Origin of the sequence: Sphingorhabdus profundilacus (assembly GCF_009769755.1) — a bacterium.
Taxonomy (GTDB): Bacteria; Pseudomonadota; Alphaproteobacteria; order Sphingomonadales; family Sphingomonadaceae; genus Sphingorhabdus_B; species Sphingorhabdus_B profundilacus.
The window spans coordinates 1036764-1147146 of the sequence record NZ_SDWJ01000002.1; the positions used below are offsets into that span (position 1 = coordinate 1036764).

Genomic DNA, 110383 nt, shown 5'->3' on the forward strand with positions numbered 1-110383 from the left:
TCCTGCGTCCATCGCCATCCACAGCGCCTTTGGGGTGCAGATTTTGCTGGGCATCGCAACGGTAATGACTGGCGTGAACATTGTTCTTGCCGTTTTGCATCAGGCCGTCGGCGCGTTGCTCGTGGTGGCAACGGTATGGGGCGCGCATGCCATCGGTCGTAAAAATGGCGCATAAAGACCGAAAAAGCGATGTCGCTTTGATATATGCCGTTTTCCCGACCGCAGGCGAAGGGCATGACATGTGTCGAACATTATTATCGGAACGGCTTATTGCCAGTGCCAACCGTTTTCCGATGGTGATTTCCCACTTTCGCTGGGACGGTGAGATTGAGGCGAAAGAAGAGCATCCCGTTCTTTTCAAAACCAGCCCGGCCAAGGCAGAGGTCGCATTGCAAAGGATTGCTGCGTTGCACCGTTATGATGTGCCCGCCGTCGTCAGGGTTTCAACCGAAGGGGCCTGTTCCGCTTTCGCTGATTGGGTCGCATCCGAAACGATGTGAACGTTTCTTGTAAATGGCGCCCACAAGGAAAGGCGATTGCTATATGGTATTATTATACCCGTCGCGAAACCCTTGCTTTTGCTTGACTATAACCCAGTTCATCGCCATTAGCCCCGCTTCGCGACCAGGATTATATGATTCTGGGCACATGTTTACAAAATCCGAAAGGTTCGATTAGCGATGAAAACGCTATCCAGAGTTACGAAATCGATCCGTCCACAGGACGTTGAGAAATCGTGGATCCTCATTGATGCAGAAGGCTTGGTCGTTGGCCGCGTTGCCAGCATCATCGCCAATATCCTGCGTGGCAAGACCAAGCCTAGCTATACCCCGCACGTCGATTGCGGTGACCATGTCATCGTCATCAACGCCGACAAGGTGAAGTTCACGGGTAAGAAGCTGTCCGACAAGGTCTATTATCGCCACACCGGTTATATCGGCGGAATCAAAGGCATCACCGCAGGAAAAGTGCTTGAAGGCAAATTCCCAGAGCGCGTTCTTGAAAAGGCGGTCGAACGCATGGTTCCTCGCGGTCCTTTGGGCCGCGCCCAGATGCGCGCCCTGCATTTGTACAATGGCACTGAACATCCGCATGATGGCCAGCAGCCCAAGACGCTCGACGTCGCTTCCATGAACCGCAAGAACAAGGTGGGTGCATAATGTCCGATACCGCAAATACACTCGCCGATCTCGAAACCTTGGGCGTCGAAGCGCCAGTTCAGATTGCCGCGATTATCCGCGAACAGGAAATCGACGCGCAAGGTCGGGCCTATGCCACCGGACGTCGTAAGGATGCTGTAGCACGCGTATGGCTAAAGCCCGGAACCGGAAAGATTGTTGTCAATGGCCGCGACCAGGAAGTGTATTTTGCACGTCCGTCGCTTCGTCTTGTCATCAATCAGCCATTTGGCGTGACCGAACGGACGGGTCAGTATGATGTTATCGCAACCGTTAAAGGTGGCGGTCTTTCGGGCCAGGCTGGTGCCGTTAAGCACGGTATCGCCCAGGCTTTGTCGAAATATGAACCTCTGCTCCGCAGCGCAGTCAAGGCCGAAGGCTTCCTGACCCGTGATAGCCGTACCGTCGAACGTAAGAAATACGGTAAGGCCAAGGCGCGCAAGAGCTTCCAGTTCTCGAAGCGTTAAGCGTTTCAGCGCACGGGGCGGGCAAAGTTCCGGCCTGCTGGAGAAAAAAAGGCGGTCCTTTCGGGGCCGCCTTTTTTGCGCCCGTGCTTCGTCAGCGGGCAATTTGGGACCTAAGCCGTGGTTTACGGCTGATTTACCATTAGCTTCTATGCTGAACTACGGAAATTCCCCTCGGAACTATTGCATGAGCCATTTGCGCCATTTGAAAGACATGTTCGCATTCTTCACCGACCTTCAGGGTGAATGGGCGATATTGCGTCGGTCTGCGCGCATTGAAAATCGCCAACTGATGCTGGCGCAATTGCAAGCCGTGGGGCGCTCGCACGTCGCTGCTTTTCTTTCCGGGATGGCAGCGATGTGGCCTGCGCTCGGTATATTATGGTTTGGCGGCGCCAAGACCGATTTTGCCCCATATTGCGCGCCGCTCTATACGATTGCCATGATTGTCGGCTACCGCGTCCATGTGCGGATAAAGGACTATTCGATCGATGCTGATCCGGATGGGTATTACCTGCTTTTTCTGCGACGTCTGTTTATACTGCAAGTGTCTGTCGTATCATTTAGCTGGGTACTTCTGCTCGCCGATATCTGGAGCTATCATCAGGACATCGGGCTTGTAGTTGCCAGCGCCATGACATTTGGCCTGCTGGCGATTGGTACGCTCATTTATTTGTGCCTGCCAGCGGCCATGGTGATGTGGCTAAGCATTTTGACCATCGGCAGCGGCATATCGGCGACATATTCGGGCATCGCTATGCCTTGGTTTTTTTACGCAGGCATAGCTCTGGTTGGATTTACGCTCCATCGCGTGGCGATGATGCAATGGCGTTCGTTCATGCATTCGCTGGATGAAGCGCAAAGTTTTGCCCGGCAGCAAGAGAGCTTTTTTGCTGCCGAACAGGAGAGACTCGCAGCATTGGAGGCCGAGCGCCGCAACACCGGCGTTGCCCGAAATGAAGAACGGATTCATGCTGAAAATGTGCAGCGTCAGGCGATGGCTGCGCTTGCCAACGAATTTGAACATTCGGTTCATGCGATTATCGATGTCATGGAATCTGCAGTACGCGCGGTGGGCGAATCTTCGCAACAATTGGCCGCCATCGGTACGCAAACATTAGAGCGAACAGATGCCATGGCAGATATGGCCTCTAACATGAGCGTCGCTATTCAGATGGTAGCGGCGGCGACGCGGCAATTGAGCGAATCTTCGGACGCAATATCCCATCAGGTGCATGATCAGGTCACCGCATCCGAGGCGGCAACCAAAAGCAGCAAGCAAGGCAGCGGAGTAATGGCGCATCTGGCTGGTGAAGCGGAAAAAATCGGCGAAATTGCCGCCATGATCCAGGATGTTGCGGGAAAAACCAATCTTCTGGCGTTGAATGCAACCATTGAAGCCGCCCGTGCCGGCGATGCCGGACGTGGCTTTGCCGTAGTTGCTCAGGAAGTAAAGAGCCTCGCCAACCAGACCCACGGCGCCATTGGATCGGTAACCTCGACGGTAACAACTATCAAGGACCAGATGGACAGTGCCGCCCGGATGGTGGGCTCGGTCGCCCATAAAATGACGCAAGTACAGCAGGGTGCAAACAACATTGCCACGGCGATCACCCAGCAACAGGCGGCAACCCGGGACATTAGTGATCACGCCCAGCACGCCGCTCAGGATGCGGAGCATGTCCGCGAATTCAGTAAAGAAGTAAATGTCGCAGCAGTGCAAGTGGGCGAGGTTGCAGACGAAATGCAACATGTGATGTCCGGTCTGGAAAACCGCGCAGCTGCCCTGCGTGAAGCCAGTCGAAATTTCCTCGACCGTCTTAGAGCGGCCTAAGCTTAGCCCAGCGTCGCAATAACCAATCGAATTTTCGCCGCAATCCTCTCAATATCGGCGGTAAACCGCTCGACCAGCCGGTCGGCATCCAGGCCGATCATTTCAAAGACTTGCGGAGCTGAAAGCGATAGGCGCAACGTCGGTGCCCATTCACCAATATTGTCTTTCAAACATTTGACCGGCTGACCTAAATGACAGATTTCAGAGGCTATCAAGCATTCGCGTGGGAGCGAAAACCGGTCTGTCATATCGGTATAAAGACCGCGATACACTTCTCTGGCCTGTTCAACAGATAATGATTGGCCTGTTGTAGCTAATGGATCGGTTAATTCGATCACATAGAGCATTTTGCGGTCAAGGGGGTGGATTGGCGAGGACCCATTTTGGTGGTCGCCCGCAGCAGGATCATTCGCCGCACCCTCAATCAACCGGAACGGCATAGTATCCGCCAAAGTCCGCATGGCTTTGCCAAAAGCGAGGATCACGGCATCCACCCTATCCATCGGCATCGTGAGCAGTCTTTCCAGTTCGAACAATCCTGCTTCGAGTCTTAACAAGAGACCGAAGTTGGTCCGCATTGGCAACAGATGATCGGTATCGATCCAACCGGTTGGCATATCTCCTCTGGCAAAGAAATGGGCAAGCCCAGCCGGTGCGATACTGCCCGATTTCATCCGGGCCGATAGTCTGGCCGGAATGAGGGCCCATGCGCTAAAGGGGGGGCCGCCAATGAATTTCGACCCGGTCATAAAAATGGACGCACCACGCGCCAGATAAGCCTGAATGGTATCGGGCGAAATCCGGCCCTGACATGCATCCACGACCAAATCGACCGCATCCCCATGCACCGAAATCAATTTGTCTATCGCGGACAAACTAGGTGTTACAATTCCGGTTTTTGACCGATGGATGATGTGGACCAGCGGACGTTTGCCTTTGGCGATGATTTCACTTGCGGCTTTAAGAAGCATTTGGGCATATTCATCGTCCTGTCGGACAGGGCCATCGTCCGTTCGGGTTTTCAGGGTCTCGACCGAAATCAAGTCCGCATCGAAACCGGGCAGATGTGCACCTTTTACAACATCCAACCCAAGGGCTGTGCGCGCAGCGAAATATTGCCCAGCTTGCGAAAACAGGCATCCGCTTCCGACTTCATCCACTTCGACAACGACATTTGTTACCCGCTGCCCGCTTTGCAACGCTATTGCCAGCGCAAGATATTCAAGATCAGTGCCCGATGCACCAAATGCGACATCAACATCCGCGGCAAGGCTGTAAACCCGCCGGATTCTGCCGCGCGCATTACGCAGAAATCTGGTATATGCAGCGTCTTCACTTTCGCCATTGGCGACCGCCAATCGCAATTGATGGTGAACTGCATGGGCATGGGCATAAGCAGGCGCCGATATCGAACTGGCGGTTGAGGAAGAATAGCTGATCGCCCGAACCGGCTCAGGCGCGCATCCATAGCTGTTCAGACCGCTTTGTTCATCAAGAGTGATCCGGTCGTCGCCGCCTGCACTCATCAATGTTGCCGTAGGTAGATCAAGCAACGACATTTCAATCCCTTCCTGCTGGTGAAACCGCCTCACATCCGCCATAATGCGGCACTACCGACCGCGCATACACAAAACAGCCCAGAGGCCAAAGCCCCTATGCCAATTGAAATAATTTCCCCGCCGCGCAAGCTGACCATTCCGGCGCGATACCGTGACACGATAAAATTGCTTTTCATCGCAAAGCATGCGTTGGGCGACGGCTCGCGTGATACGGTTGATGGCGATCATGCCGTCTATCATCGCGAAGTGCGCGACGTACTGGAAAGCCTCGGGCTCAACGTCACAGCCGCGAACAGCCCCGAAATATTGTTTAACAAGCCCGACGTTGATTTTGTATTCTCGTTGTTGAACCGCGGCGGATATCTTAACAGTGAATTGATGATGCCCACTTTGTGTACGCGCCTTGGGGTTCCTTATTTGGGGGCAACGCCGATTTTGCGCGGCCTGTCAGATGACAAACATCTGATGAAGATGGCAGCGCGGGCAAGGGGTGTGCCGACTGCTGATTCTGCCATTTTTCGCAGGAATGCACCTATTGATCCGATTACTGATTGGTCGGCCGAGCGCTATGTTGTGAAACCGAACGCATCCTCGGCCAGTTGGGGTGTTTCTGCGGAAAATGACTGGGCAGGCGTCAAAAACGCAATCGTACAATTGCATGCAGATGGGCATGATGCACTGGTTGAACCGTTTCTCTCGGGAATAGATGTCGAACTGCCAGTAATTGGTGCACGCAAGGCGCAGTTTTTACCACTGATGCGTTTCGACCATGACACCGAGGTGCTGCGAACTTATGCTGAAAAGCGCGGGTTTGAATCATCAGAAGCCAAGTTGGTGCAGGAAACAGACCCTGACTTCATTGCCAAGGTGCAGGAATTGACCAGCAAATTATTGCCGGAATTGTGGCCATTTGACTATGGCCGGTTCGAGTTCAGGCTTAACCCCGCAACCGGCGAAATCAATTTCCTTGAAGTCAATCTCCAGTGCAATATCTGGTCGCAGCGGGTGATTGGCAGGGCGGCTGTGATTGCCGGTATCAGCTATCCCGAATTGTTGGAGACAATCCTTGCCGGGGCGATGGCAAGGCAGGGCGTGATCGAACTGGATGACCAGGATTGGTAACCCCCTAATTCTTCGCTAACGGCCCATTTTCTTCTGGCGCCGTCGCTGGACCGAAGACCCTATGCCCATGGCTTCGCGATATTTTGCAACAGTCCGCCGCGCGATGTCGAAGCCTTTGGCACTCAGCAAATCGACCAGAGTATCGTCTGACAATATCTTGGCCCCTTCGCCATCTATCAGCGACTTGATGTGGCTTTTGACAGCTTCGGCCGAGGCACCGTCCCCGTCGGCGGACTGCACGCCGGATGAGAAAAAATATTTGAGGTCAAATAACCCGCGCCCACAATGCAGATATTTATTGCTGGTTACCCGGCTGACGGTCGATTCATGCATTTCGATGGCATCGGCGACCTGGCGCAGGGTGAGCGGCCGCAGGTACGCAACGCCGCCGCGAAAGAAACCGTCTTGCTGCTTCACTATTTCGGTGGCCACCTTGACGATGGTGCGCTGCCGCTGATCCATAGCTTTAATCAGCCAATTGGCATCCGCCATACAGTCATTGATCCAGGCCTTTGTCGTCTTGTCTTTTCCCAGTTCGGCAACATATGTCCGGTTTATCAGCAAGCGGGGCAGGTTCGCGCTGTTCAGTTCAATGGCCCATCCCGCCCCGCGCGCGGTTACAAAGATATCGGGCGTCACCGAAACATTGTCCTCGCTTTCAAAACGACAGCCAGGTTTTGGGTCATAGCTTCGCAATTCGATCATCATGTCGCGCAAATCTTCGTCGTCGACACGGCACATGCGTTTTAGCTGGTCGAAAGCGCCCTTGGCTACCAGGTCAAGATTGTTGATCAGCTTTGCCATGCAAGGGTCATATCGGTCTGCTTCCCGGGCTTGCAGCATGATACATTCCGCAAGATCGCGTGCGCCAACACCGGTGGGGTCGAACCTGTGGACTTCGGCCAGCGCTTCTTCCATATCCGCCATGGAAACGCCGAGCCGGTGTGCCATGCCAAGCAGATCAGCGCCCAGATAGCCTGTGGGTTCAATCTGTTCGATAATCTGCTGCGCCAGAAATAGCAGGCGGCCTGAAAGGCTGGCCCCGGCCTGCGCCATCAGATGTTCGCGAAGGCTGATATCGGCGGCGGCGAAACTGTCGAAATCGGTCCCTTCTCCGTCAAAACCGCCCGCCATGCTTCGGCCCGAAATGCCAAGCATACCATCCGCACCGCCAACGCTGTCGGAGACACCATCATGGTGAAAAGTCTCGGCACCAAAATCGACGTCCAATGCTTCGGACGCGGCCATATCGGTGCCCCCCAACACATCGTCGCTGCTTCGCTCGCCGCTTTGGGTGGATGGCAGGGCCGCAAAATCATCGGGCAAGGTTTCGGACGGGATTTCCGGAATGGCTGTTTCCAACACCGGGTTGCGTTCAACCTCTTCGGCGATGAAGGCTTCAATCTCCATCGACGACAGCGCCAGCAATTTTATCGCCTGTTGCAACTGCGGCGTCATCACCAGTGACTGGCTTTGGCGTAGATCGAGGCGAGGGGCTAATGCCACGGACTATTTTTTCTGCTCGGGATGGTGAGATATTGTTCCGCTACCCATCCCATTACATCGCAAAACTTTCGCCCAGATAGAGCCGCCTGACATTTGGATCGGCGACCAATGCTTCGGGCGATCCCGAAAACAGGACCTGCCCGCCATAGATGATGCAGGCGCGGTCAACGATTTCCAATGTTTCGCGGACATTGTGATCGGTAATCAGCACACCAATTCCGCGGGTTTTCAGGTCCTTGACCAAATTGCGAATATCCGAAATCGATATCGGATCAATCCCGGCAAAGGGTTCATCGAGAAGCATGATGGACGGGTTGGCGGCAAGGGCGCGGGCAATTTCGCAGCGCCTGCGTTCACCGCCGGATAACGCCATAGCAGGCGCGCTCCGCAATCGGCCCAGCCCGAATTCCTCAAGCAGTTTTTCCAGCCGTACATTGCGCGCATCTACATCAGGTTCGGCCATTTCAAGAACCGCGCCGATATTTTGTTCAACGGTCATCCCGCGAAAAATGGATGTTTCCTGCGGCAAATAGCCTAAGCCCAAAATCGCCCGCCGGTACATCGGCATAGCGGTAATGTCGGCACCGTCCAATGTGATGCGGCCGCTGTCAGGTCTGACAAGGCCCATAATCGAATAAAAGCAGGTCGTCTTTCCTGCGCCATTAGGTCCAAGAAGGCCAACAACCTCGCCCTTTGCCACCGCCAGCGAAACATCAGTCAGAACCGCGCGCTTGTCATAGCTTTTGGCAATCGAAACGACACCCAGGCCGGATTGCAGGCCTTCGGGGGTTATGGCATCGACAGTCGGTCGGTCTGCAGTCATGCTGTCCATTTCAAATCATCATCCGCGTTTATCGGGCGTTACGCGTTCAACAGCTACCCAGTCTGCGGACAACATGCAATTGGCATGATTCATGCGTGAAAATATTTATAGGCTGACGGCCTAGTTTTTCCGCTGGGGAACCGTGAATGTGCCTGATACCCGGCCGGCCGAAGCGCCTGTCCCGCCGCCGCCGCCGTTGATGGTGGATCGGCCAGAATTAAGATCGATAACCAACCGCCCTCCACTCAGCTTGTTGCTGCCCTGCACCAATTTGACATCGCCGATCAGGGTAATCAGGCTGGAATCCAAATCATAAATGGCCGCATTGCTGGTGGCGCGCAGGTCATCTTTTGTAATGATAACACCGCCGGTTGCATCCAGCCGCTGTACATCGGTGCCGCCTCCACCATTTGAATAGGCTGCGGTCAGTCTGCTTGCTTTCAGCACCAGCCCGGCCTGCGTGACGGTCACGCCGCCGGCAAGGACGACCCGGTCGGCGCGATCCTGCAATTCCATGGAGTCTGCCGTAAAATCGACGGGCGCATCGCTATTGTGGTTGCGTATCGTTTGTGCAGGCAATGCGGACGATAACAGGATCGCGGCGATGCCGACGGCGAAAATACTGGGAGGGATAGCGCGCAGGTTCATCAATATCTCACTTAACTGCATTCTGGTTGATACGCAAATGTACACCGCCATCAAGTCTTACAACCCGCGTTTCCAAATTGGCATTCAACCGGTCGGCCCGAAATGTTCCAACTTTGGTCCGACCGCTCACCGGACCAAAGCTTTGCATCGTTTTGGTTTTCAGTGACAGTTCGACATTGCTGGCGACCATATCATATCCGGTCGAATTGACGGCAAGCGGACCGGTAATACGCATCGTTTCCCTGTTGAGATTATAGGAACCGCGTTGGGCAAGTATGGACGCGGGGCCGTCATTCAAGAGGATTCGCGCGGACAATGCCGTCATGTTGAGGATCGGTTCAGCAGATGTTTTTTGCACCGCGCTTCCCGCCCGTAGCGAAAATGGCCGTCCTTTGCTGTCTTCACCGCGATACAGCGCTTCGATAAGCCGCATTCGTTCCCGCGACAGGTTGACCTCATCCTTGTTCAGAACGAAACTCAGTTCCTGTGTGCCTGTAAAAGGGCTGAATGCGAGGATAGCGACCAAAATACCAATGGTGCTGGGCAATCCTATTCGCAAAAAAACGATGAGCCTGTCATGTCGCCCACCGGGTAAAGCCCATTGCTGCCTTTGTGTGCGCTCAAGATCTGCCTGTTCCGACATAAGTTTCTAACGCCGTTTTCAACTATGCCCAAAAATATCGATTTCTGACCAGCCCGCCAGGTCTAGTGCGGCGCGATGTGGCAGAAATTCGAAACAGGCCTGCGCCAGCGCACCGCGTCCTTCACGTTCGAGGCGGACCACAAATTCGGCATGCAGTCGATGCAGATAGCGAACGTCGCTGGCGGCATAGTCCTTTTGCGCTTCGGACAGAGTTGGACCACCCCAGTCGCTGGACTGCTGCTGCTTGGATATGTCGGTTGCCAGCATTTCCTTGACCAGTTCCTTCAGCCCATGGCGGTCAGTATAGGTGCGGGTCAGACGCGACGCGATCTTGGTGCAGAATAGCGGCGTTGCGACCACATTGAGATAATGGGAAATCGCTGCGATATCGAATCGGGCAAAATGAAACAGCTTGAGGCGTGCCGGATCGGCAAGCACGGCGCGCAAATTGGGCGCAGAAAAGTCACTATCCGGTCCGAAACGCACCAAATGTTCGTCGCCATTGCCGTCCGAGATCTGAAGCAGGCAAAGCCGGTCGCGCGGCGTTATCAATCCCATGGTTTCGGTGTCGACGGCGACAGGCCCTTCGGCCAGAACGCCTTGGGGCAAGTCTTCTTCATGCAAATATACGCTCATGCGCGAACCCTTGCCTGACTGCGTCCGCCAAGGCAATTAAAAGTGCAAATATAGTCATCGCACAGCAGCGCGTAATATTTGCTATCGCACAGTCTTTTATTGGGATATAGCCCGGGCTTGCGCGATCAGGAAGGGCCGCGCTTGTGATGTGCAGGACCGGCGCCCTCGACTGCATAGACTAGGTTGTTGTGGGCGGTGAGAAGGCAAGTACGAAGACATGGGTTTTGATCGCAAGCGTAACGGCCGGGGCCGGGACAAAAGAGACGGTTTTGGTGATGACAGCTATGATGGCTACCGGGCACCCCCTCCTTTCCAGAATGATTTTGGCGGTGGCCGCCCAAGCGGCGGCTTTGGCGCTGGTGCTGGCGGCGGCGGTGGCTTTGGTGCGCCGCGCAGGGGCCCTGGTGGACCCCCAATGCCTGCACAGGTCATTGGTTCCGGCAAAGGAATAGTCAAATTTTTCAACGGGCAAAAGGGATTCGGCTTCATTCAAGTCGATGACCGTCCCGACGATGTGTTTGTTCACATCAGCGCGGTTGAACAGGCCGGTCTAAGCGGTTTGGCAGAAGGCCAGCCCCTTGAATTCACACTCGTCGATCGTGGTGGCAAGGTATCTGCGACCGATCTGGTCATTGATGGCGAGCCTATTGCCGTTCCCGAACGCGCACCGCGTCCGGAACGCAGTTTCGACCGTGACCGTCCCCCGCGTGAAGGCGGTGGGTTCCGTGGTGGTGACCGTGATTCGGCCCCACGCGGACCGCAGCGCGAATCGACCGGCGAACGCGCCAACGGAACAGTGAAATTCTTCAACGACATGAAGGGTTTTGGTTTCGTGCAACGTGATGACGGCGGCGAAGACGTGTTTGTGCACATTTCCGCACTCGAACGTTCGGGCATGGGTCAGGTGACACAGGGCGACCGCTTGGCATTCGATATCGAAATCGACCGCCGCGGCAAATATTCGGCTACGAATTTAAGCGCCCTGTCGGAATAAGTCGATTTGATTAGGTAAAAGGGCGGGTGAAGCAGATGGCTTTGCCCGCCTTTTTCGTTTCAGTTTTTGCCAATGGTCGCCGCCAGGAACCAGGCGCGTTGTTCGGCCTGATCTGTCCAGTCGTCAAGCAAACCATCGGTCGCATTGTCACCGGCATCGTCGGCCAGATCCTTTGCATCTTTCAGCGACTTGACCAGACTTTCATTGTCGGCGCGCAATTCCTTCAGCATTTTCGTGGCATCGGTTGACGTGGAATCATGATCCTTGATTCGCTGCTTACCGGCAATCGCACCGATTGATGTCAGCGTATCTTGCCCCAGCTTGCGAACGCGTTCGGCCACAAGGTCGGTGGTGGCGATCAATTCTGCTGCCTGTTCATCAAACAGCAAATGATACTCCCGAAAGTGCGGACCGGTTACATGCCAATGAAAATTTTTGGTTTTCAGATACAAGGCATAATAGTCCGCCAGCAGGCCATTCAGTGCATCGGCCAGCGCCTTTTTGCTGTTGTCGCCTTCTGCCATTCAAATTCTCCTTATCGGGGTGGGGATTGCCGTGATATAATTGACCCGGGCTTCCTTTGCTATCGCAGCCTATCGTCCACTCATATCGAACGGTTCACTCAAGCCAGGCCAAAAGCTTGCGTTGCCAATATAAGCCCCCAGCCCAATAGCAGCGCTCCCGATATCCAACGAATGGGTTTGAGCGGGACGACCTGTGCAAGGCGCGCCCGCAACAGTATTGCAGGAATCGTGGCGGCCATGATGCCCACAAAACCACCGGCCATTGCCATTCCCCAAATGGGCGTGCGCGCGCTTTGGGCGGCGATGATGAACTGGCTCTTGTCCCCGAATTCGAGAATGAACAGGCCGAGGAAAGCCGTCAGAAAAGCCGGAGTTTTCCATGTGGCCAACGGATCCACCGTTCGCCGCCACATCAACATGCCGATGCCTGCAAAAATATAGGCGAGCCCTGCAAAAAGCTTCAAGGGGGTTTCGCTAATCCACTGATCGATGACCGAGCCGCCAAGTGCCGAAAATATGCAGTTCAGGAGGGTCGCACACGCCAACCCGCCGATAATCGCGCCATTCCTTCGATACCTTAGAGCCAGCACCGCCGCCAAAATCTGGGTGCGATCACCCATTTCCGCCAAAAAAACAGAGAAAAATGTCGAGAGAAGCGCGTCCATAAACTGGCTATAGCCACAATATTCAAAAGTTTAACGCGGCAATCGCACCGCGATAGAAGCCAATAGCGACTGCGTGACCGATGGGCTTAACTGCTGACACCCGATGGCATCGCCTAATATGCCGGTGAAGCTGCTCACCACCGAATCGGCTCCGCCATGTTCGATAACGCGGCTCATCGATGCTTCAAAAACACCGGCGATTTCGGCAACAGCGCTGAAATGGTGCGCGACGGCGGTTTGGCGGATCGCTTCCAGCCGGACCAGAAATTGCAAGGGGTTGGTATCAAAAGACGTCAGCCGCAGGGATTCAAGCAGATCGCTCAACTCCGCGCGAATCAGCATTTGCCGATCATGATCCATGTCCATGACTTTGCCCCTAAACCCCATATATTCGGGAACTTTGCGCCATCATGGTTAATAAGTGATGAAACTGCACGGTGCACCGTGCGTTAAGGGTGCGCCGAAGCCGATGCGGTTTGAACGAATTTAGCGTGAAGAAACGACTCAATGCTTGACTTTGCACGCACGAATCCGCAAAGGCGCGCGTCTGTGAATGGTCGGCGTTGCTGCTGCTATCATTTTTAACGAAATTCGAACACGAAGGAATGGGCCATGGCGAAGCCAGCCACGATCAAGATCAAGCTGCTCAGCACCGCTGACACAGGCTTTTTCTATGTCACCAAGAAAAACCCGCGCAACATCACCGAAAAGATGACGTTCCGCAAATATGACCCCGTCGTGCGCAAGCATGTCGAGTTCAAGGAAGCCAAAATCAAGTAAGCTTTAAACGGCTTGAATACGATATCGATCAGGGCGCTTCGGGCGCCCTTTTTGATTCGATGCAGGCTTTCGCGATGGCAGTAACATGCTGCAAATCGGTTCCGCAGCAACCGCCCAGTACCGTAATTTGAGGGAACCGCTCGACCAGCATTTTGTGCTGCGCCGCGAGATCAGCCGGATCCCCGATATCGAGTTCGGTCATCACATCGAGTTCGGCATGGCTGCAAGTCGAGGCATTCGCGCGAACACCGCGTATGCGGGCCGTCCACGATGTATTTTCCTCTAAAGACTCCGCGAAGTGGGCCGGGTGTGCACAGTTGATCATATAATAAGCCGGATAACCTTGCGTCGCTTCGTCGACCGCAGCAACCGCGTGGGCGAGCGTGTCACCAGTCGGCAAGCGGCCATCGGTTTCGACGGTGAAGCTGATCGCAACCTGCACGTGCAAAGCCTTTGCCGCCAGCGCCACGCCGGTAGCTTCCGGAATATTGGTCATGGTAATCGAGGTCATCATGTCCACGCGTGAAAACTGGAATAGGCGCGCCTGATGCGTGTGATAGGTCTGCGCCTCAACCACGCTCATGATCCGTCCAGGGTCATAGCCGTCCCCGCGCGGGCCTATACAGCCGCTGACGATGATGGGGATTGCGTAACTTAGATATTCCTCGCGAAGAGTCATCAGCATCGAAATTGCGTCTACGTTAAGCGCATCAAGCTCTGCCAGCGTCATGCCTAGCGGTTCGGCCCAATCGGGGCTTGAACGCCAGGTTGCGCTTTCGAGCACCAGCCCTGTGCCCATCCGACGAGCAAGCTCCAGAAAGCCGCGATAATACTCGTCAAGTGCATGCCGACCTTTATCGGTTTGCAGAAGCGTTATCGACGCAAAATGCGGCAGGTCGATACCCCTGTTAAACAGGATGTCGGTCTCAAGTCCGGCGTCTGTCAGGAACAGTCGGTCAAGTTGCGGAAGCGGTGCAGCGGCCATAGGCGTATCCTCCAAGCTTGCGACTTCAGAGTTTAATAAAAGAAATTGGAGGCACAGACAAGTATGGAGGCTCGTAAGCCGACCTAGCCCACAATCACCCTAACCGCCTCCAGAAACTTCATCACCGACACAGGCTTCGATAAATAGCCACGCGCGCCTGCGGCTCTGATGCGTTCTTCGTCGCCCTTTCCAGCATAAGCCGTTACGGCGAGCACCGGGACGGCGGACAATATTGCATCCTTTTGCATCGCTTCGATCAGGTCGATGCCGCTGACATGCGGTAACTGGATATCCATGATGACTAGGTCAGGCGCGAACATCCGGGCCTGTTCCAGCGCCAGCCGCCCGTCGCGCACGCCCTCGACATTGAACTGGTGCGCGCGCAAAAGGTCGGTGAACAGCTTGAGGTTCAGCTCATTGTCCTCAACAATCATCACCTTTTTCGACATTACAGCCCTTTTCCCGCTTTGCGTTCACCCGTGCCTTCGCTTAAGCGAAAGCCATGCATGAAACAAATGGCAAGTTAGACGCGTCGGGAATGGCGTTTCAGGCATTGGTCTGGGCCTTGATGGATGAAGCGCGTGCGGAGCGGCTTTTGTCGCTGACCGGACTGACGCCAGAAGGGTTGCGGACCAGCATTGCCGAACGCGGAACACAGGCGGCGATACTGACTTTTTTAGAGGCGCATGAACCCGATCTGCTGGCGTGCGCTGCGTGTATCGGGGTATCGCCGGCATTATTGGTTAAAGCGCGTGAGGAACTGGAATCATGAGTAAACCCCTGTTGATTTCAGATTGTGACGAAGTGTTGTTGCACATGATCGTGCCGTTTCGCGATTGGCTGGACGAGGCGCATCACATTCATTTTGATCTGGTGCATGGTGACTGGGGCGAAGCGTTACGGCATAAACATGATGGCACTGTTGTCGAACGGGGGCGGGTGTGGGATTTGCTGAACGGCTTTTTTGATACCGAAATGTCCCGGCAACAGGCAATTGACGGTGCGGTCGATGCGATTAACCGGCTGGGCGATGTCGCCGATGTCGTCATTCTGACCAATTTGCTGGACCATCGCGCCGAACCGCGGGCGGCGCAATTAAAGGCCGTCGGTATCGATGCGCCTGTTTATACCAATCAGGGCGGCAAGGGCGAGGCGCTGGGCCGGATATTGGAAGAATATAAACCGAGCGTGGCGGTTTTCGTCGATGATCTGGGGCATCAGCATGACTCGGTCGGGGAACATTTTCCCGACGTCTGGCGGCTGCATTTTGTCGGGGAGCCGTTATTGTGGGAACGGGTTAAATCATCGAAAGCGGCGCATGCACGGTTGGACCGATGGGCGGACGCCGAACATTGGATCAGGGAGCGACTGGTGACAGAATTGCCAGCGCCCGCATTGGAAAGGGTATCATCATGATCGACGCGAAATTGACCGAACTGGGCATCACCTTGCCCGAACCTGCGGCCCCGGTTGCGTCTTATGTGCCAACGGTTGAAGCGAACGGGATGCTGTATGTGTCGGGGCAATTGCCCTTTGTCGATGGCAAGGTGATTACCGGCAAAGTGGGCGATGCGCGCAGTTTGGCCGATGGCCAGCTCGCTGCCCGGGCATGTGGCATCATGCTGATCGCGCAGATGAAAAAGGCGTTGGGTGGGGATCTGGACCGCGTGGAACGGATCGTCAAACTGGGCGTCTTTGTTGCGTCGACGCCTGAATTCACCGATCAACCGGAGGTCGCAAACGGCGCGTCCGACTTGATGGAGGCGGTGTTCGGCGATGCAGGAAAACATGCCCGTGCAGCGGTGTCGGTGCCTGTACTTCCCCGGGACGCGACGGTGGAAATTGACTGTGTTGTACAGGTGCGCCCGATTTAATGGCGCCCTCCATTTCCGTTCGTGTCGAGCGTAGTCGAGGCACCCGGAAGGCGCGCTCTCCCTCATGGCATCTCGACTGCGCTCGATGCGAACGGTTTTGGGCGGGCTATGCCTGAGGTCGCTGCCGAACTGTTGAACCGGGTCGGCGATGTCGCGCCTACCGCTTGGGATGCGCTCAACCCGCGCGGCAACCCTTTTGTCAGCCACGCATTCCTGTCGGCGCTGGAGGAATCGGGCAGCGTTGGTTCGGGCACGGGGTGGTCACCGGCCCCCATTCTTATCCGCGATGGTAATGACATTCCCGCAGCGGCGCTTCCTGCTTATCTGAAGACGCATAGTCAGGGCGAATATGTGTTCGACCACCACTGGGCCGATGCCTTTGAACGGGCGGGCGGACGCTATTATCCCAAGCTGCAGATTGCCGCGCCTTTTTCGCCCGTGCCTGGCCCGAGGCTTTTGATGCGTGATCCAAGTTATGCGGCGTCCCTGTTGGCGGCGGCGGAAACCTTGGTGGATCAAAATGGTCTTTCGTCAGCCCATGCGACCTTTGTCGACGAGTCCGAGCTGGACTATTATCGCGCGGCAGGCTGGCTGGTTCGCGTCGGCACACAATTCCATTGGCAAAATCGCGGCTATGGCAACTTTGACGGTTTTCTGGCGGCGCTATCGTCGCGCAAGCGCAAGGCCATCCGCAAAGAACGCGCCGCCGCGCAGGCTGCCGTGCGAATCGAGCAAATTTCGGGAACGGATATCACTGCCGAAATGTGGGACGCCTTCTGGGTTTTCTATCAGGACACCGGCGCCCGAAAATGGGGGCAGCCCTATCTCACCCGGGCTTTTTTCGACATCATTGGGGAAAGCATGAAGGACAGCATTGTCCTTTTTCTCGCCTTTGATGGCGGAAACCCCATAGCCGGAGCGTTGAACTTCGTTAGTCCGGATTGCCTTTATGGCCGCTATTGGGGGTGCACCCGTGACGTCCCTTTCCTCCATTTCGAGCTCTGCTATTATCAGGCAGTGGATTATGCGATTGCCCATGGTTTGCCGCGGGTCGAAGCAGGGGCGCAGGGCGAACACAAGCTGGCGCGGGGCTATGAACCGGTGCCTACTTACTCCGCGCATTATATCGCCAATCCGGGTTTCCGAGACGCAGTTGCTGATTTCCTGGACCGCGAAACGCAAGCGATGGAGCGTGAGATAGAATTTCTCGGCGAAATGGGGCCGTTCAAACGGGCCTGAAATGTAAAAGAGACGGGAGAGGGAGAGACGTCCCGTCGAGATTATACGAACATCTCCGCTTCTGCTGTCTCTTTTACATGATATTTTGATGCTTCGCGCTCTTGCATTCCAGTCTTTAATCGCGCAATTAAACAGCGAGAGAGGAATCAGCTATGAGCAAGCCAAGCCCCCAAGAACTCACGGATTTCGAAAAGCAGTGCGACGCCTGGTTCGCCGCAAATACGGTGCGCGACCCCGGTTTCATGCTGCCGCTGACATTCATGGAAGTGTCGACCGACCGGCAGTTCGACTTTCTGCGCGAATGGCAGCGCAAGGTATATGAGGCTGGCTATTTCGGGATGAGCTGGCCCACCGAATATGGCGGCTATGGCATGCACCCGGAATATCAGCGGATCGCCACGCGGATTATGAAAACGCATGATGCGCCGATCATGATCAATGCGATTGCGAATGGGTGGACCGGGCCGCTGTTGCTTGACATCGGCCGTGAAGAGGACAAGCGGCGCTATATCAAGCCGATGCTGAGTGCCGAGGAAATCTGGTGCCAGGGATTTTCAGAACCAGAGCATGGATCGGACCTTGGATCGGCGCAGACCAAGGCGGTGCGTGATGGCGATGATTATGTCATCAACGGATCGAAAATCTGGACTTCGCTGGGTGATCGCGCGGACTATATGATCCTGCTGGCGCGGACGTCGAATGATGGCCCCAGCAAATATGCAGGGCTCAGCTTTTTCCTCGCTCCGATGAAGATTCCGGGCGTCGAAACGCGGCGGCTGAAAAAACTGACGGGTGAATATGGCTTTACCCAATGCTTCTTTACCGATGCACGGATTCCGGCTTCAGGTCTTGTCGGTGAAGAAGGGCAAGGCTGGATGGTCGCCATGAAAACGCTGGAATATGAGCGCGGCGCAAAGGTCAATCCGGTCGGCGGATATTTCGTCAAGGAAATGGACGTGATGAGCGTTGTCGACATGGCGCGCACGGCAAAGCGCGGCGGGAAACCGGTGCTGGACGATCCAGTGATGCGCGACAGGCTGGTTGACTATATGATCGAAATCCAGGCGCTCAATCTTAATAACCAGCGCCGCCGGATGGCCCCGTTGACCAGCGACCGGCCGATGGGCCTGGCTTTGATGAACAAGCTGGCGCGGACCGAATTGATCCGCGAACTGACCGAATTTTCATTACAATTTCAGGGCAGCCGAGCAGGCTATTATGTCGGCGATGAAAACGCGGTCGACGATGGCTATTGGCACCGCGCCTATCTCAACAGCTTTTCCGCAACCATTGGTGGCGGGACCAGTCAGATCCAAAAGAACATCATCGGCGAACATGTACTTGGGTTGCCCAAGGGGCGGTGATGCCGCGCTACCTCACCCGTTCGTGTCGAGCTCAGTCGAGACACCCGTCCGTCATGCGCGCCTTAACGGTGTCTCGACGATGCTCGACACGAACGGGAAACGTGGCTGAAGTGAAAGGAATGCAATGAGCGAAGTCCTAACCCAGACGCAGGACGGCGTCCTGATTATTACGATCAACCGGCCCGAAGCGAAAAATGCGGTCAATCAGGCGGTGGCGCAAGGGGTCGCGGCCGCTATGGAACAACTCGATGGCGACAAAAGCCTGAATGCGGGAATAATAACGGGCGCTGGCGGGACATTTTGTTCAGGCATGGATCTGAAGGCATTTTTGCGTGGCGAATTGCCTAGCATCAAGGGCAAGGGCTTTGCCGGATTTATCGAATCCCCGCCTGGCAAGCCGCTGATCGGCGCAGTCGAGGGCTATGCTTTGGCAGGGGGCATGGAAATCGCCATTGCGTGCGATCTGTTGGTGGCCAACGAAAAGGCCCAATTTGGTATCCCCGAAGTCAAGCGCAGCTTGGTTGCGGCGGCCGGTGGCCTGTTGACGCTGCCGTCAATTATCGGCAAACGTATGGCTATGGAACTGGCGCTTACCGGTGACTTTATTTCTGCCCAGCGGGCTTATGAAATCGGTTTTGTTAACCGGCTGACCGAAGGCGCGGCCATCGATGCCGCTTTGGAGTTGGCGGCAAAGGTGGCGGCAAACGGGCCTCTGGCGTTGATTGCTACCAAGCGTGTTATCAATGAACGACCGGACTGGACATCGACCGAAATGTGGAAGAAGCAGAACGAAATCTGCGGGCCGGTCTTCACGTCAAAAGATTCGCGTGAAGGCGCTCTGGCCTTTGCAGAGAAACGCAAACCTAATTGGTTAGGGGAGTAATCATGGGGCATCCCGTCGTCCATGCTGCTGCGAATCCCGATAAACCCGCTGTCATCATGGCGGAATCGGGCGAAACGATCAGCTATCGTGAACTGGATGAACGATCAAACCAATGCGCGCACCTGTTCCGCTCGATTGGGTTGCAGCAGGGCGATACGGTTGCATTTTGCCTCGATAACCGGGCGGAGTTTTTCGATCTGGTGTGGGGCGCGCAGCGGGCCGGTCTGATCTATGTTGCGATCAGTTGTCGCCTGACGGCATCGGAAATGGATTATATCCTGAAAGACAGCGGGTCAAAGGCGTTGTTCGCATCCTCCTATCTCGGTGCGACGCTGGATCAACTGCAAAGCCCGGTAAAGCGGTATATATTGGGCGGCGACCAAGCCGGTTGGACAGATTATGCCGCTGCTGTGTCGACTATGCCGACCACGCCGATTGCCGACGAGCGGGCAGGCACGGATATGCTTTACAGTTCGGGAACGACGGGGCAGCCCAAAGGCGTGCGCTTCCCATTGCCCGACGACCCCGATATTGCATCCCCGAACGCACTGTCGGGACTTGCCGCGATGGCATTTCGTTTTTCAGGCGACAGCATCTATCTTTCGCCTGCGCCGCTATATCATGCAGCGCCATTGCGGTGGTGCGTTTCGGTGCATCGGCTCGGTGGAACCGTAGTCGTCATGGAAAAATTCGACCCCGAAGCCGCGTTGGCCGCAATCCAGAAATATAAGATAAGCGCCAGCCAATGGGTACCGACGCATTTTGCCCGCATGCTCAAACTGCCGGAGGATGTGCGGAACAAATATGATGTCTCAACCTTGGAAACCGCGGTTCATGCAGCCGCGCCTTGCCCCGTGCCGATCAAGGAGGCGATGATTGACTGGTGGGGGCCTGTCTTGCGCGAATATTATGCCGGGACCGAAGGGCAGGGGATCACTTTCATTTCAAGCGAAGAGTGGTTGACCCATAAAGGGTCGGTAGGTCGCGCGCTCAATTCGATCATGCATATTTGCGACGAAAATGGCGATGACGTGCCGGTGGGTCAGGAAGGCACTGTCTTTTTCGAAAGCGAAGCGTCGTTCAGCTACCATAATGACCCTGAAAAAACGAAGAGCGCCACGAACAAATATGGCTGGACAACATTGGGCGATGTTGGCCGGTTGGATGAGGAAGGCTATCTTTACCTGACCGACCGCAAGAGTTTCATGATTATATCTGGCGGCGTGAATATCTATCCGCAGGAAATCGAAAATCATCTGGTCGCCCACCCCAAGGTTCGGGACGTCGCGGTAATCGGCGGGCCGCATGAGGAAATGGGTGAAGAAGTGATCGCGGTTGTCCAACCGCTCGACATGGCAGATGCAGGTGATGCCTTGCGTGACGAATTGACCGCTTATGCCCGTGAAAAGCTATCGGGCATCAAAATTCCGCGCCGTATCGATTTTCGCGATGAATTGCCGCGCCATGATACCGGCAAGCTTTACAAGCGTTTGTTGCGTGATGAGTATTGGGCGACACAGAACAAAGCCTAGTTTCGGTATTCCCGCAATATGATGATATAAGTCGAGAGACTCATGAGGAGAGAATTGATGACCACCCAGTATAAGAACCTGATCAACGGCGAATTGGTCGCAGGCGACAAATGGATTGATGTCGTAAACCCTGCCAATGAACAGGTCATCGGGCAGGTCCCCGATTGCGGTCAGGCCGAACTGGACAAAGCAGTGGCGGCGGCTCGCGCTGCGTTTCCAAAGTGGAAAAAAACCAGCATGGAAGAACGCCGCGCCTGTTTTGCCAAAATGGCCGATGTCATCAAGGCGAACAGTGATGAGCTGATGCGCCTTTTGACCAGCGAACAGGGCAAGCCGCATATGCAGGCAGGCAGCGAAATCGCCGGTTGCGTCGGCATGACGCGGGCGTTGCCGATGTTGAATCTGGAAGAGAAGATCAGCGAAGATAGCGAGAAACGGCTGAGCCGCACCCGCCGTGTTCCGGTGGGCGTCGTTGGTGGTATCGTGCCGTGGAATTTTCCGGTCTTGATGGCCGTACAGAAAATCGTGCCGGCCTTGCTTTCTGGCTGTACGATGGTTCTGAAGCCATCGCCCTTCACACCGTTGGCGACCTTGCGGATGGCCGAGTTGATTGCCGGCGTTTTTCCCGCTGGCGTGCTCAACATCATCACCGGCGGCGACGCGCTGGGACCATTGCTGACTTCGCATCCCGACATCGACAAGATAACCTTCACCGGTTCAACTGCCACCGGCAAGCGCGTGATGGAGTCGGCGTCGAAGGATCTGAAGCGCATCACGTTGGAATTGGGTGGAAATGATGCTGCGATCGTCCTGCCGGACGCGGATGTGGCCAAGGTCGCCGAAAAGCTGTTTTGGGCGAGTTTTTACAATGCAGGACAGGTCTGCATTGCGGCAAAGCGCATCTATATCCACGAAGATATTTATGACGAATTGTCGGCTGCAATTGCTGCCTATGCCAGTGCTGTAAAAGTCGGTGATGGCGCGGAACAAGGGACAGCGATTGGCCCGATCCAGAATAAACAGCAATATAAACGCGTTCTGGAACTGATCGCCGATGCCAAGGACAAGGGCTATAAATTCCTTGTCGGCGGCGACCATGATCCTTCGATTCCCGGCTATTTCGTACCCGTAACGGTGCTCGACAATCCGCCGGAAGATGCGCGCATCGTGGCGGAAGAACAATTCGGCCCGGTCATGCCGCTGATGAAATTCACGACAGTTGACGAAGTGATTAGCCGTGCGAATGCATCGGATTATGGGCTCGCCGGATCAATCTGGACGAGCAACCCCGAAGCGGCAGTTGCGGTAGCGGAACAGTTGGAAACCGGGACGGTCTGGATCAATGAATCGATGCATCTTGCCCCCAATGCGCCCTTTGGTGGACATAAGCAGTCAGGCTTTGGAGCTGAATTGGGCGAAGAAGGCCTGCTCGAATTCACCTATCCACAAGTCATCACAATCGCGCGCGAAGCGGCCTGAACACCATTCGCCTTTTTACCAGGGCGAAGTGTAACAATCTCAACTTGACTCTCTTGGGCCAAAGTTTAATCGTCTGATTAAATTTAGCCCTTGGGAGAGTGAAGATGGCGGATGCCTATATTGTGGATGCGGTCCGGACCGCTGGTGGTCGGCGCGGTGGAAAGCTTGCCGGGGTTCATCCTGTGGATTTGGGCGCCGCCGTGTTGGACGCGATTGCGGACCGTAACGATTTTGACCCCGCTGCTATTGAAGATGTCATCATGGGCTGCGTCATGATGGGCGGAGAGCAGGCAGGCGATGTCGGTCGCAATATCGTTCTTGCCTCCAAAATGCCCAATTTTATTCCGTCGGTCAGTATCGACCGGCAATGCGGGTCTTCGCAACAATCGATGATGTTTGCCGCACAAGGGGTCATGTCGGGCACCCAGGATATTGTGTTGGCCGCCGGCATTGAAAGCATGACCCGCGTGCCGATGGGTTCGACATCGATGCTGTTCAAAAAGGAAGGCCTTGGCACGTACAAGAGCCCCCGGCTCGAAAAAGCCTATCCCGGCATCATGTTCAGCCAGTTCATGGGTGCAGAAATGCTTGTGAAAAAGCATGGCTTTTCGCGCGAAGACCTCGACCAGTTTGCTTTGGAATCGCACCAGAAAGCGATCGTTGCAACCGAGGCCGGGTTATTTGCCAATGAAATCGTTGGCGTTGAAATCGAAACGCCGGAAGGACACATGATCCACAACAGCGACGAAGGTATTCGCTATGATGCGACCTTTGAAAGTCTGTCGGGTGTTAAATTATTGCAGGAAGGCGGCTCGATAACCGCGGCCAATGCCAGCCAGATCTGCGACGGCTCCTCTGCAGTGTTGATCGTGTCGGAAAAGGCGCTGAAGGACCACGGTCTCACCCCGCGCGCACGGATCGTCAATCTGACGGTTACGGCTGGTGATCCTGTGATCATGCTGGAAGAACCCCTGTTCGCTACCGACCGTGCGTTGCAGCGTTCCGGCATGAAGATTGAAGATATTGATTTGTACGAGGTCAATGAAGCGTTCGCACCCGTACCCTTGGCATGGCTGAAGCACATCGGCGCTGATCGTTCGCGCATTAACGTGCATGGCGGCGCCATCGCACTTGGCCATCCGCTGGGCGCATCGGGGACGAAATTGATGGCGACACTGCTGAATGCGTTGGAAACGCGTAAGGGCAAATATGGTCTGCAAACCATGTGCGAAGGCGGTGGTCAGGCCAATGTGACGATCATCGAAAGGGTTTGATTTTCCCTCTCCCGCTTGCGGGAGAGGCAGCGAGACTTGGCAATTTATTGCCTAGTCGCAGCGGTGAGGGCCCTCACCAAGTTCGACTAGTGAGCGAGCTCGCAAGTCTTCCTATCCTCTCCCGCAAGCGGGAGAGGGAAAAAGAAGGAGAATATATGAAACTGGATTCCACAATTGCAGCCGTCATAACCGGCGGGGCATCGGGCCTTGGTGAAGCCACCGCGCGCGCGCTGGCCGCCAAAGGGGTGAAGGTCGCGCTATTCGATCTGCAGGCCGAAAAAGGCATGGCCGTTGCCGCTGAAATCGGTGGCATTTTCTGCGAAGTAAATGTGACAAGTGATGAAAGCGTGGACGCAGGCTTTGCCAAAGCCCGCGCAGCCCATGGGCAGGAACGCATCCTCGTGAATTGCGCTGGCACTGGAAATGCCATCAAGACCGCCAGCCGGTCGAAAGAAGACGGTTCCATCAAGCATTTCCCGCTTGATGCCTTTGACCGCATCATCCAGATCAACCTTGTCGGCACATTCCGTTGCATCGCCAAATCGGCGGCTGGTATGCTGACCCTGGACCCGATGGAAGACGGAGAACGCGGCGCGATGGTCAACACCGCTTCGGTTGCCGCCGAAGACGGCCAGATGGGTCAGGCGGCCTATTCCGCGTCGAAGGGCGGCGTTGTGGGTATGACTTTGCCGATCGCCCGCGACCTTATGAGCGAGGGTATTAGGGTGAACACGATATTGCCCGGTATCTTCAACACACCGCTGATGAACGGTGCGCCGCAACAGGTAAAAGATGCGTTGGCCGCGTCGGTGCCATTCCCCAAGCGGCTTGGTAATCCGGAAGAATATGCGATGGTCGCCTTGACCATGATCGAATGTGGTTATTTCAACGGCGAAGATGTCCGTATTGACGGTGCAATCCGGATGGCGCCGCGTTGAGTTTATGACCGACTTCGCCCAGATCCATTATGGCGTTACCGATGGCATAGCCACCATCACGCTCAACCGCCCGGACAAAATGAATGCCTTCACCAATGTGATGATGCGGGAGATGTGTGCGGCATTTGATCTGGTGGACGCAGATGACGCCGTCCGAGCCGTCATCGTAACGGGTTGGGGTGAGCGGGCTTTCTGTGCTGGGGCAGATCTGACACCCGATGGTGGCGGCGATGTCTTTGCCAGCGGGTCGCAGGTCGAGACACTATCGGATGAACGGGTGCGGGATTCCGGCGGGCGGCTCACGCTTCGTATCTTTCAATGCAAAAAGCCGGTCATTGGCGCGATCAATGGCGCTGCGGTTGGCATTGGCGCGACGATGCAACTGCCTATGGATTTCCGGTTGGCGAGCGACACTGCGCGTTTTGGTTTTGTGTTTGCACGGCGCGGGATTGTTCCTGAAGCGGCGTCGAGTTGGTTCCTGCCCCGTTTGGTCGGTATGCAACAGGCTCTGGAATGGTGCATGACCGGACGGGTTTTTGATGCCGCAGAAGCGCTTGCCGGCGGGTTGGTCCGCTCGGTCCATGCCCCGGGCGACTTGTTGGCTGAAGCAACACAGCTGGCGCGTGAAATTGCAGACAATACCGCGCCTGTATCGATTGCCCTGACACGGGCGATGCTGTGGCGTTTGCCATCGGCGGAACATCCGATAGCAGCGCATGAAATTGACAGCCGCGCCATTTACCGCCGCGCTCGTTCGGGCGATGCAGCCGAAGGGATTGCGAGCTTTCTGGAAAAGCGGCCGCCTATTTATCCCGACAAAATATCCACAGATATGCCGGACTTCTTCCCTTGGTGGGATGAACCTGTCTATAAGTGACGTTACGGCACAGTTGGGATGGGGAGCATATGGCCAGTATTGGACCTAAATTGATAAATGAAAACGCGGATAGCGGGAATGCCCGCGGCCAGTTGATCGAGGCGGCCAGCCAGATCATGCGCGAAGGCGACACAATCGACCTGTCTTTGTCCGAATTATCCATGCGTGCCGGGTTGAACAGCGCGTTGGTTAAATATTATTTTGGCAACAAAAATGGCTTGATGCTGGCGCTGCTGGATCGGGATATGGGCAATATCGTCCATGGCCTCGGGGCTTTGGTGGCCAAAGATATGCCGCCGGAAGAAAAGTTGCGCCTGCATATTGGCGCGGTGATCGATACCTATTATGCCTTTCCCTATCTCAACCGGTTGCTGATGCGGATGGTCAGAGACAGCGCCCCGGTGGAAGCGGCACGGATCGCAGATCTGTATCTTCGTCCGATTTCCAAGGCGTATGAGGACCTAATCAGCGAAGGTGTGCGGGCTGGTAAATTCCGCAAAATTGACCCGCAATTTTTCTACTTCACCGTAACAGGGTCCGCCGACCGTTTTTATTCATCCCGCCTCGTGCTGCGGCATTGCTATAATCAAGACGATTTTAACGAAAACATGCGCGACCGATATCGCGAACACACGATCGACTTGATCATGCGGGGTCTATTGGCCTGATATCCCGCGCGGCGCTCAGGTTACAAACCTAATGCTGTCCTGATCTCGTCGCCATCGGCATCCAGCATCGGCGGATGTGCATAATTTGTCACCGGCGTTCCGGCATAATATACAGGATGCTTCATCGTGCGATATTTCCCAATATCGGGGCTTTCGCGTTCTTCAAAAAAGCCGACGTCGGCAAGATGCGGATCGGTCAGCACGTCTGCCATGCGGTTATATTTCATCGCCGGAATGTCGTTCGCCGCCAAAAGGTCGAGCCATTCGGCGGTGGTGCGCTCAGCCGTGACTTCCTCGATCAGCGCGTAAAGTTCGCCGGTATGCTTGGTCCGCTCCTGATAGGTGGCAAAGCGGGGGTCGTCAAAGACGCCGGGCCGTCCACCCAGTTCAAAGAACTTCGCCCATTGACGGTCATTATAGGGAACGATGGCAATGAAACTGTCTTTCGTCGGATAGGGCCGACGCCGCGGATTGACCGACCTTGTATAGCCCATCCGCCCGTTGCCGGGGATGAAGGTTTCGCCCCATAGATTTTCCACCATATGGAACCAGGTAAAGCATTCGAACATTGGGACTTGCACAAATTGCCCGCCTTGCCCGCCTGCACGGGCCAATAAAGCCGCCATGGTTGCGTTGGCGGCGAACAGGCCGCTGACTTTATCGGCGACAAGTGAAGGCGCATAAGTGGGCCGCCCGCCATCACGCTGTTCGCTCAAGGCGGCAAAGCCGGACGCTGCCTGAATGAGATCATCATAGGCTTGCCGCTCGCCATAGGCGCCCCCGGCACCAAAACCGGCGCAGTGCACATAAATGATATTGGGGTTGATCGCCCTGACCGCCTCATAGCCAAATCCGAGGCGTTCCATACCGGCCATACGGACATTGTGGATGAAGACATCGGCCTCTTCAAGCAAGGCTTCGAGTATGGCCTTGTCTTCGGCCTTTTTGATGTTGAGATTGATAGCCTTTTTATTTCGGTTCAGCGCCGCAAAGATCGGTCCATGCTGCTTGGTAGGCGAATCGCCTGCATGGCGCATCAGATCCCCCGGTGTATTGCCTTCGCTATTTTCGATCTTGATGACCTCTGCCCCCAAGTCGGCAAGCTGTACGGTTGCATAGGGGCCGAGCACCACGGTCGCCATATCCACGACTTTAATGCCTTTCAGGGGCCCTGTGGGCTCATTGTCCCATTTTAGTTTTGGCCAAGCTGCCATCACGCTCTCCTTTATCCTTGCATCACCTGCTAGCATATTTAGGGTCAGGACCCATTAAAAACACTTGCGAGGCGTCAAAATGGCGAAGATATCGGACCAAAATGCGCGCCGCCGATAGTCATTCTACCGGCAAGCGTATTTTGGTCCGAGATCGAAGCCATTTTGACGTCCGAAGGATTTGACCCATTTTGCTCATGGCCGCGTCAGAAAGCCTTGAGATAAATTTTTATCCCTGCGGCTTCCTTCCTTGCCCTGTGCAAAATGGCCTCAAACCTCGCAAGTGTTTTTAATGGGTCCTGACCCTAAGCGTACAGTTAAGAACTTTGTGAGAGGAATATCGGGTGGGTTTTGATGCACAGGCTCCCGTCATAATCGGGGTAGGTGAAGCAAGCCGCAAAACGGTCGCGGGCGACTGGCCGCGACCGGTTGAACTGGCAGGCCAAGCCATAAAGGTTGCACTCGCCGACACCGGTCAGGCAGATGCCGTCGCCGCGGCTATTGACGTGATCGCCGCGATCCGGACATTTGAAGACAGCGGTGTTTCGATGGGCACGGGATCGCCCGATAATGTCCCTGAAGCCTTCGGCGCGGCTGGTGGCATCACCGCCGCGCGGCTGATCTATGCCGATGTCGGTGGACAAAGCCCGCAGGCAATGGTCCACGAATTGGCAGGCGAAATCCGGCGGGGGGAAACCGGACTGGCAGTCATCGTCGCGGCAGAGGCAATGGGCACCGCCAAGCGGGCCCGAAAAGCAGGGGTCGAGCTGGATTGGCGACTGGCGTCGGACACTCCTTTCGACAACGTGCTTTCAAGCTTCTCGATATTGAGCCGGGCCGAAATCCGGCACGGGATTATATCGATGCCGCTGGCCTATTCGCTCCTTGAAAATGCGCGGCGTTTGGGTCTCGGGCTGTCCCGTGAGGATTATCTGGTCCATATGGCCGAGTTGGGGGCGGCGATGTCGGCCAAGTCACTGACCCGCGAACATGCCCAATTTGCAAAGCATTTTACGACACGTGATCTGGTGCGTGACCATGAGAAAGATTTTCGGCTGACCGACATATATCGTCGCTGGCGGGTGGCCCAAGATGCGGTGGATCTTGGCGGCGCCATCATATTGACCAGCGCAGGCAAGGCGCGCGAATTGGGCGTGGCTGATGACAAGATGGTCTGGCTTGCAGGGGCCAGTGAAACGAAGGAGGCACCTTATTCCGAACGTGCGGATATCATATATGCCCGCGCGCTGGATTTCGCCTTGCACGCCGCACTTGATCAGGCAGGAATCGCTGCAACCGATCTGGGGCCCGTCGACATTTACAGTTGTTTCCCGGTCGCCGTTTACGGGGCGGTCGATACTTTGGGCGACCCCTTGCGGTCGCTGGGAGATTATACTTTGACCGGAGGGCTTAACTTTTTTGGCGGACCCGGCAACGGATACGCAACCTATAGCCTGTCTGCTATGGTCGACGCCTTGCGAAGCAATGGGTCGAAACCGGCTCTGGTTACAGCCAATGGCGGGGTTATGTCGAAACAGGCGGTGGGTATCTATACGGCGCATCAACCGGCGCAGCCTTGGATGGGCGAAGTCGCAACTGGATATCATGCCAAATCGGTCGCATTGGACAGCGCGCCTCAAGGCAAGGGCAAAATTCTGACCTATGCCCGGCCCGTATCCAAGGACCGGATAGGGGCCGCGACGCTCATACTCGCGATGGAAAATGGTGCAAGGGCCTTGGCCGTGCTTGACGATGCTGCGGACATTGACCTCGGCGGCGTAATCGTAAATGTCACGCCACACGAAAAAAGGCATAGCGCTGCTATATATTGCTAATGTACCGTTCAGGTTGGTAATGAGATGTATCGATCAAGGAGCAATATCATGCACAAAAAAATGATTCTCGCACTGGCCGTATTTGTGTCGGCGATCGCCGCGTGTGGACCGGTTGACAGCACACCCAAACCCTTAACCGATAAACAATCGGTTCGCTTGACCAAAGAACTTTCGGGCAAGGTCGCGGGCGAGGCCGTGAACTGCATCAGCGATTTCAATGGCGCCAACGTCATCCGCATCAGCGATGACATTCTCCTTTATCGTGTCTCCGGGCGGCTTGTGTATAAAAACACCTTGCGCGGCGGTTGCCCCGGCCTTGCCAATGATAACGATGTCATCGTTACCGAACAATTTGGCAGCCAGAAATGCAGAGGTGACCTGATAAAGCTGGTCGATCGGACCACCGGTATTCAAGGGCCAGTGTGCAGCCTAGGTGAATTCGTCCCCTATCGGAAAAATAAAACCGCGGGATAGGCCAAGGGTCTTTACCTCCGATTTCAGCTCTGAAATGCCATCGGACCCGTGTGGCTTACACCGGGTCCGAGATAGGCGTGAATGTCGAAACCGGCGCGTGTGACGCGGGTGCAAAAGCTGTAATCTTCCGAAAGATGGCCAAGCTTGTCGTCGGTAATATTGTTGAAAAATCCATAGGTTTTCTGGCTAAAGTTCGGCATGCGTGTTTGCATTGACATGGCAATGCCCTTTTCGACCATTACCTCCAGCACAGCGCGTTTCAATATATAGAAACCTGTGCCAATGAATTGTACTTTACCGATGGTGCCATATTCGGGATTTGTAGGATTGGAATTTGTACCGACATAGGGCGCGGCTGCAAATTGTGCGTCACTGCCGCGTTTGCCGGACAAAATTGCTTTCTCGAATGCGTTCAAGTCCAATGTTCGCTGCGGTTGGTAAACTGCCAAAAAATCCGCATCATGGTTTAACAGCCGTTCCAGCACCGCCATTTCAATTCCGATGTCATCGTCAATGCCAATAAACACATCATGGCCAGTCTGCAAAAAATGGGCAGCCAGAACATTGCGGGCAGTTGCAACTTCGGCGTTCGAAACGCTGACAAAGCTGTAATCAATATTCTTGTGCTTAAAAATAAGACCGAGATTCATCAATGATGTCGTTGTTTCGACAGACATGGACCCACGCCCGGATGGGACACCGATGAGGACGGACATGCAAATCACCTTCAAAACATGTGACGCGCACGCATCCCCATTCACATACGCAGAAAGATATTCTCTATAGGCTGTTCGAACAAATCGGCAATACGGAACGCCAGCGGCAACGACGGATCATATTTCCCCGTTTCGATCGCGTTGACCGACTGGCGCGACACGCCCAGAGCGTCTGCCAAATCCTGCTGGCTCCAGTCGCGCTCGGCGCGCAGAATCTTCAAGCGGTTCTTCATGCCTTCCAACGCACAACCGGGCCAGCGATACCCAGCGCCCCGAACCAGATGACACCCATCCATTGAGGGCCGGTGGCAACGACATCATAGACTTGCAGGAACTGCCACACGGTCACGATTACCAGTGTAATCGCGGTGGCGAGCAGTGTCTGTTTGGCGAACAATAGCCGTTGATATTCATCATCGGTTTCGACCAGCAAACGAAATATTGCCCAAAACATACCGATTATAGGAAAGGCGGTTATCAACGCCAACCCAATAAGCGTGGCTTGAGAATGGGGCGCACCGCTTCGCGCAAAGGCGAGGCTACTGGTCAAAATGACAACATATGACGCCATGAAAAGCATGATCCGTATCGTATAACGCCGCATATAAGGCGCGAGACCTCCCCAATTCAGCATGTCAAACAACCTTTCTATAATGACAAGGTCTCTTTACAATGGCTCTAATTTTTGTCAAGGTACCTTTGCATATTTTAGCAATTCCGAGGTTGCTGACGTTAAAATGTGCCCCTTTCTGCGGGGTTGCGGCTTTTGCTCCGGGCTGGCAAAGGGGCACTTCTTAAACCCTAAAGAAAGATAGATTTCCCCATGTCCGAGATGATCCGCATAACCCTTCCCGATGGCTCTGCCCGAGAAGTGCCTTGCGGAACCACCCCAGCACAGATTGCTGCGGCTATCGGTCCAGGACTTGCGAAGGCGGCCTTGGCGGCGCGCGTGGATGGCGAGGTGCGTGACATTACGCGGCCCTTGGACGCCGATACGCAGCTTGCGTTGATTACGTCAAAGGACGAGGCCGAAGCGCTGGAATTGGCCCGTCATGATTTTGCACATATCCTGGCCGAGGCGGTGCAGAAGCTTTTCCCGGGGACGCAAATTACATTCGGACCGGCGACCGACGACGGTTTCTATTATGATGTGATGGCACCGGTCAGTCGTGGGCCGTTCACGCTCGATGACCTGCCCGTCATTGAAGAAAAGATGCGCGAGATCATCCGCGCTGACAAGCCGTTGCGCCGTGAAATCATGTCCCGTGACGTGCTGATCGCGACATGGGCGGCGGCGGGCGAAAGCTTTAAGGCCGAGTGGGCGCGTGAATTGCCCGATGGCGAAGAACTGACGGTTTACTGGTCGGGTGATGACTGGATGGACATGTGCCGTGGGCCGCATCTGGCGTCGACCGGAAAGCTTGATCCGCAAGCATTCAAGCTGACGCGCGTCGCCGGTGCCTATTGGCGCGGTGATCAGAACAACGCCCAGTTGAGCCGCATCTACGGCACCGGCTGGCTCAATAAGAAGCAGCTTGATGCACATCTGGTGCGCCTCGAAGAAGCGGCGAAGCGCGACCATCGCCGCCTGGGTCAGGATATGGACCTGTTCCATCTGCAGCAAGAGGCACATGGTTCGGTGTTCTGGCATCCGCACGGCTTTACCATCTGGCGTCAGCTCGAATCCTATATGCGCCGCGCCATCGACGCGACGGGCTATCAGGAGGTAAAGACGCCTCAGGTCATGGATGCGCGGCAATGGGAACAGTCGGGCCACTGGGGCAAATATCGCGAGAATATGTTCGTGATCCCCGATGAAGTCCCCAATGTAGACGATGAAGGCCCGGTCATTTCGGGCGATGCCGACTGGATGGCGCTAAAGCCCATGAACTGTCCGGCGCATGTGCTGATCTTCCGGCAGGGTATCAAATCCTATCGCGACCTTCCGCTGCGGCTTTATGAGCATGGCTGCTGCCACCGCAACGAACCACATGGCGCGCTGCACGGCCTGATGCGCGTGCGGCAGTTTACGCAAGATGATGCCCATATTTTTTGCCGTGAAGACCAGATTGTTGCCGAGGTGCAGGATTTCTGCGCGCTGGCGGACCGGATCTATAAGGATTTCGGCTTTACCTATTCGATCAAGCTGGCGCTTCGCCCTGAAAAGCGTTTTGGGTCCGATGCCGATTGGGACAAGGCGGAAAACGAACTGCGCGATGCCGTTGTGCGCGCGGGTCTTGCGACCGCAGAATTTGGTTGGGAAGAACTGCCCGGCGAAGGCGCCTTTTATGCGCCCAAGCTGGAATGGCATCTGACCGACGCCATAGGGCGCACATGGCAGGTGGGGACAATCCAGTCGGACCGCGTTCTGCCCGAGCGTCTGGATGCCAGCTATGTTGGTGAAGATGGCGCACGCCACCGTCCCGTCATGCTGCACCGTGCGATTTTCGGCTCTTATGAGCGATTTATCGGTATCTTGATCGAACATTATGCCGGCCGCTTCCCGGTCTGGTTGGCACCTGTGCAGGCAGTGGTCGCGACCATCGTTTCGGATGCAGACGGTTATGGACGGGCCGTCACCGAACGGCTGCGCGCCGCAGGACTGCGCGTGGAAAGTGATTTCCGCAATGAAAAGATCAATTATAAGGTGCGCGAGCACAGTCTGGCGAAAGTCCCGCATCTGCTGGTTGTCGGTATGCGCGAGGCTGAGGAAGGCAAAGTCGCCATCCGCTCCTTAGGGTCGGATGGACAGCGGATCATGTCGCTGGATGAGGCGGTTGAAATGCTAACCACCGAAGCGACACCCCCGGATTTGCGAGTATAATTTCGATCGAGACCTTGGCGGGAATTGATCCTGTCATGTTGGCGGCAGCCGCGGCCATGACCTTTGGTGCCGCCTATGTCCGTGGCCTCACCGGTTTTGGTATGGCGATTATATTGGTCCCTTTACTGGGGCTGATAGTGACGCCCGCCGAAGCCGTTGTGCTTGGCATATTGTTGCAAGTGTTGATCGGGCCGGTCGGCATAAAGATAATATATGCAGACGCGCACCGTAAAAGCGCGCTTTCCATTGCGGCCTATGCCGTCATGGCGACGCCCCTTGGAATATGGCTATTGCAGCAAACAACGCCCGATGTGGCTCGTCTGTTAATTGTTATGATCGCTATTGGAGCGTTCATACTCATATTGTTGCCTCCGCGTGGCGAACTGCGGCCGGGGCCGCAGGAAACCGCATTAACCGGAATCGCCTCTGGAATATTGACGGGGTTTGCCGCCATGCCGGGGCCGCCGGTTGTGCCATATTATCTGCGCCAACCCATTCCCCCGGCCGAAGCGCGGGCGTCGATGATGCTCGTCTTTTTCGCCACGGCGATAGCCGGGACCATTTCATCCCTGGCGCTTGGTCTGGCCAGTTGGCGGCTGCTGTTGCTATCATTGATATTGTTTCCCCCAATGCTGGCCGGCAATTGGCTGGGGGCGAAATCTTTCGGCACGATACCAGCGCATATCTGGCGTCTGTTTGTCGCACTAACATTGGGATTGGCCGCGATTTCCGCGGTATACAGGCTGTTCTAACAGCGGCTGCGTGGGCGCGCTTAACGCCCTGTTTATCTTTATTCTCTTAGCGTTAACCATATGCCTTAGGCCGACATTTGTGATCTTAATTTATCACATTTTACATGAAAGCGGCATTCCTGACCCTACTTCTTTTGGCATCACCAGCCTTCGCGCTGAATGAAGGTCTGCAATGCGTGCCCTATGCGCGGGCTTTGTCGGGTGTGACCATTTATGGTGATGCCCATAGCTGGTGGGGGCAGGCCGAGGGCAAATATGCACGTGGCAATACACCCGAAGTAGGTGCCGTGCTGGCATTCCCGCCCCATGGCAATATGCGCCTAGGCCATGTTGCGGCTGTCCGGCGCATAGTGGATGACCGGACTATCGTCATCAGCCATGCTAACTGGTCAACGATAGGCGGCGTGCGCGGCCATATCGAGGAAGACGTCCGCGCGGTTGATGTGTCCGAAGCGAACGACTGGAGCCGCGTCCGCGTCTGGTATACACCCAATGAAGCGCTCGGCAGCACGGAATGGCCGGTGCACGGCTTCATTTATCCCAAACAGCGCCGTAGTGATTCCGAAGCGCGCAAAGCCGTTGCTTTGCTATTGAAAGATCGCGTCATTCCTGCCTTACCTGCCGCGACACCGGTGCGCTTGGCCGAAGCCACCAAGCCGGTGATCAAATCGGCTTTAGTCAAAACCGGCTTCGGGCTTTCGGGCGATCTGCTGAAAGATATTGATCGCAAGGCAGCCAAAGAAACGCAGGCGTCGCCTACCCCGACAAAGCCGGTACGCCTTGCCTCGGTTGAAAAGCTAATTGCAAGACTGCCGAAGAGTTGAACTTAAGCAGCGCGCTTCTGAATTGTAAGTTCGAACCCTAATGCGCCTAAAACCGCCGTCAGCGTTTCCAAGGTTGGGTTCCCATTCTCGGAAAGCGCAGTGTAAAGCGCCTGACGACCAAGCCCGGTTTTCTTAGCGATATCGGTCATACCTTGTGACCGTGCAACGTCACCCAATGCTCGGGCTATATGTCTCGGATCATTCCCTTCCATCGCTGCTTCTAGGTAATAGAAAATATCTTCCTCGGTTTCGATGTGGCGGGCGGGATCAAAGGGGAGTGTCTTCAACGCCATCTTCTACTTCCTTTGCAAGTTGTTTGGCGCGTACAATATCACGCACCTGACTGTCTTTGTCGCCTCCGGTCAGCAGGAGAACCAGCACGGTGCCGACCCAGACATAATAAACCCGATAACCCGGTCCAAATTTGAACCGCAATTCCTGAACACCATCGCCAACAGATTTGGCGTCACCCGGATTTCCTGCGGCAAGTCGCCTGATCCTGTCATCAATCCGCAGACGCGCCTTCCGGTCTCGCAAACCATCGAGCCAATATCGAAATTCGATTGTTTCTCGTATTTCGATAACTTGTCTGTCATATAGGACAAATTGTGGTTTGTCAATCTCATGTGTCATTGGGTGCGATCGTTAAAAGCTATTCAACCTAATTCGATCTTGGGGAACATCCAACCCGAGTAATTTGCGATCCAGTTCGATACGTGAATTGAAGGCATCCCAAAAGCAATCGCTTTGCCAAATTGGCTCATTTTCTTCCCTTTTTGTAAATCGATCTACTAACGCCCAAACTTCCGCTGCGTTTTTCCGTAACGCATCTTCCGCGTTCCCGGTCTGCCTTCTTGCGCCCTTCCCACAGGTGCTGCGATATGATGTTCATGAGGTAAGCCCAATTCGGTCGCCTCCAGCGAGCGGATTTCGTCGCGCAACCGTCCGGCTTCCTCGAATTCCAGATCTGCGGCCGCCGCGCGCATCTTCTTTTCCAGTTCCTCGATATAGGCGCGCAGATTGTGGCCGACCAGATTGTTCGCCCCTTCGGCATCGATCTCCACCAGCACCGAATCCCGGCTGGCGGTGTCGGCGACGATGTCGTGGATATTCCGCTTGATGGTGGCAGGGGTAATGCCGTGCAGCACATTATACTCGCGCTGCTTTTCCCGGCGACGGTCGGTTTCCCGGATGGCGCGCTCCATGCTGCCCGTCATGCGGTCCGCATAGAGAATCACCCGCCCGTCGACATTACGCGCCGCGCGGCCGATGGTCTGGATCAGGCTGGTCTCGCTGCGTAAGAAGCCTTCCTTGTCGGCATCCAAAATGGCGACGAGGCCACATTCCGGAATATCGAGACCCTCGCGCAACAGGTTGATGCCCACGAGCACGTCATAGACGCCGCGCCGCAAATCGCGGATCAATTCAATGCGTTCCAATGTCTCGACATCGGAGTGCATGTAGCGCACCTTCAACCCTGCTTCGTGCATGAACTCGGTCAAGTCTTCCGACATCCGCTTTGTCAGGGTGGTCACCAGCGTCCGGTATCCGGCCTCTGCCGTCTTGCGACATTCGTTGATGCAATCCTGCACCTGATCCTCGACCGGCTTGATCTCGACCGGCGGGTCAATGAGGCCGGTGGGCCTGATGACCTGTTCGGCAAAAACGCCGCCCGATTGCTCCATCTCCCACCCTCCAGGTGTGGCCGACACGCACACAGTCTGCGGCCGCATCACATCCCATTCATTGAAGCGCAGCGGCCGGTTATCGATGCAACTGGGCAGTCGGAATCCATATTCGGCCAAAGTCAGTTTGCGCCGGTGGTCGCCCTTCGCCATTGCGCCGATTTGCGGCACGGTCTGATGACTTTCATCGACAAACAGCAGGGCGTTGTCGGGAAGATATTCGAACAGCGTCGGCGGCGGTTCACCCGGCAAGCGGCCGGTCAAAAAGCGCGAATAATTTTCAATGCCAGCGCACGACCCGGTCGCGGCAATCATTTCCAGATCAAATTGCGTCCGCTGCTCCAACCGTTGTGCCTCCAGCAATTTGCCTTCGGCCACGAGTTCCTTCAACCGTTCGGAAAGCTCGAATTTGATCGCCTCGCTCGCCTGCTTCATCGTCGGTCCGGGGGTGACATAATGGCTATTGGCATAGACGCGCACGCTGTTCAATTTCACGCCGGTCGTACCTGTCAGGGGATCGAATTCGGCAATTTCCTCGATCTCGTCGCCGAAGAAACTGATGCGCCATGCCATATCTTCATAATGGCTGGGGAAGATTTCCAGATTGTCGCCGCGTACCCGGAAATTGCCCCGGGTAAAGGCGGTGTCGTTGCGCTTATATTGCAGCGCTACCAGCTTGCGGATCAGCTCACGCTGGTCGACATTCTCGCCCTTTTTCAGGTCGAAGATCATCGCCGAATAGGTTTCGACCGACCCTATGCCGTAAATGCACGACACCGAAGCCACGATCAGCACATCGTCGCGTTCGAGAAGCGACCGCGTTGCCGAGTGCCGCATCCGGTCAATAGCTTCGTTTACCGATGATTCTTTCTCGATATAGGTATCACTACGCGGGACGTAAGCTTCGGGCTGGTAATAATCGTAATAGCTCACAAAATATTCGACGGCATTGTCGGGGAAAAAGCTTTTGAATTCGCCATAAAGCTGCGCCGCCAAAATCTTGTTGGGTGCCAGGATCAGCGCAGGTCTTTGTAGTTTTTCGATAACCTTGGCCATCGTGAAGGTTTTGCCGGAGCCGGTTACACCGAGCAAAACCTGATTTTTCTCGCCCGCCAATGCGGTTTCCGCAAGTTCGCGAATGGCGGTAGGCTGATCCCCCGCCGGTTCATAATCAGAGACGATACGAAAGGGCTTGCCACCTTCCATCTTGGGCGGACGTTCGGGTTTATGCGGGATGAAATTGCCGACCGTATCCGGTTCTTCCAGCCCACGGCGGATAATGAGTTCAGCCATGTTCGCTATATGTACTTTTTCGAACGCGGCGGCAAGTCTGATTACTTGACAAACGCCGCTCTCACAAACATTTTAGAAAGTGGTACTCTATCGGTACAATCAAATTCCAGCTTATCCTTGTTGCCTTTTGCTTGGCGCAGGGACAGTAGACGCAATCAAACATAAACGGGAGGGAAGACCTATGCGTAAATTTCTGATCTTGGGCGTCGCTGCGCTTGCCATTTCGGCCTGCTCCGAAAAAGGTGCGGATGCCGACGGCGATGGCAAGATTTCCGATGCCGAAGCAACGGCCGAGATGGCCGACGGCGGTTCAATGGCGATGAAGCCAGGTGAATGGGAAGTTAAAATCAGCTTCAACAAAATTGATGCACCCGGGATCCCTGCTGAACTTCAGGGCAAGATGAAAGAGCAGATGGGTAAGGGCATGATCCAGAAAAGCTGTCTTACGCAAAAGCAGGTCGACAAGCCCGGCGGCGATTTCTTTGGTGCACCTGCCGAAGCCAATTGCACTTTTGAAGAGCTAAAGCGCACAGGTGATAGCATGAAGGTCGCCATGACCTGTAAACCTGCGGGCAATATGACGATCAAGAGCAAGATGGACGGTAAATTTGCAGCCGAAACCTACACGATGAACATCAATCAAAACACCGAAGGTACGCCGATGGGCACAGTGAAAATGACCGGAAAAATCGAAGGCAAGCGCGTCGGGGATTGCCCCGCATGATAAAGCTCAGGGTCGCAACCGGAGTTTTGGTGGCGTGTATCACTTTAGTTTCCTGTACCGATAACGGTGCCGACAAGGATGGCAACGGTGTTATCGATAATGAGGAGCGCGCCGCCGAAATGGATTATGACGCATTCGTTCCGATGAAAGCGGGGCTGTGGGAAACCAAATTTGTCTTTTCCGACATAAATGTTCCGACTTTAGGCAAGTCCGAAAAAAAGCAGATCATGGATGAAATTGCGAAGGGCGCATCCAACCGGACCTGCCTTTCTCAAGCCGAGGCAAAAAAGCCGGGGGCAGATTTCTTCGGAGGCGATGGCGCAGAAAAATGTTTGTACAAGGCGTTTGACGTGTCCGGACAGAATGTACGAATGGAGCTAAGTTGCGGCATGGAAGGTATGGGCAGTATCGACATGCTGCTTGCCGGTGTTATGGGAGACACCGCTTTTAATTATGAAAGCGAAGTGGATATCCGCCTGCCGATGTTTGGCAAAGTCAAAATGAAAGGCAACGCAATCGGGAAATATGTCGGGGACTGTCCGGCGAAATGATCCGGTTGGGTTGGGTATTAACACGCATAATGATGATGGGATTGCTTCCCTATTCATATGTCCATGCAAAAGAACCGTCAAAATCCGAAATTCGCGCGGCGCAAGTCAGGATTGAATTCACTTCGTCGACCCTTTCGCAACGGTTAGCGAGGGGCGACGCGGGAATTGCCGGACGGCCTGTACGAATTGATGATCCGGTGAGGGTCGCCTCGATATCCAAACTGGTGGTCGCTTTAGGCGTGATGCGTTTGGTCGAGATGCGAAAAATCGATCTTGATCGCGATGTGAATGCCTATCTGGGCTGGTCGGTGCGGAATCCCGCCTTTCCCGATGCGCCCATCACCATGCGTGATCTTTTGTCGCATCGTTCGGGTTTGCGCGATAGCGTCGATTATATTGTCCCGCTTGATGGGGATTTGTCGCAGGTTCTGGCGCAAAATAAAGCTTGGGAATTGCGGCACCCGCCGGGCAATTACTTCAGTTATGCCAATATTAATTCTCCGCTAATTGCAGCGGTGATGGAAGGGGCGACTGGGGAGAGATTTGACCGGTTGATGGCTCAACTGGTGCTCACGCCCTTGCAACTGGATGCCTGTTATAACTGGGGCGCCGGTTGCAGCGCAGGGCAACGTGCAAAGGCGGTGACCCTTTTGCGCCCTAATGGCGACATCGCTCGTGACGCCCCGGTGAATGGAGCCGACCCTTGCGCCGTTTACCCTGCCACCAACGGCAGTTGCGATGTCGAGGTGCTTTACAAAATCGGTAAAAATGGTTCAGCATTCAGCCCCCAAGGCGGATTACGAATTTCGGCGCAGGATTTGGCGAAAATTGGCCAATTATTGTTGAAACATGGAAAGCCATTATTGTCGGAAGCGGTTTTTGACGAAATGGTCAGTCCCGCCTGGACTTTCGACGGCAGTAATGGCGACGATGATAAAGGCTATTTCAAAGCCTACGGCTTGGGGGTCCATTTGCTGGACGATGGAAAAGGCGGGCAATGGATAGGTCATGTGGGTGAGGCTTATAGCCTGCGCGCCGGGCTTTGGGTCAACCCGAAGAGCGGACGGGGCTTCGTTCAATATGTGACCATGGTGGACGAATTCGCGCCAGTCGGTCATTGCTTCGCCGCCTGCCCATGATAGACTGGCGGCATATAAGTAATTAGGTGCGATTTGGGAATTGGGGCAGGATGATGAAAAAGAAATTGATATTGGCAGTGCTCGGCGGTGCTGTTTTTTGTGCAGCGGCGTCGGCCAGACCGGATTATTCGGTGGCGGTAAAGGCGGATTATGACAAATCGTTAGCAGCCCTGTGGGATCATTTCCATCGTAACCCCGAACTGTCGTTTCGCGAGTTTAAAACAGCTGCTCGAATGGCTCAGGAATTGCGCGCTGTTCCCGGAATGGTTGTGACTGAAAAAGTGGGTCAGACCGGTGTCGTCGGTGTATTGAAAAACGGTGACGGTCCGGTTGTTCTTGTCCGTGCCGACATGGATGGTTTGCCCGTGCAGGAACGGTCAGGACTAGCCAATGCTTCGACTGTGCGGCAGGTCGGTGTAGATGGTCTCGAAATGCCGGTCATGCATGCGTGCGGCCATGACGTTCACATAACGTCGCTTGTAGGGACAGCTCGGCAATTGGCAGCTATGAAAGATAGGTGGAAAGGAACGGTATTGTTTATCGTTCAGCCCGCCGAGGAACGTGTTGGTGGCGCCAATGCAATGATCAAAGATGGACTCTACACGCGATTTCCCAAGCCAGATTTTGCACTCGCCTTTCATGTCGCGGCCGAACTGGAAACCGGTAAGATTTCAGCATCCGAAGCCATTCAATATTCATCCGCCGACAGTGTCGATATCCGCGTTCCGGGTATAGCGACGCATGGTGCGGCTCCCCAATTGGGGCGTGATCCGGTTTACATCGCGTCACAGATTGTGGTCGCGCTGCAGTCGATCATCAGTCGCGAAAAAGGCCCTTTGGAACCCGGCGTGATTACCGTCGGGGCCTTTCACGCAGGAACAAAGCATAATATAATTTCGGAATTTGCCGATCTGCAAGTTACGGTTCGTGCGAACAGTCAGGACGTGCGCGACAAGCTAATCGCTTCCATTGAGCGGGTTGCGGTCGGCATTGGCCGCGCGCATGGATTGCCGGAGGATAAACTGCCTGTCGTGAAGGTCAATGAATCTACGCCAGTCACGGTCAATGATGCCGCGTTGGCGCGACGATTAAATGGTGCTATTGCAAAAGCGCTGGGTAATGACGTGGTTGTACCATTCCGTCAGACGAACATGGGCGCGGAGGATTTCGCTTTCTTTGTCGATCCGAAGTTTAATGTTCCCGGATATTATTTCGCCGTCGGCGGAACCGCACCGGAGTGGATGGAAGCAGCAAAAAATGGCGGCAAGCCAGTTGCTGGGCACCATTCCCCGCTATTCAGGATTGACCCGGAGCCATCAGTACGGCTGGGGATCGAAGCAATGACGGCTGCAGTTCTTGACCTTCTCGGTACGACGAAAAGTTGATGACCGGCGATAGGCGATAAATCCGGTGGCCCGCAAATCGCGCGATTGGTTGGACGATGAAGAAACGGCATCAAATGCGCCGGCCATCACGTGCTGGCTTTGTGGCCGTGAAATGGGCGAGATAACCGAATGGCATCACCCAATACCCAAAAGCCGGGGCGGAAAGACGCGAGAAGCTGTCCACCCGATTTGCCATAGGACGATCCACGCAAATTTTAGCAATAGTGATCTTGAAAAGCGCTATTCCAACATCACTGCGCTATTGGCTCATGAAGAAATCGGGCGGTTTGTGGCATGGATCGCCAACAAGCCGCCCGACTTTAACGCACCGACCAAGGATCGGCGTTAACCAGCCTTTTCCGGCATCATAGAAGAGTGTAGATGGTCAATTTTCCATTTCCCGTCTTCAAGGCGATAAATGAATGAATATCGGGCTTTGACGTCGGTTTTTGCACCTGTTGCTGCGTCCGTCAGTTGCACTGTCCATGTACCTAGACGCGCTGCGGTGTTGCATCCCATCTTATAGCTGCTGCTATTGATTGAACCAACCGGGCTGCCTTTCAAAAAGGAGACGAAATAGTCCCGGATTTCTGCATGGTTTAGCCGTGGCTTGTTGGATACCGTCGCGAGCAAGACTGCATCTTTCGTGAACAGCTTTGTTACCAGATCGGGATTTTTGGTCGCCCACGCATTGTTGAACTCGGTAAATAATCCATCAATATTGGCTTGGCTGACGACCGCACATTTCATGGACTGCGTCGTCTTTGCTTGGGCCGGAACGGCAATCATAGCTGCCGCGATTGCGGCACCCATTATATATTTACTCATTTTAATTCTCCTATTTGGGTTGGAAAAGGTTCAGGCCACGGGATTGGACGGTTCCTCACTCTTGGTTTTCCAGAGTGAATAGATGATTCCGCCAAATATCAGGCCGAAAGTCACAGCGAGACTCATTACGGGTGGAAATTTGTCGCCGCTTAAAAGAAAGTCGGAAACAAAAATCTTGGAACCTATGAAAACCAGTACAAGCGCCAAGGCATATTTCAGATAGTGGAAGCGATGTACCATTGCCGCCAAGGCAAAATACAACGCGCGCAGACCCAAAACGGCCATGATGTTCGACGTGTAAACAATGAATGTATCTGTTGTGATCGCAAAAATTGCAGGCACGGAATCGACAGCAAAAACCAGATCAACGATATTTATTACCACTAAAGCCAGAAACAACGGCGTCGCAGCTAAAGCAAGCTTTCCGGTCCTTGTATCGGGAATGCGAACGAAGAACTTTTGTTCATGCAATTCGGGCGTTACCCGCATGATGCGCGAAATAAACCGGACAGCAGGATTGTTTGCGACATCCATTGGTTTGTCGCTGGCAAACAGCATTTTCACGCCCGTCGCGATCAGGAACAGTGCGAAAATGTAGAGCACCCAATAGAATTGCTCGACAAGTGCGGCACCCAAAGCAATCATGACGCCGCGCAAGACGATAACGCCAATTATGCCCCATAACAACGCGCGATATTGATATTTTGGCGGTATGGAAAAGGTTGTAAATATCAGGCCGATGACGAAAATATTATCAATCGACAATGCCTTTTCTATGAAGAAACCGGTATAATATTTCATCGTCAGATCGGCACCAATTTCGGCGCCAAATGTGGCCGTTTTCTGGAAATAGACCCAGACTCCGAATGCCAAAGCGATGCTGATATAAAAGGCCGATAGTTTCAGGCTTTCGCCAATCCCCATCTCGCGGTCTTCCTTGTGCAAAATGCCAAGATCAAAGGCGGTCAACGCCACGACCAGGCCAAGAAAGGCCATCCAGAACCAGACCGGTGTACCCAGCCAGTCCATCATCAGAAATTCCATATTCTATTCCCTGTTAGCGCCTAAAAGACACCATATGGACAGGCCATATGGTGTCGGGAGAGGGCTTGTTTTTCTATATTATTGAAGGTGGGGTTGCTTGTTATGCAAACGCTTTGCCGCACTCGCCTGTAGACGATCCTTTACGGCCAGTTTTAGGCGCTTCAGCTTCTGGATCCGAAATAGGTCGGGCCAGCGCATCTTGAGTTCGGCGCGCAGCTCATGATCCAGTTTTTGGTGAAATTGCATTAATCGAAATGACGTAAATGTCATAGCTACATCCTCTTTGAACAAATTTAGGTTCAATCGGATGCTCCGGTAACCGGAGTGGTAGCATTTCGGGGTTTGGAGGGAGGACCACCAAGCCAGTGCACCGGAAACATCCGATGCGGCCGACATCACGTTGCTTCAAAAAGAAGCGAGCGCCAGAGGGGCCCGGTCCGCTTAAGGGTTATGGAGCGATTCGCTCTGATTTGCAAGCATAAATTTTAGGTCGTGAACCTGTTCTTACCGACTCAATCTCTCAACAGATCATTTATGGCGGTTTTGGCGCGGGTTTGGGCATCGACGCGTTTAACAATAACTGCACATGACAGACTTGGTCCGGGGCTGCCATCGGGCAACGCCTTGCCGGGTAAGGATCCTGGTACCACGACAGAATATGCCGGGACGCGTCCGACGAAAACCTCGCCCGTCGAACGGTCGACAATTTTGCTCGTGGAACTGATGAATACGCCCATAGCGAGGACCGCGCCTTCTTCGATTATTACACCCTCGACCACTTCAGAGCGCGCACCAATAAAACAATTATCTTCAATGATGACCGGGCCAGCCTGTAGTGGCTCAAGCACGCCGCCGATCCCGACGCCGCCTGACAGATGCACATTCTTACCGATTTGCGCGCAACTGCCGACTGTTGCCCATGTATCTACCATCGTACCCTCGTCGACCCGTGCACCGATGTTGACAAAACTTGGCATAAGAATCACATTTTTTGCGATATAGCTTCCATGGCGCGCTACGGCACCCGGCACGACACGAAAGCCGGCATCTTTGAACCGGTTCTCACCCCAGCCAGCAAATTTTGATGGAACCTTGTCATAGGCAGGAGCGCCCGAGGCACCGCCGTCGACGACGATATTGTCATTCAGTCGGAACGATAACAATACTGCCTTTTTGAGCCATTGATTGACCAGCCACTGCCCATCGCGCTTTTCCGCAACGCGAAAACGGCCGCCATCCAGCCCGGCCAATACGGTGTTCACAGCATCACGCACTTCCCCCTGCGTCGCCACACTGATATGATCCCGATTGTCCCATGCATTGTCGATTATTGCGGAAAGCTGCTCTGTCATGACGCTCTTTCAATGTTGTGAATTGACGACAGCCATTCGGCGACATCGGCAATTTCATGGTCAATATGGTCCAAGCCGCCGCTGCTATCAGTTTCGCCGGCGTGTTTCACCCAAATAGTTTTCATTCCCATTGCTTTGGCAGGGACCAGATTATGGGCAGAATCTTCGACAAAGAGCGAGGTTTTCGCGTTGATTTCAAGTTCCGCGCATAATGCGGCATAGCTGTCCGGATGGGGCTTGGGCAGATGATTCATTCGATGAATGTCGAAAACATCTTCGAATAGATTGTCCAGCCCGCGTGTCATCAATACCCGTTCGGCATAAGGCGCGTCAGCATTTGTGAAAATCAGTTTCCGGCCCGGCAATGCTTCGATATGTGCGCGCAACAAGGGCGCGGGCGAAAGCAATGACAAATCGACGTCATGGACAAAATCAAGATATCCATATGGGTCCACATGATGCTCGCGCATCAAACCGCCCAAGGTTGTCCCGTATTTTTGCCAATATCGGTGTCGGATCAGATGCGCTTCTTGGGAACTGATTTTAAAAAAATCCTGTACGAATAACGCAATTCTGTCGCGCACCTGAGCCATGATATTGGCATCAGGAGGATAGAGAGTCAGATCAAGATCGAAAATCCAAGTGTCGATATGGCGGAAAGATTGATGCATCAGGATTTACCTAAACTTCTATTGAACATATCTCAACAAGTCTTGGGGTTCGGTGGCATTTGGTAAGGTTAACAGTCACCAGTACAAACGATCTTAAGTTTTTCGAAAGTGATGCCGTCTTATCTAGTTCCATTCAGAAAAAGGTTCACCCGGCCATGAAACAAGCTCATAAAATCAACAGCATTGCTATCGGTTCGTCAGTCTTATTCGCGCTCACATTATCGGCTTGTGGTGGAGGTGGCGGGGGAGTCAGTTCCACGCCTCCCCCACCATCTGTGCCAACGGTGGTTGCACCCCCCCCTCCTCCTCCGCCGCCCCCACCACCTCCTCCCCCACCGCCGCCCGCGACCAATTTTGCAACAATGGAGTATAACCGTTCGGATGGACCGGGATTTCATAACGCAATTACTGCTTATCAGGCTGGTGCAACAGGTGCGGGTGTCACCGTTGGCGTCATAGATTCCGGAATCGACCCCAATAGCCACGAATTTGCCGGACGGATTCATGCTCAGTCGAGCGATGTAACGGGCGCTGGCCGCGCCTTGGGTGACGACGACGGGCATGGCACCGAAGTCTCCCGCGTTATTGCTGCCGCAAAAGATGATCGTGATACGCATGGCATAGCATATAACGCGACGATCTTGTCGCTGCGTGCGGATCAGTCGGGTAGTTGTACAACTCCAGCTGCTGGAGAAGATGAAGCAAGCTGCTCATTTTTCGACTCATCGATTGCGGCCGGAATAAATCGTGCGACTGACAATGGAGCGCGGGTCATCAATATATCTTTGGGTGGGCCAGGTGGCGCAAATGCAGCTCTGCGGAGCGCCATCAATCGTGCAACACTCGCCGGAATTGTCATCGTCGTTTCCGCCGGAAATGAAGGCAACAACAGTGTGCCCGAATTTGACCCCAATAATCCGAGCCCATTCGCGCAGGCTCTGGTAGCAAGCGGCAATGGATTGGTCATCATTTCCACGTCCGTGGACGACCAGAACCTGATTTCCGATTTTAGTAACAAGGCAGGTGTATCCCAGAATACGACTTTATCTGCCTTGGGCGAAGGGATATGCTGCGAATATCAGAATGATACCATTAACCGTATTCAGCAAAATGGACAGACTTTTGTCCGGGTTTTCAACGGAACATCTTTTTCCGCACCACAAATCTCCGGAGCAGCAGCCTTGCTGGCTCAAGCCTTTCCAAACCTTACCGGTCAGCAAATTGTCAACTTGTTACTGACCAGCGCGCGTGATGCCGGGGCAGCGGGCACGGATGCTATATATGGCCGCGGTATATTGGACATTGCCCGCGCCTTTGCGCCTGCTGGCACAACGTCGTTGGCTGGCACCTCCACCTTTGTTCCGTTAAACGGGAATGGCGGCTCAACTTCAGGGCCGATGGGTGACGTAGCCTTATCAAACAGGCCGATATCTGCCGTGATCCTGGACAGTTATGGACGGGCTTATGATATAGATCTGGCGCACGGGTTGAATGCAGCGACGCCGAAATTGCGCCTGACACCAGCACTTGTCGATCAGGGGCGGTCAGTGAATCTGGGTGTCGGTACAACGCAAATCGCTTTTTCGATCAGCGCCGCGTCGACCGGAGCAGCAAATATACTTCCCTTGGCGCTGTCTGACGGACAGCAAAGACAGGCCCGCGTTCTGGCGGGGCGGGTAAGTGCCGCCATTTCGCGGGATATGCGGTTTAGTCTGGGGATCAGACAGGCGGCTTCGGCCCAAGTTGCTGCGTTGCAGGATATGAACAGCGGCGCGTTTTTAACCGCAACCGAGGCGCGTCTTGATGGCGGTTTTGAACGGCAGCCGGGCAGTTCTGCGGCGCTTCGGCGTCAGATCGGGGCATTTGGTCTGACCGGCAGCGTCGAAACAGGCGATGCCCGACTTTTTGAACGCACCGGTTCCGAATTTGACCGCGCCGGCACCCATAAATATCCGTACGCCACGCTCGGCTTGTCGGTGGACAGGCAGGTCGGCCCGGCGAAATTAGCGCTTAGTGCCAATTGGATGCGGGAAGATGAAACGATATTGGGTTCGCGCTTTGCCCAGTTTATCGGCCAGAATGGTGCGCGCACCCTGTTCGTCGATGGCAATGGAGAACTAGCGTTAGGAACAGGCTGGAGTCTTGGCGCAAGTTGGCGGCAAGGATGGACCTATGCCAACAGCGGTGCTGCAATCTTGGGGCAAAGCCAATTAGGTAGCAACGCATTCTCGTTTGACATCGCCCGCATCAATGCCTTTGCCAGCGGCGATCGATTGGCGTTACGGGTCGCACAACCATTGCGCGTTTCAAACGGCGGATTGGCATTGAATGTGCCGATATCCTATGATTATGCAACGCTAACGCCGACATTTGGTACGCGCCGCTTTAGTCTGGCACCCACTGGCCGCGAAATCGCAAGCGAAATAGCGTGGACCGTACCGATTACCGGCGGCTATTTCTCGTCCAACGTTTTCTGGCGTCAGGAACCGGGCCATTTCGAAAATCTGTCCGACGATGTCGGTGTTGCTTTCCGGCTGCAATATGATTTCTAAGATTCGGCTTTAGACAGTAAAACTCTCGCCGCAGCCGCAACTGCCGGTGGCATTGGGGTTGTTGAAGACAAAACCTGCGGCGAATTCGTCTTCTACCCAGTCCATGGTTGAGCCGACCAGATAAAGGACGGATCCGCCATCAATGTAAAGCACGCCTCCGGGCGTCTCGATCTTTTCATCAAAAGCGACAGCCTCGGTTACATAATCGACCGAATAGGCAAGGCCGGAACAGCCGCGCCGCGGTGTCGACAGCTTAACGCCAATCGCATCGGGCGGTGCCTTGGCCATTAGCTCGGCAATGCGTGCTTCCGACGCCGGGGTCAGCATGACTGCCGCAGGGCGGGCTCGTGTTTTCACATCGCTCATAACATTCCCAGCTCCAAACGGGCCTCGTCGGTCATATTGGCCGGGCTCCAGGCTGGTTCCCATACCAGATTCACTTCGGCGTCGCCGATACCCGGGACCGCACCGACCCTCAGTTCCACTTCGCCCGGCATAGATTCTGCTACGGGGCAATGCGGTGTGGTCAACGTCATCGAAACCAGCGCGTGCCCATTGTTGATTTCGACATTGTAGATTAACCCGAGGTCATAGATATTGACCGGGATCTCCGGATCGTAAATTTCCTTGAGTGCAGCGATGACAGCCTCATACAGGACGCCATCCGGCTCGCCAGCGGCAGGCGCGGCGGGTTTCTGCGCCAAAAAACCTTCCAAATAGTCTTTCTTGCGGTCCAAGGTTTGTGACGGGCTTTCGACCCTGGCTTTCGGGGGCTTTTCCACGCTACCTACTTCTTCAATGCGGATGCCATCGTCGCTCATCCGAAAATCCTCTTCACTCTTTCAAGGCCGCGCACCAAGGCCGCGACATCGCTTTGATCATTATAAACACCGAAACTCGCCCGCGCGGTCGCCGCGACACCCAGATGGTCCATCAACGGCTGGGCGCAATGGTGGCCGGCACGGATGGCCACGCCCTCTTCATCCAATATGGTGCCGATGTCGTGCGGATGCACCCCTGTCATCGAAAAAGACACGATTCCGGCTGATTTTTCCGGCCCGAACAGCGTGATCGAATTGATACTCCGCAACGCGTCCCGGGTCTGCGCGGCGAGGGCGCTTTCATGCGCGAAAATTTCTTCAGGGCCGATGGCGTCGACAAAATCGATGGCCGTGTGCAAGCCAAGGACTTCGATGATCATGGGTGTTCCGGCTTCGAACCGGGCAGGAGCCGGTGCGTAGGTTGTCTTTTCAAAAGTCACGCGGTCGATCATCGCGCCGCCACCTTGCCAGGGTGGCATGGACTCCAGCGTTGCCGCCTTTGCCCAAAGCACACCGACGCCGGTCGGGCCATAGAGCTTGTGGCCCGAAAACACATAAAAGTCGCAGCCGAGTTCGGCCATATTCAGCCGCATCCGTGGTGCCGCCTGGCAGCCATCCAGCATCAGCTTTGCGCCCACGGCGTGGGCCGCCTTTGCCGCCCGTTTCACGCCCAGCACCGAACCCAGCACATTGGACACATGGGCCAGCGCGACCAGCTTGTGCTGTTCGGTCAGGTTCGCCTCCAGCCAATCAAGGTCGATCAGGCCGTCTACCGTTAATGGACACACATCAATGTGCGCGCCGACCTTTTCGGCGACCATCTGCCAAGGCACGATATTGCTGTGATGCTCCAACTGGCTGAGCATGATGCGGTCGCCCGCCTTCAGATGCGCGCCGCCCCAACTGTGCGCGACCAGATTGATCCCCTCGGTGGCACCGCGCACGAAGACAATTTCGTTGGCCGAGGCTGCACCCATGAAACGCGCCACGCGCTCCCGCGCTGCTTCGAACGCGACGGTCATATGTGCAGAGCGGGCATAGACGCCGCGATGCACCGTCGCGTAATCGGCGCCGCCCGCGCGCATCATCGCGTCGAGCACGACCTGGGGCTTTTGCGCGGTCGCGGCGGTGTCCAGATAGTGCCAGTTGTTGGCAAGACCGGGGAATTGATCCCTAATTCCGTTCGTGCTGAGCGCAGTCGAGACACCGTGAGGCTGTGCACCAACGATGGGTGTCTCGACTGCGCTCGACACGAACGGAGAGGTGGTTGATTCCATCACACCAATTCACCAAGTTTTTGCAGCGCCAAGGATGTCAGCATAACTTCATCCGACGCGCCTTCAAACACACCGGCAACGAACGCCTGAAGCATCAACTTCTTCGCATCGGCGGGCGCAAGTCCTCGTGCCTGAAGGTAGAATAGCCCCATCGGGTCCAACTCTCCAATCGCGCAGCCATGCGCGCATTTGACATCATCGGCGTAGATTTCGAGTTCGGGTTTCGCATTGGCGGTGGCACTGCGGTCGAGCAGCATTGCCTTGACCGATTGTTCGCTGTCGGTTTGCTGTGCATCGCGGGCGACGGCAACCTTGCCGAGATAGGTTCCGGTCGCTGTCCCGGCGAGGACCGAGCGCACAATCTGTGACGAGGTTGCGCCGGGTTCTGCATGCGTGACCGTGGTTACAATCTCGAGATTTTGTATTCCCCCGCCGATCTGCACCGCACCGAGTTTGAAATCCGCACCTTCATGCAGCGTGACGTTGAGTTCCACCCGCCCATAATCGCCGCCGATGTTCAGGACATGGAGGGCCGCCGTCGCGCCCTTGCCGATGGCGATGTCGAGCTGGTGGATCGTGCCGCTGTCTTGAACGATAGTCCGCACGAAGTTTCCGCCTGCAGGCACGACAATATGCTCCGCGGCTGGCAAAGGCCAAAGGCGCGCCAGCGCTTCAATATCGCTATAGCGGAACGCCTCGTCTCTGCGGGTCGGAAGTATATTCATCGCGCAGCCCCGTCTGCGGTCTCTGCTTCCTCTGCGTCTCTGCGTGAACCAAAAGCGTCGCAGGGTTCGCGCAGAGGCGCAGAGAAAACGCAGAGGCCGCAGAAAAGAGGATTGCCTGCGGCGCTCATGCGGCCAGTTCCTTGTAACCATCGCGCTCCAGTTCCAGCGCCAGTTCAGCGCCGCCTGTCCGCGTAATTCGTCCGTCTGCCAACACATGGACAAAGTCTGGCTTCACATAGTCGAGCAGCCGCTGATAATGGGTGATGAGCAGGACGGCCTTGTCCGGACGCCGCATGATGCGGTTGATGCCGTCGCCGACCACGCGCAGCGCGTCGATGTCGAGGCCGCTGTCCGTTTCGTCGAGGATCGCCAAAGCGGGGTCGATTATGCCCATTTGCACCATCTCGTTGCGCTTTTTTTCGCCGCCGGAGAATCCGACATTCACCGGACGCTTGAGCATGTCCATATCCATGCCAAGCGCGCCCGCCTGCTCGCGCGCGACCTTGAGGAATTCACCGCCCGAAAGCGGGGGTTCGCCGCGATGTTTGCGTTGCGCGTTGAGCGCCTCGCGCAGGAACTGCACGTTCGACACACCGGGGATTTCGACCGGATATTGGAAGCCAAGGAACAAGCCAGCGGCGGCACGTTCGTGCGGTTCCATGCCGAGCAGGTCTTCGCCGTTGAACGTCACCGATCCTTCGGTAACTTCATATCCGGGTCGTCCCGAGAGCACATAGCCCAGCGTCGACTTCCCCGCGCCATTGGGGCCCATAATCGCATGGATCTCGCCAGCGTTTAGGCTGAGTGTGAGGCCTTTAAGGATAGGCTTGTCGCCAACATTGGCGTGGAGGTTAGTTATTTGGAGCATTAGAACCAGAACTCATTCATTTCTTTGAGAAACTTCTTATCAGCAACCGGGAAGCCAGATGCTTCACCAATCACGGAGTCGATGCCGCAGCGAGGACATAGAGCGCAGTCGTCGTTATCGACCCAGTCTTCGATCTCTGAAGGTGAGTAGACTTCGCAGCAGTAAAAACAGCCAACTGTCTGGCTCGCTTCCAATTCGAGCCGATGCCCCAACGTATGTGTGTGCGCGTCGAGAATGTAACCGCGCCCCTCAGCTCGGACTTTCGCTTTTTTGGCTTCGTGGTCTTCGACGTAATTCACCCCACCGACCCCTCAAGGCTGATCCCCAGCAATTTCTGCGCCTCGACGGCAAATTCCATCGGCAATTGCTGCAGAACTTCCTTGGCGAACCCGTTGACGATCAGGGCGACTGCTTCTTCCTGCCCCAGCCCACGCTGCATCGCGTAGAACAGCTGGTCATCGGAAATCTTGCTGGTCGTTGCTTCATGCTCGATCTGGGCGCTGGGGTTGCGGACCTCGATATAGGGAACGGTGTGCGCCCCGCAGAGGGAGCCCAACAGCAAGGAATCACACTGGGTAAAGTTACGCACGCCTTCCGCATTCGGCGCGACGCGCACCAGTCCGCGATAGGTGTTGTTGCTGTGTCCGGCGCTGATGCCTTTGCTCACGATGGTCGAACGGCTACCCTTGCCATTGTGGATCATCTTGGTGCCGGTGTCGGCTTGCTGGTAATTGTTGGTCACCGCGACTGAGTAAAATTCGCCGACGCTGTTTTCACCGTTAAGGACGCAGCTTGGATATTTCCACGTCACCGCGCTGCCGGTTTCGACTTGGGTCCATGACACCTTGCTATTGCGGCCCTGACACAAGGCGCGCTTGGTGACGAAATTATAAATGCCGCCCTTGCCCTCGGCATCGCCGGGGTACCAGTTCTGCACAGTGCTATATTTTATCTCGGCGTCATCCAAGGCTACCAGTTCGACCACAGCCGCGTGGAGCTGGTTTTCGTCGCGCATCGGCGCTGTGCAGCCTTCAAGATAGGACACATAGCTGCCCTTGTCGGCCACGATCAGAGTCCGTTCAAACTGTCCGGTATTTTCCGCGTTAATGCGGAAATAGGTGGAGAGTTCCATCGGGCATCGCACGCCTTCGGGGATGTAAACGAATGTTCCGTCGGAAAAGACCGCGCAGTTGAGCGTGGCGAAATAATTGTCGCGCATCGGCACAACCTTGCCAAGCCATTGCCGGACGAGGTCGGGATATTCCTTGATTGCCTCCGATATACTGCGGAAAATGACGCCAGCGCGTTCAAGTTCGGCACGAAAAGTGGTGGCGACGGACACGGAGTCGAATACGGCATCGACCGCAACGCGGCGCGCAGGCAGGCCGCCATCGCTGCTTTCGCCCGGATCACTCTCAACACCGGCGAGCAGCTTCTGCTCCGCAATCGGAATGCCCAGCTTTTCATAAATACGCAGGATCTCGGGGTCGACCTCGTCCAGACTGCCGAGCTTTGGCTTGGCCTTGGGCGCGGCGTAATAATAGGCGTCCTGATAATCGATAGGCGGAACGTTCAGCTTGGCCCAGTCGGGCGGCGTCATCGTCTTCCACATGGCAAAGGCCTTCAGCCGCCATTCGAGCATCCATTCCGGTTCATTCTTCTTGGCCGAAATGAAGCGGACGGTATCCTCGTTCAGGCCCTTAGGCGCGAAATCGGTTTCGATGTCGGACGACCAGCCATGTTCATAGTCAGCAACCTTTTCGGCGGCGTCCCAAGCGGCTTGATCCTTGATGGCGGTCTCGTCGGTCATGCGGCGCGACTCACAGCAAGGCTGCTGAGCGAGACATCGGACAATGCGCTACGGACCGCGTTGTTCACAATCGCCCAATGCGGTTTGATATTGCAATCTGGTTCAATCGCGCAGCTGCAGGTCGACGCATTGATGCAATTGGTCATGGCAATCGGCCCTTCCACCGCTTCGATGATATCAGCGAGCGTGATAGCTGCCGCGGGACGCGCAAGCTGGATACCTCCGCCTGCACCCCGGGCGGAGCGTAAAAGGCCGCCTTTGGTCAAAATGCTGACGAGTTTCTGAACGGTCGGAAGCGCGATCCCAGTTTCGCCCGAAAGCTCGGTAGCCGAAGTCCGCAGTCCACCACAATGGCGCGAGGCAGCGCTCATTACGACAACCGCATAATCTGCCATATTTGAAAGTCGCATGCTGGGGGCCTTAATCAGACAGTTTTATTCCGATTTGAGGCAAATGGTCCTTTTCAGTGCAAAAATCAACCCGGAAAGGTCTCGATATCGCGGTAATTGTCTTTTGAAAGCCATATTCGCAGGATTTTTGCGCTATCACTATCCAAGGCCCCGGGGGTCCGGCCTGCAAATTGACGGATTTCACGTATCATATGGGGTTGGTCATAAAACAGCGACTCGATCTGGGATCTCAATTCGTCGGTGCAGTTCTTGTCGACAAGCATGCTGGCCGCCCTGACTGCTCGATATTTTCGCATCAATTGTTTGGGTGCCGATCCAAAATAGCGGGTGATTAACCGCGCGGCGGTGCTGCGTGACATATCCAGTTTTGGATATAGATTTTCGACATTGGGGTCGAGATCCCGCGATAGCCAGTTTATGACGATATGGACCATCTCGACATGGGATTGCGGGACGCGCTTAACGTTTGACAACAGCAACGCCGAAACTTTTTCAACCATTTCGGCGACACGCATTGATCCGTTCGCATGCCCAGCGATGAAGGATTCTGCCAATCGGTCGATTTCTGGCCCGAATAACTCGGATGCAGACACAGCTCGATCGGCATAGAGATTGGCTGGCTTTCCGGTGAGCGCCACAAAACCGAGTGGTGAGAGAGCAAAGCCAAGATCATATAGCGGGCCTTCGAATGTGAATTCGGCTGCGGCCATTCCCGGCCCGAAAAGTGCTGCACCCGAAACGTTTGCGATATCACCATTTTGAAATTGCAAAGTGCCTTTGCCGCTTAGCAAGAATATCAAATGCCCCAGTGACGCGGGCTGTCGGTCGCGGATAGTTTGTTCTTCGCACCGGAAAAAATAGATTTGCGTGACGTAAGGGGCCAGCTCTGCAGAAGGCGCAAAATGAGTGACTTCGATCTTGTCGGGCGATGTGAAAACATTTTCGTTAGTGCCATCCCAATCGTTGCTCTTCGTTGGTGTGGCAATCATGTTCTCTTGCATCGGTTATGACCTGACCCCAAAATTATCTTGCCTCGCAGGTCTTTCAGACTAAGCGAGCAGAACGCTGGCGGCAAGCGGAACCCTCTAAGAATCAGCGCGATCTTTTTGGCTTGTCGCCAAATATTTTTCCAACGTTTTTACTTGGGTCGCGGTGAAGCGAAGCCCCAATTTGGTGCGGCGCCATAATATGTCTTCTGCCGTTGAGGCCCATTCGCACGTAACCAGATAATCAACTTCAGCTGCATATAGGCCGTGATCGAAATCTTGTCCAAGATCAGCGAGTGACTGGCTTTTGCCCAACCAGTTTTTTGCCCGAGTGCCATAGCTGCGGACAAGTCGCCGGATCACGGCCGAGTCCAAAAACGGATATTTGGTTGCAAAATCTTCGGCAAGTTTGCCGGCGCCTTCCATCGGAAAGTCGCCCCCGGGCAAGGCGCGCTCAAGTGTCCAGCCTGGCCCTGCCAGCATCGGCACATAGGGCGAAAGCTTGCCGACGGCGCTTTCGGCCAGATGGCGGTATGTCGTGATTTTCCCACCAAAAATTGAGAGCATGGGCGCCAATCCGTGTTCATCGCATTCCACATCGAAATGATAGCCGCGCGATGCAGTCTCCGGCTTTCCTGACCCGTCGTCGACAAGCGGGCGAACCCCGGCATAGCTGTAGATGACGTCAGCGGGAGTTATTTCCTTTTTGAAATAGGCGCCTGCAGATTCGCAAATATATGTTACTTCGTCGGCAGTAGCCGTAATGTTGTCGAGCGGCCCGCGATGGTCTGCGTCGGTGGTGCCAATCAGCGTGAAATCATCTTCATAGGGAATCGCAAAAAATATCCGTCCGTCCGGGTTTTGGCAGAAATAGGCCTGCGCGGTTTCAAACATTTTGGGCACCACGATATGTGACCCCCGCACCAGTCTGATTTTTTCATCCGGATTGCGTATGCGTCCGTCGGTACGCGCCAACATATCGAGTACCGCTGGACCTGCGGCATTTACCACCGCTTTGGCAACCACCGGTGCCTGACCTGCGATTTCCAAATGCCACAACCCTTGTGCTCGACGAAGATGGGTAACTTCGGAACGGGTGCAGACCTCGGCCCCATGTTCGGCAGCGTCCAGAGCATTGAGTACGACCAGCCGGGCATCATCGACCCAGCAGTCTGAATATTCAAACGCCGTTTCAAATTCAGGCTTCAAAGGCGCGCCAGCCGGTTCACGATGCAAGTTCAACGTGCGGGTCGCCGGCAAGCGTTTGCGCCCCCCAATATGGTCATATAAAAACAAGCCGAGCCGGACGAGCCAGGCCGGACGAATGCCCTTTTGATGTGGCAGGACAAAACGCAATGGCCATATAATATGGGGCGCGATGGCCCACAGCCGTTCACGCTCGATGAGCGATTCGCGCACCAGCGCAAATTCGAAATGCTCCAGATATCGCAGGCCACCGTGAATCAGCTTGGTCGATGCCGATGAGGTACCGCGCGCCAGATCACCCCTTTCGAGCAATATAACCTTCACTCCGCGACCGGCTGCGTCACGGGCAATTCCTGCCCCATTTACACCGCCGCCTATCACGGCAAGATCATAGATCGTTTCGCTCATAAAAATGCCCATGCAAAGGCCGCTGATGCTACAAAAGCGGTGAAGGTTGCCAACATGACCGGTAACAAAGCTTTCCATCCTTGGCCAAGCAAAAGATCAAGACGTGAGCGCATGGCTGTTGCCGTGACCGCAAAGAGCAGCATGGCCTTTGACGCAATCAATCCATATTCGGCCACCCATGCCGGTGCACTGACCATCGAGTTTACGGCAACTGCCGCAAAAAAGGCGAGTATGAACCAAGGCAGTTTCAGCTTCGCCAACAGGCTTTTGGGTTTTCCGCCTACGCTGCCTATTGCAAGGCCGATCAAGGCCACAGCGGGTGCCAACAGAGCAACACGCGACAATTTGACAATCGTTGCCACCTCTCCTGCATTTTGCGAAAAACTATAACCGCCACCCAAGGACTGCGCCACGTCATGGACGGCGGCTCCCATCAGAAACCCCGCCTGACGGTCGGAAAAATCGAGAGATGCCGCGATTAACGGATAAAATGACATCGCAATAGCGCTCGCCAGCGCCACACCGACCAATGTCAGCGTGAACTGATTCTGGTTCAACCTTTCCCGTCCGATAACGGCATAAATCGCCAATGCCGCAGAAGCGCCGCAAATCGCGGTCGCGCCGCCCGCAAGCCAACCGGCATAGCGGCTTTGCCCGCCCCATTGGGCACCCAGCAATCCAGCGCCGATTACGAGTGACATTATGGTTATCAGACCCAAAAAACCAAATATTCCCAAGCTGCCAATTTGCATGGCGGTCACTTGCGTCCCCAACAATACGATTCCCCAACGCAGACACGCCGTACCGCAGAAATCAAGGCCGGGATGCACCTTGGGCTCTGCCGAGACAAAGTTTAATGCCAAACCAAGCAGCAGGCCGGCCAGGATCACCGGCATTGCATAATGTTCGGAAAACCATGTCGCCGCCACTGATGCGATTGCAACAACGGCAAATCCAGGGAAAAGCGCGCTGACCGCCAGGCGTTTGCGGACGGGTGGACTATCCTCGGCGAGATAGGTCTCGCCATATAGGTCGGCAATATAATTCGCGTTTATGTCTTGCGGTGTCATATGGCCTTCTATAGGCAAGTCTGTGATAGATGCCAGCATTAAGCAGGCCGGAGGAGAGGACGCAATGGCAACAGATTCTGGCAAGTGGATCCGCTATGGCTTGATCGCACTTTTGTTTTTCGGAACGGCGTTAAACTATCTGGACCGGCAGGTGTTGGCATTATTGAAACCGACATTACAGGTCGAGTTTGGATGGAGTGACCGTGAATTTGGCCATTTCGGATCTGCATTTCAGATCGCCACTGCGGTCGCGCTTTTGGGGATCGGATGGTTTATCGACCGCTTTGGCGTGCGTTGGGGCTATGGCCTTGCGGTTGCCGTCTGGAGCTTGGCGGGAATGGCGCATGCTTTTGCAAGCAGTGTCGGGCAATTTGTAGCGGCGCGCGTCACCCTGGCGGTCGCAGAATCAGTGAATACCCCCGCCGCCATGAAATCAGCAGCAACCTATTTGCCCATCCGCGAACGGTCTATCGGGATCGGTGTTATCAACAGCGCAGCCAATATCGGGGCGATTCTTGCACCGCTGACCGTTCCATGGATTGCCATCACTTATGGCTGGCAGGAAGCCTTTATCATCACCGGAGCTTTGGGCTTTGTCTGGCTGTTTTTCTGGTGGCTGGGGACAGGTACATTGCAACCTTTGGGCGATGCGGCTGTTGCAGCCGCCAACCCGGCTGTCAAAGGCCCGCCTTGGCGTGAATTGCTGAGAGAACGCCGCACATGGGCTGTAGCGGGCGCCAAGCTGTTAACCGATCTGGTTTGGTGGTTCATTCTGTTTTGGGCACCTGACTTTTTTGCACGGCAATTTGGACTGGGGCAGGCTGAAATTGGCGCACCAACCGCGCTTGTTTACGCTTTGGCAGCAGTCGGCGCGCTTACCAGTGGCATCTTGTTTCCGGTCCTTTTAGGTCGGGGCATGACAGCCAATGGTGCGCGCAAATCATCCATGTTCTTTTACGCATTGCTCATCCTGCCCATCCCGTTGGCGTTGCAGGCCCCAAATGAATGGGTCGCGGCGCTTATCATCGGCCTTGCACTGTTTGCACACCAAGGCTTTTCAACCAATATTTTCGGCATGACCGCAGATATTATTCCGGCCCGGCAAGTTGGCAGCGTGATCGCAATTGGCGCGCTGGTCGGCAATTTAAGTGGTGCAGCCATGCTGGAATTTGCAGGATGGTCGCTGGATTCAGGCCATGGCTACACACCGATGTTCGCGATGTGTGCCAGCGCCTATCTATTGGCGTTACTCTGGATCCATATCATGCAGCCAAGACTTGAAGTGGTCAACAGCGCGGATTAGGCCGTGAACTCATAAACCTCGACGACGATATTTATGAGTTCACGGCCTAATGCGTTATCCGGCCTTTGCAAGACCCTGACTTGTTACCATGTCCTGCAGCTCGCCGGCTTCATACATTTCCATCATGATGTCGGAACCGCCGAGAAATTCGCCCTTTACATATAGTTGGGGAATGGTTGGCCAATCGCTATAGTCTTTGATACCCGCACGGATTTCCATATCCTGCAAGACATCGACGCTTTCATATGTGACGCCCAAATGATCAAGTATGGCAATCGCCTTGCTTGAAAATCCACATTGCGGGAACAAAGGGGTGCCTTTCATGAACAGCACAACATCATTGCTTTTGACGATTTCGTCGATCCGTTCATTCACGCTCATGTCAAATACTCCAAATTTACGGTGTGGCCGTAGTCAGTTGTAGGGCATGCAACACGCCGCCCATTTTGCCGCCCAAAGCGTCATAGACAGCCTTATGCTGTTTTACCCGCGGAATTCCGCGAAAACTCTCACTCGTTACACGGGCGGCATAATGGTTGCCGTCGCCCGCCAGATCCCTAATTTCGACCAGTGCATCAGGCAGCGCGGCCCTGATCATGCCCTCAATTTCGTCGGCAGCCATCGCCATCAGGCTTGCTCGATAAATTGGCGGCGTGCTTCGACCATCTTGTCTTCAAGTGCAGCGCGGATCATTGCATCGTCAACATCTGCCCCTGCGGAAATCAGGTCGCCCAGCAATTTGCGGACGACATCTTCATCACCGGCCTCTTCGAAATCGGCCTGCACAACGGATGTCGCGTAGGACGTAGTTTCTTCGGGCGTCAGCCCCATCTTCTCCGCCGCCCACTGACCGATCAGCTTGTTCCGGCGAGCCGTGATCTTGAACTGCAAATCTGCGTCATGGGCAAATTTGTTTTCAAAAGCATTTTCGCGGTTGTCAAAAGTGGTCATGTGTCGTTTCCTGTCAATTGCTGCGTCAAAGATAATGTTTCATTCGTGGATCGACAAGGCGACTTCCATCAAATTTGCACGACCAATTTGCCAATAGCGGCCCGGTCGCCAAGGCGCGCAATGGCTTGCCCGGCATTTTCCAGGTTGAATGTCTCCGAAATGCGGGGTTTTATTTTGCCCGCAGCATATAGATCGAACAGTTGGGCAATGTTTGCATGGTTCCTTTGCGGTGTGCGCGCGGCGAAAGCGCCCCAGAAAACGCCACAAATATCACAGCTTTTCAACAAGGTCAGATTGAGCGGAAGCTTCGCTATGCCGGCCGGGAAGCCAACTACCAGAAATTTGCCTTCCCACGCGATCGAACGCACTGCCGGTTCGCTATAATCGCCGCCTACGGTGTCATATATGATGTTGAAACCATCTTTGCCCGCCGCTGCCTTGAACATTTCCGCGACTGCTTTTGACTGGTCCTTGTCAAAGGGTTGGTGCGGATAAATGACGACATCATCGGCCCCTGCCTCTCGCGCGATGGCGGCCTTGCCCTCACTCGATACACCAGCAACGACGCGGCCACCAAATGCTTTGGCAAGTTCAATAGCCGAAATGCCGATGCCGCCTGCACCGCCCAGTACCAGTACCGAGTCGCCTTCCTTCATAAACCCGCGATCTTTCAGCGCATGAATAGAGGTGCCATAGGTCATCAGCAATGATGCGCCATCTTCAAAAGACATGGAGTCAGGCATTTTGAAACAGTTGAATGCAGCAACAGCCACCTTTTCGGTAAGTCCGCCATTGCCGCACAGGCCGATGACGCGGTCGCCGATGGTAAAACCGGATACGCCTTCGCCGATGGCTTCGACGACCCCGGCAATTTCACCGCCAGGGGCAAAAGGGCGGGCGGGTTTGAACTGGTAAAGATCAACAATCATCAATGTGTCGGGGTAGTTGATCGAGCATGCTTTGACCGTGACCACGACAGTACCGGGTGCCACGGTCGGTTCAGGCAATTCGCCTATCACCAATGTTTCAGGTCCGCCGGTTACCGTGGATAGCAATGCGCGCATATTATTCCTCTTCCCAAATATTGATGATGCAAAAAAACAGTTTAGCCCATTGTAGGCGCAAGCCATGGTCTGTCCGTTGCCAGTTTGCGTTCATAGGCCGAAATCGCGTCGCTGCTATTCAGGGTCAAACCGATTTCGTCCACTCCGTTGAGCAGGCAGTGCTTGCGAAATGGATCAATTTCAAATTCGAACCGGTCTTGAAACGGCGTTGTCACGGTCTGCGTTTCGAGATCGATGCGGATCGGGTCGGTCTTGGCGACTTCTAACAACCGGTCAATAGCGGGTTGTGGCAAGACAATGGCCAGCAATCCATTTTTGAAGGCGTTGCCCGAAAATATATCAGAAAAACTGGGCGCGATGACGGCCGTGATACCGAGATCCGCCATTGCCCATGCGGCATGTTCGCGGCTTGACCCGCAACCAAAATTGTCCCCGGCAATCAATATGGGCGCACCGTTATATTCGGGGTTATCGAACACATTCCCCTCGACCGCACGCAAAGTTTCAAAGGCACCTTTGCCAAGTCCGGTGCGGCTAATGGTTTTCAACCACACAGCCGGAATGATGATATCCGTATCGATGTTTTTCAGGCCCAACGGATAGGCGCGGCCTTCAACCTGCGAAATAGGCTGCATCACCCTTTAGTCCGTGTCGATTTTAGGTTGGACATCAAGCGGTACATCCGTTTCGGGTTCGGGTGACAATGGTTCCAGCTTGCCTTTCTTCTGAGTCAAACTGCGCCGTCCGGCATAAAGCAAAGCGGCAACCAACGCAGCAGAACCCACGGCTGCACCGACCCTTGCGCCGGTCGACCATTTTTCGGTTTCGGATTTTGTCTTGTTGTCGGCCATATCTGTGTCCCTTGCTCACCAGCCTTAGCTTTGGCCATCGGGACAAGTAAAGGGGCTTTGGCCTATTTGTGTGTTCACAGCCCAAAACGGGCGGCTAACCGACGCCAAATTGAAAGAGGCCGCCTTTCCGGCACAGTCTGTTTTGTTGAGTCCAGCAAAAACTTGGCCAGCAATAAGGCCTGATTATAGGTCATCAGGAAATGATGGCTATCGATTTGTTTATGATCGAGCGCATCTTGCGATTTTGTACTTTGAATACGCAAATCGATCGAAGACCCAAAGTCATGATGCGTCCAACCGACGACAACGCCGCGATGTTCGGCAGGAACCTGGCCGTTTTCCTCCCTTTTTGCCGCTTGCTTTGCCATCTGCTTCCCCCAAAAGCATTTTACATTTCACAGCCTGCTTTACGAGTCGATTTAGGCTGCGACATTAATATATGCCGTTGCGGGATTATTCAAATCAGCAGGCGCACATCCGTTAAACGTCCGGTTACAGCGGCTGCGGCCGCCATGGCGGGGGACACCAGATGAGTCCGTGCACCCGGGCCTTGTCGGCCGACAAAGTTCCGGTTGCTGGTCGACGCGCACCGCTCGCCCGGCGGCACCTTGTCCGGGTTCATGCCGAGGCACGCCGAACATCCCGGTTCGCGCCATTCGAAACCGGCATCGGTAAAAATACGGTCCAGCCCTTCTTCCTCGGCCTGTCGTTTCACAAGACCGGATCCTGGAACCACGATGGCCCATTTGACCGCATCGGCCTTCTTGCGGTCTTTCAACACGGCAGCAGCAGCGCGCAGATCCTCGATACGGCTATTCGTACAACTGCCGATGAAGATATTCTGAACCTCGATTTCAGTAAGCTTGGTTCCCGCCGACAGACCCATATAATCCAGCGATTTTTGCGCCGCGACCTGTTTGGATGGGTCGGCAAAGCTGGCGGGGTCGGGAATGGATCCCGTTATCGGCAAGACATCCTCGGGTGAGGTGCCCCATGTGACGCTGGGCGCGATATCGGCTGCGTCGATGGTGACTACCTTGTCATATGCAGCGCCTGCATCGGTGGCGAGGCTGCGCCAATAGGCAACCGCCGCATCCCATTGCGCGCCTTTGGGTGCCATGGGACGGCCCTTCAGATAGGCAAATGTCACATCGTCCGGTGCAACCAGACCAGCGCGCGCGCCATGTTCGATCGCCATGTTCGATACGGTCAGCCGCCCTTCAATGCTGAGCGCGCGGATCACCGACCCTGTATATTCGATAACATAACCCGTTCCGCCCGATGCCCCGAGGACGCCGGTGATGTGCAGCACGACATCCTTTGCCGATACACCGGGGCCAAGTTCACCATCGACACGGACTTCCATGGATTTGGACTGTTTGAGCTGGAGCGTCTGTGTCGCCAGAACATGTTCGACCTCTGACGTGCCGATACCGAACGCCAATGCGCCAAGGCCGCCATGGCTGGCGGTGTGGCTGTCGCCACACACAATCGTTGTTCCCGGCAATGAAAATCCCTGCTCGGGCCCCACCACATGGACAATGCCCTGTTCCAGATCGGCATCGGCGATATAGCGGATACCGAAGGCAGGGGCATTGCGTTCCAGCGCATCCAACTGTGCCGCGCTTTCGGGGTCGGCGATGGGAATGCGGTTGCCCGCACCATCGCGCCGCGCGGTCGTCGGCAAATTATGGTCGGGCACCGCCAAAGTCAGATCCGGGCGGCGCACGGTGCGTCCGGCGACGCGAAGTCCCTCAAACGCCTGCGGACTGGTAACTTCATGGACCAGATGGCGATCAATGAAGATCAGGCAGGTTCCGTCGTCCCGTTGCTCCACGACATGGGCATTCCAGATTTTTTCATATAGGGTTTGGGGCGCTGACATAATGAATGTTGCCATAGAAGCGATTGCAGCGAAATCAAGTGAGGTGACAGCAAGTGCACTTCAAACTGCATGAAAAAGCGTTTAGAGGGGACGCATGTCTATCCCGATCATTCTTTTGATTATCTTTGCCACCGTCCTTGCGATGGAATGGGTCGCGTGGGCGAGCCATAAATATATCATGCATGGCTGGGGCTGGGGGTGGCACCGTGACCATCACGAGCCACATGATAATGCTCTCGAGAAAAACGATCTTTACGGGATCGTCGGCGCGGTGATGAGCATTTCGATGTTTGCCATTGGCAGCCCGCTTGTTCTGGGCGCCAATGCCTGGGAGCCGGGGACGTGGGTTGGCCTGGGCATCCTATTTTACGGCATCATTTATACGGTGGTGCATGATGGCCTCGTGCATCAACGCTATTTCAAATATGTCCCGCGCAGCGGCTATGCCAAGCGGCTAGTGCAGGCGCACAAGCTGCACCATGCGACAATTGGCAAGGCAGGCGGCGTCAGTTTCGGTTTTGTTGTCGCCCGTGATCCGGCGAAGTTGAAGGCGGAATTGAAGGTCCAGCGCGAGGCGGGCATCGCCGTCGTCCGCGACGCCGCGCTTTAAGGCGCACATATATTCCTTGATGAACCCATACCGTCACCCTGAACTTGTTTCAGGGTCCATTGATCAGCATTGCCCGAGCGGTATGCGGAAAGCAACCGGGCGTAACTGGCTGGCTTGCCACGCACGCCGAAGGAAATAACTGAGAAATAGACCCTGAAACAAGTTCAGGGTGACGTGGTTGTTGGTCGAATGTAGCGGTTCACTTCTTCAGACCGAAAAATTTCAGACTTCAGGCCTTCGCCATATCCACGTCAGGGAAATCACCGCGACGCCCAGCGGGATCAACGACCAGGGCAGTGGCAGGGTCGCAAGGCTGATGGCAAAAGCGGTAGCGGCGGACCATTTCGCCCGCCGCGACACAACGCCCTTTTCCCGCCAAGCGACCAGATGATGGCCAAAGCGCGGGTGGTCCATCAGGCGTGCCTCAAGCGCCGGGCTGCTGCGCGCGAAGCAAAAGGCGGCCAAAATCATGAACGGCACCGTGGGCAACAAGGGCAAGACTGTGCCCAGGGTTCCCAATGCTACCGAAGTGAAGCCGGCTGCGAGATAGAGCCGCCTTTTAATCAATATTGGTGCACCGCCTTGGTGACATAATAGCTGTCGAGACCCTCGGGTCCGCCTTCGCTTCCAAAGCCCGATTCCTTGACGCCGCCAAAGGGCGCATCGGGCATCGAGATGACGAAACTGTTCAGGCCGACCATGCCCGTGTCGAGCGCATCGGCGACCAGATTGGCCTGCCGGGCATTTTCGGTAAAGGCATAGGCCGCCAAACCGAAAGGCAGGCGATTGGCCTGCGCGATGGCTTCGTCAAAATCCTTGAAGGGCCGGATCAACGCTACGGGGCCAAAAGGCTCGTCCGTCATGATGTCGGCGGTCATCGGAACATCGGCCAGCACGGTGGGCTGATAGAAATAGCCACCTTCGCCACGTTCACCACCAGCGAGCAATTTCGCGCCTTTATCGGTGGCATCGCGCACCAGCTTTTCAATGGCGGGCGGACGGCGGTCATTGGCGAGTGGGCCCATGATGGTGCTCGCGTCGAGGCCGTTGCCCATTTGCACCTTCTTTGTTGCTTCGGCAAAGCCCGCGACGAACCGGTCGTAAATGCCTTCCTGCACATAAAAGCGCGTTGGCGAAATGCAGACCTGTCCGGCGTTCCGGAACTTCTGCGTCGACGACAGCTTGATGGCTTTTTCCAGATCGCAATCGTCGAACACCAGAACCGGGGCGTGTCCGCCCAGCTCCATCGTCGTGCGCTTCACGCCATCAGCAGCCAGCTTCAACAAATGTTTGCCGACAGGTACCGACCCTGTGAAGCTGACCTTGCGAATGACTGGCGAGGCAATCAGGTGACGGCTGACCATATCGGGCACGCCATAGACCAATTGGGCCACGGTGCCGGGAACGCCGCCGTCGATCACGCACTGCATGATCGCACTCGTGCAGAAGGGGGTTTCTTCAGGTGGCTTGGCAATGATCGAGCAGCCAGCGGCCAGCGCAGCCGCCATTTTCTTGCACATCAGGTTGACCGGGAAGTTCCATGGGGAAAAGGCGGCTACCGGCCCGACGGGCTGCTTCAGGACGAGCGAGCGCTGTCCTGTAGGGCGCACCAGCACGCGGCCATAGCTGCGCTTGGCTTCTTCGGCGAAATAATCGAATTGCGATGCACAGGACAGGACTTCGGTCCGTGCTTCGGCCAATGGCTTGCCCTGCTCGGTGGTCAGCAGCACTGCAATATCTTCGGCACGTTCACGAATAAGGCCGGCGACCGTGTGCAAAATTGCCGCACGCTCATTGACGTCGACTGTGCGCCAGTGGGCGAATCCTTTAGCGGTCGCGTCCAGCGCCTCCTCCAAATCGGATGCGGTCGCCAGCGGTAATTCCGCAATCACGGCTCCGGTGGCCGGATTGATGACATTGTGTATATCGCGACCTTCACCGCGCCGCCAGCTACCGTTGATATAGAGTCCGAGTTCGTTTCTGCTGTTCATTTGGAAATCCCGCAATTTTTTCTATGCGGGGCATGTAGGCCTCAGCGCGCGCTATGGGAACCCCGTCCGAGGGAAATTTTCATCAGCCAGAAAGTGGGCAATCCGGCAAACAGCAATGCAATTCCCCATCCCAAGGCCTCCCACCCTGCGCCGTAAATAGTCCACAGCGAATAGAGCATGGCAAAAAGGATGATTGCGGTGAACCCCTTGGTGGCGGGAATCTGGCCACGCATCATCAGGCGTGCGGCAGCAGCGGCGCAGCCGAAATACATGACCAATACGATGGCCGTTGTCAGGACGATCAGAAATTCGAACATCGCGGACAGTGACCGGCTGCTGTTCATCAGGATGACGATGGTCAAAAGGCAGGTCGTGAAAAGATGGGCGTTGCGCGGTGTGCCATTGGGGGCTGCTTTCCCCATAAAGGCCGGGAACATGCCATCGCGCGCCATCGCGGCGGGCAATTCCCCCTGGCACATGACCCACCCGTTGAGCGCGCCCAGTGCGCTGATTGCGCCGAAGGCTGCAATCGCCGTCCCGGCATTCGCGCCGCCAAAGGTTTCGACAAAAAGCGCAAAGGGCGCTGGCGAGGCTGCGGTCAATGCGGAGGGGAGCATCAGGACTACGGCTGAGCAGACCAATATGTAGACCAGCCCTGCACCGCCGGTGCCGAGCAGTGTCGCCCGTCCAATAGTACGCTCCGCATTTTCCACCTTATCCGCCGGAACGGTCGCTGTCTCTAACCCCAGCATCGCCCAAAGGGTTAGGATCGTGGCCGCCGAAATGGCCGAAAAGGACAGGTCCTGCGTCGCAAATGGCCGCACGACGGCGGTGCCCTGTTGCGTCAGGACATAGGCGGCAAGGCCGATCACCGCGATAAGCGGTATGATCTTGATGATGGTCCACACAAGCTGGACCTGTCCGGCCAGTTTCGTGCCGCTGATATTGATCAGCGTGAATGTCCAGACGATCGCCACGGTGGTCGCGGCCGAAATACCGGGTTCGCCCAACACAGGGAAAAGCTGGCTGAGATAACTGACCGCGCCGGTGGCGATGGCGGCGTTGCCGACCCACATGGAGATCCAATAGGCCCAGGCAATGGCAAAGCCTGCGCCGTCACCGAAGGCGGCGCGGGAATAGGCATAGGGTCCGCCAGCCTTGGGCAGGATATGGCTCAGCTTTCCAAAGACCGCCGCGACGCACAGAGCGCCTGCCACCGTGATCAGCCAGCCAAAAACGGAATTCCAGCCCAGCGGCGCGAGGCTCGCGGGCAATAGAAATACGCCCGAGCCAATCATGCTCCCCATCACGAGAGCGAGCGCCATCCAGAATCCCATGGGCCGGCTGGCCGCCGCTGTGTCTTTATCCATACCCTATCCCCCGATGTGGCTTACCTGCCACGCCGGGGGATGAATGCCAATGATTGTTATTCAGTGCGCCAGCAGGACTGGTATACCGATTTCACCCAGCAAGAAGCGGGTCACTCCGCCGAATATTGTTTCACGCCAGCGGCCATGCCCATAGGCACCCATGACAAGGAAGTCAGGCCGCCACGCTTTGGTTTCGGCCAGCAGTCGTTCCTCGATACTCGTATCGCCCTTCGCCACGACCGCGATTTCAGCGTTGATGCCATGTCGGGACAGGTAAGTTGCGGCATCGGTGACGGGGAATTCATCAGGTGAAGCCTCTACTTCGGCGATACGTACAGCATCTGTTGCCGCCAATAAAGGCACACCTGCACGGATTGCGTTGGCTGCTTCAAACCCACCATCATAAGCGATTATCGCACGGTTAAAGGCCATGCTTTTGCACGATAAGGGTACCGCCAGAATTGGCGTCCGCGATGCCGTTACCACGTCGCTGACCAATGCCCGACCGTGACCGGGTGCGCCAGTAGCTGTGGCATCCAGCGACATTACCATAACATCCCCCAAGCGCGCAGCATTGACGAGAGCATCGACGGTGGTACCGTCAAAATCCTGCCAGTCCCACGGCATACCTTCGACCTTCAATTTCTCGTCGACGCGCACCCGTAATTTTTGACGTTCCTGTTCGGCGACATCAAAGGCCTCAGCTATGAAATGTGCGCCACCGAACATGTCGAAGGCAACATAATCCTGCGGAGGACGAGGCAGAATGAGAGATAGATGTCCGTTAAACCGTCGTGTCAAATCCAACGCGACTTGCAACCGGCTTTCAAAACCGGCGTCGCTTCCTGCATGAACCATGATCGATTTCATTGTCGCTTCCTTGCCTGTAGCCACTCGGGTGAGTCGGCGGTGTCAGGCAACTTTAGCCGATCTTAGGCGTTAGTCGTTGATCGACATCAAAATGTGTCAAAAAACTTCCAATATGGCATGATCTATGTCAGCGCAGGCCCAAAGAAAAACAGGCACGCAGTCTTCGTGCAAGAGGAGAGAGAATATGGCGGATTTTGAATTGGTGGCGGATGGGCTGCGCTTCCCGGAAGGGCCAGTTATCATGCCCGACGGCAGCGTAATATTAGTCGAAATCGCATTAGGCCAAATCACCCGGCTGCGGCCTGACGGGACCAGATCCGTCGTTGCAAAAACCGGGGGAGGGCCAAATGGCCTGGCTTTGGGGCCGGACGGTAAGCTATATTGCTGCAACAATGGCGGTTTTGAATATCTTGATAGCAATGGTTTTCTCGTTCCACATGGCATCGCGCATGATTATTCCGGTGGCCGGATCGAACGTATCGATCTCGACACCGGTACCGTTGAAACACTCTATAAAACCGGCGATCATGGATGTATTTTGCGTGGCCCCAATGATATAGTCTTCGACGAACATGGCGGCTTTTGGTTCACCGACCATGGCAAGGTCGATTATGCCAAACGGTGCCATGACATTGTCGGCATCTTTTATGCAAAGGCCGACGGCAGCCATCTGGAAGAAGTGGTTTTCCCGTCGAACAATCCCAATGGCGTGGGGCTCTCGCCCGACGGCAAGACGCTTTACGCGGCCGAAACCTACACATGCCGCCTGATGAAGTTCAACATTACCGCCCCCGGCAAGGTTGCGGCGGATGCGGGACCGGGCGGACCGGGCATCCCTGTATATCGCCCGGCGGGTTATAAGTTTTTCGATAGCCTCGGCATGGAAGCCAATGGCAATATATGCGTCGCGACCATCGGCGAATGCGGGATCAGCGTGATTTCGCCGGAGGGCGAACTGGTCGAATTTGTGGCTACAGACGACATCTTCACCACCAATATCGCGTTCGGCGGTGAAGATATGCGCGACGCCTATATCTGCCTTTCGGGCAGCGGCCGGCTGGTCAAGACACGGTGGGCAAGGCCGGGTCTGAAACTCAACTATTGAAAAGGAACCGGTCACATGCCGAGGCACAAGGAAGCCCATTTGATCGACCGTATCGGTTGGCTCCGTGCATCGGTGCTGGGCGCCAATGACGGCATTGTCTCGACCGCCAGCCTGATCGTCGGCGTCGCGGCGGCGCAGGCAAGTCCCGCCAATGTGTTGTTAACCGGCATCGCGGGGTTGGTCGCAGGAGCCATGTCGATGGCGGCTGGTGAATATGTGTCCGTCAGCTCGCAGGCCGATACCGAAAGCGCTGACCGTGCCCGGGAGAAGCTGGAGCTCGAAACCATTCCGGAAAAAGAACGGGAGGAACTGGTCGGCATTTACGAAGCACGGGGCCTTGATCGTGCCCTGGCCGAACTGGTTGCCGACAAGCTGACCGCGCATGACTCACTCGCCACCCATTTGCGCGACGAGCTGGGCATGGCAACACACACAGCCGCTCGCCCGGTGCAGGCCGCGCTTGCCTCAGCAGGGTCCTTTGCTGTCGGCGCCGCGCTCCCTCTCGCCATGGTGCCCTTATCGCCGGCCGCCTTCCTTAGCTGGTCGGTGTCCATCGCGGCCTTGCTGTTTCTCGCACTTTTGGGCGCGATCGGAGCAAAAGCAGGCGGGGCGCCCATTGGCAAAGCGGTTTTGCGCGTGACCTTCTGGGGTGCCTTTGCCATGGCCGCAACTGCCGCCATCGGGTCGCTTTTTGGCACGACCGTCGCGTAAGAGGGTCTATGGCATATAGTACGGTTATATTCGATTTCGGCGGGGTCATCACCTCTTCCCCTTTTGAGGCGTTCAACCGGATGGAGGCCGAGCGCGGCTTGCCCCGCGATTTTGTCCGCAAGGTCAATTCGACCGATCCCGACACCAATGCCTGGGCAAAATTCGAGCGTGCCGAAATTGACGCCGAGATGTTTGATGCGCTGTTCCGGCAGGAGGCAGAGGCCTTGGGATATAGCCTTGACGGAGCGTCAGTGATTGCCTGCCTCGCAGGTGATGTCCGTCCCGCGATGGTGGATGCACTCGACCAGCTGAAGCGCAAAGGGCTGACGCTGGGGTGCATCACCAATAATGTGCGGGCCGGACACGGCGCGGGCATGGCCACTGATGGAGATAAGGCGCGGGCGGTGGGATCGATTATGGCCCGTTTCGACCATGTTATCGAAAGCTCGAAGGCTGGTGTCCGCAAGCCCGATCCGCGTATTTACAAAATGATGTGCGCGGCGTTGGCTGTCGAACCGTCAGCCTGTATCTATCTCGATGACCTGGGCATCAACTGCAAACCCGCCGCTCAACTCGGCATGGTTGCCATCAAGGTTACCAGCGGCGAGCAGGCGTTGGACGAACTTGGTGCGCTATTGGCGTTGACCTTTGGTCCGGTTGGCGGCTAGGCGATATAGCGTTCCGTCTCTCCCACATTACTGGAGCATTTCATGGCGAAAAAACTTTTCCCCGACGCGGCTTCGGCGCTCGATGGCCTTTTGAAAAACGACATCTTGATTGCGAGCGGGGGTTTCGGTCTCTGCGGATTGCCCGAAAGGCTGCTTGATGCGGTGCGCGACAGCGGGGTAACCGGCCTGACCTTTGTGTCAAACAATGCCGGTATCGATAATGAAGGCATCGGCAAGCTTCTGCGTACAAAGCAGGTGAAGAAGATGATTTCGTCTTATGTGGGCGAGAATAAAGAGTTTGAGCGGCAATATCTAGCCGGTGAGCTTGAGGTTGAATTCTGTCCGCAAGGCACGCTTGCCGAACGGATGCGTGCGGGCGGCGCGGGCATTCCCGGATTTTATACGAAGACCGGCGTCGGCACGCTCGTGGCCGAAGGTAAAGAGGTCAAAGAATTTGGCGGCGAGGAATATATTCTCGAGCGCGGAATTTTTGCCGATCTCGCTCTGGTCAAGGCTTGGAAAGCCGACGAAAGCGGCAACCTCGTCTTTCGTAAGACGGCGCGCAATTTCAACTTGCCCGCCGCAACCTGCGGCAAGGTTTGCGTGGTAGAGGTTGAGGAAGTGGTTCCCGTGGGCAGCCTTGATCCCGACTCTATCCACCTGCCGGGTGTCTATGTTCAGCGTATGATCATTGGCGCGCCATATGACAAGAAGATCGAGTTCCGGACGGTACGCGAAAGGGAGCCTGCTTAATGCAGGACGGTCAAAAACTGCTCGCCATCGCGGGGTTGTTGAGTGCGGCTGCTGCGCTGCTCCACATAGGCTGTATAATAGGCGGCGGTGATTGGTATCGTTTTTTTGGGGCAGGTGAAGAGATGGCGAGAGCAGCCGAGGCAGGTTTATGGAAACCTGCCATGATCACTGCTGCGATTTCCATGATATTATTTATTTGGGCAGCCTATGGCTTTTCCGGGGCAGGCCAAATTGGCCGCTTGCCTCTGCTTCGAACGGCCCTGATTGTAATCGCTGCAATCTACCTGTTGCGGGGATTGTTCATCATCCCTGCTTTGATCTTGCCGCAATTGCGGTCGCCGTTCAATATCTGGTCGTCGTTGATCGTGCTTGGCTATGGGCTGGCTTACACGGTCGGAACTTGGCGGGCGTGGCCCCGGCTTTCGGCAAATGCGCGAAAGTCAAAGGAGCTGGTCATATGAGCAGATATTTGACACTCTCTATGGCCACTCTGGCGCTCGCCGGATGCGCGACGCAGGTTGAACAAGTTACTGCACCGGTTCTCATCAAGGAAGCTGTAGCAACACAGATTGGCGAAAAGCCCACACCCACATTACCCCCCACAGGACAGCAATGGCTCTATGGTTCGGCCGAAGGAACGATTGCGTCGGACCAGACGTACAGGGAAATTGCGCAATTTGTCCGGGCGAAGGCGTTGAACCGCGCAATCAAGACGCAGGTTGTGCTGGCCGACGGCTCAACGCCCGATGCGCCGCGTTTTGACAGTTGCGGCACCAAGCCTCTGGCGGCGGTATTCGATGCGGACGAAACGCTGATCTGGAATGTGGGCGCGATGCGTTTCATGGCTGAACAGGGCAAGGATTTCGATCCCGCCATCTGGAATGCATGGGAAAAAAGCGGGGCCGGAAAAGCGCTGGCCATGCCAGGTGCGATCGAGGCACTCAACATAATGCGCGATGCGGGCGTGACGATTATCGCTAACACCAACCGGACATCGGCCAATGCCAAAGGCACGGAGGATACGCTGCGCGCCGCTGGCCTCGGTGAATTCAAGCATGGCGAAACGCTTTTCCTGATGGGTGATGATACGACCGGTTCGAACAAGGACGCCCGTCGGTCGACTATCGCAGCCAATTACTGTGTCGTGGCGCTGGCGGGCGACCAGTTGGGTGACTTTGCCAATGCATTTAACGCCAAGGGGCTTTCGGTTGCAGACCGCAAGAAACTGGCAACGCACCCCGCCATCGCGGCGCTTTGGGGCAATGGCTGGTTCCTCTTTTCCAATCCCGTGTACGGTCCGTCGATCCGTGGCAGCTATGACGAGATATTTTCGGCCGAAACCAAATGGGAGCCCGCGCCATGAGCGGCAAGTCCGAGGTGGAAGCACTGGCCCGCATTTGGGAAGGCGCCGACGCCGGACGGGCGCGCCCTAATGACATTATTACCGAAATCCCCACCACTGAAAAAGATGGACTGATACATTGAGCTGGACCCGCGATGAAATGGCCGCCCGCGCTGCACAGGAACTGCGCGATGGATATTATGTGAATCTCGGCATCGGTATTCCGACGCTGGTGGCGAACCATGTCCCTGCGGATATGGAGGTGACGCTGCAGTCCGAAAACGGCATGCTGGGGATCGGTCCTTTCCCCTTTGCAGGCGAAGAGGATGCCGACCTGATCAACGCAGGTAAGCAGACGATCAGTGAATTGCCGCAAACCGCCTATTTCGACAGCGCGGCCAGTTTCGCGATGATCCGCGGCGGACATATCGACCTGACCGTATTGGGGGCGATGGAAGTTGCCGAAAACGGCGACATCGCCAACTGGATGATTCCCGGGAAGATGATCAAGGGTATGGGCGGTGCCATGGATCTGGTCGCGGGGGTGAAGAAGATCATCGTCGTGATGGAGCATAATGCCAAGGACGGTAGCCCGAAATTCATCCCGAGTTGCACCTTGCCCCTTACAGGCAAAAATGTAGTCGACATGATCATAACCGATCTTGCAGTGTTCCAACGCCCTGACCATAGCTCACCCTTTAACCTGATCGAATTGGCACCCGGCGTCACTGAGCGAGAAGTGGCCGCAAAAACGTCTGCAAAATATCTGGTGGCGGTTTAACCGAAAAAATGCGGCGGAAACTTTGGGCGCTGATGGCGCTATCCCTTATAGGTTTGGCAGTCTGGCTTAGCTTTCGGGGCCTGACTGATGATAGGCAAATAGCGATAATTTCGGCTATCTCTGGGAAAAAGTTGGGCGATCTGCCCGATTCGCCAGATGAATGGCATGGCCGGATCGACTATCAAAAACTTGACCGGCAGTTTGCAGAATTGGCAAAGCGGCCGGAAATGGCTGGCCTTGCTGTTGCGGTTGTTGAGGACGGCGAGCTGCGCTTTGTGCGAACTTATGGCGTTACCGATCATAAAACCAATGCTCCGGTAACTACTGCAACGGTTTTTCGCTGGGCATCCGTATCCAAAACGGTCACTGGAGCCCTTGCTGCAACATTGGCGAACGAGGGTGTTGTCGACTTGAAACTGCCCGTTGCGAGTTGGGAGACATCCTTGCGTTTGCCGGGTGGTGCCGAGAATCGGATATCATTGGGGCAGTTATTGGCCCATCAAACCGGCCTTACGAAAAACGCTTATGACGAAAAACTGGAGGAAGGGCAAAGCCCAGGTACTTTAAGGGGTGAATTGGAGACTGCCCCTCTGCAATGCGAACCAGGAACATGCTATAGTTATCAGAATGTCGCATTTGACACGGCGAGTGAAATATTGGGAAAGGCGGCGCAGCGAGCCTTTCCGGACAGTGTGAGTGAACGTCTCTTTCTGCCTTTAGGCATGACTAGCGCCAGTTATGGCATGGCGGGTTTGGTGCAATCAAAATCATGGGCGCGGCCACATAATGGCCAATCTGTCCGTCCAGTGCGAGAGACATATTGGCGCGTTCCGGCCGCAGCGGGCGTGAATAGCAATATTGTGGATTTTGCGCGCTGGATGCAGGCGTCGATGGGGCTGCGACGAGATGTGCTGTCTGCTTCGGTGCTAAAGATCACACACTCGCCGCGTGTAGACACCGCCAGACTATATGGAGGTCTGCTGCGGGCGGTCAACAGCAATGCAAAATACGGTTTGGGCTGGCGTAGCTTCACCTATGATGGAGTGCGTCTTGCCGGGCATTCTGGAGCGGTCGACGGTTATCGTGCGACGATGATATTTGAACCGGCTACACAAACTGGAGCAGTCGTCATGTGGAACAGCAATTGGGGTCGGCCTTTCCGCATTCCGTTCGCGGTCATCGACAGCTACCATCAACGCACCGAATCGCGTTGGCTTGACCTTGATGATGTCGCCTTGCCTGCGCCATTGTCCGAAGACGCGCAACCCTGAGGTGAACATGACCTACACATTGATTACGGCTAACCGCAATTATTCAAGTTGGAGCCTTCGGCCATGGGTCTTGATGCACATGCTGGGCATCCCGTTTGAAGACCGGCTGGAACCCTTTGGCGCGACCAGTAATTACGACGCCTTTCGCGCATTTTCGCCGACGGGACAGGTACCGGTGCTGCTTGACGGGCAGCGCACGATTTATGATTCGCTTGGTATCACCTTATATCTGGCCGACCGTCATGCCGGGATTTGGCCATCTGACGAGGCAGCGCGGGCATGGGCGATGTGTGCAGTCAGCGAAATGCATGGTGGATTTTCAGCGCTTCGCAACGACTGCACAATGAATGTCGGCGTTCGGGTGAAACCCAAACCGATGTCTGATGCGCTGAAACGCGATGTAGCCCGCATTCGGGAAATTTGGGTTCAAGGGTTGGATTGTTTTGGCGGGCCTTTTCTGGGTGGCGGGCAGTTTACGGCAGCAGATGCCTTTTTTGCCCCGGTTGCTTTTCGCGTTCGGACTTATGGCCTGGATGTGGGGAGGGCCGGCCAGTCTTGGGTTGACCATATGTTGGCCCTTGCGCCTATGCTTGCATGGGAAAAAGAGGCGCTGACCGAAAGCTGGCGGGAAATCGGCCATGAAGAAGAATTGCGCACCTGTGGCGAAGTGACTGCCGACTATAGGTTGAGCTAGATTTTAGATATAATGGCGGCGGCAAAGGCTGCACCATTGTCCTTGGCGAAACGCAAAAACAGCGATGGCTCGATCAGTTCCAATTCCATCAATCTAAACGTCCCGGTATCATCCCGGACCATATCGACGCGCGCATAAGCAAGGGAGTCGGTATCGGTAATCTCCGAGGCTGCTGCGAGGGCAGCCACGGCCAATGTCCTTGCTTGATCCGGGGCGGCGATATCGGCTTCGTGGCCACCAAATTGGTCCTGCACGCGAAAATCACCTTTGGCCGGGCGCTTGATGATGGAATGGCTGAACTGGCCATTGAAATAGAATAGCGAATACTCCCCCTCGGCGGCAATGGCGGGCAAATAGGGCTGTATCATCATGCGCCGGCCGAACGTCGAATCCGGAACTGCCGAACTTTTGGCCAGGCGGAATGTACCATCCGCCCCACCTGAAATGGGGGGTTTGATAACAAGTAAATCCGTCCCGAAAATGCCACGGGCAGTTTCAAGCGATGCAGCATCAAGCGCTTCGGCGGCTAGGGTGGGGACGCATGAAATGCCCGCTGTTTCCAGCTCGGCTAAATAGGCTTTGTCGCTATTCCAGCGTAAGATTCGAACCGGATTGGAGAGGTTGATATCCTCCGTTTCAAGCCGGTCAAGCAATGCAAACCAGCGCTGACAATCGCGTTGATATCCCCACGCCAATAAGGGTGTGACAAGGTCATAGCCTGCCAGAGCTTCGGCCTTGGTCCAGTCAATGAAAGCCGTTTCGGGACCAAATAGCCGCGCATAGTCGGATTTGATATGCGACCAATCTTCCTCATATTCCGGTATCGGACTCAATATTGCGATCCGTGGATGTGTCATTCGCCAGCCATTTTCAGTATCTCTTTCCACTCCGCCGGCCGGACGGGCGCTACCGAAAGGCGCGATTGTCGTATCAACTCCATCGCCGCCAATCGGGGGTTGGCCTTGATAGCTTTCAAGGTGACTGTGTGCGCGATTTTGCGGACGGGTTTTACGTTGACGGCGACAAAACGGGCCTTTTCATCGGTCGGATCGATGAAATGCTCCTGACTGATGGTAATGATACCGACGATTTCGAGGCCAATATTGCTATGGTAGAAAAACGCTTCGTCGCCGACCTTCATTGTTCGCAGGTGGATCGCGGCGCTATAATTGCGGACACCATCCCATGTGCCTTCGCCTTCGGACACCAGATCATCATAGCTATAAACGTCGGGTTCCGACTTCATCAGCCAATATTGTTTTTTCATGCAAAAGCTCCTGTTTGATCAAAGTCAATTTCGCTGGCCACGCTTTAGGTCAAGGGCTATTTGCATGGATATGAGTATGATGCCTATTATTTCACTGCGCCACGACGACGCTGATGCCCTTGGCCAGCAGCTTGGTGATTCCTTCAAGACCTATGGATTTGCGACTGTTGTTGACCATGGCCTTGACCCCGCGCTGGTTGCCAAAGCCTGGGCCCTGACCAAAGAGCTGTTCGAACTGCCCGAATCGGAAAAGATGGGCGGCTATGACAAGGCGCTCGCAGGGCAACGGGGATATACGCCGTTCAAGACGGAAATTGCCAAGGGCGCCGAATTTCATGACCTGAAAGAATTCTGGCATGTCGGCCGGACGATGGACCCGCCCAGCCCGCTCGCCACATCTATGCTGCCCAATGTCTGGCCACCTGTTCCCGAATTCAAAGAAACGTTTGAAACTCTCTATGCCGAAATGGACAAGGTCGGTGCGCGAATCCTGTCCTCGATTGCCCGTTATCTCGAATTGCCTGCGGACTGGTTCGATTCGGCCATTGCGGACGGCAATTCGATTTTGCGCCTTTTGCACTATCCACCCATTGTGGGCGACGCAGAAGGTTGCATACGCGCCGGCGCGCATGAGGATATCAATCTGATTACCTTGTTGCTGGGCGCAGAAGAAGCCGGGCTGCAGATCCTGCGCCCCGATGGTAGTTGGATGGACGTATCCCCGCCTGAAGGCGGTCTCGCGGTCAATGTCGGTGATATGTTGCAGCGGTTGACCAACCATGTGTTGCCCTCGACGACCCACCGCGTGGTCAATCCGTCGGGCGAACGGTCACGCTTCAGCCGCTATTCGATGCCCTATTTCCTGCACGCCCGATCGGACTTCCCCATCGCGACGCTGCCGCAATGCATCAGCGCGGATAATCCGAATCGCTATCCCGATCCGATTCTTGCGGACGATTATCTGAAAGAACGGCTGATCGAAATCGGCCTGCTCAAGGCATAGCGGGTTCGGGCGGCTTGCGTTTAACGAGCAGGTCGACGACTTCCATGAAGGTCGCCCGCGCTCCGAACCAGAGAATGGCGGTATAAACGATCCCGCCCGCAGCCGCGAGCGCGGCCAGATGGAGCAGGGCGGGCACATCGGGCCACAGCGTGGTCAGGACAAAATGGTCCAGCGTCCACACGAGTCCCGCCATCGCGGTCGCTGCGGCCAGGCCCGGCAAAACCGCACTGACCAGACCGGCGATGCCAAAGCCGATATGGGGCCGCGCCTGGTAGATGGTGAACACAAGAAGAATCGGAAACGCGACCAGCCATCCCCAGGCCAAGCCATCGGCACCATATTGGACCGCGAACAGATAGACGCTCGGCATCAACAGTGCGCCGAAGAGCGAATTGCGGACCACGATATTCGGCAAACCCAGCGCATTTAAGGCGGGTGCAAATAATATGTGCAGCGTCATCACCGGCATCGCCAGCGCGAGAATCGCAACAAGCGGTGCGGCCTCCGTCCATTTGGGACCCATCACCACATCGACCAGCGGCTGCGCTGTGACCGCCATGCCGAGATAGAGCGGGCAGGATATCAGCATGATCAGGCGTACTGCCTTAAGGAAACCTGCAGAAAGTGCCGCCCGGTCATTTTGGAGTCGGGCATAAGCTGGAAAGGCAACCTCGTTCAGGGGTGGAACGAATTTGGCGGCAAAGACTTGGGTCAAAAACAAGGCTTCGGCATATAGACCCAGATCGTGGTTATCGAAGGCGCGTCCGGCGATGAAGATATCGCACTGGCTTTGGACGATCCAGAAACCGTGGGCGACCAGCATCATGGTGCCGAAGCTGAATATCGATCCTGCGCCGGTAAAGTCGAAGCTGGGGCGGACCCAGAATCGGGTCGCAATCATCAGCGCAATCGCCCGCGTCCAGAAAATAGCGATAGGCGCGAAGACAAGTGTCCATACGCCATAGCCGTTAAAGGCCATCCCCAAGGCGATAGCCGCGCCGACAAATGCGGACGTAAGGTTCACGATCGCCGGCTTTTTGAAATCCAAATTCCGGGTCAGCATGGCTTCGGGGAGAATCAGGAAAGGCGTCGATAGATAGATAAGTGACTGCCATCGCAGCATCTCGCCAACGACCGATTCTTCATAATAGGCCGCCGCAAGGGGTGCGACGGCGAAGAATTGGATGGCGGCGAGGCCTGCATTCAGAAGAATCAGCATGCCAAAAGCCTGCCGAATCCGAATCGGCTCGACCTTTTCCGACTGAATCAGGGCCGAAACGAAGCCATAGCCATTTAGAAAATTCAAAAAAACGAGGACCACAGAAGTCATCGCAAACAGCCCATAGTCTTTGGGTTCAAGGATTCGAATAACCGCCAGGGTCGCACCCCAGCTCACCAATTGCGACAGAATCTGTGTGCCAGAACGCCAGAAAACTGCGGACTTCACGCGCGTTCCGAAGTCTTCGTTGGTTGTGTTTCCAAGTGGCGACCCAATATCCATGTCCGTCGCAATAGGGCCAAATGTTTACCAAAACCTCGAATTTCTGCGGCATTGCAAAATAATTGAAATAAAATTGCAAAAGGCTGTTGACGGAATCAGATGACCCCTTTAGAGGCCCTCTCACCGGACGGGAAGCAAGCGTTTCCGCGGTTCGGTCGCCAACAAATAGGTCACCTACTCCTCTGGTAGCAATATCAGGGAACCATAGGTGTCCGCTTTTTTGTCGGTTTGGCTCTTTGACATTGTGATTTTAGATGAAGGGACATGTGGGCGGCGGCCCCGGATCCTGCGGCTTCAAGGCGCAGGGTGTTCGGGTTACCAAATACGCCGACTGCACATATGTCCTTTACGCATATATCCATATAGTAATTGATAATTGTGCAGCCCGGATCCTTGGATTCGGTCGTATCAATCGGTTTTCCAATCGGTTGTTATGATTGTGAATCAAACTTGAGAGTTTGATCCTGGCTCAGAACGAACGCTGGCGGCATGCTTAACACATGCAAGTCGAACGAGACCTTCGGGTCTAGTGGCGCACGGGTGCGTAACGCGTGGGAATCTACCCTTTGCTACGGAATAACTCAGAGAAATTTGTGCTAATACCGTATGATGTCGAAAGACCAAAGATTTATCGGCAAAGGACGAGCCCGCGTAGGATTAGCTAGTTGGTGTGGTAAAAGCGCACCAAGGCGACGATCCTTAGCTGGTCTGAGAGGATGATCAGCCACACTGGGACTGAGACACGGCCCAGACTCCTACGGGAGGCAGCAGTGGGGAATATTGGACAATGGGCGAAAGCCTGATCCAGCAATGCCGCGTGAGTGATGAAGGCCTTAGGGTTGTAAAGCTCTTTTACCAGGGATGATAATGACAGTACCTGGAGAATAAGCTCCGGCTAACTCCGTGCCAGCAGCCGCGGTAATACGGAGGGAGCTAGCGTTGTTCGGAATTACTGGGCGTAAAGCGTACGTAGGCGGTTATTCAAGTCAGGGGTGAAAGCCTGGAGCTCAACTCCAGAACTGCCCTTGAAACTAGATAACTAGAATCTTGGAGAGGTGAGTGGAATTCCGAGTGTAGAGGTGAAATTCGTAGATATTCGGAAGAACACCAGTGGCGAAGGCGACTCACTGGACAAGTATTGACGCTGAGGTACGAAAGCGTGGGGAGCAAACAGGATTAGATACCCTGGTAGTCCACGCCGTAAACGATGATAACTAGCTGTTCGGGCTCTACGAGCTTGAGTGGCGCAGCTAACGCATTAAGTTATCCGCCTGGGGAGTACGGTCGCAAGATTAAAACTCAAAGGAATTGACGGGGGCCTGCACAAGCGGTGGAGCATGTGGTTTAATTCGAAGCAACGCGCAGAACCTTACCAGCGTTTGACATCCTAATCGCGGATTCCAGAGATGGATTCCTTCAGTTCGGCTGGATTAGTGACAGGTGCTGCATGGCTGTCGTCAGCTCGTGTCGTGAGATGTTGGGTTAAGTCCCGCAACGAGCGCAACCCTCGTCCTTAGTTGCCATCATTCAGTTGGGCACTCTAAGGAAACTGCCGGTGATAAGCCGGAGGAAGGTGGGGATGACGTCAAGTCCTCATGGCCCTTACACGCTGGGCTACACACGTGCTACAATGGCGGTGACAGTGGGCAGCAACCGGGCGACCGGTAGCTAATCTCCAAAAACCGTCTCAGTTCGGATTGTTCTCTGCAACTCGAGAGCATGAAGGCGGAATCGCTAGTAATCGCGGATCAGCATGCCGCGGTGAATACGTTCCCAGGCCTTGTACACACCGCCCGTCACACCATGGGAGTTGGATTCACCCGAAGGCGTTGCGCTAACCTAGCAATAGGAGGCAGGCGACCACGGTGGGTTTAGCGACTGGGGTGAAGTCGTAACAAGGTAGCCGTAGGGGAACCTGCGGCTGGATCACCTCCTTTCTAAGGATATCGGCGGAAAGCGCTGGAACTTGCTTCCAGAAGAGCTTCCTCCATTCCAAAGAACATTGCCGCCGTCCTCATGTCCCTTCATCCTGGAAACACTCTCTTGACGGAGAGTGAAGCCTGAGCTGGCCTTACGCCGCCTGCGGCCCTTATGGGTCAGTTATGGCGCGGTTGGGGCCGGTAGCTCAGGTGGTTAGAGCGCACGCCTGATAAGCGTGAGGTCGTAGGTTCAACTCCTACTCGGCCCACCAATCTGACCAAATATGGTGCGGGGGCTTTAGCTCAGCTGGTAGAGCACCTGCTTTGCAAGCAGGGGGTCAACGGTTCGAACCCGTTAAGCTCCACCATTTTGTATTTCCAGAGATGAAGACAACAGTTTTCGCTGTTAACGCAGCGGATTTGGCGGATTTGCCGCCGTTCTTTGACATTGTGAATGGGTTTTTTAATCGATGCCGTGGCGGCATGTTGGACGCTTGCGTTTAACGTGCTGTTACAAATCAAAATAGATTATCTGGCTGAGATAATAATTATCCGCATTGCACGTGATGATATGTTTGATCCTCGGATCATGCAGCATTGTCATTGGTGGTGTGGACTCTCAAGCGTGAGGTAAGAGCATTTGGTGAATGCCTTGGCATATACAGGCGATGAAGGACGTGGCACGCTGCGATAAGCGTGGGGGAGCCGTGAGCAGGCTTTGATCCCACGATTTCCGAATGGGGAAACCCATCCTCACTATTTAATTTTAATGCTGAGTAATCAGTGTTGGAGTTAAATAGGAAGGATATCACTTAGCTGAATAAAATAGGCTTAGTGAAGCGAACCCGGAGAACTGAAACATCTCAGTACCCGGAGGAAAAGACATCAACCGAGATTCCGTTAGTAGTGGCGAGCGAACGCGGACCAGGCCAGTGCCTGGTGTTTAATTAGCAAAAGCTTCTGGAAAGTAGCGCCATAGTGGGTGACAGCCCCGTATGCGAAAATGAAACATCAGGACTTGAGTAGGGCGGGACACGTGTAATCCTGTCTGAATATAGGGGGACCACCCTCTAAGCCTAAATACTCGTATATGACCGATAGCGAACTAGTACCGTGAGGGAAAGGTGAAAAGCACCCCGATGAGGGGAGTGAAACAGTACCTGAAACCGAATGCTTACAATCAGTTGGAGCCTCTTTATGGGGTGACAGCGTACCTCTTGTATAATGGGTCTGTGACTTAATGTATCATGCAAGCTTAAGCCGTTAGGTGTAGGCGTAGCGAAAGCGAGTCTGAATAGGGCGACTGAGTATGATGCATTAGACCCGAAACCCGGCGATCTATGCATGACCAGGTTGAAGGTGCGGTAACACGCACTGGAGGACCGAACCGTTCAATGTTGAAAAATTGTCGGATGAGTTGTGCTTAGGGGTGAAAGGCCAATCAAGCCGGGAAATAGCTGGTTCTCCGCGAAAACTATTGAGGTAGTGCCTCGGATGTTTTCCGATGGGGGTAGAGCACTGGATGGATGCGGGGGTCGCGAGATCTACCAATTCTAACCAAACTCCGAATACCATCGAGTTAGTCCGGGAGACAGACGGCGGGTGCTAAGGTCCGTCGTCAAAAGGGAAACAGCCCTAACCTACAGCTAAGGTCCCCAAATCATATCTAAGTGGTGAAGCATGTGGGATTTCCAAAACAACCAGGAGGTTGGCTTAGAAGCAGCCATCCTTTAAAGAAAGCGTAACAGCTCACTGGTCTAAATAAGAGATCCTGCGGCGAAAATGTAACGGGGCTAAAGATATGTACCGAAGCTTAGGGTGTGCAATTTATTGCATGCGGTAGCGGAGCGTTCCGTAGGCCGATGAAGCGATCTGGTAATGGGTCGTGGAGGTATCGGAAGTGCGAATGCAGACATGAGTAGCGATAGGAGGGTGAGACACCCTCCCGCCGAAAGACCAAGGGTTCCTGCTTAAAGCTAATCTGAGCAGGGTAAGCCGGCCCCTAAGACGAGCCCGAAGGGGGTAGTCGATGGGAACCACGTTAATATTCGTGGGCCTGGTGGTGTGTGACGGATCTCGTGAGTTGTCAGTTCTTATTGGATTGAACTGGCTTCGAAGAGGTTCCAGGAAATAGCCCCACCGTATAGACCGTACCCGAAACCGACACAGGTGGTCAGGTAGAGTATACCAAGGCGTTTGAGAGAAGTATCCTGAAGGAACTCGGCAAATTGCCTCCGTACCTTCGGAAGAAGGAGGCCCTCACATTGCGCAAGCAGTATGAGGGGGCACAGGCCAGGGGGTAGCGACTGTTTAGCAAAAACACAGGACTCTGCTAAGTCGGCTTCAAGACGACGTATAGGGTCTGACGCCTGCCCGGTGCTGGAAGGTTAAGAGGAGGAGTGCAAGCTCCGAATTGAAGCCCCAGTAAACGGCGGCCGTAACTATAACGGTCCTAAGGTAGCGAAATTCCTTGTCGGGTAAGTTCCGACCTGCACGAATGGCGTAACGACTTCCCCACTGTCTCCAGGATATGCTCAGCGAAATTGAATTCTCCGTGAAGATGCGGAGTACCCGCGGTTAGACGGAAAGACCCCGTGCACCTTTACTGCAGCTTCAGAGTGGCATTAGGAAAGAACTGTGTAGAATAGGTGGGAGGCTTTGAAACTTGGGCGCCAGTCCGAGTGGAGCCGAAATGTGAAATACCACCCTGTTGTTTTCTGATGTCTAACCTCGCACCGTTATCCGGTGCAGGGACCCTCTGTGGCGGGTAGTTTGACTGGGGCGGTCGCCTCCTAAAGAGTAACGGAGGCGCGCGATGGTAGGCTCAGGACGGTTGGAAACCGTCTGTTAGAGTGCAATGGCATAAGCCTGCCTGACTGCGAGACTGACGAGTCGAGCAGAGACGAAAGTCGGTCATAGTGATCCGGTGGTCCCTCGTGGAAGGGCCATCGCTCAACGGATAAAAGGTACGCCGGGGATAACAGGCTGATGATTCCCAAGAGCTCATATCGACGGAATCGTTTGGCACCTCGATGTCGGCTCATCACATCCTGGGGCTGGAGCAGGTCCCAAGGGTTTGGCTGTTCGCCAATTAAAGTGGTACGTGAGCTGGGTTCAGAACGTCGCGAGACAGTTTGGTCCCTATCTGCCGTGGGCGTCGAAATTTGAGAGGAGTTGACCCTAGTACGAGAGGACCGGGTTGAACATACCTCTGGTGTACCTGTCGTGGCGCCAGCCGCGCAGCAGGGTAGCTATGTATGGACGGGATAACCGCTGAAAGCATCTAAGCGGGAAGCCTCCCTCGAGATTAGATTTCATCGAGTCGTAGTAGACCACTACGTTGATAGGTTGGGTGTGGAAGCGCAGTAATGCGTGAAGCTAACCAATCCTAATTACTCTTTTCGCGCTTGAAGTCCCACCATCAATGACAGTGCTGACTAGCTCAGTATGTCGATGGCGGATGATTAAGTCACACCAGATACTATTTTTCCCTGCACGGGCATCGATTATAACCCAATTTCACTTGATTGTGAGCGCCTGCTTCATTGCTTGGTGACCATAGCGTTTGTGACCCACCCGATCCCATCCCGAACTCGGCCGTGAAACCAAACTGCGCCGATGGTACTACCGCTTAAGCGTTGGAAGAGTAGGGCGTCGCCAGGCATTGCAGCCGGCGCTCGCAGACAAGTGCATTGGATAAACCCATTCATAATTCAAAAGGCGGATCGCTGTCGACATTCGATAGTGTCCGCCTTTTTTCGTTTTGATCGACCTTCTTTTGGTCGCTCTGTTGGTAGCGCGGGATGGAGCAGCCCGGTAGCTCGTCAGGCTCATAACCTGAAGGTCGTAGGTTCAAATCCTACTCCCGCAACCACAAAACAAGCCTCTTCCGGGGGCTTTTTTTGTGACTATCTCGAAGCTGTTGAGATTTAGCCATTCTCAAGAATGGTTGCATCGCGGTACCTGCGATAGTCCTCTTTTTCGGTTAAATATCAATCGTCAAGGTGCCCGATCTCGACGTTAACGTTCTGGATATCTCGCACTAGTGCGTCGGGAGTTTTGTTGAAAGCCCAGTGTCCAATGAAAGATAAGAGATTTGCGGGTTGGCAAAGTCAATTAGCCATTCCTGCAAATCGGTATATTTCAACGGATGGCGAAATTTTATTCCGGCTTTGTTACCATCAACCCAAGCCACACTGGCATGGTGCGACGAAATACCATCGGCGATGATTTTAACGACATGCCCCGGACGTAATTTTGCGCGCGCTGGAATGTCCGAAATGCCTGCGCCTGAAAGGCCTATGTCGGGCATCGTGCATGAATAGCAACCGCTATCAGTCACAATCATGATGTTTGCAAAACAATCATATCGTGGAGCTCTGGCCTTGATACGGTCAATTTTGCTTTCGGAACGCAGCAGGTAACGGGTTACGTCAATGGGCGTATCAAATTGAATGCCGGCGTTACCATTTTTGACCCACATTATTTTTCCGGTCATGCGAAGATCTGATCGTAACTCCAAAGTCATGGATTGTCCGAATTGCACATCCAGATTTGTTTCAATGCGCGCACCTGTCGCTGAAATATTTCTAATGCGACAGACTGTCTGCGCGTTTTGGCAAGAAAATTTGGCGATAAGCATCACGGCAACATGTCGCTCACTGGACCTTCTTTCGACGATATCCATAACGGGTTTTTCGGTCGCGGTGATTAGCATATTGTCGCTCCATCTCTTCTACTGTCCCGACAACCCTAATGGCGAACATATGGGAATTTTGGACATATATGGTTAACGACAGAAACGAACATTTGTTTAGTACAGGCCGGATACGCCTAAAATCCAGTCTTTCACCAGATCCTTGATTTGGGCGGCAGTCATCGCCTGCTGTTGCAAAGGTTCGAAAATTTGGATCGTTGTCTGAAACATTGATTGCGTCAATTTCGAATATTCCGCGATCGCTGTTGTGAATTTGGTACGTGCAAATTCGCTTTGGAGCTGGATCAATTCCGGCGCAGTTCGAGCCAAAGCCATCGTCCGTCTCGCAAAAATCGCGCGAGTCCGTACATTCCTACAGCAGAAGCAATGGAACAAGCAGTTCAGGAAATTCGCGATTGCAACCGCGATGCGACCCTTGCTGAACGATTGGGGTTCATATCTCAAAAAGCTCGATCGTTAAGCCCTTCATTCGCTGACGAAGCTGATTTATTTTTTTGGCGACTGCCGGAAACAATGTGCCAGACGTTGGCGAAAAATGCCGGTGTTCATTCTATAGGACGATCTGTCGGCAAACTCAGTGTTTGCAACCTGACCGGTTGTGTTTGCGTTTCAACGGGGTCATTGGTGTGCTTATTGTCGATTAAATGCGGCGGAGCTTTTCCAAATGGATGCCGGGATGAAGCCCCCCAAATTATTGCCATCTCTGCCGAAACGCAAATGTTTACGCGCAAACTGAAGTTCGAAGCGGAGGCAAATTTCCCGTTCCTGACGTATGTCGACAATGGCTCTGTCCTGAGCCTCAATCTGGCGATCTATGTCGATGATGCTATGTCGGCTCTTATTGCCGGAACCGGGTGGAACGTACCTTCCTATCAATCAAGCAATGGGTGGTTTCTACAGATACCATCGACTTATGTTGTGGGTCAGGATGGGCTGGTCAAAATGCGGCATGTCGACCCCGACTATCGAAACAGGGTGGATATAGACGCGCTGCGGGGAACACTATCGTCTTTGCTTGGCGATCTATCGCTTAATGCACGGCTTCCCCCAGAGCATGAAGATAGCTCCAGTCCGTGCATCTGAGCAAGTTGAGCAGGGCGCCAGCCTCGCGCGGGCGCGGGCGACCGGCGACCGTGTAAACGGCGACAGTTCGCGTTAAATCCAGTGTGGAAAGCTTGAGATAATGAACATTTGCAGCCCGAAGGACGTGGGTTGGTGCCAAGGCTATACCAAAGCCAGCAGTCAGAAGAGCTTCCATATCACGGCTAGAATCGACTTCATGGGCACTGTTTAAATTTATGCCTGCGGTGCCCAGACGTTCGCGTTCATATTCAGTGAGGTCGAGCCCGCTGAACAACAAAAATTGTTCCTCCCGGATCAGTTCAACGTCAAGATCAACATCATTACGCATCGCCAGGGCATGCCCCGATCCGACAACCAAACCGAAAGATTCAGAAAACATGGGCCAGGCTTCAAGTCGATCCCAGGTTTCACCTAAAGAACCACCTAGCGCAATATCGGCTTCACCCGATTTGAGCATGGCTGCAATCTCTGATGCGCTTCCTCGCTTTAGCTTAATCTGAATGCCCGGAAATGCAGGATACATTTCTTGCAAAGGTCCCATAACCAATGCTGAATCAAGGGAACGCGCTACTGCGATTGATAGAGTCGACACATCGCCTTGGCTGACGGCTTTAGCCAGAGATTTTGCAGCCAGAGCGGCTTCATGACATTGCCGTAACATGGGCAACATCTTGTTTCCCAAATCCGTTAAATGCGTGTGTCGCCCCTCTCGACGGATCAGATCGCCGCCCAATTCATATTCAAGCAATTTAATCGCCCGCGTCAATGCCGGTTGGGTGACATTGCATTCTTCGGCAGCCCGGGTGAAGTTGAGCAGCTTGGCCACAGAAATGAAGTAGCGGACCTGCTGCATTTCCATTTTACTTCTCCACCAGAACGCACTCGACTCTAAACACTTACCCCAAACAGTCAATTGGGACAGGTGACTTACATTAAGTCGCCAAATGCATGAATGGGGTACAAATTTACCCTTTTAGCGAACTGAAATTCAGATAAACCCTTTTCGAAAGACATTTAGCCGTTAAACAGGACAGAAAGATCGACCATTATGAACGAGGTTTCAATTTGGATGCGGAGCTTTGTGGCTGTTGCAAATGCCGGCAGTTTTTCGGCAGCCGCTGGTCAGGTCGGGGTCACGCAATCCACTATTTCAAAGCAGATCGTTGCACTTGAGCGCCATTTGGGGACACAATTATTCCGCCGAACGACACGTTCGCTGGCGCTGACAGCAGATGGGATGCTGTTTTATGAGGGTGCTCTGCGAGCATTGGCAGCTATTGATGAAGCCGAATCTTTGGTTGGGCTGGTGGCCAACATTCAAGGAATCGTTCGTCTGACTTGCCCGCTCAGTTTAGCGGAAAGCCGGATGACAGCGATGATCGGCCGCTTTCTCACACTGCACCCAAAAATGGAGATCGATCTGCAACTTTCCGACCACGCACTGAACCTTGTGTCAGATAATCTCGATTTAGCCATCCGAGTAGGACAATTGGGGGATAGCAGGCTGACGGCGCGCAAAATTGGTTTGGCACGCAGAATAATCGTTGCGGCCCCTGCATATCTCGACCGATACGGTCGACCCGACACGCCCTCGGATTTGAGACACCATAATTGCATGTCGTACACATTGTTGAGTGCTGGTGCCCGTTGGCAATTTACCAGTGGCGATGTCGCAATGGTATCTGGCAACTTCCGCACAGACAGCCCACATGGATTGCGAGCGGCCGCCGTGGCTGGCATCGGTATTGCGGCAAACGCCCGCTGGCTTTTCGACGATGAGCTGGCGAGCGGGGCGTTGGAAATTGTTCTTCCCGACCATGAATTGAAATCTATGCCCATTCATGCGATATTGCCATCCAGCCGCTTTGTTTCAGCGCGGACACGCGCATTGTTAGATCATCTGGTGCGCGAATTCGCGCTTGATCCACTATTGTCTACCGCGTCCTATTCGCCTTAAAAGATGGCATCTTTCTGTCAGTCGCGGGATGAACACGCAGGTTGATTGCACAACACCCCCCGTCTATGGCAACGCGCATGAACCAACCTGAAGCCAAACCGTGGATCAATGCCATCCACGCTTACACCCCCGGCAAAGCCAAGTCCGATGATGGGCGCGTTCTCATCAAATTATCGGCCAATGAAAACCCGCTGGGATGCAGCCCCGATGCAACAGCTGCGCTGGTCGCGACGCAAACAAGTTTGGCGCGTTACCCGGACCCCGCCAGCACCGCATTGCGGGAAGCATTGGGCGGGCATTATGGTTTGGAAAGTGACCAGATCGTGTGCGGTACCGGGTCGGATGAATTGTTGAATCTGGCCGCTATGGGCTATGCCGGGGCCGGCGACGAGATTATCTATGTCCGCTATGGCTTTTCTGTCTATGATATTGCCGCGCGGAAATGCGCCGCTACTGTGGTTGTCGCACCAGACAAGGACTATGGAACGGACGTTGATGCTTTATTGGCGTTGGTGAATGACAAAACCCGCGTGGTATTTGTGGCCAATCCCAACAACCCCACCGGAACTTACGCGACCGATGACGAGATTGCCCGCTTGCACGCCGGATTACCGGCACAATGTCTGTTGGTGCTTGATCAGGCCTATGGCGAATATCTTGACAATGATGGTCCGGCATCGTTTGACCTTGCGCGACGCCATGGCAATATCCTTATTACCCGTACTTTTTCAAAAATCTACGGGCTGGCGGCAGAGCGGATTGGCTGGGCTTACGGCCAACCGCATTTGATCGAAACGATGAACCGCATCCGTGCCCCGTTCAATGTAACAGCAGCAGGGCAGGCGGCTGCAATAGCGGCGTTGGGCGATGCTGAATTTGTCAGCAAAAGCCGCGAGTATAACCGGATCGGACGGGAATGGATGGCAGGCGAAATTGCCGGTTTATCGAACCATGGTCTGAAAGCGGTTCCGTCCTGGGCCAATTTCCTGATGGTCATGTTCGAAGGGGCTGTCAGTGCGGAGACGGCTTATAAAGGGCTGATGGATGCAGGCTATATTGTCCGCTGGTTGCCCGGACAGGGTCTAGGCAATGGTTTGCGAATTACCATTGGCACCGAGGATGAAAATCGCGGCGTGGTTGATGCGTTGCGGATGATAGTGGAACCGCACAGCTGATGCTGCCTTTTGCCCGCCTGACGATCATGGGCCTTGGCCTAATCGGTTCTTCTATCGCAAGGGCGGTAAAGGCGAATATGCCTGCTGTACGGATTACGGGCTACGATGCTGATTCAGAAGTGCGCGCGCGCGCTATTGCGCTGGGTATTTGTGATGATGTTACAGATACGCCAGGCGCGGCCGTTATTGATGCCGATCTGGTGATCTTATGCGTCCCGGTTGGTGCGATGGGCGGGGTGGCGGAAGAGTTCGCTGCTGATCTTCCTGCCGGAGCCGTCGTCAGTGATGTGGGGTCGTGCAAGCAAAGCGTGGCGGATGCGTTGACAGCCGTTCTGCCCGGCGCGATAATCATCCCGGCTCATCCTGTAGCCGGCACCGAAAAGAGCGGACCGGATGCGGGCTTTGCCACGCTATTCAAGGGCCGTTGGTGCATCTTGACACCAGCCGACAACGCACCAGAAGCCTCTGTGGAGGCGTTGCGGACTTTTTGGCAAAGGCTTGGTGCGGAAATTGAGGTTATGGATGCACGGCATCATGACATGGTTCTTGCTATTACCAGTCACCTTCCACATTTGATCGCCTACACCATCGTGGGCACAGCGGATGATCTGCAGGGCGTCACGCAAAGCGAAGTGATCAAATATTCGGCCGGTGGTTTTCGGGACTTTACCCGCATCGCAGCCAGCGACCCCGTCATGTGGCGTGACGTATTCCTGTCAAACAAAGATGCAGTGCTGGAAATGCTGCAACGCTTTTCAGAAGATCTGTCGGCGTTGCAACGTGCAATCCGCTATGACAAGGGTGATCAGCTGGAGGCTTTGTTCACCCGTACCCGTAATATCAGGCGATCAATTGTCGAACAGGGGCAGGATGATGATGCACCTGATTTTGGACGCAAACACTAGGCCCCCATCCTAAGGGTCAGGACCTAGTCGTTCAGGATGTTCATCGCGGCATGGACGCGGGCCTCGACCTCTGCGCGAGGTAAGCCGGCGGGAATTTCTTCACCCACCTTGTACGTTATGACCCCGGGGCGCCGTAACCAATGGTTTCTGGGCATCAACTTTCCGCTGTTCACGGCCACCGGCACCACCGGAACGTTCATCATCTTGTAAAGGCCGGCAAAGCCCGATTGCAATGCGGGGCATTCGCCATGCATAACGCGGGTTCCTTCCGGGAAAATAATGATAGGCCGGCCCTGCGCCAACAAAGATTTCGACCGCGCCAGCATATCACGAAGCGCGGATGCACCGCCTTCGCGATCCACGGGTATCATGCCGTAGGCAAGTGCCGCTTTTCCCCAGAAGGGGATATTGAATAATTGTCGTTTGGCCACAACTGACGGCCTGCGAAAAACACGCGGCATGTCGATAGTTTCATACATGCTTTCATGCTTGATAGCATAGAGCACCGGCCTATCGGTCATATTGCCTAAGATAATGACGTCTATGCCTAATATCCATTTGGCGCAAAAATGCTGGTATCTGGCCCAACCACCTACGGCCCAATGCATCAATGCGGGCGAAACCAAGCTGCCGATAAAGGCTGCTATAGCATGAAAGATGGAACCGCCAAAGAAGATGACCGTGAACAATAAGGTCCTGAAAGCGGAGGCCACATTAAATTCCCAAAAGCGATGCGACCGCACGCAGCCAATATTTGTTATATTCTTTAAACAAAGCGTTCAGTGATGGCTGTGACGCCACGGCATCATTGGTCACGATGATATCATCTGCCAGGGCGCGGTCGAGTTCAAATCTTGCACGGCGCATATGCCAGTCATGGGTGATGAGCCGCAATGTTCTGACCTTGTTACGCTTTGCCCAGCGCGCGGTTTCCAATGCGTTTGATCGGGTATCAACCGATTGGAACCCCAAATCGATGCAGCACGCAAAATAGCGCGAGGACCCTTCATATTGTGCAGATAATTCACGCGGTTTCACATCTCGGTCTACTCCCGAAATCAGCATCTTGCGGGACTGACCTGCTTTCAGGATTTCCAGACCCCTGTCGATCCGGTTCGGACCGCCCGTCAGTACAACGACGGCATCGGTCTTCGAAATGTCCGCCGGTTGCGGCAATAGCAGCGCGAACCAGGCAAAGCCCAAAATCCATGCGAGCAGCACAAAGGACAAAATGCGTCTAATCATAACATCTTCTTGAGAGCAGATACCACCGTCCACCGGGCCATAAGCATGGCGAGGCCGGTTACGGCAAGTGGAATAGTCGCCAATGCCACCCAACCATAAACGGGCAGAGTTGCGCCTGCAAGCAAACCAGGCTCTACAGCGGCGATCCGGCCGCCAAGCGCCAATATGACTGCCGCTGCCGCGCCGAAACCGGCCGATCCGCCAAGCAACGCATCGAGAGCAACGCGCCGCTGGAACAGGCGCGCGGCTTGCAAATCTGTTCCGCCCATCATGTGCATGATCTCTATCGTTGTGCGGTGGGTGTTCAATGTACTGCGGACTGCGAGTATGACCACCGCCGATGTCGCTATCAGCAGCAAAATGAAAATCGCGACGGCGAGGTAGATAAGCGATGACATCAGTTGGAAAAACGGGGCCATCCAGCTGCTGTGTGAATCCAGTCGGATTTTCGGTGCTATTGTTTTCAAGCGCTTCTTCAGGCTGGTCAAAGTCGCCTGATCAGGCGCATTTTTGAAACGGATATCAATCAGGGCAGGTACGGGTATGTCGGAATCGATAACGTCATTTCCTAGCCAGGGCTTGAGCAAATTACGGACTTCGCCTTCTGGAACCGGCTCTACTTTCGAAATTCCAGCAACATTCCGCAGCATGCGGCTTATTTCGACCTTCTGTGTGGCGCGTGCGACCGGATCGGGTTCAATGATTTGCAGTGTCGCGCGCTGCGCCAGATCGGCACCACCTTTTTGTACGGCATCTACCAGGCTAAGGCCGATTGCTGCGACGAGCAACGTCAGAAAAAGCATGATCGCAATCACCCATGGCATGGGTCCTGAAAGCCGACCTTCTGGTATCAGTTTGCGGTCATGTGCTGGAAGGGCAAAGTCAAGAAGCATCGCCGTCGCCTAGTTTCTCAACACCAGCGGGCGCGGCGGATGACGCAGCGATCCGGTCGGATCGGACAGGCGACCTTTGTCGAGGCGCATCATTTGCGCGCCATCTATCTCCTGTAATAAATGGATGTCGTGCGTCGCCACTATGACTGTGGTACCCAGCCTGTTAAGCGCTTCAAATAATTGCAACAAGCGGCGCGCCATTTCAGGATCGACATTACCTGTCGGTTCGTCAGCAACCAGCATTTCAGGGCGACCAATGACGGCGCGGGCAATGGCGACGCGCTGTTGTTCACCGCCCGACAAGGTTGCCGGGCGGGCATCGGCCCGTTCGGTCAGGCCAATCCAGTCCAGCATTTCGGTTACCGGGTTTATCAGGTCCTTTTCCTGAATGCCCGCGATACGGAGCGGCAGCGCTATATTGTCGAAGGTCGACAAATGCTGGACCAAACGGAAATCCTGAAAAACGACGCCTATTCTGCGGCGAAAACCTGGCAACCGGTCGCGTGGTAGGGTTATGGCATCATGCCCGAACATTCGGATGGAGCCCCGGCTGGGTCGATGTGCCAGATACAGTAATTTCAGCAATGAAGTTTTGCCCGCACCTGACGCGCCGGTCAAAAAGTAGAAACTGCCGGGATATAAGGTAAAACTCAGATCGGTGAGTGTTTCTGCACCGGTCCCGTATCGCAAACCGACATTATCAAATTCGACGACGCTTTGCATTAGACCGCATTCGCTTGCACGGTGCGCTCTCCGTTGTCGGGACAGTTCTGTTTCATATGCATCTGGTTCAAGGCCATAAATCTTTCCTACGGATTTGATCGATTTTGTCCATTGCTTCGTTCGCACGACTGCCCGGACAATAGACCTTTCAACCCGAAAACAGCCAGATTTAGGGCAAATTCTCTCTGATTTGGCGGGGTCCCCAATTGCACCGTCCACAGCATTTTGTGACAGTGGGGTTGCAAGTCGGGGGCGGCTCATGTTTATGGGGCAGCAATGCTGCTTGTCTGCCCTTCCTGCCGCACCCGTTATGTCGTTCCGGACACTGCCATCGGCATGGACGGTCGTCAGGTCCGTTGTGCCAATTGTAAGCATAGCTGGTTTCAAGATGGCGTCATACCGCCCATCCCGCCCGCACCGCAGGCGATTGCGCCTAATCCCCCGCCTGAACAATATGGATCTGTTGCAGTTCCGCCCGTGCAACCGGCTGCCCCAGACTATACGCGGTCCGATGAAACTGCCGAGAGTCAAGCCGAGCCCGCAAAAGACATATCTGAAACTTTTACGTCACCTGATTCCGTCAATATTGAATCGCCGCCACAACAAAGCCACTTCGCGCATGAGCCTCCATTCCGGCCACGGCGCAATCCCGCAAAGCTTTGGACAATGGCGGCTTTTGCCTTTGCTCTCATGATTGCGGCAGGCGGCGGTGCTATCTGGTATTATGGGGTCCCGAATATCGGAATGGACCTCGGAATGGCGGGTGCAGAGCCTGATCTGAAAATCATACTCAATGAAAACCTGGAATTAAATGAACGTGAAGACGGAACACCGTTTTTCATCGCCAGCGGAAGCATAGTCAATCCGACAGGTCGTGCCCAGAGGGTGCCGGAAATGCTGGTGACGCTTAAAGATTCCGGCGGACGACCGGTTTATAGCTGGAAAATGAAAGCGAAAGTGAGGTCCTTGGCCCCCGGGGCGAAGGTGGACTTTAGCGAAGCGCGGCTTGATGTTCCGCAAGCGGCGGCGCAAATCACCGTCGGCTGGGTGCTCTAAGCGGGCTGTAACGCCTGCCACGCATAATAGATATCGCCTATTGCGTCCCGGACTTCTGATAATTTTTGTTCGTCTTTGTTTTTGGTCGCTTCATTCAGACCCTTTCGGCATGCGCTGTAAACCCTCGCCAAAGTCGCCGCAAGCTCGCCACCTGCGTCAAAATCAATGCTTCCTTCAAGGGCAACAAGAATGGAGATTGCTTTTGCAACATGACTATTGCCGGAAAGGTCGTGCCCCTTTCGGGCCGCAAAAAGAGCCAAGTCCAAGGACCGGATCAGCTCTTCGTACAACAAGCCAACCAAACCATGCGGGCTCGCGCTTTCGACGCGACTTTTCAGTTCGAGCATGCGGTAATGCTGGCTTGCGATAGCCGGGTGAGTTCGGGGTTGCATCATGATTAGTTATCACCGCCGCTGTTCCACAGCTTGATCTGTTGTTCCAAATAGCTTTGCGTCGCCCTTAACGCCGCAATACGCGCGTCCATTCCCGCATATTGCCGTTCCAGTCGGGTCCGATATGCATCTTCGCGCGATTCCATCCGTTCGCGATTTTTGGCAATGTTTTCGGTCTGTCTTTGCAAAGCGGTACGTACCTGTTCCAACGGTCCGGTCGTCGCAACTGCTGCATCGCGCAACGCGTCGAGCGCAAATGTTATACCAGGGTCCGTTGCTTCGGTCCGCACGCCATCCCTTGGTGGGTTGAAAATCGCTTCAACAGCATCGGGAAAATCGCGCAGGGCGATTTCCAATTTTGCGCTGTTAACGGTTATCGTTCCGTCGCGGTTGGTCGAAATGCCCACGTCCGAAAGCGATTTGATATTGGCGTCAGACGTCAATGGCTGCGAAATAAACGCGCTGAGTTGTCGCTCAAATGCGCGCAACGCAGGGTTGCCATTGTTCGCAAGTCGTGCCGCTTCAGTATCCCGTTTCAAAGTGTTGAATACCGATACAAAGTCAGTCAGCGTCTGCTTTAACACGTCGGTCGGCCGGGTTGCGCCAATCGTTATCGTTGCCAAGGGGTCCGCTTTTTTTAAGGTAATGTTTAATCCGGGGACAACATCATTAAAGTTGTTTGTTGCACGGCTATAGGCCACACCATCGACGGTGAAACTGGCATCGCTTGCCGATTGCCCCACTGTCATCGCAGCAGTTGCAAATTGCGACAAGCCCGGAGCGGCCCCTGCATCTGCGGTCAGGGTGAAGGCTTTGGCAGCACCACTTTCACCCTTTAGGACAAGGCGAAAGCTACCTGCGTCATTGATGACGCTTGCCCGTACACCGCTGCCGGTTGCGTTTATCGCATTGGCCAACCCGTTTAAGCTGTCATTCGTAGCATCTACGGTAACAGCAAATGCGGTTGTGCCGACGGTCAGGGTCAATCCGCCCTGACCGATGGGATCGGTCGCAGAGGTTATGAAACCGGTGTAATTTGTTTGTGCGCGTGCAAGGCTGCTGACGACCATCTCGCCCGAATAGGCACCAAGCAATGTACCGGCATTGGCCGTTACCGCTATGGCCGTGTCGTCTGATGTCACGGGTTGACTGCGTAACGTTCCGCCTGTGGATAGATCGGCCAGTGAATCGGCGAAGCTATCAAGGTCGCTGCGTGCCTGTGCCAAAGCGCTGACTTTGGCCTGATTGGCGCGCGACAGGGTATCGAAACGCTGAACCTTTGGTGTGCGTGATGCAGCCGCAAGGTCACTGACCAGTGCTGCGGTGTCAATGCCGGAACCAAAGCCTAGGCTGTTTGCGATATTTGTCAGCATTTTCGAAATCCTTCGCAGTTCAATACGGCAGATGACCGGTGAAATTTAGGCCATGGGTCGACCGTCGGCATCAAAACGCTTGGACGGCGGCACTTCGACAACGGGCCGGACCAAATCCTTCGCCAAATTGCTTTCGAGGCGGAATACGAACGCCAAAATGGCTGCTACGGAAACAAACAGGTCTTCTGACACCACCCGGCCTGTCCGCGTGGTGAAGTAAATGGCGCGGGTCAATTGAGGATATTCCAGTGTCGGAACATGGTTTTCCTTGGCAAGTGCTTTGATCGCTTGCGCCACTTCGCCGCGCCCGCGGGCGACGACAACCGGTGCCATATCGAGCCCCGGACGGTACCGCAGGGCAACCGCGAAATGCGTCGGATTTGTCAGGACAACGCTGGCTTCTGCCATGCCTTTTCGTGCAGACGACATCGCCATTTCCTGCTGCCTTGCGCGCTGCGCCTGTTTCAGTTCGGGCGCGCCGTCGCTTTGGCGCATTTCTTCTTTCAGCTGCTGTTTCGACATACGCAATCGTTGGTTTCGGCGCAGCCATTGGACGGGCACATCGATTCCGGCAATCAATATGAGGCCTACGGTCAAAACGATGATCGTCAGGATCAGCTTGTCGCCCAGCATTTCGACCGCAGCTGCGGGATGGGTTGCCGCAAGGCCCGGCATGTTGGCGATGTCACTCGCCATGACCCAATACCCAGCATAGCCGAGCGCGCCGACTTTGGCCGTCGCCTTGAATAGTTCGATTATACCCTGCATCCCGAAAATGCGCTTTAACCCGGCCAGCGGGTTGATCCGGCTACCTTTGAAAGCCATTGCCTTGCCACGCATCCCCAGTGATCCCAGCATTGCAGGTGCCGCCAGTGCGGCTATAATGCTGAGTAGAAGAAGCCCCAGAAAGGGGATCGCAATATTGCCCAGCGGACCGGCCAATGCATCAAGTGGTTCAAAGCGGTCCGGATCAGTCAAATCGAGGGATAAGCCGCTTTTCAGCAAGTCTTTACTGGCCGAAAAAAACCATCCGCCAAGTCCGACCATCCAAGCGGCTCCCGCTGCCATCATCACAGCAGTTGCGAGCTCTTTCGAAGCCAGGACATCGCCTTCTTTTAATGCGTCGTCCTTGCGTTTTTGGGTGGGGGCCTCGGTCTGTTGGTCTTTTTCCGGGGTTTCAGCCACCGCCGCCTCCTAGCAACTGGGCCTGATCGAGTACCATGTGGATGGTGTGGCTTATGGTGTCCGCCATCACCGGAGTGGCCATTCCCAACAAGATCACGCCTGCCAACAGGGCGGCGGGCATTCCGACGGCGAACAGGTTGAGCGTGGGTGCGGAACGCGCAATCATCGCCATAATGATCTGGACGAGTATGAGGGCGAAACCCACTGGAAGGGCGATGCTTAACCCGGCAGAAAATGCGAGCCCGCCAAATTTGGCGATGCCGCCAATCGCAGAATAGGAAATCCATGACTGACCAGGCGGCAATGCCTGATAGCTCTCGGCGATAATGGCAACCAGAGCGAGGTGACCATCAGCCGCGAGAAATAGAAACATCGCGAGCATAGACAGAAACTGCCCCACGGCAGGGCTGGCCTGTCCACTTGCTGGATCGGCCATCGATGCGAAGCCAAGACCCATCGCGTTGCTAATCGCTTCGCCCGCAACCAGCGCGGCAGCAAAGGCAATCTGTATCACAAAGCCAAGCGCTAGTCCGGTAAGCACTTCGGAAACAATCATCAGAAATCCGGGAATCGAGACGATCCCGGCGGCAGGCAGCGACATATTCACGGCCGCTGCCGAAGGTATGCCGACGGCCAAAGCGAGTACGAGCCGCAACTGGACCGGTACCGCACCCGCCCCGAACATGGGCGCTGCAAGAAACGCAGCCCCCGGACGTATCATTGCCAGCATCCAGATGAGAAGCTGTTGCTCAACATTTTCGAGACCGGCGGGGATCATCGGACCAGCAGAGGAATCTGGGCAAAAATATCTTTGGTGAAGTCGGCCAGTAATATCATGATACTCGAGCCGAATATCGCCAGGGCAATGGAAACCACGATCAGCTTGGGAACAAAGCTCAATGTCTGTTCATTGATTGATGTAGCGGCCTGAACCATTCCCAGCACGACGCCCGCGATCAATGCCGGAATCAGAATCGGAGCCGAACCAAGGGCCAGTATCCAAAGCGCCTGTTGCGCGACACCGATGAAATAATCCTGGTCCATCGCACTAGCTCACAAAAGAACTTGCAAGCGACCCCATTGTCAATGCCCATCCATCGACGAGCACGAAGAGCAGAAGCTTGAACGGCATGGAAATGATGGTGGGCGAAAGCATGACCATACCCAGCGACATCAGCGCAGACGCGACAATCAAATCGATGATGAGAAACGGCAGAAATATCATGAAGCCGATCTGGAATGCCGTTTTCAACTCGCTTGTCACAAAAGCGGGCAACAATATTGAAAAGGGAACATCCGCCGGCTTGGCGAATTTGCCTGCTTTGGCGATGCCACTGAACAGGGCGAGATCGGACTTGCGCGTCTGTTTCATCATGAAGCCATGCATGGCGGTTGCCGACGTCGACAGCGCCTGTTCAAAAGTAACTTCATCACGGCCATAAGGTTCGAGCGCCTGGGTGTTGATAGTCGTGAAAACAGGCTGCATCACAAAAATGCTCAAGAAGAGGGCGAGGCCGACCAGCACCTGATTAGGGGGCGTTTGCTGCAGCCCCAATGCCTGTCGCAAAATTGACAGGACAATGATGATCCGCGTGAAACTCGTCATCATCAGGATGAGCGAAGGCAAAACCGTCAAAAGCCCCATGAAAAGCAGTATTTGTAGGGATAATGACAGCGGACGACCGTCTCCAGAGACGGTTTGAAGCGCCTTTTCGATGCCCGCACCTGTTGATGTGGCGTAGGCGGGATCGTTCGCGAAAAGCGCGAAGCCGATGATGAGGAACGTGATGAATCTAACCATGCATTTTATTATGCAAGTTCGATGCCAATCGGCTTATCGGGTAAGTTCGATGCCAATCGGCTTATCGGGTAAGTTCGATGCCAACCGGCTTATGCCGCTGCGGGAGACGCCAAGCAAAAGCGTGTCGCCGTTAAATTCGACAACCAGCAACTTGCCATTGGTCCCCAATGTTACGGCATCGATGACCCGCACCGGACGATTGCTCTCCGGCTTAACCGGCAAGCCCAGTTGCAACCGTTTCCAAAGCCACAGTGAGCCCCATGCAAGGCCACCGATCAGCGGAACGACGAGGAATAGCCGGAGGAGATATTCGACGATCATGTCCGACGCTCCAGTCCGGCAAGGCGGCGATCGGCGGCGACCACGTCTACGACACGTATGCCATAGCGGCCATCGACATCGACGATTTCGCCGCGGGCGATAAGTGTGCCATTGGCGAAAATGTCGAGAAAGTCGTTCGCTTGGCGGTCAAGCTCGACAACACTGCCTTCGCCAAGCCGCAGCAGTTCCGACAGCGTCAACGATGCCGAGCCGACTTCGACCGAAATCCGCAACGATATGCCCGCCAGCAAATCCATATTATCGCCCATCGGCGATGCGCCTGCGATAGAACGCATATCGGGGGCTTCTGTCATATCACTCATTGGTCCATTTCCTTTTCTATTTTCTCAATCATAAGGGCAGCCCGGCCATTGGCTTCACCAAGCGACCCACGGGCAAAAACGCGCCCTGAAACAATCATCGGTATTTGTGCGGGCAATAACAGCGGCAAAATGTCGCCCGGTGCCAGTGTGAGCATCTTTTGAAACGAGACATTGCAATGGGTCAGGACGATGCGCGTCGGAAATTTTACCCGCATGGTAGCCGAACGAACCCGCTCGCTCCACGCAGCGTCGGTTGGCGCCACCTGATTTTCTTCGACGCTGCGGCGATTGTCGAGAAACCGCAAAGTCTCGGTTGTGAGGATAAGGCTGACAGCAGATGGCTTGATTGCTTCGCCTTCTGCAAAGAAGGATTGCACAATAATTGCTTCACGCGATTTCGGCCAAGCCATTTGTAGCAAGTCAGTTTCGGCCCGGACAAATTCGAAAGGCGAGCCTTCATCCGGATCAATTTGTGCCTTTAGCAGCGGGGCCAGTTGCGATCCAAAGCCGGACAGGAAGCGCAGCTCCGCCGACGAAAATTCGCTTCTCGCCTGCACTGTGCCACTGCCGCCATAATAGAGGTCGACAATCTGGCACACAAGCGACCCAGGCAGATGAACCAGCAATTCCTCACCACGTTTAGGCATCATATAACGGAACGCCGCACCAAAAGGGTTTTGGGCTATCCGCCACTCTGGATAGCGCGCGCCATTGGCTGTTCCCGTGGCTATCTGGAACGCGCCTTTGGTGAAACTGCCGAGCAGACTTTGGATCGACTGGGCGACGCGCTGCGCCAAAGGCTCAAGCTGACTTAGCTCGGCCGAATCATTGGCATTCCGGGTCAGGTGCATCATTTGGGATGATGCCGGCGTCACTGGATCACCAGGTTGGTGAAATATACATTATCGATACCGCCAAAACCTTCTTTCTGGCGAAGCACGTCGTTGATGGCGTGGGTTAGATCGCGCTGAAGCATCTGTTTGCCCTGCGGCGTTGAAAGTACGGCAGCATCCTGCTGCGACAGGACCATCAGAACGGCAGAACGAATGGGCACCGCCTGGCGTTCAACATTGGCAACAACCTTACCGTCATAATAGGTCGCCAAGCTTATGCCCAATTGGACAAATCCGGCACCATCGGCGAGGTTGGCCGTGAAGCTCTGCTCTAACGCCACATAGGTGACTTCAAATTTCTTCGGGTCGACTTTCACCTTGTCATTTTTAACGGATATCGTGCCTTCTTTTAGAACCACTTTGCCTTCTTCGCCTTCCGCAGGCGGCTCGGCCGGTTCTTCGCTGCGCTCGACCAATTTGGGCCGGTGCGGATCCTCTTCAGCTTCTTTCCCAGTGACGCCGCCCGACAGATATATGCCGCCTGCAGCACCGCCAGCGGTCAAAAGCGTCGCGCCCATGCCGATCAAAAGCATTTTCTTGCTCTTACCGCCTTTGGCGTCTGATTTCTCTTTGATCTTGCTCATTTTTCCGGTTCTTTCTTAAGCAAAACGTCCGCTAAGCGACGTGTTTGGGTGGGCTGATGGAGGACGATTATTGGGTTGGTTGGATTGCGGGTTGGATGGTCCTTGCCAAGCAAGATTCTGCGCGCGGGAATGATCGCGTTGGCTTTGCATTTGGTGGCCTGCCATCAAGTCGCTATTGGCGACCCGAACTCCGGATTGACGCAATTCTTCCAGCAATTTGGGCTGTTCAGCCGCAAATATCTTCGCTGCATTTTCGGTGCTGGTCTGAAACTGGATATTCACGCCATCCTTTTGCGTTTCGACCATGACTTCCAAATGGCCCAGCCCGTCCGGCGCAAGGCCAAAGCGAAGTTTGCCATCCTGTCCGGCAACCGAGACGATTTCACGGGTCAACTGTTCAATCCACTGCGTATCACGGGCAAGATCGAGCTGATGCGACGTAGACATATCAGGTGTCGCAAATAGCGGGGCAGTCATTGCCGCGGGCGCTACACCCTGTGGTGCGGCTGTGGGCAACGAAAATTGTGTCACCGTCGGTTCCGATGTCGGTATTTTCAACGGCAACTCAGCCGCAGAAAAAGGGATTTTGTCTGTTCCTTTATCGACCGGCATTGTGGCTTTTCTGATATCCTTTGGTGCATCGCTTCTCGGGGTAGCCAGCATCGTCGATTGAACCGGTGCGGCGGTAGCTGCGGCCACGATGAGTGGGGGTGGGGGTGGGGTTGGCATCGCAATTTGCACCGGAACATCCGGCAAATCGCGTGCCGGTGCCTCGTCCTTGTCGTTCGGTTCTTCCTCAGAATAGCTGATCAGGACGGCCTTTGGTGGCGTGACAGGGGGCTGGGCTGTTTGATCGGGAACAGCTTTGGGAAGCTGCGTATCAACCTTTATCGCAGACTCTGCTTGTGCATTTTCAGCCTCAGCAACTATCGGACTATCCACCATGGAGCGTTTGCCCATGTCCGGAGAGAAACGCAGGTTCAGTTCCCTGTCGGCTACCGGTGCGGCAACGGGCTTTGCACCGTGGGCGTGGTTCGCGTCGGCGACCACAATTGCAGTGCTGCCAGGTGTTCGGTCCTGTTTTGGCGGCTCGCCTTTGAAGAGTTGATCTGTGGTGTTGAATTGCACTGTCGGTGATGGTGATGTCGGGATTTCCCGGGTCACCGGTGCGGCTGTAACAGCAGGTGCTTCAGGCGATTCGATGGGCGCTGCGGAACCGGTTTTCGGATCGGCATCCTTTACGATCGGGTTGGTCGCCTGCCCGACAAGTGCGTCAAAATCCAACAGGGTTTCGACGCTCTGCCCTTGTAATATGGGCGCGCTTGCAGGGGTGGTGATGGTTTGGATGGCACTCAGGTTCATTGATCTTCACCACTTGTTGGTCTTACGGGATGGCATCGTGCATTTGCTGCTTTGCGTTCACTTTGCCGGGCGCTTTCGAGTTCGGCTTTTTCAAGCAAGCGCCGGGCGCCCTGTTCTCTCATTTCGGAATATATGCTGTTCGTCTGTTGCCGCTGGACCCGCTCTATGGCGTGTTCAAGCGGTGCTGCCGTCGCCTTTAGCGCGGTGTCGAGGCGGGCCCGTGTTTCCGAAATCGCCGCCAGCGACATTCCATCAGTCGCGCCCGACGCAGCCACATTTTCTGTGTTCAATGCGACAATGCGGTCGACAATCGATCGGATCTGGTTTGCGCTTCCTCTGGCTTGCGCCAATTCCATTTGGGCAATCCGGCTTTCGGCGGTCCGAATGCGGACAATACGGGCGCGACGGTCAACATTGCGGGTCATAGTCCGAACCCTTGCAACAATGCATCACGCGACGCGCCAAAGTTAATCGAACTGTGCATAGGCTGACTTACAAAATTCAGCATGTCCCCGTGCATCGCAATCGCGTCGTCCAGAACGGCATCATTCCCCGCTGTGTAGGCACCCATCAACAGCAGGTCCCGATTTTGTTCGTGGGTAGACCAAAGTTGCCGGAAATGGGCGGCCGCCGCCAAATGTTCGGCATCGACAATGTCTGGCATGATCCGCGATAATGACCGGGCGACATCAATGGCCGGGAAAGTCCCGTTTTCTGCCAGCGTTCGGGACAACACGATATGGCCGTCGACAATAGCCCTGGCCGCATCAACGATCGGGTCTTCAAGATCACCGCCATCGGCCAATACGGTATATATGGCGGTGATGGATCCACCGGTACGACTGTCAATGCCGGCACGCTCAACCAGTTGCGGAATTAACGCGAGCGAAGAAGGTGTGTATCCTTTCATCGTCGGTGGTTCGCCCAAAGCAAGACCGATTTCGCGCTGGGCGTGCGCGACCCGGGTCAGGCTGTCGATAAGCAACAGGACTTTCTTGCCCTGGGCCCGGAAATATTCTGCGATCGCGGTTGCCCGCATGGCCGCCCTGAGGCGCAATAAAGGGGAGTGATCGGCGGCAACCGCAACAACCACCGACTTTGACGCAATGCGCGGCGTCAATTTGGTTTCTATAAAATCACTGACTTCGCGGGCGCGCTCGCCAATCAGTCCGGTGACGATGACATCGGCATCAATGCCTTCCAAAATCTGACCCATCAGGACCGACTTACCGACACCCGAACCTGCGATAACGGCAACGCGCTGGCCTTCGCCAATTGTCAAAAGACCGTTGATTGCCCGGACGCCACAATCAATCGGGCGTGTGATGCGCCCGCGAACAAGTGGACTGGACGCAAATCCGGTAATCGGCCAGTTTTCTTGGCAGCCGGTTAAAGGTCGGCCATCCAGCGGCGCCCCTTGCGCGTCGATGATGCGGCCGAGCAGACCGTCGCCGCACGCAATGTGGTCATGTCGACCACAAGGGAAAACTCTTGCCCCCGTTGCGACCGATAACCGCTGCGAAAAGGGTTGGATAATGCTTTTGTTGCCGCGAAACCCGACGACTTCACCGGTGACAAAGCCCCCGCCATTTTGTGCGATCCGCACCGCTGTTCCCACCGGATATGGGAAGGCTGCGGCTTCGAGGAACTGGCCTTTGCAAGCGGTCAGCGAACCGACACGGCGGGGCGTCGCGGTTTCGAGATGCAGCGATTCAAATATCGAACGAGCGGCTTGGGCAAGGCGGGTGGTCATGCGGCCATCCCTTCGCAATGCAGCAATTCCCGCAGTCGCTCGATGCCGAGTGCGACGCCATGTTCAATCCAGCCTTGCGAGCATTCGATGCGGACCATTGCGCGGGGCAGGCTGGGGTCACCGCGAACTGATAACTTCCCGATTCTGTCACCGACCAGCGCGGCATCCTCGGGATGCAGCAAAATATGGCGGGCCTCATCTGCTTCGGTAATGATGTCGACCGCGCGGGCAATCTGTTTGTTCAACATCGCTTCGTCGATTTTGACACCATCGGTAATCTGTCCCACCAAGCCAACCACCGTTTCGCGAAGCAGCAGCGAGAGTTCAGGGCCGGCGTCGGTCTGAAATGCCTGTGCGTTAGATAATAATTTGTGCATTGATGCGCGCTCGGCAGCAAAAGCGGCTTCAGCCATTTGCTGGCCGTCGGCCAGACCGCGAGCATATTCATCGGCGCCACGATCAACCTGAGACGTTGTGGAGCGAATGTTGCTCGACCGAAAGCCCGTCCCGCGGGCAGTGGCGGTCAGTAGGGATATCCGTTTTGGGGCGTCAGACATAGTCGTCGCTCTTTCCGCCCATGACAATTTCGCCCGATGCGGCCATTTGGCGGGCAACGGCGATAACCGCTTTTTGTGCGGCTTCGACATCGGTGCGCTTGACCTGGCCCATATCGGCAATATCGTCCTTGATGGTCTGCGCCGCGCGCGCCGAAAGCGTACCCAACATTTTTTCGCCCAGCACATCGCTTGCACCCTTGATCGCCAATGCAATCTGGTCTGCATCCACATTGCGAAGAATTGTGCCCAGCGCTTTGGCATCCAAGGCGGCCAAATCGTCGAAGACAAACATTTCTTCCTCGATGGCATCGGCAAGCAGTCGGTCCTTTTTGCGGAGCGAACGCAGCAGTTTTTCGGCTGCGGGCCGTGGAAGGTTTTTTACGATTCGGGCAACTTCGTTGCGGCCGCCCAGTGCCACGTCGGGGGCATGGGCTTTGCCGCTGGTGTAATTCATCAAAATTGCTTCAAGATCTTCGATGGCTTCGGCCGATATGGAGCGCAAATTTGCCGAGCGGAAAAGCAGGTCTGTCTGTGTCGCTTCATCGAGAGATGAAATTGCCAGAGCAGAAACCTCGGGCGTCAACACCGACAAGATAACGGCGGCGACCTGTGGATGCTCTGATGCGACAAGTTCGGATATGGACGCAACGTCCATCCACCGCAAAATGTCGAGCGACGGGGCACTGGACTGCGGCTCGATTTCCGACAATATATTGCCTGCGCGTACATTGCCGAGTGCCTTGTGCATCATTTCGCGAATGCGTACTGGCGCACCGACCGCAAGGGCTGATAAATCGCGATTGCTCGCAACGAAGCTTTCCAAAGCGCGTTCGACATCGGTTTCATTCGCGCTGGATGCCTCAAACATGCCTTTGCCCAGGGCTTTGACCTCGTCTGGGGCAAGATGCTGCAAAATGGTGGTTGCATCGCCATCTTCCAAAAGCATCATCAATATGGCAGCCGATAGCTCGCCGCTAATGCCCGGTATGGCAGGTGCGATTGCCGCGGTTTCGTCGGGTGCGAGATCTTCATCCATTTGCCCGCTCCTGAATCATCTGGCGGACGACGAGGGCGGCCCGTTCGGGATCCTGGCGGATAAACGAACGGACGAGATTCGCGCGTGTTTCATAGCTGGGTGCCGCTTCGATCATCTCGATGGTCACTTGATTGGATGGCCGCGGCTGGCCGGTTGCGGCCAGCAACTTCTGCTCGACTTCGGCTTGCTCTTTGGCGGCTGCCATTTTGGCTTTGGCCGCCTTCATCAGGGGCCGTCCGATAAATATGAAAGCGAGAATGGCCGCCAGGACTGCGCCTATCTGCTGCACCAAGGGGAAAAACCAGGGTTCATCCCAAAAATTGACGGCGGCCTCTTCCTGCTCAGCAAAGGGCCGCGACGATATAGCGACAAGATCGCCACGTTCCGTGCTGAAACCCACGGCACCTTTGACCAACGCTTCAAGCGCGGCAACATCAGCAGCACTTGGCTTTTTCTGACCCTTTACATCGCGCAAGGCAACGGCAACGGACAGGCGCCGTAAATTGCCCTGCGGCTGGTGCGTCACCGCTATTTCGCGGCCTACATCAAAATTGCGGGTATAATTTTCTTCGCTTTGACTTTCACCATTATTGGGTTGCGCGGTTTGACCGGGTGGTGTTGCGGTCAACTGGCTGGCTGGCGGCGGCTGGTTAGACAGGGCGCCCGGAATCCCCACTGCACCCGGTGTGTTGGCGCTTTGCGTGGTTTTGTTTCCCTCTTCACTTCGCAGGGCCCGATCATCTTTTGGAAAAGTTTCCCGGGTGGACTGGGTTTCACTCGGGTCAATATCGGCGTGCACTTCGACCGAGAAATTTTCGGCGCCGACAATGGGTGTCAACAAAGTGACCACTGCCTGGCGATACCGCTCTTCCATCTGCATTTGCAGTTGAAACATCTCTTGGTCGGCGCTGCCTGTCGGGGATGAAATCAACGCGCCGCTTTGATCGATTACGGATACCGAATCGGCGGCAAGACCGGGAACTGATGATGCGACAAGATGGCGGATTGCGCGCACTTGTGCTTCTGACAAGCTGCGGCCCTGTTGCAATGTCAGCATGACTGATGCCGCTGGCTCACGCGCTTCGCGAACAAAAACGCTAGGTTCGGGCATGGCCAGATGGACACGCGCCATTTTGACGGCGTCAATCGCTTCAATCGTCCGAGCAAGATCCGCTTCACGTGCTCCGCGTAAAGTTTCGCCTTCGACCGCCCGGCTTGAACCCATAGGCAAAGATGCAATGACGGCATCCCCGGATGGCAAAGCTTTAGGCAGGCCCTGACCTGCCAACAGCATTCGGGCTTCGTGGATTTTGCCCGCATCAACCGAAATCGCGCCGGTGCCAGGATCGAGGCTATAGGTGATACCGGATGCCTGCAACGCGTCGGCAACCGCTGCTTTGTCACTCTCGGCCAGTCCTTGAAAAAGCGGAGCCTGAGCAGGCGTGGCCAAAGCAAAATAGGAAATCGCCGCAACTCCGATAGCGGCAGAAAGGGCAAGCGCGGGAAGCGCCTTGCGAACAGCGGGCTGGCTGGTAAGATCGCGCAATGCACCAAAGCCGCCCGATGTGGCAGGCGTGGCGAAGCGGGTCATTTGACCATTTGCAGGTAATGCTTCGGCGGAAAGTATCTGGTTCTCAGCCATCGATTATACCGGCATGTTCATGATGTCGCGATATGCAGACAATAATTTGTTGCGGACCTGCATGGTCGCTTCAAAGCCGATCGAGGCTTTCTGTCGTTCGACCATGACCGATACAATGTCATGTGTTTCGCCGCGTTCGTAAGACGCGGACAATTCGCTTGCCTTGCTTTGTTGCGTATTCACCATTTGCAACGCATCGGTCATGGTTTTAGCAAAAGGGGCGTTAGCGACGGTTTCTCCCGTGTCCACACCACGCCCGGCGGCGCGTTGTAGCGCCCCGTTTTGGCTCAGGATTGTGGAACGCATTTGCAGCAACCGGCTCTGGTCAATGGTCGACATATGCTTTGGTCCGAAGGCGGAATTGCCTTTGCGGTTATATAAGCAATGCTCGTGCCAAGTTGAGATAAGGCCCAGAATTCCGTATGTTTCAAGTCTGGCTGCTATGGTTCTGCCAATATTCCGACGAGGTCTGATTTAAGCTCACTCCAGTTTCGCCGTTACTGCTTTCCGAGGCTGCTCATCAATCAGGGCTGCCCCATTTGAGAGACAGCAAAGGATTTATCATGACCGTAATCAACACCAATGTAAGCGCACTTCGCGCTCAAAATGCCTCGCGTATGGCGAATAAGGATCTTGGAATGGCAATGGAGCGTTTGTCGAGCGGCAAGCGCATCAATGCAGCGAAAGACGACGCCGCAGGCCTCGCCATCGCAACCCGTATGGATGCAAAAGTACGCGGCCTTAACCAGGCTGTGCGTAATGCCAATGACGGCATTTCGCTGGCGCAGACCGCTGAAGGCGCGATGGGCGAAATTTCGAACATCTTGGTTCGTATGCGTGAACTGGCCGTTCAATCAGCCAACGGCACGGCCGCTGCATCTGACCGTACTGCCATTGACGCTGAATCCGACGCACTTGTTGCCCAGATTGGCGATATCACTTCGCGCACCGACTTTAACGGCACTGTCCTGATCGACGCTGCAAAAACGATCAGCATCCAAACCGGTGTTGAAAGCGGTGAAACCGTCGATATCGACTTGGTTGCTATGACCGCAGCTGGGCTTGGCATCGGTGCAGTCGACCTGTCGACTGCTGCTGGTGCTGGCACGGCATTGAACTTGCTCGACACTGCAATTGACACTGTTGCAACGCAGCGTGCCGAAATCGGTGCGGTACAAAACCGTCTGGATGCGACTGTCAACAATCTGACATCGACCGCCACCAATTTGACGGAATCAAAATCGCGTATTCAAGACGCTGACTTCTCGGCTGAATCGACCAAGCTTGCGTCGGCACAGATCCTGAGCCAGGCCTCGACCGCGATGTTGGCGCAGGCCAACCAGAGCCAGCAGGGCGTATTGAACCTGCTGCGTTAATAACGCCTTCAGGACGTACCTAGCAAAAACCTACCCCGGTGGTTCGCCACCGGGGTTTTTTGTGTTGGCAAAGGATGCTTGAAATCATGGCAACAGATGTCTATGCGAACCGCCTTGGCCATAAGCCATCGCCGCCTTAGCTCAGTTGGTAGAGCATCGCATTCGTAATGCGGGGGTCGTAGGTTCGAATC

General features: G+C 55.0%; 123 protein-coding genes, 4 tRNA genes and 3 rRNA genes (2 of these 130 only partly in view). 57 read left to right on the forward strand and 73 right to left on the reverse strand.

Features of this window, described 5'->3' with window-relative positions; genetic code table 11:
- The 5 genes from EUU23_RS12740 to EUU23_RS12760 form a co-directional block, all read left to right on the forward strand.
- Nucleotides 1-175, forward strand: partial view of a COX15/CtaA family protein gene (locus tag EUU23_RS12740; RefSeq protein ID WP_160354449.1) — the 3' portion only. It extends 887 nt beyond the left edge of the window; only the last 175 of its 1062 coding nucleotides appear in the window; its start codon lies beyond the left edge, outside the window; it ends in the stop codon at nt 173-175.
- Nucleotides 147-500, forward strand: a complete 354-nt coding sequence (gene cutA / locus EUU23_RS12745; RefSeq protein ID WP_160354450.1) for a divalent-cation tolerance protein CutA — start codon at nt 147-149, stop codon at nt 498-500. The genes EUU23_RS12740 and cutA overlap by 29 nt, the downstream gene beginning before the upstream one ends.
- Before the next feature lie 180 nt (nt 501-680).
- On the forward strand, nt 681-1160 hold the full coding sequence (gene rplM, locus EUU23_RS12750; protein ID WP_160354451.1) for a 50S ribosomal protein L13: 480 nt from the start codon (nt 681-683) through the stop codon (nt 1158-1160).
- Entirely contained in the window at nt 1160-1645 is a 486-nt protein-coding gene (gene rpsI / locus EUU23_RS12755) for a 30S ribosomal protein S9 (RefSeq protein ID WP_160354452.1), read from the forward strand. Before rplM ends, rpsI begins: the two co-directional genes overlap by 1 nt.
- 184 nt (nt 1646-1829) lie before the next feature.
- A complete protein-coding gene (locus EUU23_RS12760; protein WP_160354453.1) occupies nt 1830-3476 on the forward strand; it encodes a methyl-accepting chemotaxis protein in 1647 nt (548 codons plus the stop codon).
- Between the two features lie 2 nt (nt 3477-3478).
- Here EUU23_RS12760 and EUU23_RS12765 read toward each other — a convergent pair whose 3' ends face one another.
- The gene (locus EUU23_RS12765; protein ID WP_160354454.1) at nt 3479-5035 is read right to left on the reverse strand and encodes a hypothetical protein; all 1557 of its coding nucleotides are present in this window, start codon (nt 5033-5035) and stop codon (nt 3479-3481) included.
- A gap of 96 nt (nt 5036-5131) precedes the next feature.
- On the opposite strand from EUU23_RS12765, the gene EUU23_RS12770 reads away from it, so the two are divergent.
- Nucleotides 5132-6157 (forward strand): D-alanine--D-alanine ligase family protein, encoded by a 1026-nt coding sequence (locus EUU23_RS12770; RefSeq protein WP_160354455.1) that lies wholly within the window; start codon nt 5132-5134, stop codon nt 6155-6157.
- 15 nt (nt 6158-6172) lie between these two features.
- Here EUU23_RS12770 and rpoN read toward each other — a convergent pair whose 3' ends face one another.
- The 5 genes from rpoN to EUU23_RS12795 all read right to left on the reverse strand — a co-directional run bounded on the left by rpoN (nt 6173) and on the right by EUU23_RS12795 (nt 10413).
- The gene (gene rpoN, locus EUU23_RS12775; protein WP_160354456.1) at nt 6173-7663 is read right to left on the reverse strand and encodes an RNA polymerase factor sigma-54; all 1491 of its coding nucleotides are present in this window, start codon (nt 7661-7663) and stop codon (nt 6173-6175) included.
- A 52-nt stretch (nt 7664-7715) separates the two neighbouring features.
- Nucleotides 7716-8486, reverse strand: a complete 771-nt coding sequence (lptB, locus tag EUU23_RS12780; RefSeq protein ID WP_246156453.1) for an LPS export ABC transporter ATP-binding protein — start codon at nt 8484-8486, stop codon at nt 7716-7718.
- A 120-nt stretch (nt 8487-8606) separates the two neighbouring features.
- Complete coding sequence (locus EUU23_RS12785; protein ID WP_160354458.1) at nt 8607-9134, reverse strand: LptA/OstA family protein; 528 nt, start codon at nt 9132-9134, stop codon at nt 8607-8609.
- Between the two features lie 7 nt (nt 9135-9141).
- On the reverse strand, nt 9142-9681 hold the full coding sequence (gene lptC / locus EUU23_RS12790; protein WP_343032723.1) for an LPS export ABC transporter periplasmic protein LptC: 540 nt from the start codon (nt 9679-9681) through the stop codon (nt 9142-9144).
- A gap of 114 nt (nt 9682-9795) precedes the next feature.
- The gene (locus EUU23_RS12795) at nt 9796-10413 is read right to left on the reverse strand and encodes a ribonuclease D (RefSeq protein WP_160354460.1); all 618 of its coding nucleotides are present in this window, start codon (nt 10411-10413) and stop codon (nt 9796-9798) included.
- Between the two features lie 217 nt (nt 10414-10630).
- On the opposite strand from EUU23_RS12795, the gene EUU23_RS14310 reads away from it, so the two are divergent.
- Nucleotides 10631-11407, forward strand: coding sequence for a cold-shock protein (locus EUU23_RS14310; RefSeq protein WP_160354461.1), 777 nt, complete (start codon nt 10631-10633; stop codon nt 11405-11407).
- 59 nt (nt 11408-11466) lie between these two features.
- Here the strand turns inward: EUU23_RS14310 and EUU23_RS12805 are convergent, their stop codons facing one another.
- From EUU23_RS12805 to EUU23_RS12815, 3 genes are all read right to left on the reverse strand, one after another.
- A complete protein-coding gene (locus EUU23_RS12805; protein WP_160354462.1) occupies nt 11467-11931 on the reverse strand; it encodes a Dps family protein in 465 nt (154 codons plus the stop codon).
- A gap of 98 nt (nt 11932-12029) precedes the next feature.
- Nucleotides 12030-12596, reverse strand: a complete 567-nt coding sequence (locus EUU23_RS12810) for a TMEM165/GDT1 family protein (protein ID WP_160354463.1) — start codon at nt 12594-12596, stop codon at nt 12030-12032.
- A gap of 30 nt (nt 12597-12626) precedes the next feature.
- A complete protein-coding gene (locus tag EUU23_RS12815) occupies nt 12627-12962 on the reverse strand; it encodes a hypothetical protein (protein ID WP_160354464.1) in 336 nt (111 codons plus the stop codon).
- A gap of 246 nt (nt 12963-13208) precedes the next feature.
- On the opposite strand from EUU23_RS12815, the gene rpmG reads away from it, so the two are divergent.
- A complete protein-coding gene (gene rpmG, locus EUU23_RS12820) occupies nt 13209-13376 on the forward strand; it encodes a 50S ribosomal protein L33 (RefSeq protein WP_125229418.1) in 168 nt (55 codons plus the stop codon).
- 28 nt (nt 13377-13404) lie between these two features.
- Here the strand turns inward: rpmG and EUU23_RS12825 are convergent, their stop codons facing one another.
- Nucleotides 13405-14361, reverse strand: a complete 957-nt coding sequence (locus tag EUU23_RS12825) for a homocysteine S-methyltransferase family protein (RefSeq protein WP_160354465.1) — start codon at nt 14359-14361, stop codon at nt 13405-13407.
- An 83-nt stretch (nt 14362-14444) separates the two neighbouring features.
- Complete coding sequence (locus tag EUU23_RS12830; protein WP_160354466.1) at nt 14445-14810, reverse strand: response regulator; 366 nt, start codon at nt 14808-14810, stop codon at nt 14445-14447.
- Nucleotides 14811-14863: 53 nt separating this feature from the next.
- On the opposite strand from EUU23_RS12830, the gene EUU23_RS12835 reads away from it, so the two are divergent.
- The 12 genes from EUU23_RS12835 (at nt 14864) to EUU23_RS12890 (ending at nt 26489) form a co-directional block, all read left to right on the forward strand.
- Complete coding sequence (locus tag EUU23_RS12835; protein WP_160354467.1) at nt 14864-15133, forward strand: DUF3572 family protein; 270 nt, start codon at nt 14864-14866, stop codon at nt 15131-15133.
- Complete coding sequence (locus EUU23_RS12840) at nt 15130-15777, forward strand: HAD family hydrolase (RefSeq protein ID WP_160354468.1); 648 nt, start codon at nt 15130-15132, stop codon at nt 15775-15777. The genes EUU23_RS12835 and EUU23_RS12840 overlap by 4 nt, the downstream gene beginning before the upstream one ends.
- The gene (locus EUU23_RS12845; protein ID WP_160354755.1) at nt 15771-16235 is read left to right on the forward strand and encodes an Atu1372/SO_1960 family protein; all 465 of its coding nucleotides are present in this window, start codon (nt 15771-15773) and stop codon (nt 16233-16235) included. The genes EUU23_RS12840 and EUU23_RS12845 overlap by 7 nt, the downstream gene beginning before the upstream one ends.
- A 108-nt stretch (nt 16236-16343) precedes the next feature.
- Entirely contained in the window at nt 16344-17474 is a 1131-nt protein-coding gene (locus EUU23_RS12850; RefSeq protein ID WP_160354469.1) for a GNAT family N-acetyltransferase, read from the forward strand.
- Nucleotides 17475-17626: 152 nt separating this feature from the next.
- Nucleotides 17627-18838, forward strand: a complete 1212-nt coding sequence (locus EUU23_RS12855) for an acyl-CoA dehydrogenase family protein (protein WP_160354470.1) — start codon at nt 17627-17629, stop codon at nt 18836-18838.
- Nucleotides 18839-18962: 124 nt separating this feature from the next.
- On the forward strand, nt 18963-19721 hold the full coding sequence (locus EUU23_RS12860; protein WP_160354471.1) for a crotonase/enoyl-CoA hydratase family protein: 759 nt from the start codon (nt 18963-18965) through the stop codon (nt 19719-19721).
- Nucleotides 19722-19723: 2 nt separating this feature from the next.
- Nucleotides 19724-21253, forward strand: a complete 1530-nt coding sequence (locus tag EUU23_RS12865; protein WP_160354472.1) for an acyl-CoA synthetase — start codon at nt 19724-19726, stop codon at nt 21251-21253.
- A 57-nt stretch (nt 21254-21310) separates the two neighbouring features.
- Nucleotides 21311-22732: an aldehyde dehydrogenase family protein gene (locus tag EUU23_RS12870; protein ID WP_160354473.1), complete on the forward strand. Its 1422-nt coding sequence runs from the start codon at nt 21311-21313 to the stop codon at nt 22730-22732.
- A gap of 104 nt (nt 22733-22836) precedes the next feature.
- Nucleotides 22837-24006, forward strand: a complete 1170-nt coding sequence (locus tag EUU23_RS12875) for an acetyl-CoA C-acetyltransferase (protein WP_160354474.1) — start codon at nt 22837-22839, stop codon at nt 24004-24006.
- Nucleotides 24007-24161: 155 nt separating this feature from the next.
- A complete protein-coding gene (locus tag EUU23_RS12880) occupies nt 24162-24944 on the forward strand; it encodes an SDR family NAD(P)-dependent oxidoreductase (protein ID WP_160354475.1) in 783 nt (260 codons plus the stop codon).
- 4 nt (nt 24945-24948) lie between these two features.
- Nucleotides 24949-25821: a crotonase/enoyl-CoA hydratase family protein gene (locus tag EUU23_RS12885; protein WP_160354476.1), complete on the forward strand. Its 873-nt coding sequence runs from the start codon at nt 24949-24951 to the stop codon at nt 25819-25821.
- A gap of 29 nt (nt 25822-25850) precedes the next feature.
- Complete coding sequence (locus EUU23_RS12890; protein ID WP_160354477.1) at nt 25851-26489, forward strand: TetR family transcriptional regulator; 639 nt, start codon at nt 25851-25853, stop codon at nt 26487-26489.
- A gap of 20 nt (nt 26490-26509) precedes the next feature.
- On the opposite strand, the gene EUU23_RS12895 is transcribed toward EUU23_RS12890, so the two are convergent.
- The gene (locus EUU23_RS12895) at nt 26510-27703 is read right to left on the reverse strand and encodes a CaiB/BaiF CoA transferase family protein (protein WP_160354478.1); all 1194 of its coding nucleotides are present in this window, start codon (nt 27701-27703) and stop codon (nt 26510-26512) included.
- Between the two features lie 341 nt (nt 27704-28044).
- On the opposite strand from EUU23_RS12895, the gene EUU23_RS12900 reads away from it, so the two are divergent.
- Complete coding sequence (locus EUU23_RS12900) at nt 28045-29535, forward strand: hypothetical protein (protein WP_160354479.1); 1491 nt, start codon at nt 28045-28047, stop codon at nt 29533-29535.
- Nucleotides 29536-29583: 48 nt separating this feature from the next.
- Nucleotides 29584-30009, forward strand: a complete 426-nt coding sequence (locus EUU23_RS12905) for a DUF6491 family protein (RefSeq protein ID WP_246156454.1) — start codon at nt 29584-29586, stop codon at nt 30007-30009.
- Between the two features lie 23 nt (nt 30010-30032).
- On the opposite strand, the gene EUU23_RS12910 is transcribed toward EUU23_RS12905, so the two are convergent.
- From EUU23_RS12910 to EUU23_RS12920, 3 genes are read right to left on the reverse strand one after another with little or no spacing between them, the layout of a single operon-like run.
- Nucleotides 30033-30725 (reverse strand): hypothetical protein, encoded by a 693-nt coding sequence (locus tag EUU23_RS12910; protein WP_160354480.1) that lies wholly within the window; start codon nt 30723-30725, stop codon nt 30033-30035.
- Nucleotides 30726-30766: 41 nt separating this feature from the next.
- Entirely contained in the window at nt 30767-30958 is a 192-nt protein-coding gene (locus EUU23_RS12915) for a helix-turn-helix transcriptional regulator (RefSeq protein WP_160354481.1), read from the reverse strand.
- A complete protein-coding gene (locus EUU23_RS12920) occupies nt 30955-31329 on the reverse strand; it encodes a hypothetical protein (protein ID WP_160354482.1) in 375 nt (124 codons plus the stop codon). The genes EUU23_RS12915 and EUU23_RS12920 overlap by 4 nt, the downstream gene beginning before the upstream one ends.
- A gap of 219 nt (nt 31330-31548) precedes the next feature.
- Between EUU23_RS12920 and thrS the strand changes: the two genes are divergently transcribed.
- The 3 genes from thrS to EUU23_RS12935 all read left to right on the forward strand — a co-directional run bounded on the left by thrS (nt 31549) and on the right by EUU23_RS12935 (nt 35125).
- Complete coding sequence (gene thrS, locus EUU23_RS12925; protein WP_179956550.1) at nt 31549-33549, forward strand: threonine--tRNA ligase; 2001 nt, start codon at nt 31549-31551, stop codon at nt 33547-33549.
- 35 nt (nt 33550-33584) lie between these two features.
- Complete coding sequence (locus EUU23_RS12930) at nt 33585-34301, forward strand: sulfite exporter TauE/SafE family protein (RefSeq protein ID WP_160354483.1); 717 nt, start codon at nt 33585-33587, stop codon at nt 34299-34301.
- Between the two features lie 134 nt (nt 34302-34435).
- A complete protein-coding gene (locus EUU23_RS12935) occupies nt 34436-35125 on the forward strand; it encodes a CHAP domain-containing protein (protein ID WP_246156455.1) in 690 nt (229 codons plus the stop codon).
- Nucleotides 35126-35127: 2 nt separating this feature from the next.
- On the opposite strand, the gene EUU23_RS12940 is transcribed toward EUU23_RS12935, so the two are convergent.
- From EUU23_RS12940 to uvrB, 3 genes are all read right to left on the reverse strand, one after another.
- A complete protein-coding gene (locus EUU23_RS12940; protein WP_160354485.1) occupies nt 35128-35418 on the reverse strand; it encodes an addiction module antidote protein in 291 nt (96 codons plus the stop codon).
- Complete coding sequence (locus tag EUU23_RS12945; protein WP_160354486.1) at nt 35393-35758, reverse strand: type II toxin-antitoxin system RelE/ParE family toxin; 366 nt, start codon at nt 35756-35758, stop codon at nt 35393-35395. Before EUU23_RS12945 ends, EUU23_RS12940 begins: the two co-directional genes overlap by 26 nt.
- Before the next feature lie 158 nt (nt 35759-35916).
- Complete coding sequence (gene uvrB, locus EUU23_RS12950) at nt 35917-38103, reverse strand: excinuclease ABC subunit UvrB (protein WP_160354487.1); 2187 nt, start codon at nt 38101-38103, stop codon at nt 35917-35919.
- A gap of 181 nt (nt 38104-38284) precedes the next feature.
- Here uvrB and EUU23_RS12955 point away from each other — a divergent pair, with 181 nt between their 5' ends.
- Genes EUU23_RS12955 through EUU23_RS12975 form a run of 5 tightly spaced genes read left to right on the forward strand, consistent with a single transcriptional unit; the run spans nt 38285 to nt 42251 of the window.
- Nucleotides 38285-38827 carry a DUF3617 domain-containing protein gene (locus tag EUU23_RS12955; RefSeq protein ID WP_160354488.1) on the forward strand — a complete coding sequence of 181 codons (543 nt, stop codon included), beginning with the start codon at nt 38285-38287 and terminating at the stop codon, nt 38825-38827.
- A complete protein-coding gene (locus EUU23_RS12960; RefSeq protein ID WP_160354489.1) occupies nt 38824-39378 on the forward strand; it encodes a DUF3617 domain-containing protein in 555 nt (184 codons plus the stop codon). Before EUU23_RS12955 ends, EUU23_RS12960 begins: the two co-directional genes overlap by 4 nt.
- Nucleotides 39379-39407: 29 nt before the next feature.
- Complete coding sequence (locus EUU23_RS12965) at nt 39408-40517, forward strand: serine hydrolase domain-containing protein (RefSeq protein ID WP_160354490.1); 1110 nt, start codon at nt 39408-39410, stop codon at nt 40515-40517.
- Nucleotides 40518-40567: 50 nt separating this feature from the next.
- Nucleotides 40568-41902, forward strand: coding sequence for an amidohydrolase (locus EUU23_RS12970; RefSeq protein WP_218939608.1), 1335 nt, complete (start codon nt 40568-40570; stop codon nt 41900-41902).
- 25 nt (nt 41903-41927) lie between these two features.
- Nucleotides 41928-42251 carry an HNH endonuclease gene (locus EUU23_RS12975; protein ID WP_425505118.1) on the forward strand — a complete coding sequence of 108 codons (324 nt, stop codon included), beginning with the start codon at nt 41928-41930 and terminating at the stop codon, nt 42249-42251.
- Here EUU23_RS12975 and EUU23_RS12980 read toward each other — a convergent pair.
- The 5 genes from EUU23_RS12980 to EUU23_RS13000 form a co-directional block, all read right to left on the reverse strand.
- A complete protein-coding gene (locus tag EUU23_RS12980) occupies nt 42248-42730 on the reverse strand; it encodes an SgcJ/EcaC family oxidoreductase (RefSeq protein WP_218939609.1) in 483 nt (160 codons plus the stop codon). The genes EUU23_RS12975 and EUU23_RS12980 overlap by 4 nt on opposite strands.
- A gap of 30 nt (nt 42731-42760) precedes the next feature.
- Nucleotides 42761-43774 (reverse strand): TerC family protein, encoded by a 1014-nt coding sequence (locus EUU23_RS12985; protein ID WP_160354491.1) that lies wholly within the window; start codon nt 43772-43774, stop codon nt 42761-42763.
- Between the two features lie 78 nt (nt 43775-43852).
- Nucleotides 43853-44170, reverse strand: a complete 318-nt coding sequence (locus EUU23_RS14365; protein ID WP_343032724.1) for an HP1242/YdcH family protein — start codon at nt 44168-44170, stop codon at nt 43853-43855.
- 116 nt (nt 44171-44286) lie between these two features.
- Nucleotides 44287-45126 (reverse strand): 2,3,4,5-tetrahydropyridine-2,6-dicarboxylate N-succinyltransferase, encoded by an 840-nt coding sequence (dapD, locus tag EUU23_RS12995; protein ID WP_160354492.1) that lies wholly within the window; start codon nt 45124-45126, stop codon nt 44287-44289.
- Nucleotides 45123-45797: a pyrimidine 5'-nucleotidase gene (locus EUU23_RS13000; protein ID WP_160354493.1), complete on the reverse strand. Its 675-nt coding sequence runs from the start codon at nt 45795-45797 to the stop codon at nt 45123-45125. The genes dapD and EUU23_RS13000 overlap by 4 nt, the downstream gene beginning before the upstream one ends.
- 362 nt (nt 45798-46159) lie before the next feature.
- On the opposite strand from EUU23_RS13000, the gene EUU23_RS13005 reads away from it, so the two are divergent.
- Nucleotides 46160-48349: a S8 family peptidase gene (locus tag EUU23_RS13005; RefSeq protein ID WP_160354494.1), complete on the forward strand. Its 2190-nt coding sequence runs from the start codon at nt 46160-46162 to the stop codon at nt 48347-48349.
- A gap of 9 nt (nt 48350-48358) precedes the next feature.
- Here EUU23_RS13005 and EUU23_RS13010 read toward each other — a convergent pair whose 3' ends face one another.
- From EUU23_RS13010 to EUU23_RS13060, 11 genes are all read right to left on the reverse strand, one after another.
- Nucleotides 48359-48715 (reverse strand): HesB/IscA family protein, encoded by a 357-nt coding sequence (locus EUU23_RS13010; protein ID WP_160354495.1) that lies wholly within the window; start codon nt 48713-48715, stop codon nt 48359-48361.
- Nucleotides 48712-49170, reverse strand: coding sequence for a DUF59 domain-containing protein (locus EUU23_RS13015; protein WP_160354496.1), 459 nt, complete (start codon nt 49168-49170; stop codon nt 48712-48714). Before EUU23_RS13015 ends, EUU23_RS13010 begins: the two co-directional genes overlap by 4 nt.
- A complete protein-coding gene (locus tag EUU23_RS13020) occupies nt 49167-50447 on the reverse strand; it encodes an aminotransferase class V-fold PLP-dependent enzyme (protein WP_160354497.1) in 1281 nt (426 codons plus the stop codon). The genes EUU23_RS13015 and EUU23_RS13020 overlap by 4 nt, the downstream gene beginning before the upstream one ends.
- On the reverse strand, nt 50447-51172 hold the full coding sequence (locus tag EUU23_RS13025) for a SufD family Fe-S cluster assembly protein (protein WP_160354498.1): 726 nt from the start codon (nt 51170-51172) through the stop codon (nt 50447-50449). The genes EUU23_RS13020 and EUU23_RS13025 overlap by 1 nt, the downstream gene beginning before the upstream one ends.
- A gap of 124 nt (nt 51173-51296) precedes the next feature.
- Complete coding sequence (gene sufC, locus EUU23_RS13030; RefSeq protein WP_160354499.1) at nt 51297-52040, reverse strand: Fe-S cluster assembly ATPase SufC; 744 nt, start codon at nt 52038-52040, stop codon at nt 51297-51299.
- Nucleotides 52040-52339: a cytoplasmic protein gene (locus EUU23_RS13035; protein ID WP_218939610.1), complete on the reverse strand. Its 300-nt coding sequence runs from the start codon at nt 52337-52339 to the stop codon at nt 52040-52042. The genes sufC and EUU23_RS13035 overlap by 1 nt, the downstream gene beginning before the upstream one ends.
- Nucleotides 52336-53850 carry a Fe-S cluster assembly protein SufB gene (gene sufB / locus EUU23_RS13040; RefSeq protein ID WP_160354500.1) on the reverse strand — a complete coding sequence of 505 codons (1515 nt, stop codon included), beginning with the start codon at nt 53848-53850 and terminating at the stop codon, nt 52336-52338. The genes EUU23_RS13035 and sufB overlap by 4 nt, the downstream gene beginning before the upstream one ends.
- On the reverse strand, nt 53847-54260 hold the full coding sequence (locus EUU23_RS13045; RefSeq protein WP_160354501.1) for an SUF system Fe-S cluster assembly regulator: 414 nt from the start codon (nt 54258-54260) through the stop codon (nt 53847-53849). The genes sufB and EUU23_RS13045 overlap by 4 nt, the downstream gene beginning before the upstream one ends.
- 65 nt (nt 54261-54325) lie before the next feature.
- Nucleotides 54326-55261: a helix-turn-helix domain-containing protein gene (locus EUU23_RS13050; RefSeq protein WP_160354502.1), complete on the reverse strand. Its 936-nt coding sequence runs from the start codon at nt 55259-55261 to the stop codon at nt 54326-54328.
- Nucleotides 55262-55345: 84 nt separating this feature from the next.
- The gene (locus EUU23_RS13055; protein WP_160354503.1) at nt 55346-56860 is read right to left on the reverse strand and encodes a glycerol-3-phosphate dehydrogenase; all 1515 of its coding nucleotides are present in this window, start codon (nt 56858-56860) and stop codon (nt 55346-55348) included.
- A complete protein-coding gene (locus tag EUU23_RS13060) occupies nt 56857-57930 on the reverse strand; it encodes a YeiH family protein (protein WP_160354504.1) in 1074 nt (357 codons plus the stop codon). Before EUU23_RS13060 ends, EUU23_RS13055 begins: the two co-directional genes overlap by 4 nt.
- A 64-nt stretch (nt 57931-57994) precedes the next feature.
- Here EUU23_RS13060 and EUU23_RS13065 point away from each other — a divergent pair, with 64 nt between their 5' ends.
- On the forward strand, nt 57995-59233 hold the full coding sequence (locus tag EUU23_RS13065; RefSeq protein WP_160354505.1) for an MFS transporter: 1239 nt from the start codon (nt 57995-57997) through the stop codon (nt 59231-59233).
- A 54-nt stretch (nt 59234-59287) separates the two neighbouring features.
- Here EUU23_RS13065 and grxD read toward each other — a convergent pair whose 3' ends face one another.
- From grxD to leuC, 8 genes are all read right to left on the reverse strand, one after another.
- Nucleotides 59288-59614 carry a Grx4 family monothiol glutaredoxin gene (gene grxD, locus EUU23_RS13070; protein WP_160354506.1) on the reverse strand — a complete coding sequence of 109 codons (327 nt, stop codon included), beginning with the start codon at nt 59612-59614 and terminating at the stop codon, nt 59288-59290.
- Nucleotides 59615-59630: 16 nt separating this feature from the next.
- Nucleotides 59631-59861 carry a BolA/IbaG family iron-sulfur metabolism protein gene (locus EUU23_RS13075; RefSeq protein ID WP_160354507.1) on the reverse strand — a complete coding sequence of 77 codons (231 nt, stop codon included), beginning with the start codon at nt 59859-59861 and terminating at the stop codon, nt 59631-59633.
- Nucleotides 59861-60184, reverse strand: coding sequence for a DUF1476 domain-containing protein (locus EUU23_RS13080; protein ID WP_160354508.1), 324 nt, complete (start codon nt 60182-60184; stop codon nt 59861-59863). Before EUU23_RS13080 ends, EUU23_RS13075 begins: the two co-directional genes overlap by 1 nt.
- A 68-nt stretch (nt 60185-60252) precedes the next feature.
- Nucleotides 60253-61248, reverse strand: coding sequence for an NADPH:quinone oxidoreductase family protein (locus tag EUU23_RS13085; RefSeq protein ID WP_160354509.1), 996 nt, complete (start codon nt 61246-61248; stop codon nt 60253-60255).
- A 41-nt stretch (nt 61249-61289) separates the two neighbouring features.
- On the reverse strand, nt 61290-61883 hold the full coding sequence (gene leuD / locus EUU23_RS13090) for a 3-isopropylmalate dehydratase small subunit (RefSeq protein ID WP_160354763.1): 594 nt from the start codon (nt 61881-61883) through the stop codon (nt 61290-61292).
- Nucleotides 61884-61889: 6 nt separating this feature from the next.
- Entirely contained in the window at nt 61890-62099 is a 210-nt protein-coding gene (locus EUU23_RS14000; protein WP_179956551.1) for an isopropylmalate isomerase, read from the reverse strand.
- Between the two features lie 74 nt (nt 62100-62173).
- A complete protein-coding gene (locus EUU23_RS13095; RefSeq protein ID WP_160354510.1) occupies nt 62174-62467 on the reverse strand; it encodes a hypothetical protein in 294 nt (97 codons plus the stop codon).
- A gap of 89 nt (nt 62468-62556) precedes the next feature.
- A complete protein-coding gene (gene leuC, locus EUU23_RS13100; protein ID WP_160354511.1) occupies nt 62557-63984 on the reverse strand; it encodes a 3-isopropylmalate dehydratase large subunit in 1428 nt (475 codons plus the stop codon).
- 94 nt (nt 63985-64078) lie between these two features.
- On the opposite strand from leuC, the gene EUU23_RS13105 reads away from it, so the two are divergent.
- Entirely contained in the window at nt 64079-64594 is a 516-nt protein-coding gene (locus EUU23_RS13105; protein WP_160354512.1) for a sterol desaturase family protein, read from the forward strand.
- A 222-nt stretch (nt 64595-64816) separates the two neighbouring features.
- Here EUU23_RS13105 and EUU23_RS13110 read toward each other — a convergent pair whose 3' ends face one another.
- From EUU23_RS13110 to EUU23_RS13125, 4 genes are read right to left on the reverse strand one after another with little or no spacing between them, the layout of a single operon-like run.
- Nucleotides 64817-65158 carry a DUF454 family protein gene (locus EUU23_RS13110; protein ID WP_160354764.1) on the reverse strand — a complete coding sequence of 114 codons (342 nt, stop codon included), beginning with the start codon at nt 65156-65158 and terminating at the stop codon, nt 64817-64819.
- Nucleotides 65158-66585 (reverse strand): NAD-dependent succinate-semialdehyde dehydrogenase, encoded by a 1428-nt coding sequence (locus EUU23_RS13115; protein WP_160354513.1) that lies wholly within the window; start codon nt 66583-66585, stop codon nt 65158-65160. The genes EUU23_RS13110 and EUU23_RS13115 overlap by 1 nt, the downstream gene beginning before the upstream one ends.
- Before the next feature lie 41 nt (nt 66586-66626).
- A complete protein-coding gene (locus EUU23_RS13120) occupies nt 66627-67955 on the reverse strand; it encodes an amino acid permease (RefSeq protein ID WP_160354514.1) in 1329 nt (442 codons plus the stop codon).
- A gap of 60 nt (nt 67956-68015) precedes the next feature.
- Entirely contained in the window at nt 68016-68825 is an 810-nt protein-coding gene (locus EUU23_RS13125) for a universal stress protein (RefSeq protein ID WP_160354515.1), read from the reverse strand.
- 184 nt (nt 68826-69009) lie between these two features.
- Here EUU23_RS13125 and EUU23_RS13130 point away from each other — a divergent pair, with 184 nt between their 5' ends.
- From EUU23_RS13130 to EUU23_RS13170, 10 genes are read left to right on the forward strand one after another with little or no spacing between them, the layout of a single operon-like run.
- Nucleotides 69010-69930, forward strand: coding sequence for an SMP-30/gluconolactonase/LRE family protein (locus tag EUU23_RS13130; RefSeq protein ID WP_160354516.1), 921 nt, complete (start codon nt 69010-69012; stop codon nt 69928-69930).
- Nucleotides 69931-69945: 15 nt separating this feature from the next.
- Nucleotides 69946-70641, forward strand: a complete 696-nt coding sequence (locus tag EUU23_RS13135; RefSeq protein ID WP_160354517.1) for a VIT1/CCC1 transporter family protein — start codon at nt 69946-69948, stop codon at nt 70639-70641.
- An 8-nt stretch (nt 70642-70649) separates the two neighbouring features.
- On the forward strand, nt 70650-71309 hold the full coding sequence (locus tag EUU23_RS13140) for an HAD-IA family hydrolase (protein WP_160354518.1): 660 nt from the start codon (nt 70650-70652) through the stop codon (nt 71307-71309).
- Between the two features lie 42 nt (nt 71310-71351).
- Complete coding sequence (locus EUU23_RS13145) at nt 71352-72062, forward strand: CoA transferase subunit A (RefSeq protein WP_160354519.1); 711 nt, start codon at nt 71352-71354, stop codon at nt 72060-72062.
- Nucleotides 72062-72523, forward strand: coding sequence for a hypothetical protein (locus EUU23_RS13150; protein WP_160354520.1), 462 nt, complete (start codon nt 72062-72064; stop codon nt 72521-72523). Before EUU23_RS13145 ends, EUU23_RS13150 begins: the two co-directional genes overlap by 1 nt.
- Nucleotides 72520-73425, forward strand: coding sequence for a 5'-nucleotidase, lipoprotein e(P4) family (locus EUU23_RS13155; RefSeq protein WP_160354521.1), 906 nt, complete (start codon nt 72520-72522; stop codon nt 73423-73425). The genes EUU23_RS13150 and EUU23_RS13155 overlap by 4 nt, the downstream gene beginning before the upstream one ends.
- Nucleotides 73422-73547: a hypothetical protein gene (locus tag EUU23_RS14315; RefSeq protein ID WP_281346892.1), complete on the forward strand. Its 126-nt coding sequence runs from the start codon at nt 73422-73424 to the stop codon at nt 73545-73547. Before EUU23_RS13155 ends, EUU23_RS14315 begins: the two co-directional genes overlap by 4 nt.
- On the forward strand, nt 73544-74185 hold the full coding sequence (locus EUU23_RS13160) for a CoA transferase subunit B (RefSeq protein WP_160354522.1): 642 nt from the start codon (nt 73544-73546) through the stop codon (nt 74183-74185). The genes EUU23_RS14315 and EUU23_RS13160 overlap by 4 nt, the downstream gene beginning before the upstream one ends.
- A gap of 8 nt (nt 74186-74193) precedes the next feature.
- Entirely contained in the window at nt 74194-75456 is a 1263-nt protein-coding gene (locus EUU23_RS13165) for a serine hydrolase domain-containing protein (RefSeq protein ID WP_246156456.1), read from the forward strand.
- Between the two features lie 7 nt (nt 75457-75463).
- On the forward strand, nt 75464-76150 hold the full coding sequence (locus EUU23_RS13170) for a glutathione S-transferase family protein (RefSeq protein WP_160354766.1): 687 nt from the start codon (nt 75464-75466) through the stop codon (nt 76148-76150).
- Here EUU23_RS13170 and EUU23_RS13175 read toward each other — a convergent pair.
- Both EUU23_RS13175 and EUU23_RS13180 read right to left on the reverse strand, forming a co-directional pair.
- Nucleotides 76147-77007, reverse strand: coding sequence for an ATP-grasp domain-containing protein (locus EUU23_RS13175; protein ID WP_160354523.1), 861 nt, complete (start codon nt 77005-77007; stop codon nt 76147-76149). The genes EUU23_RS13170 and EUU23_RS13175 overlap by 4 nt on opposite strands.
- Nucleotides 77004-77417, reverse strand: a complete 414-nt coding sequence (locus EUU23_RS13180) for an EVE domain-containing protein (RefSeq protein ID WP_160354524.1) — start codon at nt 77415-77417, stop codon at nt 77004-77006. The genes EUU23_RS13175 and EUU23_RS13180 overlap by 4 nt, the downstream gene beginning before the upstream one ends.
- 64 nt (nt 77418-77481) lie before the next feature.
- Here EUU23_RS13180 and EUU23_RS13185 point away from each other — a divergent pair, with 64 nt between their 5' ends.
- Complete coding sequence (locus EUU23_RS13185; RefSeq protein ID WP_160354525.1) at nt 77482-78420, forward strand: isopenicillin N synthase family dioxygenase; 939 nt, start codon at nt 77482-77484, stop codon at nt 78418-78420.
- On the opposite strand, the gene EUU23_RS13190 is transcribed toward EUU23_RS13185, so the two are convergent.
- Nucleotides 78410-79921, reverse strand: coding sequence for a lipopolysaccharide biosynthesis protein (locus EUU23_RS13190; RefSeq protein WP_160354526.1), 1512 nt, complete (start codon nt 79919-79921; stop codon nt 78410-78412). The genes EUU23_RS13185 and EUU23_RS13190 overlap by 11 nt on opposite strands.
- A 446-nt stretch (nt 79922-80367) precedes the next feature.
- Here EUU23_RS13190 and EUU23_RS13195 point away from each other — a divergent pair.
- The 6 genes from EUU23_RS13195 (at nt 80368) to EUU23_RS13220 (ending at nt 85714) form a co-directional block, all read left to right on the forward strand.
- Nucleotides 80368-81858 (forward strand): 16S ribosomal RNA (locus EUU23_RS13195).
- A 177-nt stretch (nt 81859-82035) separates the two neighbouring features.
- A tRNA-Ile gene (locus EUU23_RS13200) sits at nt 82036-82112 on the forward strand.
- A 20-nt stretch (nt 82113-82132) separates the two neighbouring features.
- A tRNA-Ala gene (locus tag EUU23_RS13205) sits at nt 82133-82208 on the forward strand.
- Nucleotides 82209-82460: 252 nt separating this feature from the next.
- Nucleotides 82461-85252: ribosomal RNA gene (locus EUU23_RS13210) — 23S ribosomal RNA — on the forward strand.
- A gap of 136 nt (nt 85253-85388) precedes the next feature.
- A 5S ribosomal RNA gene (gene rrf, locus EUU23_RS13215) occupies nt 85389-85503 on the forward strand.
- Together the 16S, 23S and 5S rRNA genes with 3 tRNA genes alongside form the textbook arrangement of a ribosomal RNA operon.
- 134 nt (nt 85504-85637) lie before the next feature.
- A tRNA-Met gene (locus EUU23_RS13220) sits at nt 85638-85714 on the forward strand.
- Nucleotides 85715-85882: 168 nt separating this feature from the next.
- On the opposite strand, the gene EUU23_RS13225 is transcribed toward EUU23_RS13220, so the two are convergent.
- Together EUU23_RS13225 and EUU23_RS13230 are read right to left on the reverse strand one after the other, a co-directional pair.
- The gene (locus tag EUU23_RS13225) at nt 85883-86557 is read right to left on the reverse strand and encodes a PilZ domain-containing protein (RefSeq protein WP_160354527.1); all 675 of its coding nucleotides are present in this window, start codon (nt 86555-86557) and stop codon (nt 85883-85885) included.
- 96 nt (nt 86558-86653) lie between these two features.
- The gene (locus EUU23_RS13230; protein ID WP_218939612.1) at nt 86654-86866 is read right to left on the reverse strand and encodes a phasin family protein; all 213 of its coding nucleotides are present in this window, start codon (nt 86864-86866) and stop codon (nt 86654-86656) included.
- 408 nt (nt 86867-87274) lie between these two features.
- Between EUU23_RS13230 and EUU23_RS13235 the strand changes: the two genes are divergently transcribed.
- Nucleotides 87275-87640, forward strand: a complete 366-nt coding sequence (locus EUU23_RS13235) for a thioredoxin domain-containing protein (RefSeq protein ID WP_160354529.1) — start codon at nt 87275-87277, stop codon at nt 87638-87640.
- On the opposite strand, the gene EUU23_RS13240 is transcribed toward EUU23_RS13235, so the two are convergent.
- On the reverse strand, nt 87588-88499 hold the full coding sequence (locus EUU23_RS13240) for a LysR family transcriptional regulator (protein ID WP_343032733.1): 912 nt from the start codon (nt 88497-88499) through the stop codon (nt 87588-87590). The genes EUU23_RS13235 and EUU23_RS13240 overlap by 53 nt on opposite strands.
- A 189-nt stretch (nt 88500-88688) precedes the next feature.
- Here EUU23_RS13240 and EUU23_RS13245 point away from each other — a divergent pair, with 189 nt between their 5' ends.
- The 3 genes from EUU23_RS13245 (at nt 88689) to EUU23_RS13255 (ending at nt 91677) form a co-directional block, all read left to right on the forward strand.
- A complete protein-coding gene (locus EUU23_RS13245; RefSeq protein WP_160354531.1) occupies nt 88689-89597 on the forward strand; it encodes a LysR family transcriptional regulator in 909 nt (302 codons plus the stop codon).
- A gap of 65 nt (nt 89598-89662) precedes the next feature.
- A complete protein-coding gene (hisC, locus tag EUU23_RS13250; protein WP_160354532.1) occupies nt 89663-90772 on the forward strand; it encodes a histidinol-phosphate transaminase in 1110 nt (369 codons plus the stop codon).
- Nucleotides 90772-91677, forward strand: coding sequence for a prephenate/arogenate dehydrogenase family protein (locus EUU23_RS13255; protein WP_160354533.1), 906 nt, complete (start codon nt 90772-90774; stop codon nt 91675-91677). The genes hisC and EUU23_RS13255 overlap by 1 nt, the downstream gene beginning before the upstream one ends.
- A 23-nt stretch (nt 91678-91700) precedes the next feature.
- Here EUU23_RS13255 and EUU23_RS13260 read toward each other — a convergent pair whose 3' ends face one another.
- The 4 genes from EUU23_RS13260 to ftsE form a co-directional block, all read right to left on the reverse strand.
- Nucleotides 91701-92198: a lysophospholipid acyltransferase family protein gene (locus tag EUU23_RS13260; protein ID WP_343032725.1), complete on the reverse strand. Its 498-nt coding sequence runs from the start codon at nt 92196-92198 to the stop codon at nt 91701-91703.
- Nucleotides 92199-92391: 193 nt separating this feature from the next.
- A complete protein-coding gene (locus EUU23_RS13265) occupies nt 92392-92922 on the reverse strand; it encodes a YdcF family protein (protein WP_160354535.1) in 531 nt (176 codons plus the stop codon).
- Nucleotides 92919-93746 carry a cell division protein FtsX gene (locus tag EUU23_RS13270; RefSeq protein ID WP_160354536.1) on the reverse strand — a complete coding sequence of 276 codons (828 nt, stop codon included), beginning with the start codon at nt 93744-93746 and terminating at the stop codon, nt 92919-92921. The genes EUU23_RS13265 and EUU23_RS13270 overlap by 4 nt, the downstream gene beginning before the upstream one ends.
- 78 nt (nt 93747-93824) lie before the next feature.
- Nucleotides 93825-94538, reverse strand: a complete 714-nt coding sequence (ftsE, locus tag EUU23_RS13275; RefSeq protein WP_160354537.1) for a cell division ATP-binding protein FtsE — start codon at nt 94536-94538, stop codon at nt 93825-93827.
- Between the two features lie 276 nt (nt 94539-94814).
- Here ftsE and EUU23_RS13280 point away from each other — a divergent pair, with 276 nt between their 5' ends.
- Nucleotides 94815-95594, forward strand: a complete 780-nt coding sequence (locus EUU23_RS13280; RefSeq protein WP_160354538.1) for an MJ0042-type zinc finger domain-containing protein — start codon at nt 94815-94817, stop codon at nt 95592-95594.
- Here the strand turns inward: EUU23_RS13280 and EUU23_RS13285 are convergent.
- Genes EUU23_RS13285 through fliE form a run of 17 tightly spaced genes read right to left on the reverse strand, consistent with a single transcriptional unit; the run spans nt 95591 to nt 109155 of the window.
- Nucleotides 95591-95941 carry a flagellar export chaperone FliS gene (locus tag EUU23_RS13285; RefSeq protein WP_160354539.1) on the reverse strand — a complete coding sequence of 117 codons (351 nt, stop codon included), beginning with the start codon at nt 95939-95941 and terminating at the stop codon, nt 95591-95593. The two genes, EUU23_RS13280 and EUU23_RS13285, sit on opposite strands and share 4 nt — an antisense overlap.
- Nucleotides 95942-95991: 50 nt before the next feature.
- The gene (gene fliD, locus EUU23_RS13290; RefSeq protein ID WP_160354540.1) at nt 95992-97359 is read right to left on the reverse strand and encodes a flagellar filament capping protein FliD; all 1368 of its coding nucleotides are present in this window, start codon (nt 97357-97359) and stop codon (nt 95992-95994) included.
- A gap of 45 nt (nt 97360-97404) precedes the next feature.
- Nucleotides 97405-98544 carry an EscU/YscU/HrcU family type III secretion system export apparatus switch protein gene (locus EUU23_RS13295; RefSeq protein ID WP_160354541.1) on the reverse strand — a complete coding sequence of 380 codons (1140 nt, stop codon included), beginning with the start codon at nt 98542-98544 and terminating at the stop codon, nt 97405-97407.
- Complete coding sequence (fliR, locus tag EUU23_RS13300) at nt 98537-99322, reverse strand: flagellar biosynthetic protein FliR (RefSeq protein WP_160354542.1); 786 nt, start codon at nt 99320-99322, stop codon at nt 98537-98539. The genes EUU23_RS13295 and fliR overlap by 8 nt, the downstream gene beginning before the upstream one ends.
- Nucleotides 99319-99588 (reverse strand): flagellar biosynthesis protein FliQ, encoded by a 270-nt coding sequence (fliQ, locus tag EUU23_RS13305; protein ID WP_160354543.1) that lies wholly within the window; start codon nt 99586-99588, stop codon nt 99319-99321. The genes fliR and fliQ overlap by 4 nt, the downstream gene beginning before the upstream one ends.
- Before the next feature lie 4 nt (nt 99589-99592).
- Entirely contained in the window at nt 99593-100345 is a 753-nt protein-coding gene (gene fliP, locus EUU23_RS13310; RefSeq protein ID WP_160354544.1) for a flagellar type III secretion system pore protein FliP, read from the reverse strand.
- 33 nt (nt 100346-100378) lie between these two features.
- Complete coding sequence (locus EUU23_RS13315; RefSeq protein ID WP_218939614.1) at nt 100379-100666, reverse strand: FliO/MopB family protein; 288 nt, start codon at nt 100664-100666, stop codon at nt 100379-100381.
- Nucleotides 100663-100989 carry a flagellar motor switch protein FliN gene (gene fliN / locus EUU23_RS13320; protein WP_160354545.1) on the reverse strand — a complete coding sequence of 109 codons (327 nt, stop codon included), beginning with the start codon at nt 100987-100989 and terminating at the stop codon, nt 100663-100665. The genes EUU23_RS13315 and fliN overlap by 4 nt, the downstream gene beginning before the upstream one ends.
- A complete protein-coding gene (locus EUU23_RS14370) occupies nt 100986-101864 on the reverse strand; it encodes a FliM/FliN family flagellar motor switch protein (protein WP_218939615.1) in 879 nt (292 codons plus the stop codon). Before EUU23_RS14370 ends, fliN begins: the two co-directional genes overlap by 4 nt.
- Entirely contained in the window at nt 101861-102466 is a 606-nt protein-coding gene (locus EUU23_RS13330) for a flagellar basal body-associated FliL family protein (protein ID WP_160354547.1), read from the reverse strand. The genes EUU23_RS14370 and EUU23_RS13330 overlap by 4 nt, the downstream gene beginning before the upstream one ends.
- Before the next feature lie 15 nt (nt 102467-102481).
- The gene (locus EUU23_RS13335) at nt 102482-103828 is read right to left on the reverse strand and encodes a flagellar hook-length control protein FliK (protein ID WP_160354548.1); all 1347 of its coding nucleotides are present in this window, start codon (nt 103826-103828) and stop codon (nt 102482-102484) included.
- On the reverse strand, nt 103825-104253 hold the full coding sequence (locus EUU23_RS13340) for a hypothetical protein (protein ID WP_160354549.1): 429 nt from the start codon (nt 104251-104253) through the stop codon (nt 103825-103827). Before EUU23_RS13340 ends, EUU23_RS13335 begins: the two co-directional genes overlap by 4 nt.
- Nucleotides 104250-105581 (reverse strand): FliI/YscN family ATPase, encoded by a 1332-nt coding sequence (locus EUU23_RS13345; RefSeq protein ID WP_160354550.1) that lies wholly within the window; start codon nt 105579-105581, stop codon nt 104250-104252. The genes EUU23_RS13340 and EUU23_RS13345 overlap by 4 nt, the downstream gene beginning before the upstream one ends.
- Nucleotides 105578-106138: a FliH/SctL family protein gene (locus EUU23_RS13350; RefSeq protein ID WP_160354551.1), complete on the reverse strand. Its 561-nt coding sequence runs from the start codon at nt 106136-106138 to the stop codon at nt 105578-105580. The genes EUU23_RS13345 and EUU23_RS13350 overlap by 4 nt, the downstream gene beginning before the upstream one ends.
- Nucleotides 106131-107174, reverse strand: a complete 1044-nt coding sequence (locus EUU23_RS13355; RefSeq protein WP_160354552.1) for a flagellar motor switch protein FliG — start codon at nt 107172-107174, stop codon at nt 106131-106133. The genes EUU23_RS13350 and EUU23_RS13355 overlap by 8 nt, the downstream gene beginning before the upstream one ends.
- Nucleotides 107167-108816 (reverse strand): flagellar basal-body MS-ring/collar protein FliF, encoded by a 1650-nt coding sequence (gene fliF, locus EUU23_RS13360; RefSeq protein ID WP_246156458.1) that lies wholly within the window; start codon nt 108814-108816, stop codon nt 107167-107169. The genes EUU23_RS13355 and fliF overlap by 8 nt, the downstream gene beginning before the upstream one ends.
- A 3-nt stretch (nt 108817-108819) precedes the next feature.
- Nucleotides 108820-109155 carry a flagellar hook-basal body complex protein FliE gene (gene fliE, locus EUU23_RS13365; protein ID WP_160354553.1) on the reverse strand — a complete coding sequence of 112 codons (336 nt, stop codon included), beginning with the start codon at nt 109153-109155 and terminating at the stop codon, nt 108820-108822.
- 224 nt (nt 109156-109379) lie between these two features.
- On the opposite strand from fliE, the gene EUU23_RS13370 reads away from it, so the two are divergent.
- Together EUU23_RS13370 and EUU23_RS13375 are read left to right on the forward strand one after the other, a co-directional pair.
- Entirely contained in the window at nt 109380-110192 is an 813-nt protein-coding gene (locus tag EUU23_RS13370) for a flagellin N-terminal helical domain-containing protein (RefSeq protein WP_160354554.1), read from the forward strand.
- 130 nt (nt 110193-110322) lie between these two features.
- Nucleotides 110323-110383 (forward strand) — tRNA-Thr (locus tag EUU23_RS13375) (it continues 15 nt past the right edge of the window).

What these genes read in the sequence shown, in the direction of transcription:
- cutA (WP_160354450.1), top strand. Translation starts at nt 147, where the DNA reads ATGCCATCGGTCGTAAAAATGGCGCATAAAGACCGAAAAAGCGATGTC.
- rplM (WP_160354451.1), top strand. Translation starts at nt 681, where the DNA reads ATGAAAACGCTATCCAGAGTTACGAAATCGATCCGTCCACAGGACGTT.
- rpsI (WP_160354452.1), top strand. Translation starts at nt 1,160, where the DNA reads ATGTCCGATACCGCAAATACACTCGCCGATCTCGAAACCTTGGGCGTC.
- EUU23_RS12760 (WP_160354453.1), top strand. Translation starts at nt 1,830, where the DNA reads ATGAGCCATTTGCGCCATTTGAAAGACATGTTCGCATTCTTCACCGAC.
- EUU23_RS12765 (WP_160354454.1), bottom strand. Translation starts at nt 5,035, where the DNA reads ATGTCGTTGCTTGATCTACCTACGGCAACATTGATGAGTGCAGGCGGC.
- EUU23_RS12770 (WP_160354455.1), top strand. Translation starts at nt 5,132, where the DNA reads ATGCCAATTGAAATAATTTCCCCGCCGCGCAAGCTGACCATTCCGGCG.
- lptB (WP_246156453.1), bottom strand. Translation starts at nt 8,486, where the DNA reads ATGACTGCAGACCGACCGACTGTCGATGCCATAACCCCCGAAGGCCTG.
- EUU23_RS12785 (WP_160354458.1), bottom strand. Translation starts at nt 9,134, where the DNA reads ATGAACCTGCGCGCTATCCCTCCCAGTATTTTCGCCGTCGGCATCGCC.
- EUU23_RS12795 (WP_160354460.1), bottom strand. Translation starts at nt 10,413, where the DNA reads ATGAGCGTATATTTGCATGAAGAAGACTTGCCCCAAGGCGTTCTGGCC.
- EUU23_RS14310 (WP_160354461.1), top strand. Translation starts at nt 10,631, where the DNA reads ATGGGTTTTGATCGCAAGCGTAACGGCCGGGGCCGGGACAAAAGAGAC.
- EUU23_RS12805 (WP_160354462.1), bottom strand. Translation starts at nt 11,931, where the DNA reads ATGGCAGAAGGCGACAACAGCAAAAAGGCGCTGGCCGATGCACTGAAT.
- EUU23_RS12810 (WP_160354463.1), bottom strand. Translation starts at nt 12,596, where the DNA reads ATGGACGCGCTTCTCTCGACATTTTTCTCTGTTTTTTTGGCGGAAATG.
- EUU23_RS12815 (WP_160354464.1), bottom strand. Translation starts at nt 12,962, where the DNA reads ATGGACATGGATCATGATCGGCAAATGCTGATTCGCGCGGAGTTGAGC.
- rpmG (WP_125229418.1), top strand. Translation starts at nt 13,209, where the DNA reads ATGGCGAAGCCAGCCACGATCAAGATCAAGCTGCTCAGCACCGCTGAC.
- EUU23_RS12825 (WP_160354465.1), bottom strand. Translation starts at nt 14,361, where the DNA reads ATGGCCGCTGCACCGCTTCCGCAACTTGACCGACTGTTCCTGACAGAC.
- EUU23_RS12830 (WP_160354466.1), bottom strand. Translation starts at nt 14,810, where the DNA reads ATGTCGAAAAAGGTGATGATTGTTGAGGACAATGAGCTGAACCTCAAG.
- EUU23_RS12835 (WP_160354467.1), top strand. Translation starts at nt 14,864, where the DNA reads ATGCATGAAACAAATGGCAAGTTAGACGCGTCGGGAATGGCGTTTCAG.
- EUU23_RS12840 (WP_160354468.1), top strand. Translation starts at nt 15,130, where the DNA reads ATGAGTAAACCCCTGTTGATTTCAGATTGTGACGAAGTGTTGTTGCAC.
- EUU23_RS12850 (WP_160354469.1), top strand. Translation starts at nt 16,344, where the DNA reads ATGCCTGAGGTCGCTGCCGAACTGTTGAACCGGGTCGGCGATGTCGCG.
- EUU23_RS12855 (WP_160354470.1), top strand. Translation starts at nt 17,627, where the DNA reads ATGAGCAAGCCAAGCCCCCAAGAACTCACGGATTTCGAAAAGCAGTGC.
- EUU23_RS12860 (WP_160354471.1), top strand. Translation starts at nt 18,963, where the DNA reads ATGAGCGAAGTCCTAACCCAGACGCAGGACGGCGTCCTGATTATTACG.
- EUU23_RS12865 (WP_160354472.1), top strand. Translation starts at nt 19,724, where the DNA reads ATGGGGCATCCCGTCGTCCATGCTGCTGCGAATCCCGATAAACCCGCT.
- EUU23_RS12870 (WP_160354473.1), top strand. Translation starts at nt 21,311, where the DNA reads ATGACCACCCAGTATAAGAACCTGATCAACGGCGAATTGGTCGCAGGC.
- EUU23_RS12875 (WP_160354474.1), top strand. Translation starts at nt 22,837, where the DNA reads ATGGCGGATGCCTATATTGTGGATGCGGTCCGGACCGCTGGTGGTCGG.
- EUU23_RS12880 (WP_160354475.1), top strand. Translation starts at nt 24,162, where the DNA reads ATGAAACTGGATTCCACAATTGCAGCCGTCATAACCGGCGGGGCATCG.
- EUU23_RS12885 (WP_160354476.1), top strand. Translation starts at nt 24,949, where the DNA reads ATGACCGACTTCGCCCAGATCCATTATGGCGTTACCGATGGCATAGCC.
- EUU23_RS12890 (WP_160354477.1), top strand. Translation starts at nt 25,851, where the DNA reads ATGGCCAGTATTGGACCTAAATTGATAAATGAAAACGCGGATAGCGGG.
- EUU23_RS12895 (WP_160354478.1), bottom strand. Translation starts at nt 27,703, where the DNA reads ATGGCAGCTTGGCCAAAACTAAAATGGGACAATGAGCCCACAGGGCCC.
- EUU23_RS12905 (WP_246156454.1), top strand. Translation starts at nt 29,584, where the DNA reads ATGCACAAAAAAATGATTCTCGCACTGGCCGTATTTGTGTCGGCGATC.
- EUU23_RS12910 (WP_160354480.1), bottom strand. Translation starts at nt 30,725, where the DNA reads ATGTCCGTCCTCATCGGTGTCCCATCCGGGCGTGGGTCCATGTCTGTC.
- EUU23_RS12915 (WP_160354481.1), bottom strand. Translation starts at nt 30,958, where the DNA reads ATGAAGAACCGCTTGAAGATTCTGCGCGCCGAGCGCGACTGGAGCCAG.
- EUU23_RS12920 (WP_160354482.1), bottom strand. Translation starts at nt 31,329, where the DNA reads ATGCGGCGTTATACGATACGGATCATGCTTTTCATGGCGTCATATGTT.
- thrS (WP_179956550.1), top strand. Translation starts at nt 31,549, where the DNA reads ATGTCCGAGATGATCCGCATAACCCTTCCCGATGGCTCTGCCCGAGAA.
- EUU23_RS12930 (WP_160354483.1), top strand. Translation starts at nt 33,585, where the DNA reads ATGTTGGCGGCAGCCGCGGCCATGACCTTTGGTGCCGCCTATGTCCGT.
- EUU23_RS12940 (WP_160354485.1), bottom strand. Translation starts at nt 35,418, where the DNA reads ATGGCGTTGAAGACACTCCCCTTTGATCCCGCCCGCCACATCGAAACC.
- EUU23_RS12945 (WP_160354486.1), bottom strand. Translation starts at nt 35,758, where the DNA reads ATGACACATGAGATTGACAAACCACAATTTGTCCTATATGACAGACAA.
- uvrB (WP_160354487.1), bottom strand. Translation starts at nt 38,103, where the DNA reads ATGGCTGAACTCATTATCCGCCGTGGGCTGGAAGAACCGGATACGGTC.
- EUU23_RS12955 (WP_160354488.1), top strand. Translation starts at nt 38,285, where the DNA reads ATGCGTAAATTTCTGATCTTGGGCGTCGCTGCGCTTGCCATTTCGGCC.
- EUU23_RS12960 (WP_160354489.1), top strand. Translation starts at nt 38,824, where the DNA reads ATGATAAAGCTCAGGGTCGCAACCGGAGTTTTGGTGGCGTGTATCACT.
- EUU23_RS12965 (WP_160354490.1), top strand. Translation starts at nt 39,408, where the DNA reads ATGATGATGGGATTGCTTCCCTATTCATATGTCCATGCAAAAGAACCG.
- EUU23_RS12970 (WP_218939608.1), top strand. Translation starts at nt 40,568, where the DNA reads ATGATGAAAAAGAAATTGATATTGGCAGTGCTCGGCGGTGCTGTTTTT.
- EUU23_RS12980 (WP_218939609.1), bottom strand. Translation starts at nt 42,730, where the DNA reads ATGAGTAAATATATAATGGGTGCCGCAATCGCGGCAGCTATGATTGCC.
- EUU23_RS12985 (WP_160354491.1), bottom strand. Translation starts at nt 43,774, where the DNA reads ATGGAATTTCTGATGATGGACTGGCTGGGTACACCGGTCTGGTTCTGG.
- EUU23_RS14365 (WP_343032724.1), bottom strand. Translation starts at nt 44,170, where the DNA reads ATGTCGGCCGCATCGGATGTTTCCGGTGCACTGGCTTGGTGGTCCTCC.
- dapD (WP_160354492.1), bottom strand. Translation starts at nt 45,126, where the DNA reads ATGACAGAGCAGCTTTCCGCAATAATCGACAATGCATGGGACAATCGG.
- EUU23_RS13000 (WP_160354493.1), bottom strand. Translation starts at nt 45,797, where the DNA reads ATGCATCAATCTTTCCGCCATATCGACACTTGGATTTTCGATCTTGAT.
- EUU23_RS13005 (WP_160354494.1), top strand. Translation starts at nt 46,160, where the DNA reads ATGGAGTATAACCGTTCGGATGGACCGGGATTTCATAACGCAATTACT.
- EUU23_RS13010 (WP_160354495.1), bottom strand. Translation starts at nt 48,715, where the DNA reads ATGAGCGATGTGAAAACACGAGCCCGCCCTGCGGCAGTCATGCTGACC.
- EUU23_RS13015 (WP_160354496.1), bottom strand. Translation starts at nt 49,170, where the DNA reads ATGAGCGACGATGGCATCCGCATTGAAGAAGTAGGTAGCGTGGAAAAG.
- EUU23_RS13020 (WP_160354497.1), bottom strand. Translation starts at nt 50,447, where the DNA reads ATGGAATCAACCACCTCTCCGTTCGTGTCGAGCGCAGTCGAGACACCC.
- EUU23_RS13025 (WP_160354498.1), bottom strand. Translation starts at nt 51,172, where the DNA reads ATGAATATACTTCCGACCCGCAGAGACGAGGCGTTCCGCTATAGCGAT.
- sufC (WP_160354499.1), bottom strand. Translation starts at nt 52,040, where the DNA reads ATGCTCCAAATAACTAACCTCCACGCCAATGTTGGCGACAAGCCTATC.
- sufB (WP_160354500.1), bottom strand. Translation starts at nt 53,850, where the DNA reads ATGACCGACGAGACCGCCATCAAGGATCAAGCCGCTTGGGACGCCGCC.
- EUU23_RS13045 (WP_160354501.1), bottom strand. Translation starts at nt 54,260, where the DNA reads ATGCGACTTTCAAATATGGCAGATTATGCGGTTGTCGTAATGAGCGCT.
- EUU23_RS13050 (WP_160354502.1), bottom strand. Translation starts at nt 55,261, where the DNA reads ATGCAAGAGAACATGATTGCCACACCAACGAAGAGCAACGATTGGGAT.
- EUU23_RS13055 (WP_160354503.1), bottom strand. Translation starts at nt 56,860, where the DNA reads ATGAGCGAAACGATCTATGATCTTGCCGTGATAGGCGGCGGTGTAAAT.
- EUU23_RS13060 (WP_160354504.1), bottom strand. Translation starts at nt 57,930, where the DNA reads ATGACACCGCAAGACATAAACGCGAATTATATTGCCGACCTATATGGC.
- EUU23_RS13065 (WP_160354505.1), top strand. Translation starts at nt 57,995, where the DNA reads ATGGCAACAGATTCTGGCAAGTGGATCCGCTATGGCTTGATCGCACTT.
- grxD (WP_160354506.1), bottom strand. Translation starts at nt 59,614, where the DNA reads ATGAGCGTGAATGAACGGATCGACGAAATCGTCAAAAGCAATGATGTT.
- EUU23_RS13075 (WP_160354507.1), bottom strand. Translation starts at nt 59,861, where the DNA reads ATGGCGATGGCTGCCGACGAAATTGAGGGCATGATCAGGGCCGCGCTG.
- EUU23_RS13080 (WP_160354508.1), bottom strand. Translation starts at nt 60,184, where the DNA reads ATGACCACTTTTGACAACCGCGAAAATGCTTTTGAAAACAAATTTGCC.
- EUU23_RS13085 (WP_160354509.1), bottom strand. Translation starts at nt 61,248, where the DNA reads ATGCGCGCATTGCTATCCACGGTAACCGGCGGACCTGAAACATTGGTG.
- leuD (WP_160354763.1), bottom strand. Translation starts at nt 61,883, where the DNA reads ATGCAGCCTATTTCGCAGGTTGAAGGCCGCGCCTATCCGTTGGGCCTG.
- EUU23_RS14000 (WP_179956551.1), bottom strand. Translation starts at nt 62,099, where the DNA reads ATGGCCGACAACAAGACAAAATCCGAAACCGAAAAATGGTCGACCGGC.
- EUU23_RS13095 (WP_160354510.1), bottom strand. Translation starts at nt 62,467, where the DNA reads ATGGCAAAGCAAGCGGCAAAAAGGGAGGAAAACGGCCAGGTTCCTGCC.
- leuC (WP_160354511.1), bottom strand. Translation starts at nt 63,984, where the DNA reads ATGTCAGCGCCCCAAACCCTATATGAAAAAATCTGGAATGCCCATGTC.
- EUU23_RS13105 (WP_160354512.1), top strand. Translation starts at nt 64,079, where the DNA reads ATGTCTATCCCGATCATTCTTTTGATTATCTTTGCCACCGTCCTTGCG.
- EUU23_RS13115 (WP_160354513.1), bottom strand. Translation starts at nt 66,585, where the DNA reads ATGAACAGCAGAAACGAACTCGGACTCTATATCAACGGTAGCTGGCGG.
- EUU23_RS13120 (WP_160354514.1), bottom strand. Translation starts at nt 67,955, where the DNA reads ATGGATAAAGACACAGCGGCGGCCAGCCGGCCCATGGGATTCTGGATG.
- EUU23_RS13125 (WP_160354515.1), bottom strand. Translation starts at nt 68,825, where the DNA reads ATGAAATCGATCATGGTTCATGCAGGAAGCGACGCCGGTTTTGAAAGC.
- EUU23_RS13130 (WP_160354516.1), top strand. Translation starts at nt 69,010, where the DNA reads ATGGCGGATTTTGAATTGGTGGCGGATGGGCTGCGCTTCCCGGAAGGG.
- EUU23_RS13135 (WP_160354517.1), top strand. Translation starts at nt 69,946, where the DNA reads ATGCCGAGGCACAAGGAAGCCCATTTGATCGACCGTATCGGTTGGCTC.
- EUU23_RS13140 (WP_160354518.1), top strand. Translation starts at nt 70,650, where the DNA reads ATGGCATATAGTACGGTTATATTCGATTTCGGCGGGGTCATCACCTCT.
- EUU23_RS13145 (WP_160354519.1), top strand. Translation starts at nt 71,352, where the DNA reads ATGGCGAAAAAACTTTTCCCCGACGCGGCTTCGGCGCTCGATGGCCTT.
- EUU23_RS13150 (WP_160354520.1), top strand. Translation starts at nt 72,062, where the DNA reads ATGCAGGACGGTCAAAAACTGCTCGCCATCGCGGGGTTGTTGAGTGCG.
- EUU23_RS13155 (WP_160354521.1), top strand. Translation starts at nt 72,520, where the DNA reads ATGAGCAGATATTTGACACTCTCTATGGCCACTCTGGCGCTCGCCGGA.
- EUU23_RS14315 (WP_281346892.1), top strand. Translation starts at nt 73,422, where the DNA reads ATGAGCGGCAAGTCCGAGGTGGAAGCACTGGCCCGCATTTGGGAAGGC.
- EUU23_RS13165 (WP_246156456.1), top strand. Translation starts at nt 74,194, where the DNA reads ATGCGGCGGAAACTTTGGGCGCTGATGGCGCTATCCCTTATAGGTTTG.
- EUU23_RS13170 (WP_160354766.1), top strand. Translation starts at nt 75,464, where the DNA reads ATGACCTACACATTGATTACGGCTAACCGCAATTATTCAAGTTGGAGC.
- EUU23_RS13175 (WP_160354523.1), bottom strand. Translation starts at nt 77,007, where the DNA reads ATGACACATCCACGGATCGCAATATTGAGTCCGATACCGGAATATGAG.
- EUU23_RS13180 (WP_160354524.1), bottom strand. Translation starts at nt 77,417, where the DNA reads ATGAAAAAACAATATTGGCTGATGAAGTCGGAACCCGACGTTTATAGC.
- EUU23_RS13185 (WP_160354525.1), top strand. Translation starts at nt 77,482, where the DNA reads ATGGATATGAGTATGATGCCTATTATTTCACTGCGCCACGACGACGCT.
- EUU23_RS13190 (WP_160354526.1), bottom strand. Translation starts at nt 79,921, where the DNA reads ATGGATATTGGGTCGCCACTTGGAAACACAACCAACGAAGACTTCGGA.
- EUU23_RS13225 (WP_160354527.1), bottom strand. Translation starts at nt 86,557, where the DNA reads ATGCTAATCACCGCGACCGAAAAACCCGTTATGGATATCGTCGAAAGA.
- EUU23_RS13235 (WP_160354529.1), top strand. Translation starts at nt 87,275, where the DNA reads ATGTTTACGCGCAAACTGAAGTTCGAAGCGGAGGCAAATTTCCCGTTC.
- EUU23_RS13240 (WP_343032733.1), bottom strand. Translation starts at nt 88,499, where the DNA reads ATGGAAATGCAGCAGGTCCGCTACTTCATTTCTGTGGCCAAGCTGCTC.
- EUU23_RS13245 (WP_160354531.1), top strand. Translation starts at nt 88,689, where the DNA reads ATGAACGAGGTTTCAATTTGGATGCGGAGCTTTGTGGCTGTTGCAAAT.
- hisC (WP_160354532.1), top strand. Translation starts at nt 89,663, where the DNA reads ATGGCAACGCGCATGAACCAACCTGAAGCCAAACCGTGGATCAATGCC.
- EUU23_RS13255 (WP_160354533.1), top strand. Translation starts at nt 90,772, where the DNA reads ATGCTGCCTTTTGCCCGCCTGACGATCATGGGCCTTGGCCTAATCGGT.
- EUU23_RS13260 (WP_343032725.1), bottom strand. Translation starts at nt 92,198, where the DNA reads ATGACCGATAGGCCGGTGCTCTATGCTATCAAGCATGAAAGCATGTAT.
- EUU23_RS13265 (WP_160354535.1), bottom strand. Translation starts at nt 92,922, where the DNA reads ATGATTAGACGCATTTTGTCCTTTGTGCTGCTCGCATGGATTTTGGGC.
- EUU23_RS13270 (WP_160354536.1), bottom strand. Translation starts at nt 93,746, where the DNA reads ATGCCATGGGTGATTGCGATCATGCTTTTTCTGACGTTGCTCGTCGCA.
- ftsE (WP_160354537.1), bottom strand. Translation starts at nt 94,538, where the DNA reads ATGCAAAGCGTCGTCGAATTTGATAATGTCGGTTTGCGATACGGGACC.
- EUU23_RS13280 (WP_160354538.1), top strand. Translation starts at nt 94,815, where the DNA reads ATGCTGCTTGTCTGCCCTTCCTGCCGCACCCGTTATGTCGTTCCGGAC.
- EUU23_RS13285 (WP_160354539.1), bottom strand. Translation starts at nt 95,941, where the DNA reads ATGCTCGAACTGAAAAGTCGCGTCGAAAGCGCGAGCCCGCATGGTTTG.
- fliD (WP_160354540.1), bottom strand. Translation starts at nt 97,359, where the DNA reads ATGCTGACAAATATCGCAAACAGCCTAGGCTTTGGTTCCGGCATTGAC.
- fliR (WP_160354542.1), bottom strand. Translation starts at nt 99,322, where the DNA reads ATGATCCCCGCCGGTCTCGAAAATGTTGAGCAACAGCTTCTCATCTGG.
- fliQ (WP_160354543.1), bottom strand. Translation starts at nt 99,588, where the DNA reads ATGGACCAGGATTATTTCATCGGTGTCGCGCAACAGGCGCTTTGGATA.
- fliP (WP_160354544.1), bottom strand. Translation starts at nt 100,345, where the DNA reads ATGGTTAGATTCATCACGTTCCTCATCATCGGCTTCGCGCTTTTCGCG.
- EUU23_RS13315 (WP_218939614.1), bottom strand. Translation starts at nt 100,666, where the DNA reads ATGATCGTCGAATATCTCCTCCGGCTATTCCTCGTCGTTCCGCTGATC.
- fliN (WP_160354545.1), bottom strand. Translation starts at nt 100,989, where the DNA reads ATGAGTGATATGACAGAAGCCCCCGATATGCGTTCTATCGCAGGCGCA.
- EUU23_RS13330 (WP_160354547.1), bottom strand. Translation starts at nt 102,466, where the DNA reads ATGAGCAAGATCAAAGAGAAATCAGACGCCAAAGGCGGTAAGAGCAAG.
- EUU23_RS13335 (WP_160354548.1), bottom strand. Translation starts at nt 103,828, where the DNA reads ATGAACCTGAGTGCCATCCAAACCATCACCACCCCTGCAAGCGCGCCC.
- EUU23_RS13340 (WP_160354549.1), bottom strand. Translation starts at nt 104,253, where the DNA reads ATGACCCGCAATGTTGACCGTCGCGCCCGTATTGTCCGCATTCGGACC.
- EUU23_RS13345 (WP_160354550.1), bottom strand. Translation starts at nt 105,581, where the DNA reads ATGACCACCCGCCTTGCCCAAGCCGCTCGTTCGATATTTGAATCGCTG.
- EUU23_RS13350 (WP_160354551.1), bottom strand. Translation starts at nt 106,138, where the DNA reads ATGTCTGACGCCCCAAAACGGATATCCCTACTGACCGCCACTGCCCGC.
- EUU23_RS13355 (WP_160354552.1), bottom strand. Translation starts at nt 107,174, where the DNA reads ATGGATGAAGATCTCGCACCCGACGAAACCGCGGCAATCGCACCTGCC.
- fliF (WP_246156458.1), bottom strand. Translation starts at nt 108,816, where the DNA reads ATGGCTGAGAACCAGATACTTTCCGCCGAAGCATTACCTGCAAATGGT.
- fliE (WP_160354553.1), bottom strand. Translation starts at nt 109,155, where the DNA reads ATGTCGACCATTGACCAGAGCCGGTTGCTGCAAATGCGTTCCACAATC.
- EUU23_RS13370 (WP_160354554.1), top strand. Translation starts at nt 109,380, where the DNA reads ATGACCGTAATCAACACCAATGTAAGCGCACTTCGCGCTCAAAATGCC.